We start from the raw sequence: 86,818 nt of genomic DNA on the forward strand, positions 1-86,818 counted from the left end.
CGTCGGTCCCGACGTCCGCGAGCTGCTCGACATCGCCAGCCACCTCAACGACGTGCTCGGCCGGGTGCCCGGGATGAGCCGGCTGCGGAAGCGGGTCGAGGAGAACGGGCGCGACGTGCCTCAGCCGTCGTAGTCGAGCACGACCTCCTCGGAGGTCGGGTGGGCCTGGCAGGTGAGCACGTAGCCGGCCTGGATCTCGTCTGGCTCGAGCGCGTAGTTGGCGTCCATCGCGACGGTCCCCGACACGAGTCGCGCACGGCAGGTGCCGCAGACCCCGCCCTTGCAGGCGAAGGGCAGGTCCGAGCGGACCCGGAGCGCCGCCTCGAGGACGGGCACGTCGTCGGGGCGGAGGTCGAGCGCGGACGAGCGCCCGTCGAGGCGGATGGTCACGCGCGCCGCGCCGTCGGGCGCACCGGCGAGCTCCTCCACCGGAGCGCGCTCGACGGGGTCGGCGTGGAAGAGCTCGCTGTGCACCCGCTCCCCCGGCACCCCCAGCGACTCGAGGGCGCCACGGAGCGAGACGAGCATCTGCTGCGGCCCGCAGAGGAACCAGGCGTCGGCGTCGGCGAGACCGAACGCCGCGACCAGGCGCGACAGCCGCGGGCCGTCGAGCCGACCGGAGAGCAGCTCGACGTCGGAGGTCTCGCGCGAGAGCACGTGCACGACCTGCAGCCGGGTCGGGAAGCGGTCCTTGAGGTCGTGCACCTCGTCGAGGAACATCACCGACCGGTGCGTGCGGTTGGCGTAGACCAGCGTGATCGTCGAGTCGGGCTCGCCCTCGAGGATCGCGGTGACGATCGACAGGATCGGCGTGATCCCCGATCCCGCCGCCACCGCCACAGCGTGCCGCGCCTCTGTCGGGCAGACCGACGTCGTGAACCGCCCGGCCGGCGTCATCACGTCGAGGGTGTCCCCGACCGCGAGCGTCGAGAGCACGCCCGCACTGAAGGCCCCGCCCGGGAGCCGCTTCACCCCGATCCGCAACCGGCCCGACGACGGAGCGGTGCAGATCGAGTAGGAGCGGCGTACGTCGTCGCCGCCGCGGATGTTCAGGTGCTGGCCGGGCGTCCACTCGAACTCGTCCACCAGCGACGGCGGCACCTCGAAGGTGAGGGCGACCGCGTCGTCGGTCAGCTCGTCGATCGCCGCGACCCGCAGCTCGTGGAAGGTGACCACTCAGTGGGCCTTGAAGTGGTCGAACGGCTCCCGGCACGCGCGGCACACCCACAGCGACTTGCACGCGGTCGACCCGAAGCGGCTCGACTCCCGGGTGTCCGGCGACCCGCAGTTCGGGCACCGCACGGCGAGCGGCAGGGCGACCGGCTCGTCGGGAGCGACCGGGCCCGGCGGTGCGATGCCGTACGCCTCGAGCTTGGCGCGCGCGTCGTCGGTCATCCAGTCGGTCGTCCAGGCCGGTGAGAGCACGTACTCCACGTCGACCCGCTGGTAGCCGGCCGCCGTCAGCGCCTCGACCAGGTCCGCGGTGATCGTCTCCATCGCGGGACACCCGGAGTACGTCGGGGTGATCGTGACGTGCACGCGACCCTGGTCGTCCTCGGTGACGTCGCGCAGGATGCCCAGGTCGCCGATCGTCACAACCGGGAGCTCCGGGTCGACCACGTCGGCGGCGATCTTCCACGCCTGGGTGCGCGTCGCGCTCACCACGTCGCCCCCGGGTGGGAGCGGTGCAGGTGCTGCATGTCGGCGAGCAGGTGTCCGAGGTGCTCGGTGTGCAGGCCGCGTCGGCCGCCCCCGATGACCGGCGCGACCTGCGGGACCGCGAGGGTCGCCTCGAGGACGACCCGCTCGATCCGTCCGAGCACCCCGTCTCGCAGCGACGCCGGGTCGACGACCGCGCCGTCGATCGGGGCGAAGAGCTCGTCGACGTACGGCCACTCCGCGTCGAGCGCGTCCTGCATGCGGTCGTGCGACAGCTCCGTGCCGTCGCCGAGCCGCAGGGTCCAGAGCCGGGCGTGGTCGACGTGGTAGGCGACCTCCTTGACCGCCTTCCCCGCGACGCCGGCGAGGGTCCGGTCCGACGACGCGGCGAGCGCGGCGTACAGCTCCGACTGCCACGTCGCGAGCACGAGGAGCCGCGCGATGGTGACCCCGAAGTCCGCCTGCGGCCGCTCGACCAGCCACACGTTGCGGAACTCGCGGTCGTCGCGCAGGTAGGCCAGGTCGTCCTCGGTGCGCCCCGCACCCTCGAGCGTCCCGGCGTAGGTCAGCAGGGCGCGGGCCTGGCCGAGCTGGTCGAGGCCGATGTTCGCGAGCGCGACGTCCTCCTCGAGCTCCGGCGCCCTGCTGATCCACCAGCTCATCCGCTGCGCGGACACCAGGGCGTCGTCGGCGAGCCCGAGGACGTAGTCGACCGGGGTGCTCACAGGTGCTCGACTCCTTCCGGGACGTCGTAGAAGGTCGGGTGCCGGTAGACCTTGTCGCTCGCGGGGTCGAAGAACGCCTCTCGCTCCCCGGGGTCGGAGGCCACGATCGACGACGACGGCACCACCCACAGCGAGACGCCCTCCTGGCGCCGCGTGTAGAGGTCGCGCGCGTTGCGCAGCGCCAGCTCGGCGTCGGGTGCGTGCAGTGACCCGACGTGGACGTGCGAGAGCCCGCGCCGCGAGCGGACGAAGACCTCCCACAGCGGCCAGCCGTTCGTGCCGCTCATGCCACCGCCTCCGCACGCTTCGCGGCGTACGCCGTCGCGGCCTCGCGCACCCAGGCCCCGTCGTCGTGGGCCTTGACCCGGTGCGCCATCCGCTCACGGTTGCAGGGGCCGTTGCCCTTGATCACCTCGGAGAGCTCGGTGAAGTCGACGTCGCCGAAGTCGTAGTGGCCGCGCTCGTCGTTCCACCGGATCTCGCGATCGGGAAGCGTCAGCCCGAGCACCTCCGCCTGCGGCACGGTCATGTCCACGAAGCGCTGCCGCAGGTCGTCGTTGGAGAAGCGCTTGATCCCCCAAGCCATCGACTGGGCAGAGTGCGGCGAGTCGCCGTCGGGCGGGCCGAACATCATCAGCGACGGCCACCAGTAGCGGTCGACGGCGTCCTGGGCCATCGCCTTCTGCGCAGGAGTCCCGTGGCTGAGCGTGTGCAGGATCTCGAAGCCCTGCCGCTGGTGGAAGGACTCCTCCTTGCAGATCCGCACCATCGCGCGGGCGTAGGGCCCGTAGGAGCAGCGGCACAGCGGCACCTGGTTGACGATCGCGGCGCCGTCGACGAGCCAGCCGATGGCGCCGACGTCGGCCCAGGTGAGCGTCGGGTAGTTGAAGATCGAGGAGTACTTCTGTCGGCCGGTGTGCAGCTGGTCGAGCAGGTCGGCCCGGTCGACGCCGAGCGTCTCGGCCGCGGCGTACAGGTAGAGACCGTGCCCCGCCTCGTCCTGCACCTTGGCCATCAGGATGGCCTTGCGGCGCAGCGAGGGTGCCCGGCTGATCCAGTTGCCCTCCGGCTGCATGCCGATGATCTCGGAGTGCGCATGCTGCGCGATCTGGCGCACGAGCGTGCGGCGGTAGCCGTCAGGCATCTCGTCATGTGGCTCGACGCGGCCGTCGTCGGCCAGCAGCTCCTCGAAGGGCACGTGCGGCACGCTACCAGATTTGTTACAGGTGCGAACCGGACGGACGTCGTTCTGTAATAGCACGGCCGGCTGACAGGATGACCACCATGACGAGCCCCACCGCCGACGTGTCGGTGCGCATCGCCTGGGCCGACGACGCGGCCGCCATCGCCGCGCTGCAGCTGCGCACGTGGCACGAGCAGTACGCCGGGATGCTCCCCGCCGACGCGATCCCGGACGACGCCGAGGCGGCCGCCGCCGCGTGGCGCGCGTCCCTGAGCCGACCCGGCGACGCCCGCAACCGGGTGCTCGTGGCGCTCGAGCGCAACCGGGTGGTCGGGTTCGCGATCTGCTCGCCCGCCGGCGACCCGGACTGCGACCCCATCGTCGACGCCGAGCTCGCCGAGCTCACCGTCGACCCGGGCGAGCGCGGCAAGGGCCACGGCTCGCGGCTGCTCCAGGCCGCGGCGGAGACGCTGACCGCCGACCGCTTCCAGCGCGCGGTGCTGTGGGCGGTCGCCAGCGACGACACTCTGCGCGCGTTCCTGGGCGGCGCCGGGTGGGCCGCCGACGGCGCCCACCGCGAGCTCGACCTCGATGGTTCGGGGGCCGTTCTCGTCAAGCAGATCCGGATGCACACGGCACTCTCAGGCTCTCCCTCTTGATTTCCCGGGCTCGAGGGTGAGGATGGAGGTCCACTCCAGATCGGAGAAGCCCGTGTTCGGTCCGCTGCCGCCCCTGCACCGCCTGCTCGTCATCGTGACGGCCCTCGTCGTGGGCATGCTCTCGGGTGTCTGGATGGTCGAGGTACTCGACGCTCCGGTGCTGATCGGGGCCGGCATCGGCTGGGGCCTGCTCGCCGGCCTGCTCCTCAACTTCGTGCTGCTGCACGACTTCCACCCCCGCACCCGGCCGGTGCGGGTCCGGCGCCACTAGACAACGGCGCCCCCACTAGCCTCTTCCGGGTGACGGACGCAGCCCTCGACCCGCGCGAGCGGCGCGCGATCGTCCGCGACAGCCTCGGCGTCGGCGTCGCCACCGGTGCGTACGGCGTGGGCTTCGGCGCGGTCTCCGTCGCGGCCGGTCTCTCCGTCGCGCAGACCTGCGCCCTGTCGCTGCTGGTCTTCACCGGCGCCAGCCAGTTCGCGCTGATCGGGGTGGTCGCGGCCGGAGGTGCTCCGATCTCCGGGGCGATGACCGCGCTGCTCCTCGGCACCCGCAACACGCTCTACGGCTTGCGGATGGCGCCGCTGCTCCGCTTCACCGGCCCGCGCCGGTGGCTCGCCGCCCACGTGCTCATCGACGAGTCGACGGCGATGGGCGTCACCCGGCGGTCGACCGCCGCCGCGCGGGTGGGGTTCCTGACGACCGGCGTCTCGATCTTCATCCTCTGGAACCTCGCGACCTTCCTCGGCGCCGTCGCCGGCAACGCCATCGGCGACCCGCGCACCTACGGCCTCGACGCGGCAGTCGGCGCCGCCTTCCTGGCCCTGCTGTGGCCGCGCCTGCACGGCCGCCGCAACCTCCAGGTCGCGATCGCCGCCGCGGTGGTCGCGCTCGCGACCGTGCCGGTGGTGCCCGCCGGCGTACCCGTCCTCGCCGCGGCCGGCGTCGCGCTGCTCGCGGGCGTGCTCACCCGGAACGAGCCGGCGCGATGATCTGGGTCGCCATCGCCGTCGCCGCGGTCGGCTGCTACCTGCTCAAGCTCGCCGGCCTGTCCGTCCCGCCCCGGGTGCTCGAGCGTCCGCTGGTCGAGCGGGTCGCCGATCTGATCCCCGTGGCCCTGCTCTCGGCACTCGTCGCCGTGCAGGTGTTCGCCCGAGGGCACGAGCTCGTGATCGATGCTCGTGCCCTCGGGCTGGCCTTCGCCGTGGTGCTGCTGCTCCTGCGGGCGCCGTTCCTCGTCGTGGTCTTCGGTGCCGCGCTGGTGGCCGCGCTCGCGCGCCTGCTGTAGGTCTCGACACGCCGGTCGCGACCTCGCGGGCTCGGTCGCGCGGCTCGCTCGACCACCGTCAGCGAGTCCGCTGGCGCGTCCTCGCTATGCCGGCTGGACCTCCCCGAGCACCTCGAGCACGTCGAGCGGCGAGTTGGCGGTCTCGAGGTGCCGCACCCGCTCGGGGTCGGTGAACACCTGGGCGAGCCGGGCCATCAGCTTGAGGTGCTCGTTGCCGAGGGCGGCGACGCCGACGACGTACTTGACCTCGCGACCGTTCCAGTCGATGCCGTCCGGGTAGCGCACGAACGACAGCGCCGTCCGCCGCACGTCCGCCTTGGCCTCGTTGGTGCCGTGCGGGATCGCCAGCAGGTTGCCCATCGCCGTGGACACCGACCCCTCCCGCTCGTGCATCGCCGCGACGTACGACGGCTGGACGGCACCGGCCGCGACGAGCAGCTCACCGGCGAGGGCGATGGCGTCGTCCCGGGTGGCGGCCCCGCCGTCGAGGACGATCGACGACTCGGCCAGCAGGCCGCCGCCGGCGACGGGCTCCGGCTCCGGCTCGACCGCCGGGGCCGGCCCGCCGATGGCGTTGCGGGCCCGGACCAGCTCGACGACGTCGTCGTAGCGCGGACTCGCCATGAAGTTCTCCACCGAGACGTGGACCGCCGACGGCGTCTGCCGCCGCGCCCGGTCGGTGAGGTCCTCGTGGGTCACGACGATGTCGTGGTCGTCGCGCAGGTTGGCGATGGCCTGGTTGACCACGGTGACGTCGGTGTAGCCGGCGTCGTGGATCTTCTTGCGCAGCACCGAGGCGCCCATCGCCGACGAGCCCATGCCAGCGTCGCAGGCGAACACGATCGAGCGGACCCGGCCCGCGCCGACGGCCGACCCGGTGAGGATCGCCGAGGCGACCGACCTCTTGCCCTTCATCTCCTCCATCGCCCCGGTCGCGCCGGCCAGGTCACCCTCATCTGTGGAGCGATCGGTCCGCAGCAGCAGGCCACCGACCAGGAAGGACACGAGGGCTGCCCCGAAGACGCCGATCGTGATGCCGGCGAAGTCGCCGCCGGGCGTCTGGGCGTAGACCGCGATGATCGAGCCGGGAGCGGCGGGCGCTCGCAGGCCCACGTCGAACAGCGTGAAGCAGAAGACGCCGGTCATGCCGCCCGCGATGGTCGCGAGGATCATCTTCGGCTTCATCAGGACGTAGGGGAAGTAGACCTCGTGGATGCCGCCGAAGAACTGGATGATCGCGGCGCCGGGGGCCGAGGCCTTGGCGATCCCGCGGCCGAAGACGGTGTAGGCCATCAGCAGGCCGAGGCCGGGACCGGGGTTCGCCTCCAGCAGGAACAGCACGGACTTGCCCTGCTCGGTGGCCTCCTGGATGCCGAGCGGCGTCAGCACGCCGTGGTTGATCGCGTTGTTGAGGAAGAGCACCTTCGCCGGCTCGATGAAGACCGAGGTCAGCGGCAGCAGGTCGTTGTCGACCAGGAAGTTGACCGCGTCGCCGAGCCAGTCGATGACCTGGCGCAGCACCGGCGCGAGCAGGAACATGCTCGCGATGGCCATCAGCCCGGCGAAGATGCCGGCCGAGAAGTTGTTGACGAGCATCTCGAAGCCGGGCCTGATCTTGTGGCTCCACAGCGCGTCGAGCCGCTTCATCCCCCAGGCGGTCAGCGGGCCCATGATCATCGCGCCGAGGAACATCGGCGAGCCGGTGTCGTCCCCGAGGAAGATCGGGTCGCTGGTCGCCATGATCACGCCCATCACCGACATGGCGCCGACGACGCCGCCGCGGGTGTCGTAGACGAGCCGGCCACCGGTGTAGGCGATCAGGATCGGCAGCAGGTAGTAGATCGTCGGGCCGACCATCGTGGCGATCTTCTCGTTCGGGGTCCACCCGTCCGGGATGAAGAACGCCGTGATCAGGCCCCACGCGATGATCGCGGCGATGTTCGGCATGATCATGTTCGACAGGAACGTCCCGACGCGCTGGACGTGGACCCTCGCGCTCACCCGCTGCGGAGCAGAGGTCTCGGGAGCTGACGTGGTGGTCATCGCACCTTCTCTCGACCGGACCGATGCGAAGTGACACCGGTCACGCGAATCTTTGATTGTGTTTATATGCGCCCCGATTCCGCCATGTCAAGGGTCTGAACCCACATGATCGGGCATAGATCCACATAAATGCGGTACAGTCGACCGAGAGCACCGACGAACTGGAGGAGACCCATGAAGGCCCTGCGCTTCTACGCACCGGAGGACGTCCGCCTCGAGGAGGTGGCCGAGCCGACGTGCGGCCCCGGGGAGATCAAGCTCCGGGTGCGCAACTGCTCCACCTGCGGCACCGACGTGAAGATCTTCCACAACGGTCACCAGAACCTCACTCCCCCGCGCACCATCGGCCACGAGATCGCCGGCGAGGTGGTCGAGGTCGGCGCCGACGTCAACGCGACGTACGGCAGCGACTGGGCTGTCGGCGACCGCGCGCAGGTGATCGCGGCCGTGCCGTGCGGCGACTGCCACGAGTGCCGCAAGGGCTGGATGGCGGTGTGCCAGAACCAGACGTCGGTCGGCTACCAGTACGACGGCGGCTTCGCCGAGTACATGATCGTGCCCCAGCAGGTGCTCAAGGTCGACGGCCTGAACCGGATCCCCGACAACGTGGGGTACGACGAGGCGTCCGCCGCCGAGCCGTTCGCGTGCGCGATCAACGCCCAGGAGCTGCTCGGCATCGAGGAGGGCGACACGGTCGTGGTGTTCGGCGCCGGCCCGATCGGCTGCATGCACATCCGGATCGCCCGCGGCGTGCACGAGTGCGGCCCGGTCTACCTGGTCGACGTCAACGCCGAGCGACTGAAGATGTCGGCCGACGCCGTGCAGCCCGACGAGGTCATCAACGCTGCCGAGGTCGACGTCGTCGAGCGGGTCATGGAGCTCACCGGGGGCCGCGGCGCCGACGTCGTCATCACCGCGACCGCGGCCAACGTGACCCAGGAGCAGGCGATCTCGATGGCCGCGCGCAACGGCCGGATCTCGTTCTTCGGCGGCCTGCCGAAGAACGACCCGTTCATCAAGTGCGACTCCAACGTCGTGCACTACCGCCAGCTCCACATCCACGGCGCCAACGGCTCCGCGCCGGAGCACAACAAGCGCGCGCTGGAGTACATCTCCTCGGGCCAGGTGCCGGTGAAGGACCTCATCACCGAGCACATCCCGCTCGACCGGGTGCTCGACGCGTTCTCGATCGTCAAGAACGGCGCGGCGATCAAGGTCACCGTCGAGCCGTGAGCGACGGAGTCGCTCAGGGCGTTCGACGGGGAGGTTGAGCAAGCCCCGCGACCGAGGGACGAGGTCGCGACGGGCGGGTCGAAACCTGTCGAGCCTTAGACCTCACCTGGGTCGAGCCTTAGACCTCATCTGGGGAGGCGCACCAGACCCCTCCGGGCGTACCGTGAACCGGTTCTGCCGAGGAGGGGCCTTGAAGGCGTTGCGGTGTTGGGTGTCCCTGCACAGCTGGGAACGGGTGAGCGCGGACGACGGATCCGGGCGCTTCCGGCGGTGCCGGCGGTGCGGCAAGCACGACTACCCGGACTCCGGCGGTGGCGGCAACTGGGGCGCGGGCACGTTCGGCGGCCAGGGCTGACGGGTCGCGTAGAACCCCAGGGGGCCCGAGACATGGCGAGGCCCGCACCGACGGATCGGTGCGGGCCTGCCCGCGGTCTCCTGAAGGGTCAGCTCACGCCGACGCCACTCCAGGCCGTGGCGACCGCGTTGTGCTGAGCGCTGCCGGCGCCGTACAGGTCGCTCGCGGCACTCAGGGTCGCGGTGCGGGCACCGTGGTAGTCGGTGCTCGAGGTCATGTAGACCGTCAAGGCGCGGTACCAGATGCGGGACGCGGCGTCGCGGCCGATGCCGGTGACCGTCGAGCCGTTGCACGTCGGGCTGTTGTAGGAGACCCCGTTGAGGGTCTTCGCACCCGACCCCTCGGACAGCAGGTAGAAGAAGTGGTTGCCGATGCCCGAGGAGTAGTGGACGTCCACGTTGCCGGCACCTGAGGTCCAGCAGTTCAGGGAGTCGCCGTCGGAGGCGGGGTTGTCCATCCGGCGCAGCCCGACGTGGTTCTTGAGGTCGAACTCCTCGCCGATCAGGTAGTCGCCCGCGTCGTTGGGGTTGGCCGCGAAGAACTCCACCATCGTGCCGAAGATGTCGGACGTCGCCTCGTTGAGCCCGCCGGACTCACCGGAGTAGGTCAGGTTGGCGGTGTTCTCGGTGACGCCGTGGGACATCTCGTGACCGGCCACGTCGAGGGAGACCAGCGGACCGTAGTTGACCCCGTCGCCGTCGCCGTACGTCATCTTCGTGCCGTCCCAGAAGGCGTTCACGTAGTTGCTGCCGTAGTGCACCCGGTTGTAGGAGCCGGTGCCGTTGCCGAAGATCCCGTTGCGCCCGAACGTCGTCTTGTAGAAGTCCCATGTCATGTTGGTGCCGTACTGCGCGTCGACGGCCGCCGACTCGCGGCTGCTGGTCGCGCCGTTGCCGAAGGACGTGTCGGGGCCGGCGAACAGCGTGCCCGTCGGGCAGCGGAAGCCGAACACCTGGCACACGATCGGGTCTTCCTTGTTGTTGAGGTCGGTGGTGTAGGTGTTGCCGCGCGTCGGGTCCTTGAGCTGGTACGTCGAGCCCGACTGGGTCAGCTGGAGCGGGACGGTGCCGGAGTAGAGCGACTGGCCGGTGCCGTCGACGTCCTGGATCTGCTGCTCGCGCCAGAGCACCTTGCCGTTCCGCGCGTCGACGTACGTCGCGAGGCGGCTCGGCGTCCCGTCGGCCTGGGTGCCGCCGGTGACGATCTCCCACGCGAGCCGGCCCTTGCCCGAGGTGGCGTCGACGACCAGCCGCGACGTCTCCTCGCTCGCGCCGGTGATGCCGCGCGTGGCGGGCGCCTTGGCGAGGGCGGTGCCGGCGGCCGCGGCGGCAGGCACCAGCGGCTTGGTCGCCAGCGCCAGCGGCGCCTCGAGCGTCTGGCTCACCCCGCGGGTCGCGCCGGACGGAGCCCGGTGCACGACGCGGTCACCGCCGATCACGGGCAGGCCCTGATAGCTCTGGACCATCCGCGTGTGCACGGTGCCGTCGGCGTCGGTGATGACGTCGACGACGTCGTAGCCGGACGACTCCGTCTCCAGGGAGGGCGGCGCGGCCGGGGCCGACGTCGCGGCCAGTGGGCCGGCGAGGAGTGCGAGTGCCGCCGCGGCGGCGGATCCCGAGATCAGGCGCATGGAGAATCCTTCTCGTCGTCGAGGAGGGCTACGGGAACGCAGCCTCGTCGGTCTCAACGACGCGCGGAACCAGGAGGCACGCACAGGTTCGTGCAATGCACGAACCTGCAGGTCAGGCGCCGTCAGTCCAGGTCGAGGAAGTGCTCGAGGCCCACGGTCAGGCCGGGCCGGTCGGCGATCTGGCGCAGCCCGGTCAGCACGCCCGGCACGAACGACGCGCGGTCGAGCGAGTCGTGGCGGATCGTGAGCGTCTCCCCCGGACCACCGAGCACGACCTCCTGGTGGGCCACCAGGCCACGGATCCGCAGCCCGTGCACGCGGATGCCGTCGACGTCGGCCCCACGGGCGCCGTCGAGACCGGTGGTCGTCGCGTCCGGCACCGGGCCGAGGCCCGCCTCGCGCCGGGCGGCGGCGATCAGCTCCGCCGTACGCCGAGCGGTGCCCGAGGGCGCGTCCGCCTTCGTGGGGTGGTGGAGCTCGACGACCTCGACGGACTCGTAGAACGGCGCGGCCGCCACCGCGAAGCGCATCATCAGGATCGCGCCGATCGAGAAGTTGGGGGCGATCAGCACGCCCACCGACGGCGCGTCGGCGAGCCAGCCCCGGAGCGCGTCGAGCCGGGCGTCGTCGAACCCCGTGGTGCCGACCACGGCGTGGATGCCGTGGTCGATGCAGAACTCGAGGTTGTCCATGACGACGTCGGGGTGGGTGAAGTCCACGACGGCCTCGGCTCCCGCGGTGACCAGGCCGTCGATGTCCTCCTCGGCATCGACGGCAGCGACCAGCTCGAGGCCGTCCGCCTCCTCGACCCCACGACACACCTCGGAGCCGACACGTCCACGGGCACCGAGCACACCGACCTTGATCACGGGCTCAACCTACCGGGCTGCGCTGACGCCGACCGGGCCGTCTGGCAGTCTGTGCCCATGGCGGTGCAGACGATCCCACCACGGATCCGGTGGGCGGTCGACGTGATGGACGTTCAGCCCTCCGACCACGTGCTCGAGATCGGATGCGGGCCCGGGTACGGCGCCGAGATGATCTGCGAGCGCCTGGAGACCGGCCGGCTGTTCGCCATCGACCGGTCCGAGTCCGGCGTCGACCGCACGAAGCGGCGCTGCGCCCGGTTCGTCGACAACGGTCGGCTCACGGTCCGGCAGATCGACCTCGCCACCCTGCGGGTGCCGGTGAAGCGGCTGCACAAGGTCTTCGCGTTCAACGTCAACCTGTTCTGGGTGCGGGGCTGCGCCGACGAGGTCGCGCTGCTCCACGAGCGCGTGCTGCCCGGCGGCGCGGTCTACCTGTTCTTCGACGCCAACCGCCCCGAGCTGGTGCCCAACATCGTCCGCAAGGCGTCGGCCGCGCTCCAGGAGGGCGGCTTCCGCGTCTCGGTCGTCGACCAGAAGGCGCCCCCGGTGGTCGGCATCATCGGTCGCCGGTAAGGAAATAACCTTCATCTGCTTTGTATAAGGTTATTCCCTGAAGTAGGGTGGGGCCATGACCACCGTCGTGGTCCTGACCGTGGACCAGCGCGGGAGCCGGACCGGTCCGGACCTGATCCCCGATGCGCTCGGGGCACTGCGCGACGTGCCGACCCGCCTGCCCTTCGAGCGCACGGTCGGCGACGAGCTCCAGGGCGTGCTCGACCGCGGCGACGCAGTGGCGGAAGCGCTGGCGATCCTGCTGCGCACGGACGCGTGGAACATCGGCGTCGGCTTCGGGTCCGTCGAGGAGCCTCTCCCCGACCACACGCGCGCCGGCCGGGGCGCGGCGTACCTCCACGCGCGGGCGGCGGTCACGGCCGCCAAGGCCGCCCCCTGGCACACCCGCGTCGTCGGCACCGACGAGCCGGTGCGAGGCGGCGGCCGTGCCCTCGAGACCACGATCTGGCTGTGGGCGGCGGTGCTCGCCCGCCGTACCAGCCGCGGCTGGGAGGTCGCCGACCTGGCCGACAAGCAGCTGTCGTACGCCGAGATCGGCGAGCAGCTCGGCATCAGCCAGTCCGCCGTGAGCCAGCGGGCCCAGTCGGCTGGCATCGTCGAGGCACGGCGGGCGAAGGAGCTCGTCGCCGGGATCACCGCCCATCTGCTCGGGACGGGAGAGGAACATGACGGCTGAGAACTGGGGCGCGCTGACGCTGGTGCTGCTGGGCTTCGCGCTGCTCTGCGCCCTCGCGGCGTGGGCGACGGCGGCGCGCCGGATCTGGGGGCCGGGCGCGCTGCTGCTGCTCGGCGCCGCCGCGGTGGTGGCCGCCGCACCCGACGACGTCACCCTCGACGGCAGCGCGGCGGTGACGCTCCTGATGGCCCTCGGCGGCGCGGTCGCCGTCGCCGGTGGTGGCCCGCTCACCGCGCTGGTCTTCGACCTCGTGGACCGCCGCGAGCCGCCGGGCGAGTCGATGGAGCGCGCCGGCCACGTGCTGCGCGGCGGTGCCTGGATCGGCGCCCTGGAACGGCTCGCGACGTTCGCGACGCTGGTCGCCGGCTGGCCCGAGGGGCTCGCGGTGGTGCTCGCCCTCAAGGGCCTCGGCCGCTACCCCGAGCTCCGCGCAGCCGAGGACGGCGTACGCACCGGCGCGGCCGAGCGCTTCATCATCGGCACCTTCACGAGCGTGCTCTGGGCGTGCGCCGCGGCGGGCGTCGTGGCGCTGGTCGCGACCGGGCCCTAGCTCGGCCCCACGATCGCGAGGATCTCCGGCCGACCGAACACGTCGCTCGCGACCTGGCGCACCTCGTCGAGGGTGACGGCGTCGATGCGGGCCATCACCTCCTCGATGCTGAGCAACTCGTCGTGGACCAGCTCGGCCTTGCCGATGCGCGACATCCGCGACGCGGAGTCCTCGAGACCCAGCACCAGCCCGCCGCGCAGCTGCCCCTTGCCCCGGGCGAGCTCCTCGGCGGTGATGCCGTCGCGCGCCACCTTCGCGAGCTCCCCGCGGACGACCGCGAGGACCTCGTCGAGCCGGTTCGGCAGGCAGCCGACCGACACGCCGACCAGGCCGGAGTCGGCGTGGTGGGAGGAGAACGAGAAGACGGAGTACGCCAGCCCGCGGTGCTCGCGGACCTCCTGGAAGAGGCGGCTCGACGTACCGCCACCCAGCGCGGTGTTGAGCACGCCGAGCGCGAAGCGGCGGTCGTCGTCGCGGCGCAGGCCCTCCATGCCGAGCACGAGGTTGACCTGCTCGAAGGGACGGGTGGCCCCGATCTGTCCGGGGATGACCCGCTTGCGGGAGCCGTGGCGCGGCGCGACCGGCGCCTCCTCGACGTCGAGCCAGCCGTTGCGCCCGAACGCCGCGCGCACCTGGCGCACCAGGCTCGCGTGGTCGACGTTGCCGGCGGCGGCGACGACGATGTTGGCCGGGCGGTAGTGGCGCTTGAAGAACCGCTGGATCTGCGCGCGGGTCAGCGCCGCGATCGACTCCTCGCTGCCGGCGATCGACCGGCCCAGCGGGGTGTCGCCCCACGCCTGGGCGGCGAACAGGTTGTGCACGACGTCGTCGGGGTCGTCGTCGTGCATCGCGACCTCGTCGAGGATCACGTCGCGCTCGGCCTCGACGTCGGCCGGCGCCAGCGTCGAGCCGGTGATCATGTCGCCGAGCACGTCGACGGCGAGCGGCAGGTCCTCGTCGAGGACCCGCGCGTGGAAGCAGGTGTACTCCTTCGCGGTGAACGCGTTGAACTCACCACCCACCGCGTCGAGCGCCACGGAGATGTCGAGCGCCGAGCGCTCCGCCGTGCCCTTGAAGAGCAGGTGCTCGAGGAAGTGCGAGGCTCCGTGCAGCGCGGGCGACTCGTCGCGCGAGCCGATGCCGACCCAGACGCCGATCGCCGCCGACCGGACGCCGGCCTGCTGCTCGGTGATGATCCGCAGCCCGCTGGGCAGCGTCGTACGCCGGATCCGCGACGTCACCTGTCCCCCGGCATCGGTGACCGTGTGGATCGTGCGGGTGGTGCCGTTCTTCCTCGCGCCAGCGTTTTTGGAAATGGCCGACCGGCCAGCAGATGCCTGCTGGCCGGTCGCCTTGGTGCTTCGTGGTGCCACCGGGTGGTCAGTCCTCCTCGGACGCCTCGGCGTCGGACGAGCCCTCGGCGGACCCCTCGGACTCCTCGACCACCGGAACGAGCGACAGCTTGCCGCGGTCGTCGATCTCGGCGATCTGGACCTGGACCTTCTGGCCCACGGCCAGGACGTCCTCGACGGCCTCGACGCGCTTGCCGCCGGCCAGGGCGCGCAGCTTGCTGATGTGCAGCAGGCCGTCCTTGCCCGGGAGCAGCGACACGAACGCACCGAAGTTCGTCGTCTTCACGACCGTGCCGAGGTAGCGCTCGCCGACCTCCGGCATCGTCGGGTTGGCGATGGCGTTGATCGCGGACCGGGCGGCCTCGGCGGCCTCGCCGTTGGTGGCACCGATGTAGATCGTGCCGTCGTCCTCGATCGAGATAGACGCCTCGGTGTCGTCCTGGATCTGGTTGATGACCTTGCCCTTGGGGCCGATGACCTCGCCGATCTTGTCGACGGGGATCTTGATCGTGATGATCCGCGGCGCGTGGATCGACATCTCCTCGGGCTCGTCGATGGCCTCGGCCATCACGTCGAGGATCGTCATCCGGGCGTCCTTGGCCTGGGTCAGCGCCGCAGCGAGGACCTCGGCCGGGATGCCGTCGAGCTTGGTGTCGAGCTGGAGCGCGGTGACGAACTCCCGGGTGCCGGCGACCTTGAAGTCCATGTCGCCGAACGCGTCCTCGGCACCGAGGATGTCGGTGAGCGCGACGTACTGGGTCTCACCGTCGATCTCGCCCGAGACCAGGCCCATCGCGATGCCCGCGACGGACGCCTTCAGCGGGACGCCGGCCTGCAGCAGCGCCAGCGTGGACGCGCAGACCGAGCCCATCGAGGTGGAGCCGTTGGAGCCCATCGCCTCGGAGAGCTGACGGATCGCGTAGGGGAACTCCTCGCGGTCCGGGAGCACGGGCAGGAGCGCGCGGCGGGCGAGCGCACCGTGGCCGACCTCGCGACGCTTCGGCGAGCCGACGCGGCCGGTCTCACCGGTGGAGAACGGCGGGAAGACGTACTTGTGCATGTAGCGGCGGTGCTTCTCCGGGGAGAGCGTGTCGAGCTGCTGCTCCATCTTCAGCATGTCCAGCGTGGTGACGCCCAGGATCTGGGTCTCGCCGCGCTCGAAGAGGGCCGAGCCGTGGACGCGCGGGATGACGCCGACCTCGGCGTGCAGCGGCCGGATGTCGGCCAGCCCGCGGCCGTCGATGCGGACCTTGTCGCGCAGGATGCTCTCGCGGACGACGGCCTTGTTGACCGAGCGGAACGCCGCGCCGATCTCCTTCTCGCGACCCTCGAACTGGTCGCCGAGCTTCGCGAGGACCTCGTCCTTGAGCTCGTCGGTGCGGTCCTGACGCTCCTGCTTGTCGGCGATCTTCATCGCCGCGGCCATGTCGGACTTGACGGCGGCCTCGACGGCTGCGAAGACGTCGTCCTCGTAGTCGAGGAAGACCGGGAAGTCCTGGACCGGCTTCGCGGCGACATTGGCCAGCTCGGCCTGCGCCTCGCAGAGCTGCTTGATGAACGGCTTGGCCGCGTCGAGACCGCCGGCGACGACCTCCTCGGTCGGCGCCTGGGCGCCGCTCTGGACCTTCGTGAAGGTGGTGTCGGTCGCCTCGGCCTCGACCATCATGATCGCGACGTCACCGGACTCGGTGACGCGACCCGCGACGACCATGTCGAAGACGGCGTCCTCGATCTGGCTGTGCGTCGGGAAGGCCACCCACTGGCCCTCGATGAGGGCGACGCGGACGCCGCCGACCGGGCCCGAGAACGGCAGGCCGGAGAGCTGGGTGGAGAGCGACGCGGCGTTGATCGCGAGCACGTCGTACGGCGCGTCCGGGTTGAGCGCCATCACGGTGATGACGACCTGGACCTCGTTGCGCAGGCCCTTCTTGAACGTCGGGCGCAGCGGCCGGTCGATCAGGCGGCAGGCGAGGATCGCGTCCTCGCCCGGGCGGCCCTCGGACCGGAAGAACGAGCCGGGGATCTTGCCCGCGGCGTACATCCGCTCCTCGACGTCGATCGTGAGCGGGAAGAAGTCGAACTGCTCCTTCGGGTGCTTGCCGGCGGTGGTCGCCGACAGCAGCATCGTGTCGTCGTCGAGGTAGGCGGTCACCGAGCCGGCGGCCTGCCGGGCGAGGAGCCCGGTCTCGAACTTCACGGTGCGCTGGCCGTACTTGCCGTTGTCGATCACCGTCTCGACGGCAGAGATCACGGGCTCGTTGGCAGTGGTGTCAGTCAAGGGTCGTTCCCTTTTCCGTTCGCGGAGCGATCCACGGCGTCCCGTGTGGCCCCCATGTGGATGGGGCTGCGGGCCGGTCTTCGATCGAGGCCCGCAGCCCGCCCGCGAGTGCGGGGGCTGAAGGCCACTACCGAGGACCGGGCCAGAACGCGCGGGTCGCTCCTGGTGTGCTACATGAGGTGTTCAGTTGTGGTTGTGGCCGAGCCTAGCGGCGCTGGACCCGGATACGAGAGGAGCGGCTGCCCGAAGGGGGCAGCCGCTCCGCCCCGGAGACGGGGTGATCAGCGACGGAGGCCGAGGCGCTCGACGATGGAGCGGTACCGGTCGATCTCGGTCTTCTGCAGGTAGTTCAGCAGACGACGGCGCTGACCGACGAGCAGCAGCAGGCCACGACGGCTGTGGTGGTCGTGCTTGTGCTGCTTGAGGTGCTCGGTGAGGTGGCTGATGCGGTGGCTCAGCAGCGCGATCTGCACCTCGGGCGAGCCGGTGTCGCCCTCGGTCGTGGCGTACTCGGCGATGATCTTCTTCTTGGTCTCCGCGTCGGTACCGATCGACATGCGGGCTCCTTCCGGCCCTCTCGGGCAGTTCGTTGCGCGGCGCGCCCGGGCCTGTTCACCGGGGCACTCTGGTTCCGCGGCCGTTCTGACGGCACGTCGCCTCGTGGAGGCAACCTGAGAACTCTAGCGCGCAGGCTCACCCACGGCCGAATCCGCATGTGATGATCGGGCCGTGCCACGACGACTCGGACCTGTCCTCGTCCTCGCGCTGCTGACCAGCCTACTGATCGGCGTGCGCCCGGCGTACGCCGCCGACGAGGCGCCCGCCTGGGCGGCGGACCTGCCGGAGCGGACATCCCAGGTGGTGCGCACCGTGTCGAGCCGCCAGTACTGCCGCAGGGCCTGGTGCACGATCACCCAGGCGTGGGAGCGGGACGAGCACGGCGAGTGGACGAAGGTGCGCGAGTTCCGGTCGACGATCGGGTCGCGGGGCTGGGGCAAGCAGCGCGAGGGCGACCGGCGCTCGCCACTGGGTGTCTTCGAGATCAAGGTGACGTTCACGACGACGTCGTCCAACCCGGGCCGGATGCCGTGGCGCCCGCGCCGGCCGACGTCGATCGTCTCCTCCGCACGCGGTCCGAACTACAACACCTGGATCGAGGTCCGCGGCGTCCGGTCGGGCAACCGGCCGTCGATGCGCTCGGGCTGGGTCCTCGACTACAACCACGTGCGACTGCGCCCGGGCGTCGGCCCGCGGCCGGTGCCCGGCCGAGGCAGCGGGATCTTCTACCACACCTCGAAGCCCGGCCACCGCTGGGCGCCGACCGCCGGCTGCACCCAGGTCGGCAACCCGCGTCAGATGCGCTGGCTGCTCACCTGGCTGCGTCCGTCCGCGGAGCCGCGGGTCGTGCAGGAGCGCTGACGGGCCGATCAGACGGGCGGCGGCGGGTCGTTGCGCTCCTGGACGACGCGGCTGCCGTCGGAGTACTGCGTGACGTTCGTGGAGCGCCGCCGCGAAGCGGTCGTGACGGCGGTCAGGACGACCACCAGGACGCCCGCCAGAACGAGGATCCAGCCGACCATCGTGAGGTCGACGTTGGCGATCGTGTCGGTCACCGCCAGCGCGAGGATCAGCCCCAACGCCAGCAGGAAGACGCCGAGTCCGTAGCCCATGTCCGTTCCTCTCTCCTCGTGCCCGCTCGGGGCGCTCACGGTGACGGTGTCCGGTGGTCGCTGGGTCGAAACCCCGGATCGGCGGTCAGACCACGGTCACCGGGTGCCGGACCACCGCATCGAAGAAGTAGCCGTTGTCGTTGTACGCCGCCACCGCCGGCTGGGTGCGTCCGGCCGCGTCGGTCGCCCGAGCCTGGAGCTCGTGCGCCCCGGCCTCGGGTCGCGACCAGGTCCACGACCACTGGCTCCAGCCGCGCTCCCGGCCCCGCTGGAGACGCGCGCGCTGCCACGTCGTACCGCCGTCGACGCTGACGTCGACCCGGCGGATCGGGCCGGCCCCGCTCCACGACCGACCGGTGAGCTCGACCCGCCGACGCCCCGGGATCTCGGCTCCCCACGGCAGCTCCCAGGCCGAGCGGACCGGGTTGACGTCGAGGACTTGCTCGCCGATGCGGTACCACTTCGTGTTCCACGGGGAGGTGAGCGGCGCCGTCGACACCTCGAGCGAGCCGAGCCACTTGATGCTGGCGATGCCCACCCACCCCGGCAGCACCAGCCGCAGCGGGTAGCCGTGGTCGGGCAGGAGCGCCTCGCCGTTCATGCCCCAGGCGAGCAGCGCGTCGTCGAGGGCCTTGCTCACCGGGAACGGTCGCCGCACCGGGCCGTAGTCGACTCCCCCGCTCACGTAGCTCGGGTCGAGGCCCGTCGCCTGGATCGAGACGGCGCGCGAGTCCAGGCCGATCTGCCGCAGCACGTCGCGCAGCCGGACGCCCTCCCACCGGACGGCGCCGACGGCGCCGAGGCTCCACGCCGTGCCCGAGGCGGGCGTCCCCTGCTGGCTGGCGAAGAGCCCGCGGCCGTTGCCCGTGCACTCGTGGGTGGTCACCAGCGTCGTGCGCGGCAGCCGGCGCAGGTCGTCGAGCGTGAGCACCACGGCATCGCCGGCCGCGCGCGGGAGGCGTAGCCCGTCGCCGTACACCTTCAGCGCGTACGTCGCCGGCTCGATCGTCGGCGTCACCGTGTGGTTTCGCACGAAGAGCCGGGCCTGCTGCGTCAGGTAGCGGCGGGGATCGACGGAGCCCCAGCGCATCTCCGCGTTGGTCCCGAAGTCGACGAACCAGTCGGTGGGCAGGGGCTTGAGGATGGCCGGCGCGCCCGCGAGCGCCCGGCCGAGAGGCGCGAGTGCCTGCGTGGCGAGGGCGCTGCCGAGGACGGCGGCGGAGCGGAGCAGCGTGCGGCGGGTCGTGGCCCGGTTCGTGTCCTCCATGAGCCCGCACCATACACGACTGTATTAGTAGACTTACAGGTCTTCGGGCTGACCGAGCTCCTTGCGCAGCCGGCGCAGCGCGCGGTGTCGCGCCACCCGGACGGCGGTCGGGGCCATGTCGAGCACCCGGGCCGTCGTCGCGACGTCGAGGCCGACCACCTCGAGGCAGGCGAGCACCTCCGACTCGCGCGGGCTGAGCAGGGCGAGCATCCGCCGGGTCTCGGCCTGTCCGACCACGGACCCCTCCGGAGAGTCGGCGATCCCCCAGGCCGCGTCGGAGCCGTCCGGCTCCGCCGGGTCGGTACGCCGCCGCTGCGCCGTCCGGCGACGGTTGTTGAGCGTCAGGCGAGCGATGGTGAAGAGCCATCCCGCGAAGTCGTCGTCGGACCCGCTGAACTCGTCGATCTTGCCGGCGGCGGTCAGCCACGCCTCCGACGCGACGTCCTCGGGCGACGAGCTCGGGTCGCCCGCGGGAAGGGACGCGAGCCAGAGCTCGAGACGGCGCGCGTGCAGCGCGTAGAGCTCCCTCCACGCATCCTCTTCGCCCGCACGCGCCGCCGAGACGAGCGGGCCGTCAGGTCCGGCCATCGCGCTCCTTCCCGAGAACTCCGACCGGAGCGTAACGATCCACGGGCTTCATGACATGTTCCTCATGTGCGACACCGTCTCTCCCGTGCCGAGCTGCAGCGCCGGCTACGCGCGCGCACCGACGAGCGGGCCGTCGACGACGAGTTCGTCGCCCGGCTCGCCGACGTGGCGCGCACCGCGCCGCGAGGGGCCGCCGCGTCGCGCAGACGTCGGCGGCTGGCCGCGCCGCTTGCCGCGGTCGTAGGCGCATGCCTGGTCGGCGGGGTCGGCGTCTCGTACGCCGCCGGCATCGTCGAGGCGCCGGACTGGCCGCTGGGACCGATCCGCGACCGTGCCCCGCAACCGTCGCCGGTCACCCCGACGACGCCGGGGCAGTCGCCCACCGATCCCACGACGGGAGCGTCGCCCGCGCCGTCGGGAGGGAGCCAGGACGGCGCGGGCACCAGCCCGGGCAACGGCAACGGCAATGGCAATGGCCAGGGCGACGGTCGGGGCAACGGCCAGGGCAACGACAACGGCCAGGGCAACCAGGATGGCCAGGGCAACGGCAACGGCAACGGCAACGGGAACGGCCAGGGCGACGGGAAGCCGGACGGCACCCCCGGGAACGGCCCCGACACGGCGCCCGGCGCCCCCACCGCGCCGGGTCAGTCCGACGACACCCCCGGCAAACCCGATCGCACCCCGGGCCAGCCCGATGACACCGGCAAGCCCACCGACAAGCCCTCCGCCAAGCCCACCGACACCGGCAAGCCCACCGACAAGCCCTCCGCCAAGCCGACCGCCACGCCCTCCGCGGGGCCGACGGCGCTGCCCACCCAGGTCCCGACCGCGCTGCCGTCCGCGGTCCCGACCGACCGGGCCACCGCACGCCCCAGCGCCAACCCCGGCAATCCCGGCCGATCCGATCTTCCTGAGCCTGTAACGCCCACTGCGCCTGACGACATGTAGCGGGTGAGTCGTCCTCGGGACGACATCATCCAGAGATAGGGAGCTGAAACACATGCACCGCATCCGAACCACCACCGCCGCTCTCGTGTCGAGCGTGGCCCTCGCCGTCACCGGCGCGCCGTTCGTGGCGCACGCCGACAAGCCGGCGGACTCCTGCGCCAAGCGGGAGGCCCAGGTCGCCAAGGCACAGGACGCGCTGGCCCGTGTGACGGCTGTGTTCGCCAAGCAGCAGCAGAAGGTCGCAGACCGCCAGGCCGACGTCGCCGAGGCCGACGACGCCGACGACGCCGACGAGGCTGCCGCCCAGGCCGCCCTCGCGGAGGCCAAGGCCGACAAGGCGCAGGCCAAGAAGGCCAAGAAGGCCCAGCAGATGCGCCTCGCCAAGGCCACCGAGCGGCTCGAGGAGTGCACGGCCGCTGCGGCCGCCCCCGCGTCCTGACGCGGCCATGAGCGCATGGACCCGGCGCCCTCAACCCCCGAGCCCGGCGCCGGGTCCATGCATTGTCAGACGGTAGTACCTGCGTACGCCGGCTCCCGCTCGATCACCTGATCGCCGCGCGGCTGGGGCGGGCGCCACGGCCACCAGACCCGGTCGCCGAGCAGGATCAGCGTGGCCGGCAGGATCACCAGCCGGACCAGAGTGGCGTCGAGCAGGATCGCGGCCGACAGGCCGACGCCCATCATCTTCATCTCCAGCATCGACAGCGTCGCGAAGATCGCGAAGACCGACACCATGACCGCGGCGGCACTGGTGACCACGCCGGCCGTGTCGGCGATGCCGCGCTGGACGGCGAGCCGGGTCGGCATGCCCCGCTCGACGTGCTCACGCACCCGGCTCAGGACGAAGACGTGGTAGTCCATCGAGAGCCCGATGAGCACCACCAGCACGAAGAGCGGGATCCAGTCGATGACGAAGCCCGGGCTGGTGAAGTCGAGCGAGCCGCTGAACCAGCCGTGCTGGAAGACCAGCGTCAGGACGCCGAACGCCGCGCCCACCGAGGCCAGGTTCAGCAGCGACGAGATGCCCGCGAGGACCACGCTCCGGAACGTCGTGACCATGATCAGCATCGTCAGCAGCAGCACGAAGCCGATGACGAGTGCCAGCCGCCCGCTCTGCTTGTCGGCGAAGTCGAGGGACTCGGCGGAGCCGCCGCCGACGGCGTGCTCCACGTCGCCCGGCAGTTCGCCGAGGGCGGCCGGGACCAGGTCGGCGCGCAGCGACTCCACGCCCTCGAAGACGCGGTCGTCGGTCTCGTCGTACGGCATCCCCAGGACGAGCATCGAGGTCGAGCCGTCCTCGGAGACCTCGACGCCGTCGGCTGCCGCCACGAAGTCGCCGGTCGCGGCAGCGTCGTCGGCGAGCCGCTCGAGGGCCTCGCCCACCTGCTGGCTCCGGGCCGGCTCGGCGCGGACGACCACGACCGCGTTGGCGCCGGCGTCGGCCGGGAAGCTCGCGCTGATCGCCTTGACGGTCTGCACCTCGGGGATCGAGGTCGGCAGGGTGTCGAGGGTGCCGGTGTGGGTCTTCATGGCGAGCGCCGGGAGGGCGAGGCCGACGACCACGACGGACGCGGACAGGAGGGCGGCCAGCGGGTGCCGCACGACGGGTCCGAGCAGCCGCTTGCTGATCCCGCCCTGGCCGATGCGCCGGTTGAGCCGCCACAGCAGCGGGACCCGGGGCCGGTCGGACCAGCGGCCGAGCTTGACGAGCAGTGCGGGCAGCACCGTGATCGACCCGAGCACGGCCACGGCGACGACGAGGATCGAGCCGACCGCGAGCGAGTTGAACGTCGCGTCGCCGACGACGAAGAGTCCGGCCATCGAGGCGATGACCGCGCCGCCGGACACGAGGATCGAGTGCCCCGAGGTCCGTGCCGCGATCTCGACCGCGTCGAGCGTCGTACGCCCCTTGGCGCGCTCCTCGCGCTCGCGCTTGAGGTAGAAGAGCGAGTAGTCGACGCCGACCGCCATACCGATGAGCACGATCATGCTCGAGACGCTCATGTCCGAGGGCACCAGGTGTGACAGGGGCGCCATCAGTCCGATGGTCGCGGCGACGCTGGTGCCGGCCAGCAGCACGGGGATCCCGGCCGCGATCAGCGCGCCGAAGGCGAGCAGCATCAGCACGAGCGTGACCGGGACGCTGGTCAGCTCGGCGGACGCGAGATCGTCGCCCACCCGCTCGTCGATCGCCGCGTCGATGGTCAGGTCACCGGCCTGGCGGATGCTCAGGTCGGGGTGCTCGGAGGCCACCTGCCTGGTGACCTCCTCCACCGCCGCCGCGTCGTCGACACTGCGCTCGAGGTCGACGGAGACCAGCAGGGCCGAGCCGTCGGCATTCGCCTGCGGGCCGCGCACCGCGGCGACCCCGTCCGCCGCACGCGCGGCCTCGACCAACGCTGTCGCGGCCGCCTCCCCCTCCGCGGCGTCGAGGTCCCCGGAGCGGGCCGTGATCAGGATGTTCTCGGTGTCCGGCGACTCCAGGCGCGCGTCGGCGATCATCGCGTCGGCGCGGCCGGACTCACCCACCCGGTAGTCGGCGTCGGTCGTCTCCTTCGTCGGGATCGCCACGGCGAGCCCGACAGCGAACGCCACGAACGCGATCCAGGCGAGGATCGCGCGCCACGGGTGCAGCGCGCTCCATCTCGCGGCTCTCATCGGTACTGCTGTCAACGGGTTGCCCATGGCCGTCTCTCCTCGGGTCCTCGATGTGGTCTGGTTGGTGCTTCCAGCCTCGGGTCGCGCGCGGAGAAGATCAGTGGCGCCAGGACCCGGTCCACGGTGGTGCCAGCACCACTGCCCGGGTCGGGCAGACCCGAGAGGATGGGGACGTGGACCGATTGCGCCTGACCGGGTACGCCGTTGCCCAGTTCTTCCTCTCGATCGTGCTGATCGTGCTGCTGGTGTTCTGGATCGTCGGCGGGGTGCTGGTGGTCGTCTGGATCGGTCTGGGCATCCTCGCCGGCTGCCTGGCCGCGACCCGGTGGATCGCGAACCTGCACCGCACCATGGCCGCGCGGACCCTCGGCGAGGCGGTGCCGATCCCCTATCGCCCGCTCCCGCGGACCGGCTTCTTCGACAAGGCGCGGGTCGTGCTGGCCGACCCCATGACCTGGCGCGATCTGCTCTGGGTGATCGCCGCGCCGGTCTACGGCATCGTCATCACCCTCACGGTGATCGTCCTGCTGCTCGGCGTGGTCACCGGCTTCATCTGGTGGTTCGCGACGCCGCACCTGATGGTGGCCCGGGCCCGCGTGGACCTGGCGTTCCTCGCCTACAGCCGCACCGACAAGCTCGAGCAGCGGGTCCACCACCTCACCGAGAGCCGCGCCGACCTCGTCGACCACTCCGCCGCCGAGCTGCGCCGGCTCGAGCGCGACCTCCACGACGGCGCCCAGGCCCGGCTCGTCGCCCTGTCCATGAGCCTCGGCATGGCGGACGCGGCGTTCGAGGCCGACCCCGAGCAGGCCCGCAAGCTCGTCCAGGACGCCCGCGCCACGACCACGGCGGCGATCGGCGACCTGCGCTCCGTCGTACGCGGCATCCACCCGCCCGTGCTCGCCGACCGCGGGCTCGGCGGCGCCGTCCAGGCGATCGCGCTCGACATGGCGATCCCCGTGCACGTCGAGGTCCGGCTGACCGGGCGGCCGCCGGCACCCGTCGAGTCGGCGGTGTACTTCGGCGTGGCCGAGTGCCTCGCCAACATCGGCAAGCACGCGGGTGCGCACCACGGCTGGATCACGCTGACCCACCAGGACGGCGTCCTGCGCGCGGTCGTCGGCGACGACGGCCGCGGCGGCGCGGACGTCGCGGACGGGACCGGGATGCTCGGCGTGATGAGACGCCTGGCGGCGTTCGACGGCAGGATGTCGGTGTCGAGCCCGCGAGGCGGGCCGACCCTGATCACCCTGGAGGTCCCGTGCAGCCTGGCAGCGAGTCCGGACTCAGGCTCGTCCTCGCCGAGGACCACGCCCTCCTCCGAGCCGGGATGATCCAGCTGCTCGAGGGCAACGGCTTCACGATCCTGCACGCGGTCGACAACGCGCCCGCCCTCGACGAGGCGCTGCGCGACCCCGCGGCCGACGCCGCGGTGCTCGACGTACGCCTCCCGCCGACGCAGACCGACGAGGGCCTGCGGGCCGCGATCGCCGCCCGCGACGCGCGTCCGGGCTTCCCGGTGATGGTGCTGTCGCAGTACGTCGAGCAGCTGTACGCCCGCGAGCTGCTCGCCAGCGGGACGGGCGCCGTCGGCTACCTGCTCAAGGACCGGGTCTCCGACGTCTCCGAGTTCGTCGACGGCGTACGCCGCGTCGCGGCCGGCGGGACCGTGCTCGACCCCGAGGTGGTCGCGACCGTGATGGCCCGCCATCGGGACGAGCCCCTGGACCGCCTGACCGCACGCGAGCGGGAGGTGCTCGGGCTGATGGCCGAGGGCCGCTCCAACGGCGCCATCGCGGCACACCTGCACGTGACCGAGAAGGCCGTGGCCAAGCACATCAACAGCATCTTCGCGAAGCTCGACCTGCCCCTGGACGAGGACGACCACCGCCGCGTGCGCGCCGTGCTCGCCTGGCTCCGGCTCTGACGTACCCCTTGCGCCCGAGGGATAACGGTTATATAAATAGATAACCGTTATCCCCCTGGAGGTGCCCGTGCGACAGGAAGTGGTGCTGGCGCTGCTGGCGAAGGAGCCGTCCCACGGCTACGAGCTGCGGGCCCGGCTGCGGCAGGCGCTCGGCCCGCTCGGCGAGTCCATGAACGCCGGGCAGGTCTACGTCACCCTGAACCGCCTGGAGGGTGCCGGCCTGGTGGAGTCGGAGCGGTCGACCGGGGCCACGGACCAGGCGGACCGCAAGACCTACGTCCTCACCGCCGACGGCCAGCAGCGGGTCGCCGAGTGGCTCGCGGACGTCGGCTGGCCGCGGCCGGACCTGGCGGAGTTCCACCTGAAGCTCGTCGCGGCCGCCGCGGCGGGGCTGGCCGACCCGGTCGCCATCGTGGACACGCAGCGGCGCGAGCTGTTGCGGCGCCTGCGCGACGCCGAACGTGCGGCGATGGCCGAGCCCGACGGCTCGGACGCCGCTCTGCTGCTGGAGGGAATCGTGCTCCGCCTGCAGGCCGACCTGCGCTGGCTGGAGGAGTGCGAGCGGAGCTGGACCGACCGAGGGAGTCGATCGTGAGCGACGTCGCCACGACATCGGTGCTGCGTGCCTGCGGGCTGCGCAAGGAGTACGGCACGGGCGAGGGGCTCGTGCGCGCGGTCGACGAGGTCGACCTCGAGGTCACCGCGGGCGAGACCGTGGCGATCATGGGCCCGAGCGGCTGCGGCAAGTCGACGCTGCTGCACCTGCTGGGCGGCCTGGACCGACCCTCGGGCGGGGAGGTGTGGCTGGGTGGACGCCGCGTCGACGACGCCAGCGAGAAGGCGCTCGCCCGGCTGCGACGGAGCTCCGTCGGCTTCGTCTTCCAGGCCTTCCACCTCCTGGACGAGCTCACGACCGTCGAGAACGTCGAGCTCTCGGCGCTGCTGGCGGGCCGCTCGCCGCGGGCGGCCCGACGGCGTGCCCTCGACCTGCTCGAGCGCGTCGGGCTCGACGACCGCGCGGAGTTCCTGCCCTCGGCCCTGTCCGGCGGCCAGCGCCAGCGCGTCGCCGTGGCCCGCGCGCTGAGCAACGAGCCGACCGTCGTCCTCGCCGACGAGCCGACCGGCAACCTCGACAGCGCCGCGACCCTGGAGGTGCTGCGGCTGTTCGAGAGCCTCCGCGAGACCGGCCAGACGCTCGTGATCGTCACCCACGACTCGCGGATCGCGGCCACCTGCGACCGGTTGATCTCCATGCGCGACGGCAGGTTCGTCGACGAGACCCGGCTGACCGGAGGCACCAGCGGGCGCCTCGGCGCGCTCGCCGGGCTCGCCGGCCTGGAGGGCTGACCGATGGGCCGCGTCCTGCTGGTGCTGCGCCTCGCCGTACGGGACGTCCGGAGGCATCCGATCGAGGCCGCCCTGCTGTTCGTGGCGATCATGACGGCGACGACGACCCTCGCGCTCGGACTGGTGCTGCGGCAGGCGGCCGGCGACCCGTACCAGGACACCCGGCACGCCACCGACGGGCCCGACGTGGTCGCCAGCCTCGCGCCGCCGATGTCCGGCGGGCCGGCGGACGTCGCCACCCTGGAGGCACTGGTCGACGACGAGGGCGTCGTCGGCCACAGCGGGCCCTACCCCGTCAGCACCGCGACCCTGGAGGCGAACGGCCAGTCGGTGGACGTGCAGGCCGAGGGCCGCGACACCGCGCCGGCCGAGGTCGACCAGCCGAAGGTCCTCGAGGGCGACTGGGTCGAGACCGGTGGCGTCGTGGTGGAGGCCGCCCTGGCGGACGCGCTCGGCATCGACGCAGGTGACCGGATCATCCTGGCCGGCCAGTCGTTCCAGGTCGCCGGTGTCGCCATCACGGCCGCGACGCTCCCCTACCCCGAGGCGACCGACTACTCCATGACGCCGATGGACGGGGACCAGGGCGGCGACCGCGGCCTGGTCTGGCTCACCCAGGCGGACGCCCGGAGCCTGGCCGCGCCGGAGGACCTGGCCTGGGTGGTCAACCTCGTGCTCGACGACCCGGCCGACGCGCCGGCGTTCGCCGAGGACCTCGCGCCGCCGCCGGGTCCCGGCACGAGCATGGAGGAGATCGAAGCCGCACCCATGATGGAGACCTGGCAGCAGACCGGCGACAACGCCTCGCTGCTGGCGCGGAACGCACAGCGGGTGCTCGTCGCCGGCGGAACCCTGCTGGGAGTGCTGGCCGTGGCCAGCGTCGCGGTGCTCGTCGGCGGCCGGATGGCCGAGCAGACCCGCCGGGTCGGCCTGCTCAAGGCCGTCGGCGGTACGCCGGGCCTGGTCGCCGCCGTCCTGCTCGCGGAGCACGTGGGCGTCTCGCTGCTCGCGGCGGCAGCCGGCCACACGCTCGGCTGGCTGATCGCGCCACTGCTCAGTGAGCCCTCGGCCGGCTTGATCGGCAGCGCAGGAGCGCTGCCCCTGACCGCCGTCTCCGTCCTCCTGGTCACCGCCATGGCGCTGGGCGTCGCGGTCGTCGCCACCCTCGTTCCCGCCCTGCGCGCGGCCCGGACCAGCACGGTCGTCGCACTCGCCGACGCGGCGCGACCGCCCCGGCGCAGCCCCCGGCTGATCGCGGTCTCCGCACGACTGCCCGCTCCCCTGCTCCTCGCCGTGCGCGTCGCCGCCCGACGGCCCCGTCGGTTGGCGCTCGCCGTCGGGAGCCTGACCGTCGCCGTCACGGGGATCGTCGCCGCCCTCGCGCTCAACGCCCAGCTCGGCACCTCGAACTTCGCGCACTCGTCGGCGTTGAACGAGGCACGGACCGAACGGCTGAGCGACGTGCTGCTCGTCGTGACCGTCATGCTCGTCGCGCTCGCCGCGGTCAACACGGTCGTCATCACCTGGGCCACCGTGCTCGATGCGCGGCACTCCTCGGCACTGTCGCGCGCGCTCGGCCTGACGCCCCAGCAGGTGACCGCCGCGCTCTCGGCAGCGCAGCTGCCGGCGGCCCTGGCCGGCGCCGCCCTCGGTCTCCCGGCGGGCCTCGCCCTGGTCGCTGCCGTCGATCCGGACAGCACCACCAACCCACCGCTGTGGCAGCTGGTCGCGGTCCTGCCGTGCACCGCCCTCGTCGTCGCCGCCCTCACGGCGGTCCCGGCCATCGTCGGAGCCCGGCGACCCACCGCGGAGATCCTCCGCGCCGAGCACGCCTGACCCGGCCGACCCAGGCTCAGCCCAGCAGCGAGCGCACAGCGTCGCGGGCCGACTGCGGGTCGGCCGCGGCGAGGGCCAGCTCGGCGGCGTCCTCGCACTGCGCCGACGTGACCGACGCCAGGCGGGCGCCCACCGGCCGGACGGCGGCGGCCGCCATCGAGAGGGACGTGATGCCCATGCCCACCAACACGCAGGCGAGCAGCGGGTCGGCGGCAGCCTCGCCACAGACGCCCACGGGCTTGCGGGCCTGCACTCCGGCCTCCGCGGTGATCGCGATCAGCTGGAGCACGGCGGGCTGCCACGGGTCGGTGAGGTGCGCGAGATCGGTGGCCATCCGGTCGGCGGCCATCGTGTACTGCGTCAGGTCGTTGGTGCCGATCGAGAGGAAGTCGACGACCTCGAGCATCCGGTGCGCGAGCAGCGCCGCGCTGGGCACCTCGACCATGACGCCGGGCCGGAGGCCGCGCTCGCGGACCTTCGCCGCGAACTCCTCCGCCTCCGCCACGGTCGCGACCATCGGCGCCATCACCCAGGCCTCGGTGCCGGTCTTCTCGGCGGCCCGGGCGATGCCGTCGAGCTGCCGGTCGAGCAGCCCGGGGTTGCCGAACGACAGCCGCAGCCCGCGTACGCCGAGGGCCGGGTTCTCCTCGCCCTCCATGGTCGCGAACGCGACCGGCTTGTCCGAGCCGGCGTCGAGGGTGCGCACCACGACGTACCTCTCGGCACCGAACGGATCGAGGACGTGGCCGTAGATCTCGGCCTGCTCGTCGACCGACGGCTCGTCCTTGCGGTTGAGGAAGCACAGCTCGGTGCGGAACAGCCCGACGCCCTGCACGGGCGCCGCGCTCGCCGCCCGCGCCGACTCGCCGTCGGCGACGTTGGCGAGGATCTTGACCGGGCGTCCGTCGGCGGTCTCGCCCGGCCCGGACCAGGCGGCCAGCGCCTCGCGGGCGGCGGCGTCGGCCACGACCCGCTCACGGGCATCGGCCTCGTCGGGCTCGAGCTCGAGGAGCCCGGTGGCCCCGTCGACGAGCGCGAACGTGCCGCTCGGCACGCCGGTCGCCCCCAACAGCCCGACCACGCAGGGGATGCCGAGCTGGCGGGCGATGATCGCGGTGTGGCTCGTCGGCCCACCACGCTCGGTGACGAGCGCGAGCACCCGGCTCGGGTCGAGGCCGGCGGTGTCGGCCGGCGCGAGGTCCTCGGCGAGCACGACGCACGGGTCGTCGGGCAGGTCGACACCGGGCTCGGGCTCGCCGACGAGGTGGGCGATCACCCGGCGCTCGATGTCGCGCAGGTCGGTGACCCGCTCGGCCATCAGGCCACCCATCTTGCTGAAGATGCCCACGAACTCCTCGACCGCGTCGTGCACCGCGTCGAGGAGACCGGCACCCGACTGGAGCGCCTTCGACACCCCGCGGCGCAGGCCCTTGTCGCGGGCCAGCCCGGCGCTGGCGGTGAGCACCGCGGCGGCGGATCCGGAGGCGGCGCCCGCCTTGGCGGCGAACCCGTCCGCAACGGCGCCGACCGCCGCGTTGTACACCGCGAGCGCCGAGTCGGCGTCCGCGAACGCCGAGCCGTCGAAGCGTGCGATGGCAGCCGGGTCGACCTCGGTCCGGACGACGAGGACCGGGCCGTACGCGACGCCGGACACCACCGGCGTGCCGCGCAGCTGCTGGGTGGATGCGGTGACCATGCTCATCAGTAAACGCCCGGCGCCCTTGACACGTCAACACATTCGGGCATAAAACAACACATACGCAGATTCCGAAGGAGTGCGATCAATGTACGCCGAAGAGCGCCAGCAAGCGACCGCCCGACTGGTCGGCGAGCACGGTCGGCTGTCGGTCGCGGCGATCGCGGAGCAGTTCGGGGTGACGACCGAGACCGTGCGCCGCGACCTATCGTCGCTCGAGCGGATGGGCCTGGTCCGCCGCGTCCACGGGGGCGCGGTGCCGGCGAGCTCGCTCGCGGTCATCGAGTCCGGCCTCGGCGAGCGCGACCAGGCGAACACCGCCGAGAAGGAGCTGATCGCCAAGGCCGCGATCGACGAGCTGCCGCCGGCCGGCGGCACCATCCTGCTCGACGCGGGCTCGACCACGATCCGTTTCGCCAGCCTGCTCCCCCGCGACCACCGGCTCACCGTGGTGACCCACGCCGTGCCGATCGCCGCCCGGCTGGCCGGGCTCGGCCACATCGAACTGCACCTGCTGCCCGGCCGGGTCCGAACCACCACCCAGGCCGCGGTCGGCGCGGAGACCGTCGACACGATCGGGCACCTGCGCGTCGACGTCGCCTTCCTCGGCACCAACGGCATCACCGTCGACCACGGGCTCTCCACGCCCGACCACGACGAAGCGGCCGCCAAGCGGGCGATGGTCGGCGCTGCGCGCCGGGTGGTCTGCCTGTCCGACTCCAGCAAGGTCGGCACCGAGACCGCGATCCGGTTCGCCCGGCTCGACGAGGTCGACGCGCTCGTCACCGACGGCGGCATCTCGGCCGCCGACCGCCGGGCCTTCGAGGAGGCCGGGCTGGAGGTGGTCGTCGCATGATCGTCACGCTCACCGCCAACCCGAGCCACGACCGCACGGTGACCCTGGCCGGCCGTCTCGAGCGAGGCTCGGTGATCCGCGCCGCGTCGGTGCTCTCCCAGGCCGGCGGCAAGGGCGTGAACATCTCCCGGGCGTCGGTCGCGGCCGGCGTCCCGTCGATCGCGGTGCTGCCGGCACCGCACGACGACCCGTTCGTCCATGAGCTGCTCGCGGCCGGCATCGACTGCCGGCCGGTCACCATCGAGGGCGCGCTCCGGGTCAACATCACCGTGTCCGAGCCCGACGGCACCACCACCAAGCTCAACAGCCCCGGTCCCACGCTCGGCCCCGACACCCTGCACGAGCTGACCGCGTCGCTCCAGCACCGCGCCGAGAGCGCCGACTGGGTCGTGCTCGCCGGCTCGCTGCCGCCCGGCACGCCGGTGGAGTGGTACGCCGAGCTGGTCGCCGCCCTGCGCGGCCACGGCGCCCGGGTCGCGGTCGACACCTCCGACGCGGCGCTGCGGGCGCTCGTCGACGGCCTCGACTCCGCCGCGCCCCACCTGATGAAGCCGAACGGCGAGGAGCTGGCGTCCTTCACCGGCGCGGACCCGGACGTGCTCGAGGCCGATCCCGGCGCAGCGGCGGAGGCCGCGCGGTCCCTGGTCGACCGCGGCGTCGAGGCCGTGCTCGCGACGCTCGGCTCCCACGGCGCCGTGCTCGTGACGCGCGACGGCGCCTGGCACGCCGCTCCCCCGCCGACGACCGTGGTGAGCACGGTCGGTGCCGGCGACTCCAGCCTCTTCGGCTACCTCCTCGGAGACCTCCGAGGCCTCGGTCCCGACCGACGCCTCGCACTCGCCGTCGCCTACGGCAGCGCCGCCGCAGGCCTTCCAGGGACGACGATCCCGCAACCCCACCAGGTGCAACCCGAGCTCGTCTCGGTGCGGCAGCTGGAGCTCACCCAGGGAGGGTGACCTGATGTCCGACCTCATCACAGCAGGACTGGTACGCCTCGATGCCGACCTCGGCACCGAGAAGCACGACGTGATCCGTGCACTGACCCGGGTGGTGGCCGACGAGGGCCGCGCCACCGACGTCGACCAGCTCGTCGCCGACGCGTTCGAGCGCGAGAGCAAGACCGGCACCGGGCTGCCCGGCGGGATCGCCATCCCGCACTGCCGCACCAGCGGCGTCGCCGAGCCGACGCTGGCCTTCGCCCGCCTGGACCCGAAGGTCGACTTCGGCGCCAAGGACGGGGCCGCCGACCTGGTCTTCCTGATCGCCGCACCCGCCGGCGGCGACAACACCCACCTGCAGCTGCTCACCAAGCTGGCCCGGTCTCTGGTCAAGGCCTCCTTCACCGACGCCCTCCGCGCCGCCCAGAGCCCGCAGGAGGTCGCCGAGCTGGTGAACGACGTGGTCAGCGACGCGCCGACGCCCACGCCCGCCGCCGCTGCCTCCACTCCGGCCGCCACTCCGGCCGCCACTCCGGCCGAGCAGCAGAAGCGCAGCATCGTCGCCGTCACCGCCTGCCCCACCGGCATCGCGCACACCTACATGGCCGCCGAGGCCCTCGAGGCCGCGGCCAAGCGTGCCGGCGTCGACCTCCAGGTCGAGACCCAGGGGTCGGCCGGCGCGAAGCCCCTCGCCCCGGAGACGATCGCGGCCGCCGACGCGGTGATCTTCGCGGTCGACGTCGGCGTGCGCGACCGCAGCCGGTTCGCCGGCAAGCCGCTGGTCTCCTCGGGCGTCAAGCGCCCCTTCGACCAGGCCGACGCGATGATCGCCGAGGCGCTGCGGTACGCCGACGACCCCGGCGCTCCGCGCGTCGAGGGCTCCGGCGACGGCGGTGCCGCCGCCACCCCCGGCAGCGGTGCCGGGGAGAGCTGGGCGGGTCGCACGCGCCGGGTGCTGATGACCGGTGTGTCGTACATGATCCCGTTCGTCGCGGCGGGCGGCCTGCTGATCGCGCTGTCCTTCCTGTTCGGCAGCTACGAGATCACCGATGTCGCGGGCGACATCGTCACCAACAACTCGATCTGGAACCTGCCCGGGACCGCCGACCTCCCGCACGTGCCGTTCGACAGCGGCCTGATGGCCTACATCGGCGCCGTCCTGTTCGTGCTCGGCGCGACGGCGTTCAAGTTCCTGGTCCCGGCACTGGCCGGCTACATCGCGTACGCGATCGCCGATCGCCCCGGCATCGCGCCGGGGTTCGTGATGGGCGCCCTCGCGGTCGACCTCGGTGGCTTCGGCATGGCCCAGAGCGGCTTCCTCGGCGGCATCGCCGGCGGCGTGCTCGCCGGCCTGATCGCCCTGTGGGTGTCGCGCTGGAAGGTGCCCACCTGGGCCCGCGGCCTGATGCCGGTGATGCTGATCCCGCTGGTCACGACCCTGATCGCCGGCTGGCTGATGGTGGCCGTGCTCGCCCGGCCGCTCGGCTGGCTGATGGACCAGCTCAGCGACGGCCTGAACAGCCTCAGCGGCGGCTCCGCCGTGATCCTCGGCGTCATCCTGGGGCTGATGATGGCCTTCGACATGGGCGGTCCGCTGAACAAGGTGGCCTACGCGTTCGCGACGACCGGGCTGGCCGCCGCCGGCACGGCCTCCGACTCCCCCGAGCTCAAGGTCATGGCCGCGGTCATGCTGGCGGGCATGGTGCCGCCGATCGCGCTGGCCCTCGCGACCGTCGTACGCCCCGGCCTCTTCGACCTGCCCGAGCGCGAGAACGGCAAGGCCGGCTGGCTGCTCGGCGCGTCCTTCATCACCGAGGGCGCCATCCCGTTCGCCGCGGCGGACCCGCTGCGCGTGATCCCGGCGATCATGCTCGGCTCGGCCGTCACCGGCGGGCTCTCGATGGCGCTCGACGTCGCCGTCCGGGCGCCGCACGGCGGGATCTTCGTCCTGTTCGCCGTGCACAACATCGCCGGCTACTTCATCGCGCTGATCGCCGGCGTCGTCGTCGGCGCGTTCGCGGTGATCGTCCTCAAGTCCCTCGGCCGTACGCCGGCCGGCGAGCCCGCTGACCGCGAGCTCGCGACCGTCTGACCCAGCACACCCAGGAGGAATCCATGCCCAGCAAGACCGTCGCCGTCGGCTCCTCCGTCGGCCTGCACGCCCGCCCGGCCCAGCTCATCGCCGAGGCGGCCGAGGAGCTCGACGCCGAGGTGCTCATCGGCCTGCCCGGCCAGGAGCCGGTCGACGCGAGCTCGTCGCTGATGATCATGACCCTCGGCGCCGGCTGCGGCGACCAGGTCGAGGTCAGCAGCGACGACCAGGTCGCGCTCGACACGATCGTCGCGCTGGTCGAGAAGGACCTGGACGCTTAGCGGGGACGCGCCAGCGGACCCGCTGGTGGTGGTCGAGCAAGCGCCCGGGGACGCGCCAGCGGACCCGACGGCGCGTGTCGAGGCCCAGTGAGTCCTCAGACGACGCCAGCCGTCGCCAGCTCTCCGAGGGCCACGCGACCGAGCGCACGCGCGTGCGCCTCGGCGCTGTCGATCATCGGCAGCGGGCTGTCGTCGGCCGAGACGAGCAGGCCGATCTCGGTGCAGGCGAGCACGACCGCGTCGGCGCCGGCGTCGGCCAGCCCGCGGATCACGTCGACGTACGCCGTCCGCGACGCGTCGCGCACGACCCCCTGGGTCAGCTCGTCGAAGATGATCCGGTCGACGGCCGAGCGCTCGGCCGGACCGGGCGCGACCGAGGCGATGTCGTGTCGGGCGAGGCGGTCGGCGTAGAACGTCTCCTCCATCACCCAGCTGGTGCCGAGGATTCCGAGGGTCTGCCAGCCGTTCCGCTGCGCCTCGGCCGCGATGGCGTCGCCGATGTGCAGCAGGGGCACGTCGAGGGCGGCCTCGACCTGGGGTGCGACCTTGTGCATGAGGTTGGTGCAGATCGCCACCGTCGTCGCGCCGCCGGCCTGGCACCGCAGCCCGGCCTCGACGAGGAGCGCGGCGGCCCGGTCCCAGTCACCACGCACCTGGCACTCGCGCACCTCTGCGAAGTCGAGCGAGTGCAGCGCGATCCGCGCCGACGCGTGGCCGCCACGCGCGTGCGCGACCATCTCGTTGATGATCCGGTAGTACGTCGCGGTCGAGTGCCAGCTCATGCCGCCGATGAGTCCCACGGTGTCCATGGCATCCATGCTGCGCCGTACCGGACATCCAAGGTAGTCGGCACTTTCCGAAACCATCCATCAGTTGCTCTAATGGCTTGATGGATCCACGCCGCGTCCTCCTCTTCCGCACCGTCGCCCGCGCAGGCTCGCTGAGTGCGGCTGCGCGCGAGCTCGGCACCACCCAGTCGGCGGTGAGCCAGCAGCTCCAGCAGCTCGAGCGCGAGGCCGGTGGCCCGCTGCTCGTGCGCACCACCCGCGGGGCTCGGCTCACCGAGGCGGGCGCGGCGCTGCTGGCCCGCGCCGACGCGGTGCACAGCGCGCTCCACCTCGCGCGGGAGGAGCTCGGCGCCCTCGCCGACCTGCGCGCCGGCACCGTGCGGCTGGCGGCCTTCCCCTCGGCGGCCGCCACGCTCGTGCCGCCGGCGGTCCGCGCGCTCCACGACGAGCACGCCGGCGTCGAGGTGACGCTCGTGGAGACGGAGCCGCCCGAGGCCTGGGCCGGTGTGCTCGCCGGCGACGTCGACGTCGCCCTCGTCTTCGGGTACGACGCGCCGCCCCACGACGACGGCTCGCTGGCCTGGGTCCCGCTCGGCGTCGAGTCGCTGCACCTCGTGCTCCCGCCCGGCAACGACGCGCCGGCCAGGGCCTCCAACGCCTGGCTGGCCAGGCAGAGCTGGGTCGCCGGCTGCGAGCGCTGCCGCCAGCACCTGGTCGACGCCTGCCGCACCGCCGGCTTCGAGCCGCGGCTGCTGCACGAGAGCGACGACTACGTGGTGGTCCAGAACCTCGTCGCGCACGGCCTGGGCGTCACGCTGCTCCCCGAGCTCGCGCTGACGGCGTTCCGGCACCCCGAGGTCGACGTACGCCCCGCACCGGCGTTCGGCGAGCGCCACGTCGGCATCGCGCACCGGCCCGGGGCCGAGGCCGTCCCGGCGATCCGGGCGGTGATGGAGCGGCTCCAGGCAGGCGCCGCGAGCGTGCTGGCTACCCGCGGTCGCGCACCGCGAGGTAGACCGCGCGCGTCCCGACCGCCCGCTCGAGCTCGCGGGTGACGCTCGAGAAGAACTGCGCGCGATAGGTGTCGTCGGTGAGCGTCGACACCGTGAGGTAGAGGCCCGAGAAGCTCGCGAGGAAGACCGACACCTTCACCAGCTGCACCGAGACGCTCGGGAGCCCCGGCGCGTTCTGCACGCTGTCGAGCCCGGTCCACGCCTCCTGGACGCTCTCCTCCATGACCAGCGAACCGAACACCAGGAAGAACAGGAACACGGTCGCGGCGAGCAGCAGCACCTGGACCGCCTGCACGATCACCAGGGCGAGGATCAGGTTCCACCGGTCGAAGCCGGTCACCTGGGCGTGGGGCGCCGGGTCGAACTCCGGATCGGCGAGCAGCTCCGCGCACGGCTCCTCCAGCGGCGTGCCGGCGCAGGTACGCCGGACGAACTCGCGGTCGACCTCGTCGTCGACCCGGTCGACCTCCTCGGGCAGCCGCACCAGCAGGAAGACCACCCCGATGGCCGTGAACAGCAGCACGGTCATCCAGAGCAGGCCCGGGCTGAGGCTCGCCGTCATCTGCCACGCCTCGGCGTTGATGAAGAGGAACGTCACGAAGACCAGCAGCAGCGGCAGCGCCCGCGACATGTTGGGCAGCAGCCGGATCAGGGTGCCGGTGGTGCGGCTCAGGCTCCACCGGAGGATCGGCCGGAAGCGCAGCGCGGTCAGCGCGTACCAGACCGCAGCGAGCAGCACGATGGCCAGCAGGACCGCCGGGCCGGCGGTGATCTCGTCGGCGTACCACGCGAGCCCGACGCCGGCCGCGACGGCGACCAGCATCACGCCGATCAGCAGCGGCATCGTGCGTCCGGGCCGGAGCGCGGCGCGGACGGCGGCGCGCTCGGAGGGCACGAAGTACGGGAGGCCGTGGCGCTGGAACCACACCTCCGCAGCGCTCAGGGACTGCTCCCGGGTCACGTCAGCAGCTCGCGGGCCCGATCGACGTCGGCCTTCATCTGCGCGACGAGCGCCTCGACGGAGTCGAACGCCACCATGCCGCGCAGCCGGTCCACGAAGCTGACCTCGACCTCGACGCCGTACAGCTCGAGGTCGGTGCGGTCGAGCACGTAGCTCTCGACGCGCCGGTCGCGCACCCCGTCGAAGGTGGGGTTGGTGCCGACGCTGATCGCGGCGGGGTAGGTCTCGCCGGTGTCGAGCCGGCGCAGCCAGCCGGCGTAGATGCCGTCGGGCGGCGCGGCGGTCATCGCGTCGGTCGGCACGTTGGCGGTCGGGAAGCCCATGCCGCGGCCGCGCTGGTCGCCGCGGACGACCACCCCGCGGACGGCGTACGGCCGCCCGAGAGCCTCGGCGGCGCCGGCGACGTCACCGGCGGCGAGGCTCATCCGGACGTACGTCGACGACCACACCTGCGGGCCGCCGTCGAGCGGGATGCCCTCGGCGACGAAGCCGAGCCGCTCCCCCGCCTCGTGGAGCGTCGCGACGTCACCGGCGGCGCGGTGGCCGAAGCGGAAGTTCGCGCCGACGACGACCGACGCGGCGCGCAGGCTGTCGACCAGCACCCGCTGGATGAACTCCTCGGGGGTCCAGTTGGCGACGCCGCGGTCGAACGGCACGGCGAGCACGTGGTCGGCGCCCGCCTCGCGGAGCAGCTCCGCGCGGACCTCGAGCGTCGTCAGCGTCGTCGGGGCGTGCTCGGGCCGCAGCACCGCCATCGGGTGCGGGTCGAAGGTGACCGCGACGACCGCGAGTCCGCGCTCGTCGGCGATCTCGCGCGCCCGGTTCACCACGTGCCGGTGCCCCAGGTGCACTCCGTCGAAGTTGCCGATCACCACGGCGGTCGGGCCGAGGTCAGCCGGGACCTCGTCGAGGCTTCGCCAGATCTGCACGTCCCGAACACTATCGGGGGTCATCCGGCGAACACCGCCACGGGCCGCGCGCGGCCTTCCTTCTGCTCGTAGAGCGCGAGGAACTCGCCGTCCGGCGCGAACACCGCCGAGAGGCCGGCCACCTCGACGTCGAGCGGCCGTCCCACCCGGACGTCGCCGGCCTGGCGGTCGTCGAGCTCGACGGCGGGGAACGCCGCCCGGGCGGCCGCCGCGATCGGCATCATCGTGAAGTCGTCGGCGAGCGCGTCGAGCGTATGGGCGTCGGCCAGGGAGTAGGGGCCGACGGCGGTACGCCGCAGCGCGGTCAGGTGTCCCCCGACGCCGAGCCGGGCGCCGAGGTCGCGGGCGATGGCGCGGATGTAGGTGCCGCTGGAGCAGCGCACCGACACGTCCAGCTCGTCGCCGCGCACGTCGGTCACCACCAGCTCGTGGACGGTCACCGGCCGCGCCTTCAGCTCGACCTCCTCGCCGTCGCGAACCCGCTGGTACGCGCGCTTGCCGTCCACCTTGATCGCGGACACCGCGGTCGGCACCTGCATCAGGTCACCGACGAACTCGGCGGCGGCGGACCGGATCCCGGCCTCGTCGAGACCGTCGGTCGCGACGGTCGCGGTGACCTCGCCCTCGGCGTCGTCGGTGCTGGTCGAGACGCCGAGGCGGATGGTCGCGTCGTACGCCTTCTCGGTCAGCATCAGGTGCCCGAGCAGGCGGGTGGCGCGGTTGACGCCGAGCACGAGCACGCCCGTCGCCATCGGGTCGAGCGTGCCGGCGTGCCCGACCTTGCGGGTGCCGGCCAGGCGCCGGACCCGGGACACGACGTCGTGCGACGTCATGCCACCGGGCTTGTCGACGACGACCAGGCCGGCCTCAGTCGTCATCCAGGTCGTCGTCCTCGTCGACCTCGCGCGGCTTCTTGTACGGGTCGGACTCACCGGCGTACGTCGCCCCGCGCTGCGCCGCGACCTCCTCGTCCTGCTGCCGCGCCCGCGCGAGCACCTCGTCGAGGTGCCGTGCGTTCTCGGGCAGCGCGTCGTGGATGAAGGTGATCGTCGGCGCGTGCCGCATGCCGAGCTGCTTGGCCACCTCGGAGCGGATCAGCCCCTTGGCCGACTCCAGCGCCGCGGCGGTGCTGTCGAGGGCCTTGCCGTCGCCGGTGTCGTCGAGGACCGTGTAGAAGACCGTGGCCTGCTGGCTGTCGCCGGAGACGCGGACGTCGGTGACGGTGACGAAGCCCAGCCGCGGATCCTTGATCCGGCGCTCCAGCATCTCCGCGACGATCACCTGGATCCGGTCGGCGATCTTGCGGACCCGTGGGTTGCTCATGTTCCTACTCTCTCAAACGGCGAGTCGGCGCCGGTTCACCCCGTGATGGGTGAACCAGCGCCGACTCGGCACTGTCACAGCATCAGCCGCGCGGGATCTCCCGCATCTCGAACGCCTCGACGACGTCGCCTTCCTTGATGTCCTGGAAGTTGCGCAGCACCAGACCGCACTCGAAGCCCTCGCGGACCTCGGACGCGTCGTCCTTCTCGCGCCGCAGCGACGCGAGGTCGAGGTTGTCGGCGACGACGGAGCCGTCGCGGATGACCCGGACCTTGGCGTTGCGGCGGATGACCCCGCTGGTGACCATGCAGCCGGCGATGTTGCCGATCTTCGACGAGCGGAAGATCGCGCGGATCTCCGCCTGGCCGAGGGTCTGCTCCTCGTACTCCGGCTTGAGCATGCCCTTGAGCGCGGCCTCGATCTCCTCGATGGCCTGGTAGATGACGGTGTAGTACCGGATCTCCACGCCCTCGCGGTCGGCCAGCTCCGTCGCCTTGCCCTGCGGGCGGACGTTGAAGCCGATGATGATCGCGTCGGAGGCAGCGGCCAGGTCGACGTTGGTCTCGGTGATGGCACCGACACCGCGGTCGATGACCCGGATGCCGACCTCGTCGCCGACGTCGATCTTCGCCAGCGCGTCCTCGAGGGCCTCGACCGAACCGGACACGTCGCCCTTCAGGATGAGGTTGAGCTCCTGGCTCTCGCCCTTCTCCATGGAGGCCATGAAGTCCTCGAGGGTACGACGCACGCGCCGCTTCGCCTGCATGGCGGCCCGCTCGCGGGCCTCCCGCTTCTCGGCGATCTGGCGCGCCATCCGGTCGTCCTCGACGACGATGAAGTTCTGGCCAGCGCCGGGGACGGCGCTGAGGCCCAGGACCATCGCCGGACGCGACGGACCGGCCTCCTCGAGCTCGTTGCCGAACTCGTCGAGCATCGCCCGCACGCGGCCGTGGGCCGGGCCGGCGACGATCGAGTCGCCGACGCGGAGCGTGCCGCGCTGGACCAGCACCGTGGCGACCGGACCGCGACCGCGGTCGAGGTGCGCCTCGATGACCAGACCCTGCGCCTCGCGGTCGGCGTTCGCCCGGAGGTCGAGCGACGCGTCGGCGGTGAGCACGATCGCCTCGAGCAGCTTGTCGAGGTTGAGCTCGGACTTGGCCGAGACGTCGACGAACATCGTGTCGCCGCCGTACTCCTCGGGCACCAGGCCGTACTCGGTCAGCTGGCCACGGACCTTGGTCGGGTCCGCCTCCGGCTTGTCGATCTTGTTGACCGCCACCACGATCGGGACGCCGGCCGCCTTGGCGTGGTTGAGCGCCTCGACGGTCTGCGGCATCACGCCGTCGTCGGCCGCGACCACGAGGACCGCGATGTCCGACGACTGCGAACCACGGGCACGCATGGCGGTGAACGCCTCGTGACCCGGGGTGTCGATGAAGGTGATGCGGCGGTCGTCGTCGTCGACCTCGGTGTGCACCTGGTAGGCACCGATGTGCTGCGTGATGCCACCGGCCTCGCCGGCGACGACGTTCGCGCTGCGGAGCGCGTCGAGCAGCTTGGTCTTTCCGTGGTCGACGTGACCCATGACGGTCACGACCGGCGGACGGGCCTCGAGGTCGTCCTCGTCGACGTCCTCGTCGTCACCGAACTCGATGTCGAACGACTCGAGCAGCTCGCGGTCCTCGTCCTCCGGGGACACGACCTGCACGACGTAGTTGAGCTCCTCGCCGAGCAGCTCGAGCGTCTCGTCGTTGACCGACTCGGTCGCGGTCACCATCTCACCGAGGCTGAACAGCATCTGCACCAGCGACGCGGCGTCGACGTTGATCTTCTCGGCGAAGTCGGTGAGCGAGGCGCCCCGCGGCAGGCGAACGGTCTCGCCGTTGCCCTTGCGGACGCGCACGCCGCCGATCGTCGGGGCCTCCATGGCCTCGAACTCCTGGCGACGCGCCCGCTTCGACTTGCGACCGCGACGCGACGGACCGCCGGGGCGACCGAACGCACCCTGGGTCTGGCCGCGCTGACCCGGACGGCCACCGCCGCCGGGGCGACCGCCGCCGGCCGGGCCGAAGCCACCGGGACGGGCCGGAGCACCGGCACCGGCGCCACCGCGACCCGGGGCGCCACCGCGGCCCGGGGCACCGCCGCGACCGGGCGCACCCGGTCGACCGGGACCACCGCTGCGGCCGCCCGGACCCTGGCCGAACGCGGCCGGGGACTTGGGCATCATCGCCGGGTTGGGGCGCGGCATGCCGGGGCGACCACCGGCGGCCGGCGGACGCGGCGGACGGTTGTCGCCGCCACCGGTCGCCGGGGCCGGACGCTCGCCGGGGGCGGGGCGACGGCCCATGCCCTGGCTGGACGCGAACGGGTTGTTGCCGGGCCGGGGCGCACCGGGGCGACCGACCGGACGCGGCGCCGGGGTCGGCGCCTTCGGGGCCTCCGTCGACGCAGCCGCGGCGGGAGCCTCGGGCTCGGCCGGCGGGGCCGGCGGCTCCTCGGCCTTCGGCGCGGGCTTCGGGCCCGGCTTGGGCGCGGCCTTCTTCGCCGGGGCCGGAGCGGCCTCCTCGACGGGGACGGCCGGTGCCTCGGCGGCGGGTGCCTCGGCAACGGGAGCCTCGGCGGCAGGGGCCTCGGCGGCGGGGGCCTCGGCGGCAGGAGCCTCAGCGGCAGCCTTCTTGGCCGGGGCCTTCTTCGCGGGGGCCTTCTCGGGCGCCGCGGCGGGGGCGGAGCCGTCGGCCATCTCGGCCTTCAGCTTGTCGCCGTACTCCTTGCGGAACCGCATCTCCGCGGGCAGCTCGACGGTCGAGCTCGCCGACTTGACGAACTCCCCCATCTCCTTGAACTTCTCGAGAACGAACTTGCTCTCGACTCCGAACTCCTTGGCGAGTTCGTGAACTCGGGTCTTAGCCACGCTTCTCCTTCTGGCCTCGAACCCGAATCCGGGGGGTAGATCGAGACCGTTAGTGGGTGTGCACGCTCATCGCGAAGTACTCATCGAGTGCTCATGAGCGGTTGCTCCAGTTCCTGTCGGTCAACGGTTGTCAGTCAGGCTGGGTCGAGGTGGTCACCCACCGGTGCGCTGGAAAGCCCGGTCGTGACCCGGAGGGCCCGGCCGAACGCCTTCCGGCGCACCGCGAGCTCGTAGCACTCGGTCGTGGGGTGCAGGTGCGCTCCGCGACCGGGTGTGGTGCCCTTCGGGTCCGGCACGACGGCCGGGTGGCCGTGCGCGTCCGAGCCGACGGTCACCCGCAACAACTCAGCCTTGGCGGCTCGTGTCCGGCACCCGACACAGGTCCGGACCGGGCCCGGGCATGCAGAAGAGATGTGTTCACTCGCCACTGACGACAACCCTACCGCGCACCGGCCACCTATTTCGAACCGGGGCACGCCGTCCTACGGTCCTGGCATGACCTTCTCGGAGGACTTCGCGGGACCGGACCTGGACCCTGCCAGGTGGTTGACGTCGTACCTGCCGGTCTGGAGCTCGACCGCGGACACCGCCGCGACGTACGTCGTGGAGAACGGCCAGCTCCGGCTGTTCATTCCTCCGGACCAGGGGCTGTGGTGCGCGGTCGACCACGAGCCGCCGCTGCGGGTGTCCGCCATCCAGTCCGGTGCCTACTCCGGCGCGGTCGGGAGCACGCGCGGCCAGCAGCGCTTCCGCGAGGGGCAGCTCGTGCTCGAGGAGCAGCCCCGCTTCGAGGGCTGGCTGACCTCGGGCGGCCGGGTCGAGATCCGGTGTGCGATGACGATCTCGCCGCGGTCGATGGCGGCGCTGTGGCTGGCCGGGTTCGAGGACGACCCGGAGCAGGTGCAGTGCGGCGAGCTCTGCGTGGTCGAGGTGTTCGGCAAGGACCTCACCCCGGAGTCGGCCGAGGTGGGCGTCGGCATCAAAGCGTTCCGCGACCCGGCGCTGCGGCAGGACTTCGCGGCGCCGCGGGTGCCGATCGACGTGGCCGACTTCCACACCTACGCGGTCGAGTGGGACGCGCAGGAGGCGGTGTTCACGGTCGACGACGAGGAGGTACGCCGGTGCGCCGCGCCGCCGACGTACCCGATGCAGGCGATGGTCGGCGTCTTCGACTTCCCCGACTGGTCGAACGGGGACGACGACCACCTGGTGCCGGCGCTGACCGTCGACTGGATCAGGGGGCGGAACGCGGGGTAAAAGCCGCTAGGGTGCGACCCGTGCTCGCGAGTGTGCTGGCGCCGGCCGTCCGGCGGTTGGTGTACCCGAGCCGCGAGACCCGGATCCCGGCGAGCGAGACCGACTACGGGCTGGCGGTCCCGGGCGCGCAGCTGCGCGGCTGGGTGGTCAACCCCGGCCAGGTGCGCGCACTCGTCTACTTCGGCGGCAACGGCGAGCCGCTGGACTGGCTGCGGCCGGTGCTGGCCGACCGGTTCCCCGACCACACGAGCTACCTGATCGCCTATCGCGGGTACGGCGCGAGCGACGGCCGCCCCAGCCAGCGCGTCCTCACCTCCGACGCGCTGACGCTGGTCGACCACGTCTCCGCCCGGCACGCGGACGCGCCCGTCGACGTGATCGGCCGCAGCCTCGGCGCCGCGGTCGCGATGCAGGTCGCCGCCCACCGCCCGGTCGAGCGGCTGGTGCTGGTCACGCCGTTCGACAGCCTCGCCGCGACGGCCGGCGACCTCTTTCCCCGCCTGCCGGTCGCGCGGCTGATCCGGGACCGCTGGGACTCGACGGCCGTGGCCGGGTGGGTCTCCGCCGAGGTCCTGGTGCTTCGGGCCGGGCGGGACGAGGTGGTCCGCCCGCCCCGCACCGACGCCCTGCTGGCGGCGCTGCGACCCGACACCACCGTCATCGACTTCCCCGACGCCGACCACGCCACGGTGGCCGAGGAGCCGGCGTACTGGACGGCGGTCGAGAAGTTCCTCAGCTCCTGACGTTCAGCCTTCGTCGCCCGGTTCGTCCGACCGGATGTCGATCCGCCACCCGGTGAGGCGGGCGGCGAGGCGGGCGTTCTGGCCCTCCTTGCCGATCGCCAGCGAGAGCTGGAAGTCGGGGACGACGACGCGGGCCGAGCGGGCCTCGGCGTCGAGCACCTCGACCGAGGTCACGCGCGCGGGCGAGAGCGCGTGGGCGACGAGCTCGGCGGGGTCCTCGGACCAGTCCACGATGTCGATCTTCTCGCCGTGGAGCTCCGACATGACGTTGCGCACCCGCGAGCCCATCGGGCCGATGCAGGCGCCCTTGGCGTTGACGCCGGAGGCCGTCGACCGGACCGCGATCTTGGTGCGGTGCCCGGCCTCGCGGGCGATCGCGGCGATCTCGACGGTGCCGTCGGCGATCTCAGGGACCTCGAGCGCGAAGAGCTTCTTGACCAGGTTGGGGTGCGAGCGCGACAGCGTGACCTGGGGCCCGCGCATGCCCTTGCGGACCGAGACCACCAGGCACTTGATGCGGGTGCCGTGGTCGTAGCGCTCGCCGGGCACGCGCTCGCCGACGGGCAGCAGCGCCTCGAGCTTGCCGAGGTCGACCATCACGTCGTCGGGGTTGCGACCCTGCTGGATGATCCCCGAGATGATGTCGCCCTCCTTGCCGGAGAACTCGCCGAAGCGGATGTCGTCCTCGGCGTCGCGCAGGCGCTGGAGCATGATCTGCTTCGCGGTCGTGGCAGCGATCCGGCCGAAGCCCTCCGGGGTGTCGTCGTACTCCCCCACCACGGTGCCCTCGTCGTCGACCTCGGACGCGAGGACCGTGACGTGGCCGGTCTTGCGGTCGAGGGAGACCCGCGCCTTCTCCTGGGCGCCGGGCGTCTTGTGGTACGCCGTGAGGAGCGCCTGCTCGATGGCCTCCACCAGCACCTCGAAGGAGATCTCCTTCTCCCGCTCGAGCATGCGCAGGATGCTCATGTCGATGTCCATCAGGCCTCCTCGCCGCCGTCGCCGTCGCCGTCGCGACGGTTGAACTCCACCTGCACCAGCGCCTTCTTCACCTCGGCGTACGCGACCTCCTGCTTCGTGCCGCTGACCTCGAGCGTCACGGCGTCGTCGGTCGAGTCGATGATCCGGCCGGTGGCGGCCTTGCCGTCGGCGAACGTGACCTTCACCAGCCGGCCGGCGTTGCGTCGCCAGTGGCGCGGCAGGACGAGCGGACGATCGACCCCGCGTGAGGTGACCTCGAGCGTGTAGGGCTGCTCGCCCATCACTTCGGACCCGTCGAGCACGCGGTTGACCTCGCGGGTCGCGTCGGCGACCTCGTCGAGCGTCACGCCGCCGTCCTTGTCGACGGCGACCCGCAGGATCCGGCGCTTGCCGGCCGGGGTGATCTCGACGGCCTCGATGTCGAGGCCCAGGGCACGCAGGGGGTCGTCGAGCTCAGCCTCGATCCGGGCCCTGATGGCGTCCTGGTTGGCGCTGCTCACGGGTGGGCGACCTCCTTGTGCTGTTGTTGATCGTCAACCATAGCGGCTCCGGGGTGTGCCGACGGCAAGGGCGGTCGTCGTCTAGGGTCGGCGCCGTGCCCGACGCCTCACGCCTCTCCCGACGCGCCCTCCTGGCCGTCGGCGCCGGCGGCGTGCTCGCGGCTTCGGCGTGCGGTCAGGACGGCGCCGCGCCGCCGGTTCCGGCCACCGACGGGGACCCCGACGAGGTGCTCGTCGACGAGGTCGTCGCGCAGGTCACCGCGACCGCCGCCCTCACCGGCCGGGAGCCGGCCCTGACCGAGATGCACACCGCCCACCTGGCCGCCCTGGAGGCCGAGGCGCCGACCGCTGCGGCGGCCTCGCGCAAGCAGCTCCGCCGGGCCGAACGGGACCTCCAGGAGTTCCTGGTCGACGCCGCGATGCGTGCGGAGAGCGGACCGCTCGCCCGGCTGCTCGCGTCCATGTCGGCCTCGGTCGCCCAGCACCTGGCCGCCCTCCCCGGGGAGCAGGCATGAGCGAGATCGACGCCAAGCAGACGACACTGGCCGCGGAGCACGCCGCGGTCTTCGTGCTGGGCACCCTCGGCGGTCGTACGTCGCGGAGCGCGACGCCGGCGCTGTACGACGCGGTCTCCGCGGCGTACGCCGCCCATCGCGCGCGCCGCGACCAGCTCACCGCCGAGATCGCCGAGGCGGGGACCGATCCGGTCGCCGCCGAGCCGGCGTACGACGTGCCGCCGGGCGCCGACCGTGCAGATCGGATCGCGCGGGTCGCGCTGGACACCGAGCGGGCGTGCGCCACGACGTACGCCTGGCTGGTCGCGAACAGCGTCGACGACACGAGGCGGTGGGCGATCCGGGCCCTGAACGAGACAGCGGTCCGCGAACTCGCCTTCCGGGGAACTCCCGAGATGTTCCCCGGAGCCGGCGAGCACGCGGACCGCTGAGGCCTGGACTGGCCCGCGAGCGAGGTTCCGCCGGGATGTGGGGGGACTGGCGGCCCCTCGCTCTTGCAAAAGCATGCAACAGGCCGCCCGAGAATCGCGATAGGGCGCGAACCTCACGTTTGTGCATTGCACAAACGTGCAGTTCCGGCCCTTGTCAGGCCCCCGGAATCAGGCCCAGCTCTCGAGCACGTCAGGGATCTCCGCGAGGCGGTGCACGACCGCGTCGGGAGCGCCCTCCGTGTGGCCGACCTGGTTGGCCGGGATCGCGCTGAGCGGGATGTGGATCGCCCGCATGCCGGCGTTGTGGGCACCCCACACGTCGTCGAAGAGGCGGTCGCCGACGTAGACGCAGCGGGCCGGGTCGCTGACGCCCACGGCGTCCATCGCGGCGCGGAAGGCGTGCGGCGACGGCTTCGTCCACGGGATCTCGCTGGTATAGACGTCGGCGTCGATCAGGTGGTGCACGCCGTCGCGCCGGAAGAAGTCCTCGTGCCAGGCTCGCGGCCAGATCGTGTTGGAGAGCACGCCGACCCTCACGCCGCCGGCGCGCAGCTGCTCCCACAACGGGGCGACGTCCGGGTCGGTCGCGGTGTGCGGCTCCCAGAACTCGCGGTAGGCCGTGAGCAGGTCGGGGTCGTGGTCGAGCCCGGCCTCGGTGAAGACGTCGGCGACCGTCGCGCTCCGCTGGTGGTCGCGGGAGCGGCCCCAGATGGCGTTCGCGGCGTCCCGCAGGCGGGCGGCGTGGTCGTCCCCGGCGATCCGCACGGCCAGCGCGAGCGCGGTGGCCTCGGCCTCGAAGTCGATGTCGTGCCAGGGGGTGAGCGTGCCGCCCCAGTCGAAGATGACGGCGTCGATCGCGGACATGGGGATCAACCTAGGACCGGGCACCCCCACCGACGAAAGCCGTGATCTCGTCGGCCAGCAGCTCGGGCTGGTCCAGCGCGACGAAGGTCCGCGCGTCGGGCACCTCGCGCAGCCGGGCGTCCGGGAACGCCTCGACCAGCCGGTGCGCGAGCGAGATCCGGAAGAACCGGTCCGCCGGCGCCCAGCACAGCAGCACCGGACGGGTGAACCCGCGCAGGCGGGTCCCGACGTCGGCGAGGTCCTGCTTCGACCAGCCCCGCGCGAACGTCGCCACGTCGCGACGTACGCCGGCGTCGGTGAGGTACGGCGTGACCCACGGCAGCGTCTCCTCGGGCCGCAGGCGGCGTCGCACGAGCGGGCCGAAGCCGAGCGGGCCGTTGCGGAGCGCGGCCGGTCGCATGCTCTGCAGCACGAGCCGAGCCACCCCCGGCCGGCGCCCGAGCCGGAAGAGCAGGTCGAACGGGAACGGCGGGAAGACCTCGAAGGCATCGCAGTTGGTGAGCACGAGCCGGGCGACGAGCGAGGCGTCCTCGTCGATGACGAACTGGCAGACGGCTCCCCCCGTGTCGTTGCCGACCAGGGTCACCTCGGTCAACTCGAGAGCCTGGAGCAAGGACAGCACCACCCGGGCGACACCGCGCGGCGACAGGTCGGCGCCCGCGCGCATCGACTCGGCGTGCGAGCCGAGCGGCCAGGTCGGGGCGATGGCCCGCAGGCCGGCCGCACCGACCCGCTCCGGGACGTCCGCCCAGAGTGCGTCGTCAACGAGGAACCCGTGCACGAACACCACGACGGGCCCGTCCGGCGGTCCCGACTCGCGGTAGTGCACCCGTCCGGCCGGCAGGTCGACGCTGCGTCGTTCCATGGCCCGATCCTCGCGGACCGCGCGCGGGACCGTCGACCTACCCGGGTCGGAAGATCAGGAGCGCACCAGCCGTACGACGTGGTCGACGACGTGGTTGGCGGCGACGTCCTCGCGGTCGCCGCTGGCGCGGTCCTTGACCTCGATCGTGCCGTCGGCGAGGCCCTTGCCGACCACGACGATCGTCGGGACGCCGAGCAGCTCGGCGTCCTTGAACTTCACGCCGGGGCTGACCTTCGGGCGGTCGTCGTAGAGGACCTCGACGCCGCGCGACGCGAGCTCGTGGGCCACTCGCTCGGCGGCGGCGAAGACCTGCTCGTCCTTGCCGGTGGCGACGAGGTGCACGTCGGCGGGCGCGACCTCGCGCGGCCAGGACAGGCCCAGCTCGTCGTAAGTGCCCTCCGCGATCGCGGCGACGGCCCTCGACGGACCGATGCCGTACGAGCCCATGGTGACCGTGACCAGCTTGCCGTTCTCGTCGAGCACCTTGAGGTCGAGCGCGTCGGCGTACTTCCGGCCGAGCTGGAAGATGTGGCCCATCTCGATGCCGCGAGCGGTCTCGAGGACGCCGCCGTCGCCGCGAGGACAGGGGTCGCCGTCCCGGACCTCGGCCACCTCGATCACGCCGTCGCCCGAGAAGTCGCGGCCGGCGACCAGGTCGATGACGTGGCTGCCCGGCGTGTCGGCGCCGGTCACCCAGCGGGTGCCCTCGACGACACGCGGGTCGAGCAGGTAGCGGATCCCCGCGGGCTTCTTCTCGCCGAGCGCGCCCGGGCCGATGTAGCCCTTCGCGAGCGTGGGGCGTGCCTTGAAGTCCTCGTCGCCGAACGGCTCGAAGTCGACGCCCTCGCCGAGCGCGGCCTCGAGGCGCTTGGCGTCGACCTCGCGGTCGCCCGGGAGGCCGATGGCGATCGCCTCGGTCTCCCCGTCGGGGTAGCGGATCGAGAAGACGACGTTCTTGAGGGTGTCCGCGGCCGTCCAGGGGCGGTCGTCGCGGGGGAACCTCTCGTTGAGGTGGTCGACCAGCGTGTCGATCGTCGGCGTGTCGGGGGTGTCCTCCGCGTGGGCGGCGGGCGTGCCGTCGTACGAGATCGGCGCGACCGGCGGCGAGTGGACGGCCTCGACGTTCGCGGCGTAGTCGCACAGCGAGCAGCGGACGTAGGTGTCCTCACCGACGGTGGCCCTCGCGAGGAACTCCTCGGACTTCGAGCCGCCCATGGCGCCCGACATGGCCTCGACGATGACGTACTCGAAGCCGAGCCGGTCGAAGATCCGGATGTAGGCGTCGCGGTGCTTCTGGTAGCTGGCGTCGAGGCCGGCGTCGTCGACGTCGAAGGAGTAGCTGTCCTTCATCACGAACTCGCGGCCGCGCAGCAGGCCGGCGCGCGGCCGCGCCTCGTCGCGGTACTTGGTCTGGATCTGGTAGATCGTGAGCGGCAGGTCCTTGTAGGAGCTGTAGAGGTCCTTGACCACGAGGGTGAACATCTCCTCGTGGGTCGGGCCCAGCAGGTAGTCGACGCCCTTGCGGTCCTGGAGGCGGAAGATGTTGTCGCCGTACTCCGTCCACCGGTTGGTCGCCTCGTAGGGCTCGCGCGGCAGCAGCGCCGGGAAGCTCAGCTCCTGGCCGCCGATCGCGTCCATCTCCTCGCGGATGATGTTCTCGATCTTGCGCAGCACCTTCAGCCCCAGTGGCAGCCAGGTGTAGATGCCGGGCGCCGCGCGGCGGATGTAGCCGGCCCGGACGAGCAGCCGGTGCGACGGCACCTCGGCGTCCGCCGGGTCCTCCCGCAGGGTCCGCACGAACAGGCTCGACATCCGCATGATCATGGCGAGAAGGCTACTTGTGGGCTCTCCGCGACTGCGAACCAGTAAGCCCCGCGAGCTGTAACGGGGTGTTGTGACATCTACTGACCCGTCACAACGGGGTGGAAGATGCAACAACACCCCGTTACAGCATGGTGTGGACGACCTCAGAACATGACGGTCGCGAAACGCGCGGTCTCGCGGAAGCCGACCTTCTCGTAGACGGCCCGGGCGGAGGCGTTCCAGTCGTTGACGTAGAGCGACACGACCGGCGCGACGTCGCGCCGTACGAGCTGCACGACGGCGGCCATGCCGGCGGTCGCGAGGCCCTGGCCGCGGAACTCCGGCGGCACGAAGACGCCCTGCACCTGGGCGGCGTACGGCGTCGCGCACGCGACCTCGGCCTTGAAGAGCAGCCGCCCGGAGTCGTCGAAGCGGGCGTAGGACCAGCCGCGGCTGACCAGCTGGGCGACCCGGGCCCGGTAGAGCTCGGCACCGCCGCCCCACTCCGGGGAGACGCCGACCTCCTCGGTGTACATCGCCACGCACGCGGGGTAGAGCGCGTCCATGTCCGACCTCGCCGTACGGCGTACGCCCGGGTCGACCGGGACGAGGGGCGCCGACGAGATCTCGAGGTGGGGCTGCTCCCAGCGCGCCTCGCGCGGCGGGCCCCAGCTGCCGGCGACGCCGTTCCAGAAGGCGCGGACCGGCTCCTGCGGGCCGACGATCGTGGTGACGGTCCGGCCGCGAGCGAGAGCGCGCTCGGCGAAGGCCGCGGCGTCGTCGGCCGTGGCGCCGACCGGCACCAGGTTCGCGCCGACGTGGCAGGCGGCCGTGAGCTCACCGGCCTCGAAGCGGCCCCACATCTCGCCCCCGAGCCAGCGCGGCTCGAGGTTGGTGGTGGTCGCGCGGTAGTCGGCGAAGACGTTCACGACCGGGTCCCGGCGCGCGAGGGCCAGGAAGGCGTCGAGGTCCGCAGCACCGAGGGGTCGGACGCCGTGGCGGGTCGTGAGCACGGCGGCAGCCTAGATCACCCGGTCGCCTCGTGACGCGTCCCGGATCTCGGGAGCTCAGGGACGCGGCGTTCGGCGCGTGACCAGGAGCGCCACGACGCCGACGACGACCAGGGCAGCCGCCAGGGCGAGGAAGGCCACCGCCAGCAGCATCGCCATCAGGAGACCGTCACGGTGGCGCCTGCGCCGTCGACGGACTCCATGCCCTCGGCGATCCGCATGGCCTCCTCGATCAGGGTCTCGACGATCTGGGACTCCGGCACGGTCTTGATGACCTCGCCCTTGACGAAGATCTGACCCTTGCCGTTGCCGGACGCGACGCCGAGGTCGGCCTCGCGTGCCTCGCCCGGGCCGTTGACGACGCAGCCCATGACCGCGACCCGCAGCGGCACCTCCATGCCCTCGAGCCCGGCGGTCACCTCGTCGGCGAGCTTGTAGACGTCGACCTGGGCCCGGCCGCAGGACGGGCAGGAGACGATCTCGAGCCGACGCGGGCGGAGGTTGAGCGACTCCAGGATCTGGAGGCCGACCTTGACCTCCTCGACCGGCGGCGCCGACAGCGAGACCCGGATGGTGTCGCCGATGCCCCGCGAGAGGAGGGCGCCGAACGCCGTCGCCGACTTGATCGTGCCCTGGAACGCCGGGCCGGCCTCGGTCACGCCGAGGTGCAGCGGCCAGTCGCCGGCCTCGGCGAGCAGCTCGTAGGCGCGCACCATGACGACCGGGTCGTTGTGCTTCACCGAGATCTTGAAGTCGTGGAAGTCGTGCTCCTCGAAGAGGCTCGCCTCCCACACGGCCGACTCGACGAGCGCCTCGGGCGTGGCCTTGCCGTACTTCTCCAGCAGCCGCTTGTCGAGCGACCCGGCGTTGACGCCGATCCGGATCGACGTGCCGCGGTCCTTCGCCGCGCGGGCGATCTCCTTGACCTGGTCGTCGAACCTCTTGATGTTGCCGGGGTTGACACGTACGGCGGCGCAGCCGGCGTCGATCGCGGCGAAGACGTACTTCGGCTGGAAGTGGATGTCGGCGATGACCGGGATCTGGGAGTGCTGGGCGATCTCGGGGAGCGCCTCGGCGTCGTCCTGGCTCGGGCAGGCGACCCGCACGATGTCGCAGCCGGAGGCCGTGAGCTCGGCGATCTGCTGGAGGGTGCGGTTGACGTCGGCGGTGACCGTCGTGGTCATCGACTGCACGGAGATCGGGTGGTCGCTGCCGACGCCGACCTTGCCCACCTGGATCTGGCGGGTCTTGCGGCGGGGCGCGAGCACCGGCGGCGGCGCCGCGGGCATGCCCAGGCTGATCTCGGTCATGACTCGATCCTAGGTGTCGGCGACTACGTGAGCCGAACGGGGACGACCAGGTCCCCGACGATCAGCACGACGCCCATGACGAGCAGCACACTGGCCACGCAGTACGCGATCGGCAGCAGCCGGGCGACGTCGACGTACCCGGGGTCCGGGCGTCCACGCAGCCGCGCCAGCCCGCGTCGGATCGCCTCCCACAGGGCTCCGGCGATGTGGCCGCCGTCGAGGGGCAGCAGCGGGATGAAGTTGAACATGCCGATGAAGAAGTTGAAGCCCGCGATCAGCATCAGCAGGAAGACGGTCTTCTCCTTGACCGGGAACGCCTCGTGGGAGACCGTCTCGCCGGCGATCCGGCCGCCGCCGACGATGCTGACCGGGCCGTTGGGGTCGCGCTCCTCGAGGCCGACGATCGCCTCGCCGACGTCCCACACCTTCAGTGGGAGGGTGGCGAGGGCGGCCACGGTGTCCTTGGTCATCCGGCCCATCTGCTCGATCGTGTAGATCGGCCCGCCGGTGTTGAACCCGTCAGGAGTGGGGCTGACGCCCAGGAACCCGACCTGGGTGAGCTTCTCGTCGGTCGGCGACGTCGGTCGCGCGGTCACGGTCGTGTTGGTGGTCAGCGTGAGCTCGCGACCGTCGCGCTCGACCACGACCGTCGCGGCTCCGTCGTCGTTGGCGCGGATCTCCGTCTGGAGCGCCTCCCACGTCGTGAAGCCGACGCCGTTGAACGAGACGATCCGGTCGCCCTCCTCGATGCCGGCGGCCTTCGCCGGGGCGACCGGGTCGCTCGGCCGGCAGGCCCGGTCGGCCTCGGTGGCGGGGAGCACGCAGTCGACGACCGTGCTGACGACGGGGGTGTAGGGCTTCGGGTCGCTCAGGTTGCCGTACGTCGCGTACACCCCGGCGAAGATCAGGAACGCGATGGCGATGTTGACCGTCGGCCCGCCGGCCATCACGACGACCTTCTTCCACCACGTCATCTTGTAGAAGAGCCGGTCGGAGTCCTCGGGCCCGATCGTCTCCCACTCCGCGGCGCGGGCGTCGGAGATCAGCTGCGTGAATAGGCCGGTGTTGGACTTGCGCACCCGCACGACCTGGTTGCCGTCGGCGTCGACCGAGACCTCGTCGGCGAGCTGCGCCGCGCCCGGCGGCAGCATCCCGACGATCTTGACGTAGCCGCCGAGCGGGATCGCCTTCACGCCGTACTCGGTCTCACCGACGCGCTTGCTCCAGACGGTGGGACCGAAGCCGACGAAGTACTGCGTGACCTTCCCGCCGAACTTCTTCGCGGGGATCATGTGCCCGAGCTCGTGCAGGCCGATCGAGACCAGGATGGCGACCGCGAAGATCACCACGCCGAGCAGGTAGTACAGAGCGTCCACTAACGTCCCTCGATCAGCTGACGGGCCTCGTCGCGGGCCCACGTGTCGGCGGCGAGGATGTCCTCGATGCCCACCTCAGAGGGTACGTCGTGGCGGCTGAGAACGGCCTGAACCGTGGGGACGATCCCGGTGAAGTCGAGCCGCCCCGTGCGGAAGGCGTCGACGCACTCCTCGTTGGCGGCGTTGTAGACGGCGGGCGCCGTGCCGCCCCGCTCCCCCGCCGCCCGGGCCAGCGCGACGGCCGGGAACGCCTCGTCGTCGAGCGGGAAGAACTCCCACGTCTCCTGGCGCGTCCAGTCCACGGGCGGCGCGGCGTCCGGCACCCGGTCGGGCCAGGCCAGGCCGAGCGCGATCGGGATCAGCATCGTCGGCGGGCTCGCCTGCACCAGCGTCGAGCCGTCGACGAACTCCACCATCGAGTGCACGACGCTCGTCGGGTGCACCACGACCTCGATCCGGTCGAAGGGGATGCCGAAGAGCAGGTGCGCCTCGATCACCTCGAGGCCCTTGTTGACCAGGGTCGCGGAGTTGATGGTGACGACGGGACCCATGTCCCAGGTCGGGTGCGCGAGTGCTTCCTCGACCGTCACGTCCGCGAGCTCATCGCGGCTGCGGCCGCGGAACGGCCCGCCGCTCGCGGTCAGCACGAGGCGGCGTACCTCGTCGGCGGTCCCGCCACGCAGGCACTGCGCGAGGGCGCTGTGCTCGGAGTCGACGGGCACGATCTGGCCCGGCTTGGCCCGGTCGAGCACCAGCGGCCCGCCCATGATCAGGGACTCCTTGTTGGCGAGCGCGAGCGTGTTGCCCGCGTCGAGCGCGGCCAGCGTGGGGCGGAGGCCGACGGCTCCGGTGATGCCGTTGAGCACGACGTCGCAGGCCTGCCCCGCGGCCTCGACGGAGGCCTCCTCGCCGAGGCCGGAGTACGCCGGCGCGAACTCCTCGACCTGCGCGTCGAAGAGCTCCGGGTTCGAGCCGCCGGCCGTCAACGCGACCACCCGGAACCGGTCCGGGTTGGCGCGCACGATCTCGAGGGCCTGGGTGCCGATCGAGCCGGTGCTGCCGAGGATGACCACGTCTCTCACGTCCTCAGTGTCGCGCACCTCGACGGTGTGGACCGCATCCACCGATCGCAACCCTAGGTTGCGCTTCATGGGCCGTCGTGCTCACCGGCGCGGTGGTCGCCGTCGCCGCTGTCGGCGCTGCGGCCGGAACTCGTGCCCTGGCCCCCGCCGCGACGACGTCCGGGGGTTCTACCCTGCTGCCATGACCGACGTGCAGACCCCCGCCGCGCCCGCCCAGGAGCGCCGCCTCGTCACCGCCATCCCCGGGCCCGGCTCGCTCGAGCGGCTCGACCGCAAGAAGGCGCACGTCGCCGACGGCGTCGGCACGATGCTCCCGGTCTTCGTCGTCCAAGCCGGCGGCGGGGTGCTGGTCGACGTCGACGGCAACCACCTCATCGACCTCGGGTCGGGCATCGCCGTCACCACCGTCGGCAACGCGGCGCCGACCGTGGTGCGCAACGTGCAGGAGCAGGTCGCGGCCTTCACGCACACCTGCTTCATGATCACGCCGTACGACGGCTACGTGGACGTCTGCGCCGCGCTGGCCGAGCTGACCCCGGGCGACCACGCCAAGAAGAGCGCGCTCTTCAACTCCGGCGCCGAGGCCGTCGAGAACGCCGTGAAGATCGCCCGCGTGGCGACCGGCCGCGACGCCGTCGCGGTCTTCGACCACGCCTACCACGGCCGCACCAACCTCACCATGGCGATGACGGCCAAGAACATGCCGTACAAGAACGGCTTCGGGCCGTTCGCCGGCGAGGTCTACCGCGCCCCGATGTCCTACCCGCTGCGCGACGGGCTCTCCGGCGCCGAGGCCGCGGCCCGCGCGATCGACGTGCTCGACAAGCAGGTCGGCGCGGCCAACCTGGCCTGCCTCGTCATCGAGCCGATCCAGGGCGAGGGCGGGTTCGTCGTCCCGGCGCCCGGCTTCCTCCCCGCGCTCGCGGCGTGGTCGAAGGAGAACGGGATCGTCTTCATCGCCGACGAGATCCAGTCGGGCTTCTGCCGCACCGGCGACTGGTTCGCGTGCGAGGACGAGGGCGTCGTGCCCGACCTCGTCACCACCGCGAAGGGCATCGCGGGCGGCCTGCCGCTGGCCGGCGTCACCGGCCGCGCAGAGCTGATGGACTCCGTCCACGTCGGCGGCCTCGGCGGCACGTACGGCGGCAACCCGGTCGCCTGCGCCGCGGGCCTCGGCGCCATCGCGGAGATGAAGGAGCACGACCTCGCCGCCCGCGCCCGCCAGATCGGCGACACGATGCGCGCGCGCCTCGAGGCGATCGCCGCCGAGCACGACGTCGTCGCCGACATCCGCGGTCGCGGCGCGATGATGGCGATCGAGCTCTGCAAGCCCGGCACCACCGAGCCGGATCCGGCGCGGACCGCCGCGGTCTCGGCGCACTGCCACCAGCAGGGCGTGGTCACGCTGACCTGCGGCACGTGGGGCAACGTCTTCCGCTTCCTGCCGCCGCTCTCGATCGGCGACGACCTGCTGGCGGAGGCCTTCGACGTCGTGGCGGAGGCGTTCGCGGCCACCGCTTGAGGGTTGCGGGGGCGGAAAGGGGAAGTCACCCGGAACGCGGTCGGTGCTCCGCGTGCGGTCTCTGCCCGGGCGTCCGCCCCCGCACCTGCGACAGCGTCGGAGCGATGCCCTGCGTTACAGGAGGACCCTTGACGCGCGTCAACTAGAACCGGTTCCATTCCGGCATGACGTTCGACGCGATCATCAAGGGTGGCCGCTGGTTCGACGGCACGGGTGCCGCCTCCGCGATCCGCAACATCGGCGTGCGTGACGGCCGGGTCGCCGTCGTCTCGACCGACGCGCTCGACGAGACCGGGTGTCCGGAGGTCGTGGACGCCCACGGGAAGTGGGTGATCCCCGGCCTCGTGGACATCCACACCCACTACGACATCGAGGTGCTCGACGGCCCCGGCCTCCCCGAGTCGGTGCGGCACGGCGTCACGACGCTGCTGCTCGGCTCGTGCTCGCTGTCGACGATCCACGTCGGCGGCGTCGACGCCGGCGACCTCTTCGGCCGGGTCGAGGCGATCCCCCGCCAGCACGTCATCCGCGCGGTCGACGAGCACAAGGACTGGTCGACCGCCGAGCAGTACGTCGCCGCGCTCGAGTCGCTGCCGCTCGGCCCCAACCTTGCGGCCTTCCTGGGCCACTCCGACATGCGCACGGCGACGATGGGCCTCGACCGAGCCACCCGCAAGGAGGTCCGGCCGTCGCGACGCGAGCAGGCCCGGATGGAGCAGATGCTCCACGAGGCGCTCGACGCCGGCTTCGTCGGCATGTCGGCCCAGCAGCTGCTCTTCGACAAGATCGACGGCGACCTGTGCCGCTCGCGCACCCTCCCCTCGACGTACGCGAAGGGCAAGGAGATGCGCGGCCTGCGCTCGATCCTGCGCCGTCGCCGTCGCGCGCTGCAGGCCGGCCCCGACGCCAGCCACCCGCACACGATCGTCACCCAGGCGCTCGGCTCGATCGGGCTCTTCGGCAGGCCGCCGCTGCGCACGAGCCTGCTGTCGGCCGCCGACATCAAGGCGATCCCCTTCGTCATCCACCTGATGCGGCCGATCGCGAACATCGTCAACAAGATGGGCGCCGACTTCCGGTGGCAGCACCTGCCGGTGCCGTTCGAGGTGTACGCCGACGGCATCGACCTGGTGATCTTCGAGGAGTTCGGCTCGGGCGCGGCGGCCCTGCACCTCCAGGAGAGGCTCGCCCGCGATGAGCTGATGCGCGACCCGGACTACCGCAAGCGGTTCCGCAAGGACTACGAGAGCAGGTACGGCCCGCGGGTCTGGCACCGCGACTTCTTCGACGCCGAGATCGTCGAGTGCCCCGACGCGTCGGTGATCGGCAAGTCCTTCGGGCAGGTCGGGGTCGAGCGGGGCGGCAAGCACCCGGTCGACGCGTTCCTCGACCTGGTGCTCGAGCACGGCACCGCGATCCGCTGGCGGACCACGACCAGCAACCACCGGCCGGAGGTGCTGCGGAAGCTCGCGAAGGACCCGGGCATCCAGGTGGGCTTCTCCGACGCCGGGGCGCACCTGCGCAACATGGCGTTCTACAACTTCGGCCTGCGGCTGCTCAAGCACGTCCGCGACGCCGAGCGGGCGGGCGCGCCGTTCATGTCGGCCGAGCAGGCCGTGCACCGGCTGACCGGCGAGCTCGGCGAGTGGTACCGCATCGACGCCGGCCACCTGCGCGAGGGCGACCGCGCCGACCTCGTCGTGATCGATCCCGAGCGCCTCGACGACTCGCTCGAGGACTACCACGAGAGCCCGGTCGAGCAGTTCGGCAACCTGTCCCGGATGGTCAACCGCAACGACGCAACCGTGCCCGCGGTCTTCGTCAACGGTCGCCGGGTCGTTGCCGACGGCGTGCCCACGGCGACGCTCGGCACCGAGCGGACCGGCCAGTTCCTGCGGGCCGAGCGGCCCGGCGCACCGGTCCCCGCCGAGGGCGCGGTCGAGGCCGCCTCGTGACCCGCTCCCCCGCGGAGGCCGTCCGCGGCCTCTGGCGGACGCTGTCCGACCGCGACTACGACGGCATCGCCGACTGGGTGACCGACGACTGCATCTACCTCGACGTGCCCGTCGGCCCGGCCCTCGCCGCCCGCGGACCGGCCGACATCGCGAAGCGGCTCCGGGTCGGCTGGGGCGACCTCGCGGCGTACGAGAACCACGACGGCCTGCTCGTCGCCGACGACGACGGCAACGTGATGTACGAGCACTCCGAGACGTGGACGTTCGCCTCCGGCGAGGTCTTCACCCTGCCCTTCGCGACCGTGCACCGGGTCCGCGACGGCAGGGTCTGCCTCTGGAAGGACTACTGGGACTACGGCGCGATCATGAACAGCGCCCCGGCGTCGTGGGTCGAGGGGCTCGCGACCGCCGACACGTCCTGGGTGTACGACGCGACCGGCGAGGTCTGAGCCCGGGCCCGCATGCCTGCGGGGAGGTCGGGTACGTCCCTTCGATGACCTCTCGCCTCCCGCAGCGTGCGGCCGTCCTCCTCACCACTCTCGGCCTGGCCCTGTCCGGCCTCGCTGCCGCGTCGGCGGACCCGGTCGACGAGCACCCGTGGGGCGTCTACACCGGCCGGTCCGAGTTCACCTGGCCGCCGTACCAGAACGCCGAGGGCAAGAACAAGCGCCTCCTCGGCCGGATCGCCCACGCACCGAAGGCGAAGTGGTTCGGGCACTGGATCCCCAACCGCGAGATCGGCGCCAAGGTCAGGGAGTACGTCGCCAACGCGACCGGCGGCGACCGGGACGTCCTCGTCCAGATGACGCTCTTCCGGATGGTCCCGTGGGAGCAGGAGACCTGCGAGCGGCTGCCGACCCGGCGCGAGCAGCGGTCCTACCGGGACTGGTACGACCGGCTCGCCCGGGCCCTCGGAGACACCCACGCGCTCGTGGTGCTCCAGCCGGACGGTCCGTTCGCGGCCTGCGCCCCGCGTGGCTCGGCGATCCCGTCGAAGCTGATCTCCTACTCCGCCCGCAGGCTGTCGGAGCTGCCGAAAACGTCGGTCTACATCGACGCCGGCGCGGCCGACTGGCCGGCCGGCTCCGACGGCGTGCGCGAGACGCTCGACTTCCTCGTCCCCGGCGGCATCCGGCACGCCCGCGGGTTCGCGCTCAACGGCACGCACTACTCCGCCACCGCCGACGAGGTACGCCGCGGCGCGGCAATCGCCCGGGCGCTCGAGGAGCGCGGCATCCCCGGCAAGCGCTTCGTCGTCAACACGTCCGGGAACGGGCAGCCCTTCGAGTTCGGTCGCTACCAGGGGCGGGACCCGCTCAACGCGCAGACGTGCCGCACCCCGGACGACCCCGGCACCTGCGTCGCGCTCGGCATCCCCCCGACCACGCACGTCGCCGACGAGCGCTGGGGCCTCGCACCCGAGGTGCGCGAGCTCGCCGCCCAGTACGCCGACGCCTACGTCTGGTACGGCCGCCCCTGGCTCTACCGACAGAACCAGCCGTTCGTCATGGACCGCGCGCTCGACCTCGCGCGCACCTGGCAGTACCGGCTCGACGACCGGATGACCCGCTAGCGCCGCAGTCGTCAGCGGGCGCCGGTCATGCCCTCGGTCGAGCCGGAGAGCCGCTGGGCGAGGTAGATCGGGATCGCCGACAGCATGATCATCACCGCGGCGATGACGTTGACCACCGGCGCCTGGTTGGGGCGGAACAGGTTGTTGAAGATCCACAGCGGCAGGGTCTGGTTGTCCCCGCTCGCGGTGAACGTCGTCACCACGATCTCGTCGAAGGAGAGCCCGAAGGACAGCAGCGCGCCCGCGAGCAGAGCGGAGCGCAGCATCGGGAACGTGATCAGGCGGAACGTCGTCCAGCGGCCCGCCCCGAGGTCCATCGACGCCTGCTCGAAGTTGCCGCCGAGCCGCGAGAAGCGCGCCTGCACGTTGTTGAACACCGTGACGATGCAGAACGTCGCGTGCGCGATCACCACCGTCCACAGGCTCAGGTCGATCCCGAGGATCGTCCGGAACCCGTTCTGGAGCGCGATGCCCGTGACGATGCCGGGCAGCGCGATCGGCAGGATGATGAAGAGCGACACGACGTGGCGCCCGAAGAAGCGGGTACGCCGCAGCGCCATCGCCGCGAGCGTGCCCAGCACCAGCGCGATGATCGTCGCGAGCGTGGCCACCTTGACGCTGGTCCACAGGGCGTCGCGCGCACCCGTGCTGTGGAACGCGACGTCCCACCAGTGCAGCGTGTAGCCCGGGGGCGGCCAGCTGAAGGTGTTGTCGGTGTTGAACGAGTTGAGCACCACCAGCGCCAGCGGCACGTAGACCAGCACGAGCACGACCACCGTGAAGGCTCCGAGGGCGGCCCGCAGTCCGCGCGGGAGCCGCATCAGAGGTTCTCCAGTGCGCCGGTCCGTCGTGCCGCCGCCAGGAACGCGAGCATCACCACGATCGGGAGGGTCGCGACCGCCGCCGCGAACGGCAGGTTGTTGGCCGCGCCCTGGTTGTCGTAGACCACGTTGCCGAGCAGCTGGCCGGTGCCGCCGACGATCCGGACCGCGATGTAGTCACCCATCGACAGCGAGAACGTGAAGATCGAGCCGGCGACGAAGGCCGGGAACGCCATCGGCAGCACCACCCGGCGCAGCGTCACGGACGCGCCCGCGCCGAGGTCCGCCGACGCCTCGAAGAGCGAGTCGGGGACCCGCGAGAGCCCGGCGTACAACGGCAGGATCATGTACGGCAGCCACAGGTAGGCCAACGTGATCGTGGTCGCGGGCAGCCCGTAGCCCGGGGTGTCCAGGCCGAAGGGCGCGGCGATCCACGCGATCGGCCCGTCCGCGGAGAGCATCCCGCGCCAGGCGTAGGCCTTGACGAGGTACGACGCCCACAGCGGCATCAGCACCGCGATGACGAGCAGCCGCTGCACCCGCGGGGAGGCCACCTTCGCCATGTAGAGCGCGATGGGGAATGCGAGCACGGCGTCGATCAGTGTCACCAGCGCGGCGATCCCGATCGTGCGGATCGTGATCGTCCGGTAGACGTCGATGGTGAACAGGTCGCGGAAGTTCTCCAGCGTCCAGTCCCGCTGGATCTCGCCGGTGAAGTCGTTCTGCGTCCACAGGGACGTGATGAGCAGTGCCGCGAGGGCCCCCAGGTAGGCCACTCCCAGCCACAGCATCGGTGGCGTCAGGAGGAGGCCCACCCGGAGGCCCGGGCGGCGCTCGAGGACACTCAATCCGGGATCAGCCCTTCACCTCGGTCCAGGCGGTCGTCCAGTCGCCGTAGTCGGTGCACTCCACGTCCGTGCGCCCGTCGAGGCACGCCGAGATCGGGGTGCTCCAGTACCAGATCTGGTCGGCGTACGCCTCGTCGTCCTGGTGGTAGGTCTCGCAGTGCGACGCGTCGGCGGTCAGGTCGCAGGCCTTGGAGTTGGCCGGCGCCTCGCCGAACCACTCCGCGACCCCGGCCTGCGCCTCGGGCCCACCGATCCAGTCCATCCACGCGTACGAGCAGTTGGGGACCTCGGTGTCGGCGCTGACCATCCAGGTGTCGGACCACCCGGTGGCGCCCTCCTCGGGAAGGATCGCCTCGACCGCGACGTCCTCGGACTGCGCGAGGTTCACGATCACCTGCCACGTGGTGCCGATGACCGAGTCGCCGGTCTTGAAGGCCTGGATCTCCTTGAGGTAGTCCGACCAGTACTCCGAGACGTGCTCCTTCTGCGACTTCAGCAGGTCGACGGCGGCCGCCAGCTGGTCCTCGTCGAGCGCGTAGGGGTTCTCGATGCCGAGGTCCGGCTGCGTGTTCATGAGGTAGAGCGCGGCGTCCGCGATGTAGATCGGCGAGTCGTACGCCGTGACCTTGCCCGAGTTGTCGGAGGCCCCGTCGAAGACCGCACCCCAGCTGGTCGGCGCCTCCTTGACGACGTCGGTGTTGTACATCAGCAGGTTGGCTCCCCAGCCGTGCGGCATGCCGTACATCTGGCCGTCGACCGAGTTCCAGGCCCGGTCCTTGAGGAAGTCGACGATGTCGGGGTAGTTCTCGAGCAGGTCGGTGTTGACCGGCGCGACGTCGCCGGCCGCGATCAGCCGCAGCGTCGCGTCGCCCGAGGCGGAGACGACGTCGTACTCCCCCGACTTCATGAGCTGTACGGCCTCGTCGGAGGTCGCGAAGGTCTTGACGGTCGCCTCGCAGCCGGTCTGCTCCTCGAACGGCGTGACCCAGTCGACCTTCGGGTCGGTCGAGCCGTCCTCGGCGTACCCGGGCCAGGCGAGGATGCTGACCTCGCCCTCGGTCTCCCCGAGCTCCTCCATCATCGGGATGTCGGGCGGGGTGAAGCCGGACTGCGCCTCGCCGCCGCTCCCGTCGTCGCCTCCGTCGTCGCTGTCGCTCGTGCCGCAGCCGCTGGCCAGCACCAGCACCCCGGCACAGGCGACCGCCGCCAGCCTGCCTCTTCGTCCGATCCTGGTCATGCCGTCTCCTCCTCCAGGGATGCCTCCGGGCCCGGCTGGGTGCCGGCCAGGGACACGAGGTGGTCGCGTCGCCAGGTGAGCACGACGCGCTGTCCGCGCCGCTCCAGGGCGGCGTCGATCGAGGTGTCGGTGTTGGGGTGCGACACCGACAGGGTGGGTCCGGCGTCGAGGGCGACGACCGACGTGGTGCTGGCGCCGAGGTAGGCGACCTCACGGACCACGCCCGGGGCGACGCAGAGCGCCGGATCGGGGCGGTCGGACGACGCCTCGGCCACCATCTGCACCTTCTCGGGCCGGATGACGAACGTGCCGTCCTCCCCCACGAGCTCCCGCGCCACGTCGCCCTGGAGCAGGTTGGAGGTGCCGACGAAGCCGGCCACGAACGCGCTGGACGGCCGCTCGTAGAGGTCCACGGGCGCCGCGAGCTGCTCGATGCGGCCGTCGCTGAGGACCGCGATGCGGTCGCTCATCGTGAGCGCCTCCTCCTGGTCGTGGGTGACGAAGACGAAGGTGATGCCGACCTCGCGCTGGATGGCCTTGAGCTCGATCTGCATCTGGCGCCGCAGCTTGAGGTCCAGGGCGCCGAGCGGCTCGTCGAGGAGGAGCACCTTCGGCCGGTTGACCAGGGCCCGGGCGAGCGCGACGCGCTGCCGCTGGCCGCCGGAGAGCTGGTGCGGCCGGCGCTCGCCGTACCCCTCGAGCCGGACGGTCGCCAGCGCCTCCTCGGCGCGGCGGCGGCGCTCGGGCCGGGGCACCTTCTTCACGCGCAGGCCGTACTCGACGTTCTGGCGCACGCTGAGGTGCGGGAAGATCGCGTAGTCCTGGAAGACGGTGTTGACGTCGCGGGCGTACGACGGCCGCCGGGTGACGTCCTCGCCCGCCAGCGTGATGGTGCCGGCGCTGGGCTCCTCGAAGCCCGCGATCAGCCGGAGCACGGTGGTCTTGCCGGAGCCCGACGGCCCGAGCATCGAGAAGAACTCGCCGTCGGCGATGTCGAGGTCGACGTCGTCGACGGCGCGAACCTGGTCGAAGTGCTTGCTCAGGCCGCGCAGGGAGATCGCCGTCGCCGTCATCGAGCTCCTTCTCATCGCGGTCCGTGGTGCTGGTCCCAACGAGTGGTCGGCTCATAAGATATGGACCCAGAGGTTAGATGAATAGACCCATGTCGGTGACAATTCGGTTGCAAGGAGCGCGCGATGGCTGAGGTACGCCGGCAGGGCGGGCGCGCGCACAGCGCGATCTTCGCGCCGCTCGGCGACGTCGGGCGGGCCGGTCAGGTCGAGCAACGGCTCGCCGAGGCGATCCGCTCGGGCGTGCTCGTGGAGGGTGAGCGGCTGCCGAGCGAGTCCGAGCTCGCGGGCATGCTCCGGGTCGCGGTGGTGACCGTGCGCGAGGCACTGATCGGGCTGCGTGCCCAGGGCCTGGTGACCACGACGCGGGGCCGCGGCGGGGGGACCTTCGTCGCGGCCGGCGCCGCCGGCGACGAGGATGCGCTGGCCGACCGGCTCGGCTCGATGTCGCGGGCGGAGCTCCAGGACCGCGGCACCCAGTACGCCCTCGTCCTCGCCGGGTGCGCCGAGATCGCGGCCGAGCGCGCGGACGCCGGGGAGGCGGCGCTGCTGCGCGAGCTGCTGGCCGGGGAGGAGGACGACGTGGGCGCCTGGCGGCATGCCGACGCCGAGCTGTGGCTCTCGCTCGCGGCCCTCACGCAGTCGGCCCGGGTGACGCGAGAGGTGGTGCGCCTCGAGGCCGACTTCGGCATGATCGTGCGCATCCCCCTGAGCGACCCGGAGGTCCGGGCTCGCACGCTCGTCGGGCTGGGGCGCCTGATCGACGCCATCGAGGCCGGCGACGCCGACGGCGCCCGCAGGAGCGCCCGAGGTCACCTGCAGGAGATCCTCGATCGGGTCGCCAGCACCCAGGCCGACGTCCACGCCCGCGACCGGAGCGCCTCATGAGCACCTCCACGCTGTCCGACCCCGTGGCCCGCTGCGCGACCGCCGTCACGGCGTACTTCGACGCGCTCTTCGGATCGCTCGATGGCATCGGCGGGCAGGTCGCCGCGGTCGGCTCACCGATGTCGGCGTCCGCCCTCGACGACCTCGTCGAGCCGCTCGCCACCCTCGCGCTCGCCCGCCACCCGGTCGTGGGCGCGGGCTTCGTCGCCACCCCCGGGTGGCTCACGGACCGCGACCTCCACCTCGCGTGGTGGCAGGGCGAGGAGCGCCAGCCGCTGGCCGAGCGCGGCGTACCGATCGGGCACCACGTCTTCGACTACAGCCGGCACGAGTGGTTCCGCACTCCCCAGCTCACCGGCGCCCGCCACGTCACCGGCCCCTACGTCGACTACGTCTGCACCGACGAGTACGTCCTCACCGCGACGGTCCCGGTGCTGGTCGACGACCGGATGGTCGGCGTGGCCGGCGCGGACACCCGCCTCGAGACCTTCGAGCAGCTGATGCGCGAACCGCTGACGGGCGCGGGCAGCGTCGTGCTCGTCAACACCCACGACCGCTGCGTCGTCGCCGCCGACCCGCTGCTGCGGTCGGGCCAGAAGGTCGACGTCGCGGCGTACGCGACCGCTCGGGCGCTGACCGGCCTGCCGTTCCGGGTGCTCGGCGGCGCGTAGCCCGCTGGTTGCCGCGACCTGCGACGGCCCGCCATGCTGGGAGCGGAGGGAACGCCGATGACCGAGATCGTGCTGGCGGTGTCCGAGGACGGCGCGGACGACGTCCGACTCGACGACCTGGGGCGACTGCTCAGGGACGAGCTGCTGCAGCTGCCCGAGGCCGCCTCGGTCGATGCGCTCACGACAGGCGAGGCTCCGCCCGGCACGCGTGGCGGCCTGGTCGCCGAGGCCGGGGCGCTCGTGATCACGGCCCCGCCGAACGTCGCCGCGCTGGTCGCGATCGTCGGCTCGGTGTGGCGGTGGCTCCGCCGCGGCGGCAGCACCGGGCGCCGGATCCGACTCGAGGTCGACGGCGACGTCATCGAGCTCTCCGGCGCGACGGACGCCCAGCAGGAGAAGCTGATCGAGGAGTGGATCGCGCGCCGCGCACAGCCCGGGTGACGGGTATCCGCGCAGCACCTTGCCGTCTCCTCCCCTACGGAGGAACCTGAGCAGAAGCCCGGGCCACTGGAGGGGAGGCCGGGATGAGTTCGCGGCACGCGCTGATCATCGCCACCGACCAGTACTCCGAGCCCGGCCTGCGCGAGCTGGTCGCCCCGGAGCACGATGCGGAGGCGCTCGCCGCCGTGCTGGGCGACCCCGCCGTCGGCGACTTCGACGTCCAGGTGCTCAGCAACCAGTGCGCCCAGGACGTGCGGATCGCCGTCGAGGACTTCTTCGCCGACCGGGACCGCGCCGACACGCTCCTTCTGCACTTCTCGGGTCACGGCCTGAAGAACCCTGCCGGGGAGCTCTTCCTCGCCGCCACCGACACCCGACCCGGGCGGCTCGCGTCGACGGCCGTGGGGTCCGACTTCCTCAGCCGGCAGATGGCGGACAGCCGGGCGGAGCGGATCGTCCTCCTCCTCGACTGCTGCTACGGCGGCGCCTTCCCCCGCGGCATGGTCGTCCGGGCGGACGGCGAGGCGCAGGTGCTCGAGGCGTTCGCCGCCCAGTCCGACGTGGCCGGGGGCAAGGGCCGCGCCGTGGTCACCGCGTCCAGCGCCATGGAGTACGCCTTCGAGGAAGGCGACCTCACCTCCGGCTCCCGCGGCACGCCCTCGGTCTTCACCGGCACCCTCGTCGACGCCCTGTCGTCCGGGGAGGCCGATGCGGACGGCGACGGCTGGGTCGGCCTGCACGAGCTGTTCGAGTACGTGTCCAACGCCGTACGCACCCGCAATCCCCACCAGACGCCGCACATGTGGACGTTCGGGTCCCAGGGCGACCTGCTCATCGCGCGCAGCAAGGTGCGGCGGATCCGGCCGACGCCGCTGAGCGACGAGCTCGCCGAGGCACTGATCAGCCCCCTGGCGGCCACGCGCTTCGGCATGGTCGACCTCCTGCGCCAGCGGCTCGCCGGGGAGGACCTGGGCCTGGCCGCCACCGCCCTCCAGACGCTCCGCCAGCTGCGTGACGACGACAGCCGACGGGTGGCCGAGGCTGCGGTGGATGCCGTCGACGCCGCCGCGACTCGGGCGACGCCGGACTCCGTCACCCTCAGCGCGGACAGCTCGATGTCCGCGGCCACCGATGTGGTCCTGAGCGGGCCCCCTCTCGCACTGGCGGTGACGGTCACGGCCAGCGATGCGTGCATCCAGGCCGTCTACGACGAGCCGACCCTGCACGTCACCGTGTCCTCACCGGACGGCGAGGGCGTCCGCGGTGCCGTCGTGATCGAGAGCCCGACCGGCTCGATGAGCCTGCCCGTGGAGATGACGGTCCCCGCTGCCGAGACCCCGGCGGTTCCACCCGTCGTGCCGCCTCCGCCACCTCCGCCTCCTCCGCCACCACCCGAGCGAGTCGCCGCTTCCGCCGCGGAACCCGTCGAGCCGCAGACGACGGTGCCCGACGTCTCCGCCGCGTCCGGGCCTGTCGACCCGGGCGAGCACGGGTGGATCCGATGGGGTGCCGGCGGACTCTTCGTGGGCGGGGCACTCCTGCTGCTCTACATGAACCGTCCGGGCGAACCCGACCAGTGGAAGGCCTTCTACGACACGGTCACGAGCGGCTGGTACGTCTACCGGCGGCCCGACGACCCGTGGGTGATGGCAAGCCTCGTCTGCGTCACCGCTGCCGTGCTGACCCTGTTTGCGCGGGGGCGGGTACGCAGCTACGTGCTCGGTGCGCTGCTCGGCGGCAGCCTCTTCCTCCTCGACGACGCCATCACGTTCCTCGCCCTCGGCTTCGCCTACGAGGACGGCGTGACCAAGTGGCGGGTGACGGCGGTCGCCGCCGCCGTCCTCGCCGCCGTCGTCCTCGCCCTGCTGCGCCCGCGGATCGGTCCGCCTCTCCGTCCGGGCTGGCTGCCGTTGGCGATGCTCGGCATCGGCGCCTGCCTGGTGGTCGGCAACGAGCTGGTCGACCTCGAGGGCACCAGCCCGCTCGACGTCTTCGGGTCGCCCGTGTTCCTGTCCATCGTGGTGGTGACGGTGCTCGTCCTGCTCGCGCTGTTCAGCTCCGACCTGCGGACCCGGGAGGCGCTGGGGACGGCCGGCGCGACGATCCAGCTGATCGCCTGGTACGGAGCGTTCGGGTGGCGGCTCTCCGACCAGCTCGGTGAGCACATGGCGCTGATGCTCCCCGGCACCGCGCTGATCGTCGGGGCGGTCGCGCTCGGCCTGCTCCGGCGCGACGTGGCACAGCACCGGCCGGCCTCGGTGGGCTAGCCGGCCAGGTGCCCCCAGCGTGGCGCCAGGTCTGCCCACGGACCGACCGCGGCGACGCGGCCCTCGACCAGCACGACCACCCGGTCGGCCTGGGCCAGCGCCGCGCGCTTCGAGGTCGCGCCGACGACGGTCGCGCCGGCCTGGCGCAGGGCCGTCCACAGCTCGATCTCGGTGGCGGCGTCGAGGGCGGAGGAGACGTCGTCGGCCAGGAGGAGCTCGGCGTCGCAGGCGAGACCGCGCGCGAGCGCGAGGCGCTGGACCTGGCCACCCGAGAGCCTCACCCCGCGGTGCCCGACGAGCGCGTCCGGCCCGCCGGCGGTCTCGACGTCCTGTGCCAGCCGGGCGGTCTCCACTGCGGGCATCACCTGACGGTCCGGGTGGTCGAGGTGGACGTTGTCGGCGAACGTGCCGGAGAGCACCCGCGGCACCTGTGCCACGTGGGCGACCCGGCCCGGGCGGAGGAACGTCTGCGCGTCGGCGACGGGCTCGTCGTTCCAGCGGATCTCACCGGTGCTCGACACCAGCCCGCCAAGCGCCGAGAGCAGGCTCGACTTGCCGGAGCCGACCTGGCCGAGCAGCAGCACCAGCTCCTGCGCGGATACGGCGAGGTCGACGTCGCTCACACCGATCGTGCCGTCGTCGTGCACGGCCGAGACGCCGCGCAGCTCGAGGGTGCGCAGCGGGTCGCGCACGCCCGGCACCGGGGCCGGCGCGGTGCCGTGCACGAGGTCGACGCCCTGCGGCAGGTCCATGAGGTCGCCGCCGCCGGCGAGGCGGCTGGTCGTCTGCATCCAGACGCGGGTGCCGGGAGCCTCGGTGATGACGGCGCCCGCCACGCGTCCGAACCAGTCGAAGCCGTTGACCGCGCCGGCCACCAGCAGCGCCGTGGCCAGGCCCCAGCCGCCGCCGACCATGACCGCCCAGGCGGCGACCACGCCGCACTGGACCATGACGACCGGGACGCCGTCGAGCAGCGCCTGCACGCGGTGCTCGCGCACCGCGGCGTCGACCCGGCCGCCGTCCACCTCGCGCAGGTGGGCGTGGACGCTGGGCGTCGAGGCGGCGAGCTTGACGGTGCGCACCGAGTCGAGCGCCGAGACGAGTGACCGGCCGAACCGGGCTCGCGCCGCGGCGGACGCGGCCGCCGAGCGACCCGCGACCCGCCGGCCGAACGACGAGGCCAGCGACGACGTCAGCATCACCGCGAGCAGCACGCCACCGGCGAGCAGGCTCTGGGCCAGGACCGCGGTGATCACCGCGATCGCCAGGCCGTTGACGAAGTCGACCCAGCGGTCGGCGTAGCGAGCCAGGCGGTCGGCGTCCATGGTGCGGGCGACGACCTCGCCGGGCGGGGTCCGGTGGAGCCGGTGCTGCTCGGTCTGGCCGGCGAGCACCGTGGTGCGGACCCGCAGCATGACCGCGACCCACCAGCGGGGGTAGCGCCGGATCGCCTCGGCGAGCAGCAGCGGCGACACGAGGAGCGACGCGACGAGGGCGACCGTGAGGCGGGTGGGGTCACCGCCCTCCTGGAGCGTCTCCACGAGGTGGCCCCAGGCCCACCCGGTGACGACGCCGAACGCGCCGGTGAGGGCGGAGACGAGGAACAGCACGATCGCGACCGCACCCCAGTGCGGCTCGATGAACATCGCTCGCAGCGTCGCGCGGGCCAGGCCCGGCACCGGCGCCATCTCCGGCGGCGCGGGCGGCTCGCCGGTACGCCGGGCGGTGCCGACCTGCGGCGCATCCGCGGCAGGGTCGCCGTCGACGGAGTCGAGCCGGTCGTCCTCGGCCGACGCCTCCAGCAGCGCGCGGAACGGGCCGCTCTCGGCGGCGAGGCGGGCGCGGGGGCCGCGCTGCACGACCCGACCGTCGTCGAGCACGGCCACCTGCTCGGCGCGCTCGGTGGTCGAGAGGCGGTGGGCGACCAGCAGGCCGGTGCGCCCGGAGAGCAGCCGGTCGGACGCCCGGACGACGTGGGCCTCGGTGACCGGGTCCATGCGCGCGGTCGCCTCGTCGAGGACGACGACTCGGACGTCGCGCGCCAGCAGCCGGGCGAACGCGACGAGCTGCTCCTCCCCCGCCGACAGCGTCGTGCCGCCCGGGCCGAGCAGGGTGTCGAGGCCGTCGGACAGGCCGGCGACCCAGTCGTCGAGCCCGAGCTCGGCCACCGCGGCCTCGACCTCGGCGCGCGGGACGTCGGAGAAGAGCGTGACGTTCTCGGCGAGGGTGCCGGCCAGGATCTCGGTGCGCTGCGTGACGACGCCGACCGCCGCCCGCAGGCGCTGGAGCTGGAGGTCGCGCACGTCGACGCCGCCGAGCAGCACCGAGCCCGGCTCGGGCTCGACCGCGCGCGACAGCAGCGAGGCCAGCGTCGACTTGCCGGATCCGGTGCGACCGACGAGAGCGCAGGTCGTGCCGGCGGGCACGTGCAGGTCGACGTCCTGGAGGGCGAACCGGCCCTCGGCGTACGCGAAGTGCAGGTCGCGGAACGTGAGGTCGAGGCTGCCACCGGGCAGCTCGGCGCCGTCGGAGGTCTCGCGCTCGGCCCCGAGAAGGCCGCGCAGCCGGAGCACGGCGCCGAAGCCGGCCTGGAGGTCGGGCAGGTGTCGCGCGAGCTGGTCGACCTGGCCGACGAACATCGTCGTCACGAGGAACAGCGTGACCAGCGCGGAGGTGTCGAGGCGGTCGCCCGAGACGAGCGCGACGCCGACGAGGGCGGTGGCGGCGAGGACGGCGTGCAGGAGGGTGCCGGTGCGACGACTGACCCGCGCCTCGAGCTCGAGCACGATCGCGAACAGCCGGTGCACGCGCGCCGCGAGCTCGGTCGTACGCCGGAGCACGTGGGCCTGGCCGAGGCTGGCGCGGAGGTCGTCGCGGCCGGCGACGCCCTCCTCCAGCGCGGCCGCGTGGTCGGTCCACGCCGCCTCCTCCTCGACCTTGCGGGCGGAGATCTGCGGCAGCAGCGGGCGGACGACGGCGAACGCGGCGGCGCCCGCGATCGGGAAGAGCAGGAACGCCGGCCACCACGTGAAGCCGGCCACCAGCCACAGCGGGCCGGACGCGAGCACGGTGCGCATCGCCATCCAGACGCTCTGCCGCAGCAGCGTGCCGACCTCGTGGGTGTCGTCGTCGACCCGGTCGAGCACCTCGCCGACGGCCTGCTCGGTGAGCGCCGCCAGCGGCTGGTGCAGGGCGGCGTCGAGCAGGTCGGCGCGCAGGTCGCCCTCGGCCCGGTCGACGGCGCCCGCCCAGAGCGTGCGGCCCACGGTGTCGAGCACCGCGGCGCCGACGACGCACAGCGCGAGCAGCGACACCAGCCCGCTCGAGGACTGCTCGGCCAGGCGGCCGGCGACCAGGGACCCCAGCGACGTGCCGACCGCCGCGATGGCGCAGGCGACGACCGCGACGGCCGCCACGGGGGTGCGGAGCCGTCGCCAGTCGACGGTCCGCGCAGGCTCAGGAGGACCGGGAGGGGCGGGCCGCAGCGAGCGGTCGGCGTCGAGCCGGGTGGCAGTCATGGCGAGGTACGACGCTATGTCGTCGCACGGACACTCGTCGCTCGAATATCGGGCTCAGAACCGCCAGCGCGTCGCTCCCCCGGGCTCGACCGTGAGCAGCGCCACCATCGAGGTCGTCTCGACCCGGTAGACCCACCACGGCGGTGGCCCGCCCGAGGGCGCGGTGAACGGCGCTGTCAGCGCGATCCCGGACTCGTCGACGTCGCACGGCCACCCGTCCTCGGCCCACTGGGCCGCCCGGGCCGCCACGAGGTCCGGGTCGGTCACCCGGCTCGCCGTGCCTTCGGCGACGAGGTCGAACTCGTGCACCGCGAGCGCGAGTGAGCAGCGGGGGTCGCGGGCGAGGTTGCGCGCCTTGCGGGTGCGCGGCCCGGTCTCGAACCAGAAGGCGCCGTCGGCCCACGCCACGCCGATCCCGGTCGTGTGCGGCGCACCGTCGACGTTCAGCGTCGTCAGCCAGGTGCTGTGCCGGTTCGGCCCGCCCGTGTCCGGCGCCTGGGTGAAGCCCCGGTCGAGGCGCTCGGTGATCGTCGCGAGGTCCAGGATCGGGGCATGGTCCTGGGTGTCGAGGTTGATCGCGGTCATGCTCGGACAGACCTCGGCCACGACGCGGACTCATCGCGCCCGGACCGATGGGGCCGGTCACGGCACCGTCAGCAGGACGCTTCCGACCTTGCGACCCGAGTCGACGTACTCGTAGGCCTCGCGGATCTCGTCGAGCCCGTAGGCGCGGTCCACCAGGGGTCGGAACGCACCGGTCACCATCAGGCGCCGGATCCGGTCGGCGATCTCCCGGTCGGCCTTCGGGAACGGGAAGCGCACGTGCCGCGAGGCGACCGAGAGCCAGACGTTCTGGCCGCGAGGACCGAGCTCGGAGGACGAGTAGATGCCGCGCGGGCCGAGCAGTCGGCGGTACTCGCCGTACGAGCTCTTGCCGACGGCGTCGCAGATCGCGTCGTACGGACCCGCGACCTCGTACGACGCACCGAGGTCGCGCGGCAGCGGCTGGTCCACGACCGCCGTCACCTCGACGCCGTCGGCGACCAGGACCTGCACGAGCGCGGAGCCGATCGCGCCCGTCGCCCCGTGCACGAGCACCCGGTCACCGGGTTGCGTGCGGGCGACCCGCGGGAAGGCGAGCGCGTAGTGCATCCCCTCCGTGGCCGGGGCAGCCTCCGCGAAGGACCAGTCCTCGGGGATGGTCGCGACGAGTCCGTCGGCGGGTACGGCGACCAGCTCGGCGTGTGCGCCCGGCCGGCCGTCCACGAAGCCGAACACCCGGTCGCCGACCGCGAAGCCGTCGACCCGGTCCCCCACCGCCTCCACGACACCGGCGTACTCCGAGCCGAGGATGCGCCGAGCCTCCCGCGGCCGCGGCCAGCCGCAGTACAGCCTGTTCACGACCGCGGCACCCGAGCGGTAGGCGCAGTCGGTGCGGTTGACCGTCGTCGCGTGCACGCGGACCAGCAGCTCACCGGCGTGGGGCAGCGGGTCGGGCACGTCGATGATGCGCACGACGTCCGGGCCGCCGTACTCGGTCCTGACGGCGGCACGCATCAGACCTCCTGCATTCCCCAGGGACTGCCGTACTCGGTCAGCAGGTCGAGGAACGGCACGGCGTCGAACGCCTCCGGGCCGAGCACGCCGGCGCCGCTCCAGGTGCCCCGCGACAGCAGCTCGAGCGCGACCACCGGGTTGATCGCGGTCTGCCAGACCACGCACTGGTGGCCGTACTCGCGCATCGTCCACTCGTTGTCGACCACGTGGTAGAGGTACGTCGACCGCTCGGCGCCGTCCTTGCCCTTGCCGGTCACCCAGAGGCCGGCGCAGGTCTTGCCCTTCATCCGCGGGCCGACCGTCGCGGGGTCAGGCAGCACCGCGGCGACGACGTCGCGCGGGCTGACCTCGACGCCCTTGACGCGCACCTTCTCGGTGGAATCGAGGCCGAGCGTGTGCAGCACCTTGAGGATGTTGATGAACTCGTCGCCGAGGCCGTACTTGAAGGTCGCCCGCTTGCAGTCGACCCAGCGCGGCATGAGGAGCACCTCCTCGTGCTCGACGTTCACGCACTCGACCGGCCCGATGCCCTCGGGGAAGTCGAAGACCTCCGGCTCGCTGAACGGCGGCGTCGTGTGCCATTCCCCGTCCTGCCAGATCACCGGCGGGTTCAGGCACTCCTCGATGGTCGTCCACATCGAGAACGACGGCGCGAAGATCTCGTTGCCGTCGTCGTCGGTCACGACGAGGTTGGCGCCGTCGCGGGTGCCGAGCTCGTCGATCTCGCTGAAGAGGTGGTCAGCGGCGTACCGCGCGAACACGTCGGACAGCCCCGGCTCGACGCCGATGCCGACCAGCGCCAGCCGTCCGGCCGACTCCCAGTCGCCCGCCACTGCGAACTGCTCGTCGCCGAGCTTCACCCCCGGCTTCTCGTACGGCGCGGTCGGGTGCGGCTGCGACAGCGACATCGCCATGTCGAGGTAGTCGGCGCCGGCCTCGAACGCGCCGTCGAAGACCGACATGTTGAAGACCGGGTCGACCGCGTTCATCACGTGGGTGATGCGGTGCTCGCGGCACAGGTCGGCCACGGCTGCGGCCGAGGAGGCGTCGACCTGCGCCGCGACGTACCTGCCGTCGGAGGCGGCGGCCCTCTCGGCGCGCGCGAGGTCGTAGTCGGAGACGACGATCGTCTCGAAGAAGTCGCGGCGGGCCGCGATGGCGGCGAAGGCCGCGCCGACGCCCCCGGCGCCGACGAGCAGGATCCTCATCGTGTCTCTTCTCGGTGGTGTGGCGAGACGATGGTTTCGAGACGGTTGCTAGCGCAACCTCCTCAACCACCGTGCTCCGGTGGTGTGGCGAGACGATGGTTTCGAGACGGTTGCCAGCGCAACCTCCTCAACCACCGTGCTCCGGTGGTTGAGGAAGGCGCGCTAGCGCCTGTCTCGAAACCACCGCTGCTGACAGTCAATCTCCTATGTACGACATGACGTGCTTGATGCGGGTGTAGTCCTCGAGCCCGTACATCGAGAGGTCCTTGCCGTAGCCGGAGTGCTTGAACCCGCCGTGCGGCATCTCGGAGATGAACGGGATGTGGGTGTTGATCCAGACGACGCCGAAGTCGAGGCCTCGGGACATCCGCATGGCGCGGCCGTGGTCCTTGGTCCAGACGCTGGAGGCCAGGCCGTACTCAACGCCGTTCGCCCAGCGCAGCGCCTCGGCCTCGTCGCTGAACCGCTGCACGGTCATCACCGGCCCGAAGATCTCGTTCTGGATCTGCTCGTCGTCCTGCTGGAGCCCGGAGAGCACGGTCGGCTCGTAGAAGTAGCCCTTCTCCCCCTTGCGGGCACCACCGGTCTGGACGTTCGCGTGGTCGGGCAGCCGGTCGACCATGCCGGAGACGCGGTCGAACTGGTTCTGGTTGTTGAGCGGGCCGTAGTAGGTGGACTCGTCGTCGGGCATGCCCGTCGGCATCCCCTTCGCGGCCTCGGTCAGCGCGGCGACGAACTCGTCGTGGATGCCCGGGCCGGCGAGCACGCGAGTGGCCGCGGTGCAGTCCTGGCCGGCGTTGAAGAGGCCGGCGCCCGCGATGCCCTCGGCGGCCTTCTCGATGTCGGCGTCGTCGAAGACGATCACCGGCGCCTTGCCGCCCAGCTCGAGGTGCACCCGCTTGAGGTCGTGCGAGGCCGACTCGGCGACCTCCATGCCCGCGCGCACCGAGCCGGTGATCGCGACCATCTGCGGCGTCTTGTGCGCCACCAGCGCGCGGCCGGTGTCGCGGTCGCCGGTCACCACGTTGAGCACACCCGGCGGCAGGAACTCCTGTGCGATCTCGGCCAGGAGCGTCGAGCTCGCCGGGGTGGTGTCGCTGGGCTTGAGGACGATCGTGTTGCCGCCCGCGAGCGCGGGGGCGATCTTCCAGATCATCATCATCAGCGGGTAGTTCCACGGCGTCACCTGGCCGACGACGCCGACCGGCTCGCGCCGGATCCACGAGGTGTGGTCGGCCATGTACTCCCCCGCCGACCGGCCCTCGAGCACGCGCGCCGCGCCGCCGAAGAACCGGAAGTGGTCGGAGGCGTACGGCATCTCCTCCTCCATCGTGATCTGGAAGGGCTTGCCGGTGTCCTTGCACTCGACGGCGTTGATCTCCTCGACCCGCGACTCGATCGCGTCGGCGATCTTCAGCAGCGCGTTCGACCGGTCCTGCGGGGTCGTCCGGCCCCACTCCTCGAAGGCGGCGGCGGCCGCGGCGTACGCCCGGTCGACGTCCTCGGCGCCCGACTTCGGCGCCTGTGCGTAGACCTCGCCGGTGGTCGGGTCGAGGATGTCGTAGGTCTCGCCCGACGCGCTGTCGACGAGCTCTCCGTTGATGACGTTCTTGAAGCGCTGGTCAGCCATGGCGCGAGCCTAGAGGGCGGGCAACGGAATCTGTAGGGGCTGATCGCCCCGGGCACGGATTTCGTTGATTCAGGCGGTGTAGACGGGGGTTCCGTCTATCCAGGTCGAGGCCACACGCGCATCCGCCTCGGTGAACGGATCCCGGTCCAGCACCACCAGGTCCGCCACCGCGCCGGGCCGCAGCACGCCCGCGTCGTCCCGGTGGTTCACCCACGCCGAGCCCGACGTGTACGCCGCCCACGCCGTCTCGCGCGCGAGCGCCTGCTCGGGCAGGAACGCCTCGCGGTCGCTCTCGGGATCGCGCCGGGTCACGCCGACCTCGATCGCCTGCAGCGGGTCGGGCGTGCTGACCGGCCAGTCGCTGCCGGCCACCAGCCGAGCGCCGGCCCGCTCGAGGTCGCCGAACGGGTACTGCCACTCTGCTGCGCGGCCCAGGAACGGCAGTGTCAGCTCGGCCATCTGGTCGTCGAGGCAGGCCCAGAGCATCTGCACGTTCGCCGCGACGCCCAGGCCCGCGAAGCGGCGTACGTCGTCGGGGTGGACGACCTGCAGGTGGGCGATGTGGTGGCGCCGCTCGGCGTTCGTGCCCTCGAAGGCGTCGAGCGCCTCGCGGGCGCCGCGGTCACCGATCGCGTGCACGTGCACCTGGAAGCCGGCCGCGTCGAGCGCGCGCACCGCGTCCCGGATCGCCTCCGCCGTCAGGAACGAGTGGCCGCTGTTGTCGGTCGGGTGGCCGCACCTGTCGAGGTACGGCGAGAGCATCGCCGCCGTGTAGTTCTCCGCGACGCCGTCCTGCATGATCTTCACGGTCGTCGCGCGGAACCGCCCGCCCGTCATCGCCTCGCGGCGGCCGACCAGGTCCGCGACCTGCTCGACGCCGAGCCGCCGCTCCCACCACAGCGCGCCGACGACGTGTGAGCGCAGGTCGCCGTTCGCGGCCGCCGTCTCGTACGTCGACGCGGGGTCGTCCATGCCGGAGTAGGCGCCGACGATCGCGTCCTGCCAGGACGTCACGCCGACCGAGTGGAGGTAGGACTGGCCGGCCATCAGCGCCGCGTAGTAGTCATCGGCGGTGGTGCGCGGCAAATGCCGCGAGACCAGCGCGGTCGCGCCCTCGTGGAGGGTGCCGCTCGGGCGGCCGGCGGCGTCGCGCTCGATCCGCCCGTCCGGCGGGTCCGGGGTGCGCTCGTCGATCCCGGCGATCTCGAGCGCGCGGCTGTTGACCCAGGCGCCGTGGTGGTCGCGGTTCGGCAGGAACACCGGGCGGTCCGGCGCCACGCTGTCCAGCTCGGCCGCGCTCGGCGTGCCTCCGGGGAACGCCGGCATCGCCCAGCCACCGCCGAGGATCCAGTCCTGGTCCGGGTTGGCGGCGGCGTACTCCCTGATTGACGTGAGGTACTCCTCCCGGCTGCCGAGCTCCGACAGGTCGCAGCGCAGCCGCTCGAGACCGCCCTGGATCGGGTGCACGTGCGCGTCGGTGAAGCCGGGCGACACGAACGCCGCGTCGACGACCTCGTCGCCGCGCAGGTCGGACCCGACGGCGACGATCCGCCCACCGTCCACCAGGACGTCGGCGGGCCCGCCGTACCGGTGCCCGTCGAAGACGGCGCCGGCGCGGAAGACCGTGCTCACCTGCCCTCCAGCAGCGGTCCCGCCGGGTCGTGGGAGATGCCGTTCCTGCGGACGGCCAGGCCCGAGAGCGCCTCGAGGCAGACCCGGTTGGCGAGGAACGCCGTGATCTCGGCGTGGTCGTACGGCGGCGACACCTCGACGACGTCGATGCCGGCTACGGGGAGCTCGCGGCAGATGCGGCGTACGGCGTCGAGCAGCTGCCGGCTCGAGAGGCCGCCGGGCTCCGGCGTGCCCGTGCCGGGGGCATGGCCCGGGTCGCACACGTCGATGTCGACCGAGAGGAAGACCGCGTCGCACTCGTCGAGCGCGATCTCGAACGCCTCGTCCAGGCACTCCTCGAGCCCGCGCCTGCCGATCTCGGTCATCTCGTAGGAGCGCATGTTCTGCTGAGCCATCCAGCTCATCGTCTCGGGCCCGGGCCAGTAGCCGCGCAGCCCCATCTGGAGGAACCGGTCGCCGCGCAGCGCACCCGACTCGATGAGCCGCCGCATCGGCTGCCCGTGCCCGTAGAGCGAGCCGAACTCGATGTCGCCGGTGTCGGCGTGGGCGTCGAAGTGGATCATCGACACCTTGCCGAACCCGAGGTGGCGGGCGACGCCGGTGGCGTCGGCCAGCGCGATGGAGTGGTCGCCGCCTAGCACCAGCGGGATGGCTCCGGCCGAGGCGACCTTGTAGACGGCCTCCTCGAGCGCACCGAGGGCGCGCTCGATCTCGCCGGGCGGCATCTCCACGTCGCCGGCGTCGACGACCCGCACGTCCTGGAGTGCGTCGACGCGGAGCGCGAGGTGCGGCCGCGAGCCGTCGTGCGGGAGGTAGTCGGTCTGCCGGATCGCCATCGGGCCGAAGCGGGTGCCGGGCCGGTGCGAGGGGCCGCCGTCGAACGGCGCACCCACGACGACGACGTCCGCCGCGGCCAGGGCCTCGGCGTCGTCGAGGTCGACGCGGTCGACGCCGAGGAAGGTGATGTCGGGACCGAACTGCGGGCCGTACCTGGTCATGGCGCATTCCTACCAGCCGGAGGTCACACGCTCTCGGCCGACAACAACGGAATCCGCGCAAATCACACCGTGTCGCCACGGATCCGCTTGCCTTTCCCGGACTGGACCGCGCACGATGGACGCATGAGCTCGGACTTCGACGCCCTGCAGCGGGCCGCCAAGGACCACCTGTGGATGCACTTCACCCGGCACTCGTCGTACGCCGAGGCCGACGTGCCGATCATCGTGCGCGGTGAGGGTGCCTACATCTACGACGCGCAGGGCAAGCGCTACCTCGACGGGCTGGGCGGGCTGTTCGTCTCCCAGCTCGGCCACGGGCGCACCGATCTCGCCGAGGCCGCGGCCGCGCAGGCCAAGGAGCTGGCGTTCCACCCGCTGTGGTCCTACGCCCACCCGAACGCGATCCTGCTCGCCGAGAAGATCGCCGGCTACGCGCCCGGCAGCCTCAACCGGGTCTTCTTCACCTCCGGCGGCGGCGAGGCCGTCGAGACCGCGTGGAAGCTCGCCAAGAACTACTTCAAGCTCGTCGGCAAGCCGATGAAGCACAAGGTCATCTCCCGGGCGATCGCCTACCACGGCACCACCCAGGGAGCCCTGTCGATCACCGGGCTGCCGCCGCTGAAGCAGCAGTTCGAGCCGTTGGTGCCGTCGACGTTCCGGGTGCCGAACACCAACATCTACCGGGCTCCCGTCCACGGCGACGACCCCGAGGCGTTCGGCCGCTGGGCCGCCGACCAGGTCGCGGTCGCCATCGAGAACGAGGGCCCCGACACCGTCGCCGCCGTCTTCCTCGAGCCGGTGCAGAACTCCGGCGGCTGCTTCCCGCCCCCGCCCGGCTACTTCCAGCGGGTGCGCGAGATCTGCGACGAGTACGACGTGCTGATGGTCTCCGACGAGGTCATCTGCGCCTTCGGTCGGCTGGGCCACATGTTCGGCGCCGAGCGCTACGGCTACGAGCCCGACATCATCACCTGCGCCAAGGGCATCACGTCGGGCTACGCGCCGCTCGGCGCGATGATCGCCTCCGACAGGCTGATGCAGCCGTTCCTCGCCGAGGGCCAGATGTTCGCCCACGGCTACACCTTCGGCGGCCACCCGGTCTCGACCGCGGTCGCGCTGAAGAACCTCGAGATCTTCGAGCAGGAGCAGGTCCTCGAGCACGTCCGGGCCAACGAGGCGGCGTTCCGCTCCACCCTCGAGCGGCTCAAGGACCTGCCGATCGTCGGCGACGTCCGAGGCGACGGCTACTTCTACGGCATCGAGCTGGTCAAGGACCGCGAGACCCGGGAGTCGTTCACCGACGAGGAGTGCGAGCGCCTGCTCTACGGGTTCGTCTCCAAGCAGCTCTACGCCGAGGGCCTCTACTGCCGCGCCGACGACCGCGGCGACCCGGTCATCCAGCTCTCTCCCCCGCTGATCTGCGACCAGCAGCACTTCGACGAGATGGAGCACATCCTGCGCACGGTCCTCGACAAGGCCGGCTCGCTGCTCTGAGCTCGCCCTTGCCCTGACCCGCGATCGTCACCTACGGTCGTTCGCGTCCACACGGGAGCCCGAGGCACGGGCTGAGATGGGGCTGACGCCGCTCCGACCGTCGAACCTGATCCGGGTAATGCCGGCGAAGGAAGTGAGCGGTTGTGCTGGTTCCTCGTCTTCACGTGATCACTCCGGTCGTGCCGGTCGACCTGCTCGGCGCGCTGGTCGCCGCCGGCGTCGGCGCCATCCAGGTGCGCGACAAGTCGCTCGACGATCGGAGCCTGCTGGCCTTCGTGACCGCGGCCGTCGAGGCGGTCCGGCCGGCCGGCGGCCTGCTGATCGTCAACGACCGCGTCGACGTCGCGCTCGCGGCCGGCGCCGACGGGGTGCACCTCGGCGCAGAGGACCTGCCCGTCCGGGCGGCTCGTGCGCTGGCCCCTGACCTCGTCATCGGGGCCACGTGCCGCTCGCGGGCGGCGGTGCTCGAGGCCCGGGCGGCCGGCGCGTCGTACGCCGGGGTCGGTCCGGTGTTCGCCACGTCGAGCAAGGCCGGGCTGCCCGAGCCGCTGGGCGTCGACGGGCTGGCGTCGGTCACGGGCGTGCTGCCGGTCGTCGCCATCGCCGGCATCACGGCCGAGCGCGTGCCCGCGGTGATCGCCGCCGGTGCGCACGGCGTGGCGGTGCTGGGCGCGGTCAGCCGCGCACCCGATCCATGTCAGGCAGCGAAGGAGATCGCCGCGGCGCTCCCCGCCGCATGAGGGTGTCGATCGCCGGCGCCGGGATCGTCGGGCTCACCTGCGCGTGGTGGCTGCAGGAGGCCGGCCACGAGGTGACCGTCTACGACCCGTCACCCGGCACCGGCGCGTCGTACGCCGCGGCCGGCATGATCGCCCCGGCCGGGGAGGCGTGGTACGGCGAGGAGACGTTGCTGCGCCTCGGCCTGGCGTCGGCCGCGCTGTGGCCGTCCTTCGCGGAGCGCATCGGCGTCCCGCTCGGCCAGGACGGCGCCGTGCTCGTGGCCCGCGACGCCTCGGACCTCGCGGTGGTGCGTCGGTCGGTGGAGCTGCTCGCGCGGTGCGGCGTGCCGGTCAGCGACGTGGACGTGCTCGATCTCGAGCCCACGCTGTCCGACCGGGTCGTCGGCGGCGCCTGGTTGCCGACCGACTCGTCGGTGGACCCGAGGGTCGTCACGGCGACCCTGCTCGGGCTGCTGGACGGGCGGGTGGTGCGTGAGCCGGCCCCGCCGTACGTCACGGTCCGCTGCACGGGAGGAGCGGCGCACCCGTCGATCCACCCGGTCCGCGGGGAGATCCTGCGGATCCGCTCGGACGATCCGCCGCGGCGCGTCGTACGCGGACTGGTGCACGGCGAAGCGGTCTACCTGGTCCCGCGCGATGACGGCGAGGTCGTGGTCGGCGCGACCTCCGAGCACCGGACGGGTCCGTTGCTGCCGACCGTCGGCGGCGTCGCCCGGTTGCTCGACGCGGCGCGTGCCCTGGTGCCGTCGCTGGAGCAGGCCGCCGTGCTCGAGGTGCTCGCGCGTGACCGCCCGGGGACGCCGGACAACGGCCCGCTCCTCGGGCGGCTGCCCACGGGCGAGCTCATCGCTGCTGGCCACCACCGCGGCGGAGTACTCCTCGCGCCGATCACCGCGACAGCCGTGCTCGCCCTCGTCGAGGGCACGGCTCCGCCACCCGAAACCTTGCCCTTCCACCCATCGCGGTTCGATCAGGAGGTCAGTCCCGCATGAGAATCACCGTCAACGGCGCCGCTCGCGAGGTGCCCTCGCCCTGCACGCTCGACCAGCTCGTGACGCGCACCGACGGAGTCGCTGCGGCGATCAACGGCGAGGTGGTGTGCGGAGGCGACTGGGCCGGCACCCTGCTCAGCGACGGGGACGCCGTCGAGGTCCTGACCGCGCTCCAGGGCGGGTGAGGTCGATGAAGCTCGGAACCCTCGACGTGGAGAGCCGCCTGTGGATCGGCACGGGCGGGCTCCCCAGCCAGGCCACCCTCGTCGACGTCATCACCGCGGCCGACCCCGGATTCGTCACGGTCTCGATGCGTCGCTCGGCCGACCTCGGACCGTCCGGACTGCTCGCCCTGCTGCGTGCGCAGGACGTGCCGCTGCTGCCCAACACCGCGGGCTGTCTCTCGGCGAGGGAGGCGGTCCTGACTGCCCGGCTCGCCCGCGAGGCACTCGGCACCGGCGTCGTGAAGCTCGAGGTGATCGGCGACGAACGGTCACTGCTGCCCGACGTCGTCGGCCTCGTCACCGCTGCCGGCGAGCTCGTCGCCGACGGCTTCACCGTGCTGCCGTACACCACCGCCGACCCCGTCGTCGCCCGCCGGCTCGTCGACGTCGGCTGCTCCGCGGTGATGCCGCTGGGGTCGCCGATCGGATCGGGGCTCGGCATCACCGACCCGTGGGCGATCGAGCGCGTCCGGGCCGCGGTCGAGGTCCCGGTCGTCCTGGACGCCGGGATCGGCACGGCGTCGGACGCGGCCCTCGCGATGGAGCTCGGCTGTGACGCCGTGCTCGCGGCCACCGCGATCACCCGGGCCGAGAGCCCGGTCGCGATGGCCTCGGCGCTGCGGCTCGCGGTCGAGGCGGGACACCGGGCGCGCGAGGCCGGCCGGATCCCTCGGCTGACCGAGGCGCGCGCCTCCTCGCCGATGAGCGGGAGGGCGGCGCTGTGATGCGCCGGCTGCCCAGGCTGTTGGTCGTGGTGCCGGCCGGTGGCGTCGCGCGGGTCGAGTCCGGGCCCGAGGTGCTGGTGGTCCCCGAGCTCGACCTGGTCAAGTGCCACTCGGTCGACGAGGTCGCGGCGGCGCGGGCCGAGTTCGTCACCCTCTCGCCGGTGGCGCCGAGCCTCTCCAAGCCCGGCTACGGCCCGCCGCTCGGCGTCGAGGGAGTCAGGGCCGCAGCAGCCGTCGCGGGCGGTACGCCGTTCTTCGCGCTCGGCGGTGTCGACGCGGGCAACGCGCGGTCCTTCCTCGACGCCGGCGCCCACGGCGTCGCCGTGATGGGCGCGGTGCTGCGTGCCGACGACCCGGACCGCGTCGTCGTCGAGCTGCTGGAGGCGATCGCATGACCCCGCCCGTGGTGCTCACCATCGCCGGCTCCGACTCCGGCGGTGCCGCCGGGATCGCCGCCGACCTCACGACGTTCGCCGCGCTCGGCGCGCACGGCGCCGTCGCCGTCACGGCGATCACGGCGCAGTGCACCCTCGGGGTGCACCGGATCGTCCCGCTGCCACCCGACGACGTCGTCGCCCAGGTGCGGGCTGTCCTCGACGACCTGCCGGTCGCTGCCGTGAAGACCGGCATGCTCGGGTCGGCCGACGTCGCCCGGGCTGTCGTGGCGGTCCTGCCGGCCGACGTACCCCTCGTCGTCGACCCCGTCCTGGTGGCCACCAGCGGTGCGGTGCTGGCGGCACCCGACCTGGTCGCCGCCTACCGCGAGGTGGTGCTGCCCCGGGCGACCGTGGCCACTCCGAACACCGACGAGCGCGCGGCACTGGGCGAGCTGCCCTGCCCGTCGCTGGTCACCGGCGCCTCGGTCGACGTGCTCGACGGCCAGCCGCTACGGGCCGCACGGGTGCCCACGGACAACGACCACGGCACCGGATGCACCCACAGCGCCGCGCTCGCGGCGTACCTCGCCCACGGGCGCCCGCTGGCGGAGGCCGCACGCCTCGCCCAGCAGTTCGTCGTCGACCGGCTCACCGTGTCGGCGTCCTGGTCCCTCGGCCGCGGGCGCGGGCCCGTGGCCCACATCCTGTAGTCCAGTAGGAGGACAGATGCAGCTCCACCCCTCGCACAGCACCATCCACCGCACCGGGTCGCGTCCCGACATCCGCGTGCCGTTCACCCGGGTCGCGCTGACCAACGGGGAGCACTTCGATCGCTACACCACCGCCGGACCTGGCTCCGACCCGTCGGCCGGCCTGCCGCGGCTCCGCTCGGAGTGGGTGGCGGGTCGGCACGGTGTCGTCACCCAGCTCCGCTACGCCCGCGAGGGCTTTGTCACCCCGGAGATGGAGTACGTCGCGATCCGGGAGGGCGTCGACGTCGCGATCGTGCTCGAGGAGGTGGCCGCCAGGCGGGCGATCATCCCGCTCAACGTCAACCACCCCGAGGCCGAGCCGATGATCATCGGCCGCCGCTTCACGGTGAAGGTCAACGCCAACATCGGCAACAGCGCGGTCACCTCCTCGATCGAGGAGGAGGTCGAGAAGCTCACGTGGGCGACCACCTGGGGCGCCGACACCGTCATGGACCTCTCCACCGGCAAGGACATCCACGAGACCCGCGAGTGGATCATCCGCAACAGCCCGGTGCCGATCGGCACCGTGCCGATCTACCAGGCGCTCGAGAAGGTCCGCGGCGATGCCTCGGCGCTGAGCTGGGAGATCTTCCGCGACACCGTGATCGAGCAGGCGGAGCAGGGCGTCGACTACATGACGATCCACGCCGGCGTACTCCTGCGACACGTCCCGCTCACCGTCGAGCGGATCACCGGCATCGTCTCGCGCGGCGGCTCGATCATGGCGGGCTGGTGCCTGGCCCACCACGAGGAGAACTTCCTCTACACCCACTTCGACGACCTCTGCGAGATCTTCGCCCGCTACGACATCTCGTTCTCGCTCGGCGACGGCCTGCGACCGGGCTGCACCGCCGACGCCAACGACGCGGCCCAGCTCGCCGAGCTCCGCACGCTGGCCGAGCTGACGACGCGGGCCTGGGCGCACGACGTACAGGTCATGGTCGAGGGACCCGGCCACGTGCCGCTCGACCTGGTCGAGGAGAACGTCGCGCTCCAGCAGGAGTGGTGTCACGGCGCGCCGTTCTACACGCTCGGCCCGCTCGTCACCGACATCGCGCCCGGCTACGACCACATCACCTCGGCCATCGGCGCCGCCACGATCGCGATGCACGGCACCGCCATGCTCTGCTACGTCACCCCCAAGGAGCATCTTGGCCTGCCCGACAGGGACGACGTGAAGACCGGCGTCATCACCTACAAGCTGTCCGCGCACGCCGCCGACGTGGCCAAAGGGCATCCCGGCGCGCGGGCCTGGGACGACGCGCTGTCCAAGGCCCGGTTCGAGTTCCGCTGGCACGACCAGTTCGCGCTGTCCCTCGACCCGCACACGGCCGAGGCCTTCCACGACCAGACCCTGCCCGCCGAGAACGCCAAGACCGCGCACTTCTGCTCCATGTGCGGCCCGAAGTTCTGCTCCATGCGGATCAGCGCCGAGGTCCGGGAGCGCTTCCTCGAGAAGAGCGAGGAGTTCGTCGCACTCGGCGGCACGGTCTACGTCGACGATCGAGAGCGAGCCTGACCGGACGCCGACCTGCGGTCGGTTCGCGGCACCGGGGCACGGTGGTTGAGGTGCGAAGGCGCCCCGCGCCTGAGCCTCGAAACCACCGTCGCGTGCGCGCGTACGACGAGCTGGGCGATCGTGCCTAGGCAGCGACTCTGGCGTCCTCCCGCCGGCGCCATTGTTCGTCCTCCGCCAGGGCGGTCAAGGGTTCCCTGCGGCGGCTTCGCCGCCCTTGACCGCCCTGTCTCCGTGAACCGCCCCGGGGTTTCCGGACACTTCGTTCGGTGTCTCTACCCGGTCGGGACGAGACGGTTTCGTGCAGCGTAGTGAA

General features: G+C 72.2%; 85 protein-coding genes and 1 riboswitch (1 of these 86 only partly in view). Of the genes, 42 read left to right on the forward strand and 43 right to left on the reverse strand.

The window, feature by feature from the left end; translation table 11 throughout:
* On the forward strand, positions 1-133 hold the 3' portion of the coding sequence (locus tag ACFQQI_RS11255) for a hypothetical protein (RefSeq protein ID WP_378562510.1). The gene continues 413 nt to the left of window position 1, outside the view; the window shows 133 of its 546 coding nt (coding positions 414-546); its start codon lies beyond the left edge, outside the window; its stop codon occupies positions 131-133.
* Here ACFQQI_RS11255 and paaE read toward each other — a convergent pair.
* The 5 genes from paaE to paaA are packed head-to-tail and all read right to left on the reverse strand — an operon-like array spanning position 121 to position 3,582.
* Positions 121-1,176 carry a 1,2-phenylacetyl-CoA epoxidase subunit PaaE gene (paaE, locus tag ACFQQI_RS11260; protein WP_378562513.1) on the reverse strand — a complete coding sequence of 352 codons (1,056 nt, stop codon included), beginning with the start codon at positions 1,174-1,176 and terminating at the stop codon, positions 121-123. The two genes, ACFQQI_RS11255 and paaE, sit on opposite strands and share 13 nt — an antisense overlap.
* Positions 1,177-1,662: a 1,2-phenylacetyl-CoA epoxidase subunit PaaD gene (paaD, locus tag ACFQQI_RS11265; RefSeq protein ID WP_378562516.1), complete on the reverse strand. Its 486-nt coding sequence runs from the start codon at positions 1,660-1,662 to the stop codon at positions 1,177-1,179.
* Positions 1,659-2,384 carry a 1,2-phenylacetyl-CoA epoxidase subunit PaaC gene (gene paaC / locus ACFQQI_RS11270; RefSeq protein ID WP_378562519.1) on the reverse strand — a complete coding sequence of 242 codons (726 nt, stop codon included), beginning with the start codon at positions 2,382-2,384 and terminating at the stop codon, positions 1,659-1,661. The genes paaD and paaC overlap by 4 nt, the downstream gene beginning before the upstream one ends.
* On the reverse strand, positions 2,381-2,671 hold the full coding sequence (paaB, locus tag ACFQQI_RS11275) for a 1,2-phenylacetyl-CoA epoxidase subunit PaaB (RefSeq protein WP_378562522.1): 291 nt from the start codon (positions 2,669-2,671) through the stop codon (positions 2,381-2,383). Before paaB ends, paaC begins: the two co-directional genes overlap by 4 nt.
* Positions 2,668-3,582 carry a 1,2-phenylacetyl-CoA epoxidase subunit PaaA gene (paaA, locus tag ACFQQI_RS11280; protein WP_378562525.1) on the reverse strand — a complete coding sequence of 305 codons (915 nt, stop codon included), beginning with the start codon at positions 3,580-3,582 and terminating at the stop codon, positions 2,668-2,670. The genes paaB and paaA overlap by 4 nt, the downstream gene beginning before the upstream one ends.
* Before the next feature lie 86 nt (positions 3,583-3,668).
* On the opposite strand from paaA, the gene ACFQQI_RS11285 reads away from it, so the two are divergent.
* From ACFQQI_RS11285 to ACFQQI_RS11300, 4 genes are read left to right on the forward strand one after another with little or no spacing between them, the layout of a single operon-like run.
* Entirely contained in the window at positions 3,669-4,226 is a 558-nt protein-coding gene (locus tag ACFQQI_RS11285; protein ID WP_378562528.1) for a GNAT family N-acetyltransferase, read from the forward strand.
* Positions 4,227-4,278: 52 nt separating this feature from the next.
* Positions 4,279-4,497 (forward strand): hypothetical protein, encoded by a 219-nt coding sequence (locus tag ACFQQI_RS11290; protein ID WP_378562531.1) that lies wholly within the window; start codon positions 4,279-4,281, stop codon positions 4,495-4,497.
* Positions 4,498-4,526: 29 nt separating this feature from the next.
* Positions 4,527-5,219: an AzlC family ABC transporter permease gene (locus tag ACFQQI_RS11295; RefSeq protein WP_378562534.1), complete on the forward strand. Its 693-nt coding sequence runs from the start codon at positions 4,527-4,529 to the stop codon at positions 5,217-5,219.
* A complete protein-coding gene (locus ACFQQI_RS11300) occupies positions 5,216-5,515 on the forward strand; it encodes an AzlD domain-containing protein (protein WP_378562537.1) in 300 nt (99 codons plus the stop codon). Before ACFQQI_RS11295 ends, ACFQQI_RS11300 begins: the two co-directional genes overlap by 4 nt.
* Before the next feature lie 84 nt (positions 5,516-5,599).
* On the opposite strand, the gene ACFQQI_RS11305 is transcribed toward ACFQQI_RS11300, so the two are convergent.
* A complete protein-coding gene (locus tag ACFQQI_RS11305; protein WP_378562540.1) occupies positions 5,600-7,558 on the reverse strand; it encodes a PTS mannitol transporter subunit IICBA in 1,959 nt (652 codons plus the stop codon).
* 174 nt (positions 7,559-7,732) lie between these two features.
* Between ACFQQI_RS11305 and ACFQQI_RS11310 the strand changes: the two genes are divergently transcribed.
* Positions 7,733-8,791, forward strand: coding sequence for a zinc-dependent dehydrogenase (locus tag ACFQQI_RS11310; RefSeq protein ID WP_378562543.1), 1,059 nt, complete (start codon positions 7,733-7,735; stop codon positions 8,789-8,791).
* Positions 8,792-9,234: 443 nt separating this feature from the next.
* Here the strand turns inward: ACFQQI_RS11310 and ACFQQI_RS11315 are convergent, their stop codons facing one another.
* Positions 9,235-10,776, reverse strand: coding sequence for a M4 family metallopeptidase (locus tag ACFQQI_RS11315; protein WP_378562546.1), 1,542 nt, complete (start codon positions 10,774-10,776; stop codon positions 9,235-9,237).
* A 122-nt stretch (positions 10,777-10,898) separates the two neighbouring features.
* On the reverse strand, positions 10,899-11,645 hold the full coding sequence (gene dapB, locus ACFQQI_RS11320; RefSeq protein WP_378562549.1) for a 4-hydroxy-tetrahydrodipicolinate reductase: 747 nt from the start codon (positions 11,643-11,645) through the stop codon (positions 10,899-10,901).
* Positions 11,646-11,702: 57 nt separating this feature from the next.
* On the opposite strand from dapB, the gene ACFQQI_RS11325 reads away from it, so the two are divergent.
* From ACFQQI_RS11325 to ACFQQI_RS11335, 3 genes are read left to right on the forward strand one after another with little or no spacing between them, the layout of a single operon-like run.
* Entirely contained in the window at positions 11,703-12,218 is a 516-nt protein-coding gene (locus tag ACFQQI_RS11325) for a class I SAM-dependent methyltransferase (RefSeq protein WP_378562552.1), read from the forward strand.
* A 55-nt stretch (positions 12,219-12,273) separates the two neighbouring features.
* The gene (locus ACFQQI_RS11330; RefSeq protein WP_378562556.1) at positions 12,274-12,894 is read left to right on the forward strand and encodes a winged helix-turn-helix domain-containing protein; all 621 of its coding nucleotides are present in this window, start codon (positions 12,274-12,276) and stop codon (positions 12,892-12,894) included.
* Positions 12,884-13,444 (forward strand): hypothetical protein, encoded by a 561-nt coding sequence (locus ACFQQI_RS11335; protein WP_378562559.1) that lies wholly within the window; start codon positions 12,884-12,886, stop codon positions 13,442-13,444. The genes ACFQQI_RS11330 and ACFQQI_RS11335 overlap by 11 nt, the downstream gene beginning before the upstream one ends.
* Here the strand turns inward: ACFQQI_RS11335 and ACFQQI_RS11340 are convergent.
* The 3 genes from ACFQQI_RS11340 to rpsO all read right to left on the reverse strand — a co-directional run bounded on the left by ACFQQI_RS11340 (position 13,441) and on the right by rpsO (position 17,631).
* On the reverse strand, positions 13,441-14,685 hold the full coding sequence (locus ACFQQI_RS11340; RefSeq protein WP_378562566.1) for a M16 family metallopeptidase: 1,245 nt from the start codon (positions 14,683-14,685) through the stop codon (positions 13,441-13,443). The genes ACFQQI_RS11335 and ACFQQI_RS11340 overlap by 4 nt on opposite strands.
* A gap of 139 nt (positions 14,686-14,824) precedes the next feature.
* Positions 14,825-17,074 (reverse strand): polyribonucleotide nucleotidyltransferase, encoded by a 2,250-nt coding sequence (locus ACFQQI_RS11345; RefSeq protein ID WP_378562571.1) that lies wholly within the window; start codon positions 17,072-17,074, stop codon positions 14,825-14,827.
* Positions 17,075-17,355: 281 nt separating this feature from the next.
* On the reverse strand, positions 17,356-17,631 hold the full coding sequence (rpsO, locus tag ACFQQI_RS11350; RefSeq protein ID WP_378562577.1) for a 30S ribosomal protein S15: 276 nt from the start codon (positions 17,629-17,631) through the stop codon (positions 17,356-17,358).
* Positions 17,632-17,803: 172 nt separating this feature from the next.
* Between rpsO and ACFQQI_RS11355 the strand changes: the two genes are divergently transcribed.
* Positions 17,804-18,493 carry a L,D-transpeptidase family protein gene (locus tag ACFQQI_RS11355; protein ID WP_378562584.1) on the forward strand — a complete coding sequence of 230 codons (690 nt, stop codon included), beginning with the start codon at positions 17,804-17,806 and terminating at the stop codon, positions 18,491-18,493.
* Between the two features lie 8 nt (positions 18,494-18,501).
* On the opposite strand, the gene ACFQQI_RS11360 is transcribed toward ACFQQI_RS11355, so the two are convergent.
* The 3 genes from ACFQQI_RS11360 to ACFQQI_RS11370 form a co-directional block, all read right to left on the reverse strand.
* Complete coding sequence (locus ACFQQI_RS11360) at positions 18,502-18,744, reverse strand: DUF6458 family protein (RefSeq protein WP_378562588.1); 243 nt, start codon at positions 18,742-18,744, stop codon at positions 18,502-18,504.
* Positions 18,745-18,829: 85 nt separating this feature from the next.
* The gene (locus ACFQQI_RS11365; RefSeq protein WP_378562591.1) at positions 18,830-20,011 is read right to left on the reverse strand and encodes a sulfite oxidase; all 1,182 of its coding nucleotides are present in this window, start codon (positions 20,009-20,011) and stop codon (positions 18,830-18,832) included.
* 33 nt (positions 20,012-20,044) lie between these two features.
* The gene (locus tag ACFQQI_RS11370) at positions 20,045-20,599 is read right to left on the reverse strand and encodes an RNA polymerase sigma factor (protein ID WP_378562594.1); all 555 of its coding nucleotides are present in this window, start codon (positions 20,597-20,599) and stop codon (positions 20,045-20,047) included.
* A gap of 66 nt (positions 20,600-20,665) precedes the next feature.
* Here ACFQQI_RS11370 and ACFQQI_RS11375 point away from each other — a divergent pair, with 66 nt between their 5' ends.
* Both ACFQQI_RS11375 and ACFQQI_RS11380 read left to right on the forward strand, forming a co-directional pair.
* Complete coding sequence (locus ACFQQI_RS11375) at positions 20,666-21,550, forward strand: hypothetical protein (RefSeq protein WP_378562597.1); 885 nt, start codon at positions 20,666-20,668, stop codon at positions 21,548-21,550.
* A 52-nt stretch (positions 21,551-21,602) separates the two neighbouring features.
* Positions 21,603-21,989 (forward strand): hypothetical protein, encoded by a 387-nt coding sequence (locus ACFQQI_RS11380; RefSeq protein WP_378562600.1) that lies wholly within the window; start codon positions 21,603-21,605, stop codon positions 21,987-21,989.
* 65 nt (positions 21,990-22,054) lie between these two features.
* On the opposite strand, the gene ACFQQI_RS11385 is transcribed toward ACFQQI_RS11380, so the two are convergent.
* A complete protein-coding gene (locus ACFQQI_RS11385) occupies positions 22,055-24,208 on the reverse strand; it encodes an MMPL family transporter (protein WP_378562602.1) in 2,154 nt (717 codons plus the stop codon).
* Between the two features lie 173 nt (positions 24,209-24,381).
* On the opposite strand from ACFQQI_RS11385, the gene ACFQQI_RS11390 reads away from it, so the two are divergent.
* The 5 genes from ACFQQI_RS11390 to ACFQQI_RS11410 all read left to right on the forward strand — a co-directional run bounded on the left by ACFQQI_RS11390 (position 24,382) and on the right by ACFQQI_RS11410 (position 29,318).
* Positions 24,382-25,542: a sensor histidine kinase gene (locus tag ACFQQI_RS11390; protein ID WP_378562605.1), complete on the forward strand. Its 1,161-nt coding sequence runs from the start codon at positions 24,382-24,384 to the stop codon at positions 25,540-25,542.
* Positions 25,539-26,135 (forward strand): LuxR C-terminal-related transcriptional regulator, encoded by a 597-nt coding sequence (locus ACFQQI_RS11395; RefSeq protein WP_378562608.1) that lies wholly within the window; start codon positions 25,539-25,541, stop codon positions 26,133-26,135. The genes ACFQQI_RS11390 and ACFQQI_RS11395 overlap by 4 nt, the downstream gene beginning before the upstream one ends.
* A 67-nt stretch (positions 26,136-26,202) precedes the next feature.
* The gene (locus tag ACFQQI_RS11400) at positions 26,203-26,730 is read left to right on the forward strand and encodes a PadR family transcriptional regulator (protein WP_378562610.1); all 528 of its coding nucleotides are present in this window, start codon (positions 26,203-26,205) and stop codon (positions 26,728-26,730) included.
* Entirely contained in the window at positions 26,727-27,482 is a 756-nt protein-coding gene (locus ACFQQI_RS11405; protein WP_378562612.1) for an ABC transporter ATP-binding protein, read from the forward strand. Before ACFQQI_RS11400 ends, ACFQQI_RS11405 begins: the two co-directional genes overlap by 4 nt.
* 3 nt (positions 27,483-27,485) lie before the next feature.
* The gene (locus ACFQQI_RS11410) at positions 27,486-29,318 is read left to right on the forward strand and encodes an ABC transporter permease (RefSeq protein ID WP_378562614.1); all 1,833 of its coding nucleotides are present in this window, start codon (positions 27,486-27,488) and stop codon (positions 29,316-29,318) included.
* 16 nt (positions 29,319-29,334) lie between these two features.
* On the opposite strand, the gene ptsP is transcribed toward ACFQQI_RS11410, so the two are convergent.
* The gene (ptsP, locus tag ACFQQI_RS11415) at positions 29,335-31,014 is read right to left on the reverse strand and encodes a phosphoenolpyruvate--protein phosphotransferase (protein ID WP_378562617.1); all 1,680 of its coding nucleotides are present in this window, start codon (positions 31,012-31,014) and stop codon (positions 29,335-29,337) included.
* Positions 31,015-31,102: 88 nt separating this feature from the next.
* Here ptsP and ACFQQI_RS11420 point away from each other — a divergent pair, with 88 nt between their 5' ends.
* From ACFQQI_RS11420 to ACFQQI_RS11435, 4 genes are read left to right on the forward strand one after another with little or no spacing between them, the layout of a single operon-like run.
* Positions 31,103-31,870, forward strand: a complete 768-nt coding sequence (locus tag ACFQQI_RS11420) for a DeoR/GlpR family DNA-binding transcription regulator (protein WP_378562620.1) — start codon at positions 31,103-31,105, stop codon at positions 31,868-31,870.
* A complete protein-coding gene (locus tag ACFQQI_RS11425; RefSeq protein WP_378562622.1) occupies positions 31,867-32,826 on the forward strand; it encodes a 1-phosphofructokinase family hexose kinase in 960 nt (319 codons plus the stop codon). The genes ACFQQI_RS11420 and ACFQQI_RS11425 overlap by 4 nt, the downstream gene beginning before the upstream one ends.
* 1 nt (position 32,827) lies before the next feature.
* Positions 32,828-34,900 (forward strand): fructose-specific PTS transporter subunit EIIC, encoded by a 2,073-nt coding sequence (locus tag ACFQQI_RS11430; protein WP_378562791.1) that lies wholly within the window; start codon positions 32,828-32,830, stop codon positions 34,898-34,900.
* Positions 34,901-34,923: 23 nt separating this feature from the next.
* Positions 34,924-35,181 carry an HPr family phosphocarrier protein gene (locus tag ACFQQI_RS11435; RefSeq protein ID WP_378562625.1) on the forward strand — a complete coding sequence of 86 codons (258 nt, stop codon included), beginning with the start codon at positions 34,924-34,926 and terminating at the stop codon, positions 35,179-35,181.
* A gap of 95 nt (positions 35,182-35,276) precedes the next feature.
* On the opposite strand, the gene ACFQQI_RS11440 is transcribed toward ACFQQI_RS11435, so the two are convergent.
* On the reverse strand, positions 35,277-35,990 hold the full coding sequence (locus ACFQQI_RS11440) for an aspartate/glutamate racemase family protein (protein WP_378562628.1): 714 nt from the start codon (positions 35,988-35,990) through the stop codon (positions 35,277-35,279).
* 80 nt (positions 35,991-36,070) lie between these two features.
* Here ACFQQI_RS11440 and ACFQQI_RS11445 point away from each other — a divergent pair, with 80 nt between their 5' ends.
* Positions 36,071-37,024, forward strand: coding sequence for a LysR family transcriptional regulator (locus ACFQQI_RS11445; RefSeq protein WP_378562631.1), 954 nt, complete (start codon positions 36,071-36,073; stop codon positions 37,022-37,024).
* Here ACFQQI_RS11445 and ACFQQI_RS11450 read toward each other — a convergent pair.
* The 6 genes from ACFQQI_RS11450 to ACFQQI_RS11475 all read right to left on the reverse strand — a co-directional run bounded on the left by ACFQQI_RS11450 (position 36,957) and on the right by ACFQQI_RS11475 (position 43,585).
* A complete protein-coding gene (locus tag ACFQQI_RS11450; protein WP_378562634.1) occupies positions 36,957-37,943 on the reverse strand; it encodes a hypothetical protein in 987 nt (328 codons plus the stop codon). The genes ACFQQI_RS11445 and ACFQQI_RS11450 overlap by 68 nt on opposite strands.
* Positions 37,940-38,872, reverse strand: a complete 933-nt coding sequence (locus tag ACFQQI_RS11455) for a bifunctional riboflavin kinase/FAD synthetase (RefSeq protein ID WP_378562637.1) — start codon at positions 38,870-38,872, stop codon at positions 37,940-37,942. The genes ACFQQI_RS11450 and ACFQQI_RS11455 overlap by 4 nt, the downstream gene beginning before the upstream one ends.
* Before the next feature lie 20 nt (positions 38,873-38,892).
* Positions 38,893-39,750 (reverse strand): tRNA pseudouridine(55) synthase TruB, encoded by an 858-nt coding sequence (gene truB / locus ACFQQI_RS11460; RefSeq protein ID WP_378562640.1) that lies wholly within the window; start codon positions 39,748-39,750, stop codon positions 38,893-38,895.
* Positions 39,740-40,195, reverse strand: coding sequence for a 30S ribosome-binding factor RbfA (rbfA, locus tag ACFQQI_RS11465; protein WP_378562643.1), 456 nt, complete (start codon positions 40,193-40,195; stop codon positions 39,740-39,742). Before rbfA ends, truB begins: the two co-directional genes overlap by 11 nt.
* Positions 40,196-40,277: 82 nt before the next feature.
* Positions 40,278-43,109, reverse strand: a complete 2,832-nt coding sequence (gene infB, locus ACFQQI_RS11470; protein WP_378562646.1) for a translation initiation factor IF-2 — start codon at positions 43,107-43,109, stop codon at positions 40,278-40,280.
* A gap of 134 nt (positions 43,110-43,243) precedes the next feature.
* Positions 43,244-43,585, reverse strand: a complete 342-nt coding sequence (locus ACFQQI_RS11475) for a YlxR family protein (RefSeq protein WP_378562649.1) — start codon at positions 43,583-43,585, stop codon at positions 43,244-43,246.
* Between the two features lie 19 nt (positions 43,586-43,604).
* Here ACFQQI_RS11475 and ACFQQI_RS11480 point away from each other — a divergent pair, with 19 nt between their 5' ends.
* Together ACFQQI_RS11480 and ACFQQI_RS11485 are read left to right on the forward strand one after the other, a co-directional pair.
* A complete protein-coding gene (locus tag ACFQQI_RS11480; RefSeq protein ID WP_378562652.1) occupies positions 43,605-44,366 on the forward strand; it encodes a glycoside hydrolase family 16 protein in 762 nt (253 codons plus the stop codon).
* Positions 44,367-44,386: 20 nt separating this feature from the next.
* Positions 44,387-45,109, forward strand: coding sequence for an alpha/beta hydrolase (locus tag ACFQQI_RS11485; RefSeq protein ID WP_378562655.1), 723 nt, complete (start codon positions 44,387-44,389; stop codon positions 45,107-45,109).
* Between the two features lie 3 nt (positions 45,110-45,112).
* Here ACFQQI_RS11485 and nusA read toward each other — a convergent pair whose 3' ends face one another.
* Both nusA and rimP read right to left on the reverse strand, forming a co-directional pair.
* Complete coding sequence (gene nusA / locus ACFQQI_RS11490) at positions 45,113-46,090, reverse strand: transcription termination factor NusA (RefSeq protein WP_378562658.1); 978 nt, start codon at positions 46,088-46,090, stop codon at positions 45,113-45,115.
* Positions 46,090-46,590 carry a ribosome maturation factor RimP gene (gene rimP, locus ACFQQI_RS11495; RefSeq protein ID WP_378562661.1) on the reverse strand — a complete coding sequence of 167 codons (501 nt, stop codon included), beginning with the start codon at positions 46,588-46,590 and terminating at the stop codon, positions 46,090-46,092. Before rimP ends, nusA begins: the two co-directional genes overlap by 1 nt.
* 95 nt (positions 46,591-46,685) lie before the next feature.
* Between rimP and ACFQQI_RS11500 the strand changes: the two genes are divergently transcribed.
* Positions 46,686-47,105 carry a hypothetical protein gene (locus ACFQQI_RS11500; protein WP_378562664.1) on the forward strand — a complete coding sequence of 140 codons (420 nt, stop codon included), beginning with the start codon at positions 46,686-46,688 and terminating at the stop codon, positions 47,103-47,105.
* Positions 47,102-47,536 carry a DUF4439 domain-containing protein gene (locus ACFQQI_RS11505; protein WP_378562667.1) on the forward strand — a complete coding sequence of 145 codons (435 nt, stop codon included), beginning with the start codon at positions 47,102-47,104 and terminating at the stop codon, positions 47,534-47,536. The genes ACFQQI_RS11500 and ACFQQI_RS11505 overlap by 4 nt, the downstream gene beginning before the upstream one ends.
* A gap of 168 nt (positions 47,537-47,704) precedes the next feature.
* On the opposite strand, the gene ACFQQI_RS11510 is transcribed toward ACFQQI_RS11505, so the two are convergent.
* The 7 genes from ACFQQI_RS11510 to ACFQQI_RS11540 all read right to left on the reverse strand — a co-directional run bounded on the left by ACFQQI_RS11510 (position 47,705) and on the right by ACFQQI_RS11540 (position 55,846).
* The gene (locus ACFQQI_RS11510; protein ID WP_378562670.1) at positions 47,705-48,400 is read right to left on the reverse strand and encodes an HAD family hydrolase; all 696 of its coding nucleotides are present in this window, start codon (positions 48,398-48,400) and stop codon (positions 47,705-47,707) included.
* Between the two features lie 10 nt (positions 48,401-48,410).
* A complete protein-coding gene (locus tag ACFQQI_RS11515; protein ID WP_378562675.1) occupies positions 48,411-49,265 on the reverse strand; it encodes an alpha/beta fold hydrolase in 855 nt (284 codons plus the stop codon).
* A 54-nt stretch (positions 49,266-49,319) separates the two neighbouring features.
* A complete protein-coding gene (locus tag ACFQQI_RS11520; protein ID WP_378562680.1) occupies positions 49,320-51,089 on the reverse strand; it encodes a proline--tRNA ligase in 1,770 nt (589 codons plus the stop codon).
* Between the two features lie 143 nt (positions 51,090-51,232).
* The gene (locus tag ACFQQI_RS11525) at positions 51,233-52,081 is read right to left on the reverse strand and encodes a GNAT family N-acetyltransferase (protein WP_378562687.1); all 849 of its coding nucleotides are present in this window, start codon (positions 52,079-52,081) and stop codon (positions 51,233-51,235) included.
* Between the two features lie 155 nt (positions 52,082-52,236).
* Positions 52,237-53,388, reverse strand: coding sequence for a flavodoxin-dependent (E)-4-hydroxy-3-methylbut-2-enyl-diphosphate synthase (gene ispG, locus ACFQQI_RS11530; protein ID WP_378562692.1), 1,152 nt, complete (start codon positions 53,386-53,388; stop codon positions 52,237-52,239).
* Positions 53,389-53,411: 23 nt separating this feature from the next.
* Positions 53,412-54,764 (reverse strand): M50 family metallopeptidase, encoded by a 1,353-nt coding sequence (locus tag ACFQQI_RS11535; RefSeq protein ID WP_378562697.1) that lies wholly within the window; start codon positions 54,762-54,764, stop codon positions 53,412-53,414.
* Positions 54,764-55,846: a 1-deoxy-D-xylulose-5-phosphate reductoisomerase gene (locus tag ACFQQI_RS11540; protein WP_378562700.1), complete on the reverse strand. Its 1,083-nt coding sequence runs from the start codon at positions 55,844-55,846 to the stop codon at positions 54,764-54,766. Before ACFQQI_RS11540 ends, ACFQQI_RS11535 begins: the two co-directional genes overlap by 1 nt.
* Before the next feature lie 181 nt (positions 55,847-56,027).
* Between ACFQQI_RS11540 and gabT the strand changes: the two genes are divergently transcribed.
* From gabT to ACFQQI_RS11560, 4 genes are all read left to right on the forward strand, one after another.
* Positions 56,028-57,368 (forward strand): 4-aminobutyrate--2-oxoglutarate transaminase, encoded by a 1,341-nt coding sequence (gene gabT, locus ACFQQI_RS11545; protein ID WP_378562703.1) that lies wholly within the window; start codon positions 56,028-56,030, stop codon positions 57,366-57,368.
* 164 nt (positions 57,369-57,532) lie between these two features.
* Positions 57,533-59,323 (forward strand): amidohydrolase family protein, encoded by a 1,791-nt coding sequence (locus tag ACFQQI_RS11550; protein ID WP_378562706.1) that lies wholly within the window; start codon positions 57,533-57,535, stop codon positions 59,321-59,323.
* The gene (locus tag ACFQQI_RS11555; RefSeq protein ID WP_378562709.1) at positions 59,320-59,772 is read left to right on the forward strand and encodes a nuclear transport factor 2 family protein; all 453 of its coding nucleotides are present in this window, start codon (positions 59,320-59,322) and stop codon (positions 59,770-59,772) included. Before ACFQQI_RS11550 ends, ACFQQI_RS11555 begins: the two co-directional genes overlap by 4 nt.
* Before the next feature lie 44 nt (positions 59,773-59,816).
* Positions 59,817-60,896, forward strand: coding sequence for a glycoside hydrolase family 6 protein (locus ACFQQI_RS11560; protein ID WP_378562712.1), 1,080 nt, complete (start codon positions 59,817-59,819; stop codon positions 60,894-60,896).
* A gap of 11 nt (positions 60,897-60,907) precedes the next feature.
* Here the strand turns inward: ACFQQI_RS11560 and ACFQQI_RS11565 are convergent, their stop codons facing one another.
* Genes ACFQQI_RS11565 through ACFQQI_RS11580 form a run of 4 tightly spaced genes read right to left on the reverse strand, consistent with a single transcriptional unit; the run spans position 60,908 to position 64,875 of the window.
* Positions 60,908-61,717, reverse strand: a complete 810-nt coding sequence (locus ACFQQI_RS11565) for an ABC transporter permease (RefSeq protein ID WP_378562715.1) — start codon at positions 61,715-61,717, stop codon at positions 60,908-60,910.
* Positions 61,717-62,565: an ABC transporter permease gene (locus tag ACFQQI_RS11570; protein ID WP_378562719.1), complete on the reverse strand. Its 849-nt coding sequence runs from the start codon at positions 62,563-62,565 to the stop codon at positions 61,717-61,719. The genes ACFQQI_RS11565 and ACFQQI_RS11570 overlap by 1 nt, the downstream gene beginning before the upstream one ends.
* A gap of 7 nt (positions 62,566-62,572) precedes the next feature.
* The gene (locus ACFQQI_RS11575; protein WP_378562722.1) at positions 62,573-63,802 is read right to left on the reverse strand and encodes an ABC transporter substrate-binding protein; all 1,230 of its coding nucleotides are present in this window, start codon (positions 63,800-63,802) and stop codon (positions 62,573-62,575) included.
* A complete protein-coding gene (locus ACFQQI_RS11580) occupies positions 63,799-64,875 on the reverse strand; it encodes an ABC transporter ATP-binding protein (RefSeq protein WP_378562725.1) in 1,077 nt (358 codons plus the stop codon). The genes ACFQQI_RS11575 and ACFQQI_RS11580 overlap by 4 nt, the downstream gene beginning before the upstream one ends.
* A gap of 123 nt (positions 64,876-64,998) precedes the next feature.
* On the opposite strand from ACFQQI_RS11580, the gene ACFQQI_RS11585 reads away from it, so the two are divergent.
* From ACFQQI_RS11585 to ACFQQI_RS11600, 4 genes are all read left to right on the forward strand, one after another.
* Positions 64,999-65,760 carry a FadR/GntR family transcriptional regulator gene (locus ACFQQI_RS11585; protein ID WP_378562728.1) on the forward strand — a complete coding sequence of 254 codons (762 nt, stop codon included), beginning with the start codon at positions 64,999-65,001 and terminating at the stop codon, positions 65,758-65,760.
* Positions 65,757-66,431, forward strand: coding sequence for a cache domain-containing protein (locus tag ACFQQI_RS11590; RefSeq protein WP_378562731.1), 675 nt, complete (start codon positions 65,757-65,759; stop codon positions 66,429-66,431). Before ACFQQI_RS11585 ends, ACFQQI_RS11590 begins: the two co-directional genes overlap by 4 nt.
* Before the next feature lie 57 nt (positions 66,432-66,488).
* On the forward strand, positions 66,489-66,872 hold the full coding sequence (locus ACFQQI_RS11595) for a hypothetical protein (protein ID WP_378562734.1): 384 nt from the start codon (positions 66,489-66,491) through the stop codon (positions 66,870-66,872).
* A gap of 83 nt (positions 66,873-66,955) precedes the next feature.
* A complete protein-coding gene (locus ACFQQI_RS11600) occupies positions 66,956-69,139 on the forward strand; it encodes a caspase domain-containing protein (RefSeq protein ID WP_378562737.1) in 2,184 nt (727 codons plus the stop codon).
* On the opposite strand, the gene ACFQQI_RS11605 is transcribed toward ACFQQI_RS11600, so the two are convergent.
* The 7 genes from ACFQQI_RS11605 to speB all read right to left on the reverse strand — a co-directional run bounded on the left by ACFQQI_RS11605 (position 69,136) and on the right by speB (position 79,682).
* A complete protein-coding gene (locus ACFQQI_RS11605) occupies positions 69,136-72,657 on the reverse strand; it encodes an ATP-binding cassette domain-containing protein (RefSeq protein ID WP_378562740.1) in 3,522 nt (1,173 codons plus the stop codon). The genes ACFQQI_RS11600 and ACFQQI_RS11605 overlap by 4 nt on opposite strands.
* 54 nt (positions 72,658-72,711) lie before the next feature.
* On the reverse strand, positions 72,712-73,242 hold the full coding sequence (locus ACFQQI_RS11610; RefSeq protein WP_378562743.1) for a pyridoxamine 5'-phosphate oxidase family protein: 531 nt from the start codon (positions 73,240-73,242) through the stop codon (positions 72,712-72,714).
* 57 nt (positions 73,243-73,299) lie between these two features.
* Positions 73,300-74,214, reverse strand: coding sequence for a zinc-binding alcohol dehydrogenase family protein (locus tag ACFQQI_RS11615; protein ID WP_378562746.1), 915 nt, complete (start codon positions 74,212-74,214; stop codon positions 73,300-73,302).
* Positions 74,214-75,422 carry a saccharopine dehydrogenase family protein gene (locus tag ACFQQI_RS11620; RefSeq protein ID WP_378562749.1) on the reverse strand — a complete coding sequence of 403 codons (1,209 nt, stop codon included), beginning with the start codon at positions 75,420-75,422 and terminating at the stop codon, positions 74,214-74,216. Before ACFQQI_RS11620 ends, ACFQQI_RS11615 begins: the two co-directional genes overlap by 1 nt.
* Before the next feature lie 196 nt (positions 75,423-75,618).
* On the reverse strand, positions 75,619-77,052 hold the full coding sequence (locus tag ACFQQI_RS11625; protein ID WP_378562752.1) for a gamma-aminobutyraldehyde dehydrogenase: 1,434 nt from the start codon (positions 77,050-77,052) through the stop codon (positions 75,619-75,621).
* Positions 77,053-77,121: 69 nt separating this feature from the next.
* Entirely contained in the window at positions 77,122-78,684 is a 1,563-nt protein-coding gene (locus ACFQQI_RS11630; protein WP_378562754.1) for an amidohydrolase, read from the reverse strand.
* Entirely contained in the window at positions 78,681-79,682 is a 1,002-nt protein-coding gene (gene speB / locus ACFQQI_RS11635) for an agmatinase (protein ID WP_378562756.1), read from the reverse strand. Before speB ends, ACFQQI_RS11630 begins: the two co-directional genes overlap by 4 nt.
* A gap of 123 nt (positions 79,683-79,805) precedes the next feature.
* On the opposite strand from speB, the gene ACFQQI_RS11640 reads away from it, so the two are divergent.
* The 8 genes from ACFQQI_RS11640 (at position 79,806) to thiC (ending at position 86,505) form a co-directional block, all read left to right on the forward strand.
* Complete coding sequence (locus tag ACFQQI_RS11640) at positions 79,806-81,176, forward strand: aspartate aminotransferase family protein (protein ID WP_378562759.1); 1,371 nt, start codon at positions 79,806-79,808, stop codon at positions 81,174-81,176.
* Between the two features lie 41 nt (positions 81,177-81,217).
* Positions 81,218-81,326, forward strand: a riboswitch (TPP riboswitch).
* 14 nt (positions 81,327-81,340) lie between these two features.
* Positions 81,341-81,916, forward strand: a complete 576-nt coding sequence (gene thiE, locus ACFQQI_RS11645; RefSeq protein ID WP_378562762.1) for a thiamine phosphate synthase — start codon at positions 81,341-81,343, stop codon at positions 81,914-81,916.
* Positions 81,913-82,908, forward strand: a complete 996-nt coding sequence (locus ACFQQI_RS11650; RefSeq protein WP_378562765.1) for an FAD-dependent oxidoreductase — start codon at positions 81,913-81,915, stop codon at positions 82,906-82,908. The genes thiE and ACFQQI_RS11650 overlap by 4 nt, the downstream gene beginning before the upstream one ends.
* Positions 82,905-83,093, forward strand: coding sequence for a sulfur carrier protein ThiS (thiS, locus tag ACFQQI_RS11655; RefSeq protein WP_378562768.1), 189 nt, complete (start codon positions 82,905-82,907; stop codon positions 83,091-83,093). The genes ACFQQI_RS11650 and thiS overlap by 4 nt, the downstream gene beginning before the upstream one ends.
* Before the next feature lie 5 nt (positions 83,094-83,098).
* The gene (locus tag ACFQQI_RS11660) at positions 83,099-83,857 is read left to right on the forward strand and encodes a thiazole synthase (protein ID WP_378562771.1); all 759 of its coding nucleotides are present in this window, start codon (positions 83,099-83,101) and stop codon (positions 83,855-83,857) included.
* Positions 83,857-84,252 carry a thiamine phosphate synthase gene (locus ACFQQI_RS11665; RefSeq protein ID WP_378562774.1) on the forward strand — a complete coding sequence of 132 codons (396 nt, stop codon included), beginning with the start codon at positions 83,857-83,859 and terminating at the stop codon, positions 84,250-84,252. The genes ACFQQI_RS11660 and ACFQQI_RS11665 overlap by 1 nt, the downstream gene beginning before the upstream one ends.
* Positions 84,249-84,944, forward strand: a complete 696-nt coding sequence (locus ACFQQI_RS11670; protein WP_378562776.1) for a bifunctional hydroxymethylpyrimidine kinase/phosphomethylpyrimidine kinase — start codon at positions 84,249-84,251, stop codon at positions 84,942-84,944. The genes ACFQQI_RS11665 and ACFQQI_RS11670 overlap by 4 nt, the downstream gene beginning before the upstream one ends.
* 16 nt (positions 84,945-84,960) lie before the next feature.
* On the forward strand, positions 84,961-86,505 hold the full coding sequence (gene thiC, locus ACFQQI_RS11675; RefSeq protein WP_378562780.1) for a phosphomethylpyrimidine synthase ThiC: 1,545 nt from the start codon (positions 84,961-84,963) through the stop codon (positions 86,503-86,505).
* Positions 86,506-86,818: the final 313 nt, after the last annotated feature.

The sequence above is a fragment of the Nocardioides sp. GCM10030259 genome (assembly GCF_042666375.1).
In the GTDB taxonomy this organism is placed as follows: Bacteria; Actinomycetota; Actinomycetes; order Propionibacteriales; family Nocardioidaceae; genus Nocardioides.

Bases quoted from the DNA above. Each gene is read 5' to 3' on its own strand.
- speB (WP_378562756.1), bottom strand. From the start codon at position 79,682: ATGACCAGGTACGGCCCGCAGTTCGGTCCCGACATCACCTTCCTCGGC.
- ACFQQI_RS11395 (WP_378562608.1), top strand. From the start codon at position 25,539: ATGATCCAGCTGCTCGAGGGCAACGGCTTCACGATCCTGCACGCGGTC.
- thiC (WP_378562780.1), top strand. From the start codon at position 84,961: ATGCAGCTCCACCCCTCGCACAGCACCATCCACCGCACCGGGTCGCGT.
- ptsP (WP_378562617.1), bottom strand. From the start codon at position 31,014: ATGGTCACCGCATCCACCCAGCAGCTGCGCGGCACGCCGGTGGTGTCC.
- ACFQQI_RS11505 (WP_378562667.1), top strand. From the start codon at position 47,102: ATGAGCGAGATCGACGCCAAGCAGACGACACTGGCCGCGGAGCACGCC.
- ispG (WP_378562692.1), bottom strand. From the start codon at position 53,388: ATGACCGAGATCAGCCTGGGCATGCCCGCGGCGCCGCCGCCGGTGCTC.
- rpsO (WP_378562577.1), bottom strand. From the start codon at position 17,631: ATGTCGATCGGTACCGACGCGGAGACCAAGAAGAAGATCATCGCCGAG.
- ACFQQI_RS11650 (WP_378562765.1), top strand. From the start codon at position 81,913: ATGAGGGTGTCGATCGCCGGCGCCGGGATCGTCGGGCTCACCTGCGCG.
- ACFQQI_RS11370 (WP_378562594.1), bottom strand. From the start codon at position 20,599: ATGGCCGGACCTGACGGCCCGCTCGTCTCGGCGGCGCGTGCGGGCGAA.
- ACFQQI_RS11435 (WP_378562625.1), top strand. From the start codon at position 34,924: ATGCCCAGCAAGACCGTCGCCGTCGGCTCCTCCGTCGGCCTGCACGCC.
- ACFQQI_RS11285 (WP_378562528.1), top strand. From the start codon at position 3,669: ATGACGAGCCCCACCGCCGACGTGTCGGTGCGCATCGCCTGGGCCGAC.
- ACFQQI_RS11325 (WP_378562552.1), top strand. From the start codon at position 11,703: ATGGCGGTGCAGACGATCCCACCACGGATCCGGTGGGCGGTCGACGTG.
- nusA (WP_378562658.1), bottom strand. From the start codon at position 46,090: ATGGACATCGACATGAGCATCCTGCGCATGCTCGAGCGGGAGAAGGAG.
- ACFQQI_RS11305 (WP_378562540.1), bottom strand. From the start codon at position 7,558: ATGACCACCACGTCAGCTCCCGAGACCTCTGCTCCGCAGCGGGTGAGC.
- ACFQQI_RS11420 (WP_378562620.1), top strand. From the start codon at position 31,103: ATGTACGCCGAAGAGCGCCAGCAAGCGACCGCCCGACTGGTCGGCGAG.
- ACFQQI_RS11615 (WP_378562746.1), bottom strand. From the start codon at position 74,214: ATGCGTGCCGCCGTCAGGACCGAGTACGGCGGCCCGGACGTCGTGCGC.
- ACFQQI_RS11330 (WP_378562556.1), top strand. From the start codon at position 12,274: ATGACCACCGTCGTGGTCCTGACCGTGGACCAGCGCGGGAGCCGGACC.
- ACFQQI_RS11410 (WP_378562614.1), top strand. From the start codon at position 27,486: ATGGGCCGCGTCCTGCTGGTGCTGCGCCTCGCCGTACGGGACGTCCGG.
- ACFQQI_RS11300 (WP_378562537.1), top strand. From the start codon at position 5,216: ATGATCTGGGTCGCCATCGCCGTCGCCGCGGTCGGCTGCTACCTGCTC.
- ACFQQI_RS11315 (WP_378562546.1), bottom strand. From the start codon at position 10,776: ATGCGCCTGATCTCGGGATCCGCCGCCGCGGCGGCACTCGCACTCCTC.
- ACFQQI_RS11360 (WP_378562588.1), bottom strand. From the start codon at position 18,744: ATGGGCTACGGACTCGGCGTCTTCCTGCTGGCGTTGGGGCTGATCCTC.
- ACFQQI_RS11640 (WP_378562759.1), top strand. From the start codon at position 79,806: ATGAGCTCGGACTTCGACGCCCTGCAGCGGGCCGCCAAGGACCACCTG.
- ACFQQI_RS11520 (WP_378562680.1), bottom strand. From the start codon at position 51,089: ATGATCATGCGGATGTCGAGCCTGTTCGTGCGGACCCTGCGGGAGGAC.
- ACFQQI_RS11550 (WP_378562706.1), top strand. From the start codon at position 57,533: ATGACGTTCGACGCGATCATCAAGGGTGGCCGCTGGTTCGACGGCACG.
- truB (WP_378562640.1), bottom strand. From the start codon at position 39,750: ATGACGACTGAGGCCGGCCTGGTCGTCGTCGACAAGCCCGGTGGCATG.
- ACFQQI_RS11480 (WP_378562652.1), top strand. From the start codon at position 43,605: ATGACCTTCTCGGAGGACTTCGCGGGACCGGACCTGGACCCTGCCAGG.
- ACFQQI_RS11625 (WP_378562752.1), bottom strand. From the start codon at position 77,052: ATGGCTGACCAGCGCTTCAAGAACGTCATCAACGGAGAGCTCGTCGAC.
- ACFQQI_RS11665 (WP_378562774.1), top strand. From the start codon at position 83,857: ATGCGCCGGCTGCCCAGGCTGTTGGTCGTGGTGCCGGCCGGTGGCGTC.
- paaB (WP_378562522.1), bottom strand. From the start codon at position 2,671: ATGAGCGGCACGAACGGCTGGCCGCTGTGGGAGGTCTTCGTCCGCTCG.
- ACFQQI_RS11670 (WP_378562776.1), top strand. From the start codon at position 84,249: ATGACCCCGCCCGTGGTGCTCACCATCGCCGGCTCCGACTCCGGCGGT.
- ACFQQI_RS11445 (WP_378562631.1), top strand. From the start codon at position 36,071: ATGGATCCACGCCGCGTCCTCCTCTTCCGCACCGTCGCCCGCGCAGGC.
- rbfA (WP_378562643.1), bottom strand. From the start codon at position 40,195: ATGAGCAACCCACGGGTCCGCAAGATCGCCGACCGGATCCAGGTGATC.
- ACFQQI_RS11590 (WP_378562731.1), top strand. From the start codon at position 65,757: ATGAGCACCTCCACGCTGTCCGACCCCGTGGCCCGCTGCGCGACCGCC.
- ACFQQI_RS11310 (WP_378562543.1), top strand. From the start codon at position 7,733: ATGAAGGCCCTGCGCTTCTACGCACCGGAGGACGTCCGCCTCGAGGAG.
- ACFQQI_RS11515 (WP_378562675.1), bottom strand. From the start codon at position 49,265: ATGGAACGACGCAGCGTCGACCTGCCGGCCGGACGGGTGCACTACCGC.
- ACFQQI_RS11660 (WP_378562771.1), top strand. From the start codon at position 83,099: ATGAAGCTCGGAACCCTCGACGTGGAGAGCCGCCTGTGGATCGGCACG.
- ACFQQI_RS11610 (WP_378562743.1), bottom strand. From the start codon at position 73,242: ATGACCGCGATCAACCTCGACACCCAGGACCATGCCCCGATCCTGGAC.
- ACFQQI_RS11560 (WP_378562712.1), top strand. From the start codon at position 59,817: ATGACCTCTCGCCTCCCGCAGCGTGCGGCCGTCCTCCTCACCACTCTC.
- ACFQQI_RS11600 (WP_378562737.1), top strand. From the start codon at position 66,956: ATGAGTTCGCGGCACGCGCTGATCATCGCCACCGACCAGTACTCCGAG.
- ACFQQI_RS11335 (WP_378562559.1), top strand. From the start codon at position 12,884: ATGACGGCTGAGAACTGGGGCGCGCTGACGCTGGTGCTGCTGGGCTTC.
- gabT (WP_378562703.1), top strand. From the start codon at position 56,028: ATGACCGACGTGCAGACCCCCGCCGCGCCCGCCCAGGAGCGCCGCCTC.
- ACFQQI_RS11605 (WP_378562740.1), bottom strand. From the start codon at position 72,657: ATGACTGCCACCCGGCTCGACGCCGACCGCTCGCTGCGGCCCGCCCCT.
- ACFQQI_RS11380 (WP_378562600.1), top strand. From the start codon at position 21,603: ATGCACCGCATCCGAACCACCACCGCCGCTCTCGTGTCGAGCGTGGCC.
- thiS (WP_378562768.1), top strand. From the start codon at position 82,905: ATGAGAATCACCGTCAACGGCGCCGCTCGCGAGGTGCCCTCGCCCTGC.
- ACFQQI_RS11365 (WP_378562591.1), bottom strand. From the start codon at position 20,011: ATGGAGGACACGAACCGGGCCACGACCCGCCGCACGCTGCTCCGCTCC.
- ACFQQI_RS11585 (WP_378562728.1), top strand. From the start codon at position 64,999: ATGGCTGAGGTACGCCGGCAGGGCGGGCGCGCGCACAGCGCGATCTTC.
- ACFQQI_RS11575 (WP_378562722.1), bottom strand. From the start codon at position 63,802: ATGACCAGGATCGGACGAAGAGGCAGGCTGGCGGCGGTCGCCTGTGCC.
- ACFQQI_RS11595 (WP_378562734.1), top strand. From the start codon at position 66,489: ATGACCGAGATCGTGCTGGCGGTGTCCGAGGACGGCGCGGACGACGTC.
- ACFQQI_RS11385 (WP_378562602.1), bottom strand. From the start codon at position 24,208: ATGAGAGCCGCGAGATGGAGCGCGCTGCACCCGTGGCGCGCGATCCTC.
- ACFQQI_RS11510 (WP_378562670.1), bottom strand. From the start codon at position 48,400: ATGTCCGCGATCGACGCCGTCATCTTCGACTGGGGCGGCACGCTCACC.
- ACFQQI_RS11425 (WP_378562622.1), top strand. From the start codon at position 31,867: ATGATCGTCACGCTCACCGCCAACCCGAGCCACGACCGCACGGTGACC.
- ACFQQI_RS11580 (WP_378562725.1), bottom strand. From the start codon at position 64,875: ATGACGGCGACGGCGATCTCCCTGCGCGGCCTGAGCAAGCACTTCGAC.
- ACFQQI_RS11565 (WP_378562715.1), bottom strand. From the start codon at position 61,717: ATGCGGCTCCCGCGCGGACTGCGGGCCGCCCTCGGAGCCTTCACGGTG.
- ACFQQI_RS11620 (WP_378562749.1), bottom strand. From the start codon at position 75,422: ATGAGGATCCTGCTCGTCGGCGCCGGGGGCGTCGGCGCGGCCTTCGCC.
- ACFQQI_RS11440 (WP_378562628.1), bottom strand. From the start codon at position 35,990: ATGGACACCGTGGGACTCATCGGCGGCATGAGCTGGCACTCGACCGCG.